Source organism: Variovorax paradoxus, from assembly GCF_902712855.1.
Classification (GTDB): Bacteria; Pseudomonadota; Gammaproteobacteria; order Burkholderiales; family Burkholderiaceae_C; genus Variovorax; species Variovorax paradoxus_Q.
In genome coordinates this window covers 730,001-845,343 of the sequence record NZ_LR743507.1, presented here as the reverse complement: position 1 = coordinate 845,343, position 115,343 = coordinate 730,001, and the positions used below count along the sequence as shown (strand labels likewise).

At 68.1% G+C, this 115,343-nt stretch carries 93 protein-coding genes, 2 rRNA genes, 1 pseudogene and 1 riboswitch (1 of these 97 cut by a window edge); of the genes and pseudogenes, 23 read left to right on the top strand and 73 right to left on the bottom strand.

Annotation, left to right across the window (positions count from 1 at the left end):
* Positions 1-19 precede the first annotated feature (19 nt).
* From hpaI to AACL56_RS03940, 6 genes are all read left to right on the top strand, one after another.
* A complete protein-coding gene (hpaI, locus tag AACL56_RS03965; protein ID WP_339088533.1) occupies positions 20-841 on the top strand; it encodes a 4-hydroxy-2-oxoheptanedioate aldolase in 822 nt (273 codons plus the stop codon).
* 27 nt (positions 842-868) lie between these two features.
* Complete coding sequence (locus tag AACL56_RS03960; protein WP_339088532.1) at positions 869-1,339, top strand: nuclear transport factor 2 family protein; 471 nt, start codon at positions 869-871, stop codon at positions 1,337-1,339.
* Positions 1,340-1,380: 41 nt separating this feature from the next.
* Positions 1,381-3,117, top strand: a complete 1,737-nt coding sequence (gene ilvD, locus AACL56_RS03955) for a dihydroxy-acid dehydratase (protein ID WP_339088531.1) — start codon at positions 1,381-1,383, stop codon at positions 3,115-3,117.
* Between the two features lie 31 nt (positions 3,118-3,148).
* Positions 3,149-4,141 carry a Bug family tripartite tricarboxylate transporter substrate binding protein gene (locus AACL56_RS03950; RefSeq protein WP_339088530.1) on the top strand — a complete coding sequence of 331 codons (993 nt, stop codon included), beginning with the start codon at positions 3,149-3,151 and terminating at the stop codon, positions 4,139-4,141.
* 148 nt (positions 4,142-4,289) lie between these two features.
* A complete protein-coding gene (locus AACL56_RS03945; protein WP_339088529.1) occupies positions 4,290-5,090 on the top strand; it encodes a class II aldolase/adducin family protein in 801 nt (266 codons plus the stop codon).
* A gap of 18 nt (positions 5,091-5,108) precedes the next feature.
* Positions 5,109-6,086, top strand: a complete 978-nt coding sequence (locus tag AACL56_RS03940; RefSeq protein WP_339088528.1) for a 2-dehydropantoate 2-reductase — start codon at positions 5,109-5,111, stop codon at positions 6,084-6,086.
* A gap of 30 nt (positions 6,087-6,116) precedes the next feature.
* On the opposite strand, the gene AACL56_RS03935 is transcribed toward AACL56_RS03940, so the two are convergent.
* Both AACL56_RS03935 and AACL56_RS03930 read right to left on the bottom strand, forming a co-directional pair.
* Positions 6,117-7,244 carry a serine hydrolase domain-containing protein gene (locus tag AACL56_RS03935; RefSeq protein ID WP_339088527.1) on the bottom strand — a complete coding sequence of 376 codons (1,128 nt, stop codon included), beginning with the start codon at positions 7,242-7,244 and terminating at the stop codon, positions 6,117-6,119.
* Positions 7,245-7,253: 9 nt separating this feature from the next.
* Positions 7,254-8,207, bottom strand: coding sequence for a DMT family transporter (locus AACL56_RS03930; RefSeq protein WP_339088526.1), 954 nt, complete (start codon positions 8,205-8,207; stop codon positions 7,254-7,256).
* A gap of 96 nt (positions 8,208-8,303) precedes the next feature.
* Between AACL56_RS03930 and AACL56_RS03925 the strand changes: the two genes are divergently transcribed.
* Positions 8,304-9,221 carry a LysR family transcriptional regulator gene (locus AACL56_RS03925; protein WP_339088525.1) on the top strand — a complete coding sequence of 306 codons (918 nt, stop codon included), beginning with the start codon at positions 8,304-8,306 and terminating at the stop codon, positions 9,219-9,221.
* Between the two features lie 7 nt (positions 9,222-9,228).
* Here AACL56_RS03925 and AACL56_RS03920 read toward each other — a convergent pair whose 3' ends face one another.
* From AACL56_RS03920 to alr, 3 genes are read right to left on the bottom strand one after another with little or no spacing between them, the layout of a single operon-like run.
* The gene (locus AACL56_RS03920) at positions 9,229-9,846 is read right to left on the bottom strand and encodes a hypothetical protein (protein WP_339088524.1); all 618 of its coding nucleotides are present in this window, start codon (positions 9,844-9,846) and stop codon (positions 9,229-9,231) included.
* An 11-nt stretch (positions 9,847-9,857) separates the two neighbouring features.
* Positions 9,858-10,631 carry a hypothetical protein gene (locus tag AACL56_RS03915; RefSeq protein ID WP_339088523.1) on the bottom strand — a complete coding sequence of 258 codons (774 nt, stop codon included), beginning with the start codon at positions 10,629-10,631 and terminating at the stop codon, positions 9,858-9,860.
* Entirely contained in the window at positions 10,628-11,728 is a 1,101-nt protein-coding gene (alr, locus tag AACL56_RS03910) for an alanine racemase (RefSeq protein WP_339088522.1), read from the bottom strand. The genes AACL56_RS03915 and alr overlap by 4 nt, the downstream gene beginning before the upstream one ends.
* A 180-nt stretch (positions 11,729-11,908) precedes the next feature.
* On the opposite strand from alr, the gene lplT reads away from it, so the two are divergent.
* The 3 genes from lplT (at position 11,909) to AACL56_RS03895 (ending at position 14,725) form a co-directional block, all read left to right on the top strand.
* Positions 11,909-13,213, top strand: coding sequence for a lysophospholipid transporter LplT (gene lplT / locus AACL56_RS03905; protein ID WP_339088521.1), 1,305 nt, complete (start codon positions 11,909-11,911; stop codon positions 13,211-13,213).
* A 111-nt stretch (positions 13,214-13,324) separates the two neighbouring features.
* Complete coding sequence (locus tag AACL56_RS03900; protein WP_339088520.1) at positions 13,325-14,224, top strand: DMT family transporter; 900 nt, start codon at positions 13,325-13,327, stop codon at positions 14,222-14,224.
* Positions 14,225-14,233: 9 nt separating this feature from the next.
* Positions 14,234-14,725: a glutathione peroxidase gene (locus tag AACL56_RS03895; protein ID WP_339088519.1), complete on the top strand. Its 492-nt coding sequence runs from the start codon at positions 14,234-14,236 to the stop codon at positions 14,723-14,725.
* A 19-nt stretch (positions 14,726-14,744) separates the two neighbouring features.
* Here AACL56_RS03895 and AACL56_RS03890 read toward each other — a convergent pair whose 3' ends face one another.
* The 9 genes from AACL56_RS03890 to AACL56_RS03850 all read right to left on the bottom strand — a co-directional run bounded on the left by AACL56_RS03890 (position 14,745) and on the right by AACL56_RS03850 (position 24,070).
* A complete protein-coding gene (locus tag AACL56_RS03890) occupies positions 14,745-15,200 on the bottom strand; it encodes a carboxypeptidase regulatory-like domain-containing protein (RefSeq protein ID WP_339088518.1) in 456 nt (151 codons plus the stop codon).
* 112 nt (positions 15,201-15,312) lie between these two features.
* The gene (gene glcF / locus AACL56_RS03885; protein WP_339088517.1) at positions 15,313-16,545 is read right to left on the bottom strand and encodes a glycolate oxidase subunit GlcF; all 1,233 of its coding nucleotides are present in this window, start codon (positions 16,543-16,545) and stop codon (positions 15,313-15,315) included.
* Positions 16,546-16,564: 19 nt separating this feature from the next.
* Positions 16,565-17,671 carry a glycolate oxidase subunit GlcE gene (gene glcE, locus AACL56_RS03880; RefSeq protein WP_339088516.1) on the bottom strand — a complete coding sequence of 369 codons (1,107 nt, stop codon included), beginning with the start codon at positions 17,669-17,671 and terminating at the stop codon, positions 16,565-16,567.
* Positions 17,671-19,173: an FAD-linked oxidase C-terminal domain-containing protein gene (locus AACL56_RS03875; protein ID WP_339088515.1), complete on the bottom strand. Its 1,503-nt coding sequence runs from the start codon at positions 19,171-19,173 to the stop codon at positions 17,671-17,673. The genes glcE and AACL56_RS03875 overlap by 1 nt, the downstream gene beginning before the upstream one ends.
* 142 nt (positions 19,174-19,315) lie before the next feature.
* Positions 19,316-20,200 (bottom strand): LysR substrate-binding domain-containing protein, encoded by an 885-nt coding sequence (locus AACL56_RS03870; protein WP_339088514.1) that lies wholly within the window; start codon positions 20,198-20,200, stop codon positions 19,316-19,318.
* Positions 20,201-20,216: 16 nt separating this feature from the next.
* A complete protein-coding gene (locus AACL56_RS03865) occupies positions 20,217-21,149 on the bottom strand; it encodes an SMP-30/gluconolactonase/LRE family protein (protein WP_339088513.1) in 933 nt (310 codons plus the stop codon).
* 188 nt (positions 21,150-21,337) lie between these two features.
* Positions 21,338-22,762, bottom strand: a complete 1,425-nt coding sequence (locus tag AACL56_RS03860; protein WP_339088512.1) for an ammonium transporter — start codon at positions 22,760-22,762, stop codon at positions 21,338-21,340.
* 29 nt (positions 22,763-22,791) lie between these two features.
* Positions 22,792-23,130: a P-II family nitrogen regulator gene (gene glnK, locus AACL56_RS03855; RefSeq protein WP_007833403.1), complete on the bottom strand. Its 339-nt coding sequence runs from the start codon at positions 23,128-23,130 to the stop codon at positions 22,792-22,794.
* A gap of 67 nt (positions 23,131-23,197) precedes the next feature.
* Positions 23,198-24,070 (bottom strand): TorF family putative porin, encoded by an 873-nt coding sequence (locus tag AACL56_RS03850; RefSeq protein ID WP_339088511.1) that lies wholly within the window; start codon positions 24,068-24,070, stop codon positions 23,198-23,200.
* A gap of 219 nt (positions 24,071-24,289) precedes the next feature.
* On the opposite strand from AACL56_RS03850, the gene AACL56_RS03845 reads away from it, so the two are divergent.
* Positions 24,290-25,843 (top strand): YifB family Mg chelatase-like AAA ATPase, encoded by a 1,554-nt coding sequence (locus tag AACL56_RS03845; RefSeq protein ID WP_339088510.1) that lies wholly within the window; start codon positions 24,290-24,292, stop codon positions 25,841-25,843.
* 72 nt (positions 25,844-25,915) lie between these two features.
* Here AACL56_RS03845 and AACL56_RS03840 read toward each other — a convergent pair whose 3' ends face one another.
* The 6 genes from AACL56_RS03840 to tssJ all read right to left on the bottom strand — a co-directional run bounded on the left by AACL56_RS03840 (position 25,916) and on the right by tssJ (position 35,955).
* Positions 25,916-27,919 (bottom strand): serine/threonine protein kinase, encoded by a 2,004-nt coding sequence (locus AACL56_RS03840; protein ID WP_339088509.1) that lies wholly within the window; start codon positions 27,917-27,919, stop codon positions 25,916-25,918.
* Positions 27,920-27,959: 40 nt separating this feature from the next.
* Positions 27,960-28,673: a type VI secretion system-associated protein TagF gene (gene tagF, locus AACL56_RS03835; RefSeq protein ID WP_339088508.1), complete on the bottom strand. Its 714-nt coding sequence runs from the start codon at positions 28,671-28,673 to the stop codon at positions 27,960-27,962.
* 157 nt (positions 28,674-28,830) lie between these two features.
* A complete protein-coding gene (tssM, locus tag AACL56_RS03830; protein ID WP_339088507.1) occupies positions 28,831-32,499 on the bottom strand; it encodes a type VI secretion system membrane subunit TssM in 3,669 nt (1,222 codons plus the stop codon).
* Positions 32,499-33,866: a DotU family type VI secretion system protein gene (locus AACL56_RS03825; protein WP_339088506.1), complete on the bottom strand. Its 1,368-nt coding sequence runs from the start codon at positions 33,864-33,866 to the stop codon at positions 32,499-32,501. The genes tssM and AACL56_RS03825 overlap by 1 nt, the downstream gene beginning before the upstream one ends.
* An 8-nt stretch (positions 33,867-33,874) precedes the next feature.
* Positions 33,875-35,170, bottom strand: coding sequence for a type VI secretion system baseplate subunit TssK (tssK, locus tag AACL56_RS03820; RefSeq protein ID WP_425336980.1), 1,296 nt, complete (start codon positions 35,168-35,170; stop codon positions 33,875-33,877).
* Between the two features lie 266 nt (positions 35,171-35,436).
* Entirely contained in the window at positions 35,437-35,955 is a 519-nt protein-coding gene (gene tssJ / locus AACL56_RS03815) for a type VI secretion system lipoprotein TssJ (RefSeq protein WP_339088504.1), read from the bottom strand.
* Positions 35,956-36,085: 130 nt separating this feature from the next.
* Between tssJ and AACL56_RS03810 the strand changes: the two genes are divergently transcribed.
* From AACL56_RS03810 to AACL56_RS03795, 4 genes and pseudogenes are all read left to right on the top strand, one after another.
* Positions 36,086-36,493, top strand: coding sequence for a TssQ family T6SS-associated lipoprotein (locus tag AACL56_RS03810; RefSeq protein ID WP_425336979.1), 408 nt, complete (start codon positions 36,086-36,088; stop codon positions 36,491-36,493).
* 79 nt (positions 36,494-36,572) lie between these two features.
* Positions 36,573-36,797 (top strand): annotated as a pseudogene (locus tag AACL56_RS03805) (FHA domain-containing protein); the annotation flags it as partial.
* A gap of 629 nt (positions 36,798-37,426) precedes the next feature.
* Positions 37,427-38,800: a type VI secretion system-associated FHA domain protein TagH gene (gene tagH, locus AACL56_RS03800; RefSeq protein ID WP_339092793.1), complete on the top strand. Its 1,374-nt coding sequence runs from the start codon at positions 37,427-37,429 to the stop codon at positions 38,798-38,800.
* A complete protein-coding gene (locus AACL56_RS03795; protein WP_339088502.1) occupies positions 38,793-39,593 on the top strand; it encodes a PP2C family protein-serine/threonine phosphatase in 801 nt (266 codons plus the stop codon). The genes tagH and AACL56_RS03795 overlap by 8 nt, the downstream gene beginning before the upstream one ends.
* A 15-nt stretch (positions 39,594-39,608) precedes the next feature.
* Here the strand turns inward: AACL56_RS03795 and AACL56_RS03790 are convergent, their stop codons facing one another.
* From AACL56_RS03790 to AACL56_RS03655, 28 genes are all read right to left on the bottom strand, one after another.
* Positions 39,609-39,989, bottom strand: a complete 381-nt coding sequence (locus AACL56_RS03790) for a DUF4150 domain-containing protein (protein WP_339088501.1) — start codon at positions 39,987-39,989, stop codon at positions 39,609-39,611.
* Between the two features lie 15 nt (positions 39,990-40,004).
* Entirely contained in the window at positions 40,005-40,649 is a 645-nt protein-coding gene (locus AACL56_RS03785; protein WP_339088500.1) for a DUF3540 domain-containing protein, read from the bottom strand.
* A gap of 54 nt (positions 40,650-40,703) precedes the next feature.
* Positions 40,704-41,753, bottom strand: coding sequence for a pentapeptide repeat-containing protein (locus tag AACL56_RS03780; protein WP_339088499.1), 1,050 nt, complete (start codon positions 41,751-41,753; stop codon positions 40,704-40,706).
* Complete coding sequence (locus AACL56_RS03775; protein WP_339088498.1) at positions 41,750-44,461, bottom strand: DUF2169 family type VI secretion system accessory protein; 2,712 nt, start codon at positions 44,459-44,461, stop codon at positions 41,750-41,752. Before AACL56_RS03775 ends, AACL56_RS03780 begins: the two co-directional genes overlap by 4 nt.
* A gap of 16 nt (positions 44,462-44,477) precedes the next feature.
* Entirely contained in the window at positions 44,478-44,891 is a 414-nt protein-coding gene (locus AACL56_RS03770) for a hypothetical protein (protein WP_339088497.1), read from the bottom strand.
* A 29-nt stretch (positions 44,892-44,920) separates the two neighbouring features.
* Positions 44,921-47,290: a type VI secretion system Vgr family protein gene (locus tag AACL56_RS03765; RefSeq protein ID WP_339088496.1), complete on the bottom strand. Its 2,370-nt coding sequence runs from the start codon at positions 47,288-47,290 to the stop codon at positions 44,921-44,923.
* 20 nt (positions 47,291-47,310) lie between these two features.
* Positions 47,311-50,058, bottom strand: a complete 2,748-nt coding sequence (gene tssH, locus AACL56_RS03760; protein ID WP_339088495.1) for a type VI secretion system ATPase TssH — start codon at positions 50,056-50,058, stop codon at positions 47,311-47,313.
* A 124-nt stretch (positions 50,059-50,182) separates the two neighbouring features.
* Entirely contained in the window at positions 50,183-51,406 is a 1,224-nt protein-coding gene (tssG, locus tag AACL56_RS03755; protein WP_339088494.1) for a type VI secretion system baseplate subunit TssG, read from the bottom strand.
* Positions 51,403-53,283, bottom strand: coding sequence for a type VI secretion system baseplate subunit TssF (gene tssF, locus AACL56_RS03750; RefSeq protein ID WP_339088493.1), 1,881 nt, complete (start codon positions 53,281-53,283; stop codon positions 51,403-51,405). The genes tssG and tssF overlap by 4 nt, the downstream gene beginning before the upstream one ends.
* Positions 53,284-53,404: 121 nt before the next feature.
* Positions 53,405-53,932, bottom strand: coding sequence for a type VI secretion system baseplate subunit TssE (gene tssE, locus AACL56_RS03745; RefSeq protein WP_339092792.1), 528 nt, complete (start codon positions 53,930-53,932; stop codon positions 53,405-53,407).
* 8 nt (positions 53,933-53,940) lie between these two features.
* Positions 53,941-54,804: a type VI secretion system accessory protein TagJ gene (locus tag AACL56_RS03740; protein WP_339088492.1), complete on the bottom strand. Its 864-nt coding sequence runs from the start codon at positions 54,802-54,804 to the stop codon at positions 53,941-53,943.
* A gap of 127 nt (positions 54,805-54,931) precedes the next feature.
* Positions 54,932-55,414: an Hcp family type VI secretion system effector gene (locus AACL56_RS03735; protein ID WP_339088491.1), complete on the bottom strand. Its 483-nt coding sequence runs from the start codon at positions 55,412-55,414 to the stop codon at positions 54,932-54,934.
* A gap of 51 nt (positions 55,415-55,465) precedes the next feature.
* Complete coding sequence (tssC, locus tag AACL56_RS03730) at positions 55,466-56,974, bottom strand: type VI secretion system contractile sheath large subunit (protein WP_339088490.1); 1,509 nt, start codon at positions 56,972-56,974, stop codon at positions 55,466-55,468.
* A 37-nt stretch (positions 56,975-57,011) separates the two neighbouring features.
* Complete coding sequence (tssB, locus tag AACL56_RS03725) at positions 57,012-57,581, bottom strand: type VI secretion system contractile sheath small subunit (RefSeq protein WP_339088489.1); 570 nt, start codon at positions 57,579-57,581, stop codon at positions 57,012-57,014.
* Between the two features lie 64 nt (positions 57,582-57,645).
* Entirely contained in the window at positions 57,646-58,731 is a 1,086-nt protein-coding gene (gene tssA, locus AACL56_RS03720) for a type VI secretion system protein TssA (protein ID WP_339088488.1), read from the bottom strand.
* Positions 58,732-58,881: 150 nt separating this feature from the next.
* Positions 58,882-60,072, bottom strand: a complete 1,191-nt coding sequence (locus AACL56_RS03715; protein WP_339088487.1) for a fumarylacetoacetate hydrolase family protein — start codon at positions 60,070-60,072, stop codon at positions 58,882-58,884.
* Positions 60,073-60,175: 103 nt separating this feature from the next.
* Entirely contained in the window at positions 60,176-63,931 is a 3,756-nt protein-coding gene (locus AACL56_RS03710; protein WP_339088486.1) for a molybdopterin cofactor-binding domain-containing protein, read from the bottom strand.
* 136 nt (positions 63,932-64,067) lie between these two features.
* On the bottom strand, positions 64,068-64,568 hold the full coding sequence (locus tag AACL56_RS03705) for a (2Fe-2S)-binding protein (protein ID WP_339088485.1): 501 nt from the start codon (positions 64,566-64,568) through the stop codon (positions 64,068-64,070).
* Positions 64,546-65,715, bottom strand: a complete 1,170-nt coding sequence (locus AACL56_RS03700) for an ABC transporter substrate-binding protein (protein WP_339088484.1) — start codon at positions 65,713-65,715, stop codon at positions 64,546-64,548. The genes AACL56_RS03705 and AACL56_RS03700 overlap by 23 nt, the downstream gene beginning before the upstream one ends.
* Before the next feature lie 55 nt (positions 65,716-65,770).
* Positions 65,771-66,496 (bottom strand): bifunctional nicotinamidase/pyrazinamidase, encoded by a 726-nt coding sequence (pncA, locus tag AACL56_RS03695; RefSeq protein ID WP_339088483.1) that lies wholly within the window; start codon positions 66,494-66,496, stop codon positions 65,771-65,773.
* A gap of 63 nt (positions 66,497-66,559) precedes the next feature.
* Positions 66,560-67,294, bottom strand: coding sequence for an ABC transporter ATP-binding protein (locus AACL56_RS03690; RefSeq protein ID WP_339088482.1), 735 nt, complete (start codon positions 67,292-67,294; stop codon positions 66,560-66,562).
* 58 nt (positions 67,295-67,352) lie between these two features.
* Entirely contained in the window at positions 67,353-68,144 is a 792-nt protein-coding gene (locus tag AACL56_RS03685) for an ABC transporter ATP-binding protein (RefSeq protein WP_339088481.1), read from the bottom strand.
* Entirely contained in the window at positions 68,141-70,072 is a 1,932-nt protein-coding gene (locus AACL56_RS03680; RefSeq protein ID WP_339088480.1) for an ABC transporter permease, read from the bottom strand. The genes AACL56_RS03685 and AACL56_RS03680 overlap by 4 nt, the downstream gene beginning before the upstream one ends.
* 148 nt (positions 70,073-70,220) lie before the next feature.
* Entirely contained in the window at positions 70,221-71,426 is a 1,206-nt protein-coding gene (locus tag AACL56_RS03675; protein WP_339088479.1) for an ABC transporter substrate-binding protein, read from the bottom strand.
* 81 nt (positions 71,427-71,507) lie between these two features.
* The gene (locus AACL56_RS03670) at positions 71,508-72,095 is read right to left on the bottom strand and encodes an amino acid synthesis family protein (RefSeq protein WP_339088478.1); all 588 of its coding nucleotides are present in this window, start codon (positions 72,093-72,095) and stop codon (positions 71,508-71,510) included.
* A 154-nt stretch (positions 72,096-72,249) separates the two neighbouring features.
* Positions 72,250-72,891, bottom strand: a complete 642-nt coding sequence (locus AACL56_RS03665; protein ID WP_339088477.1) for an amino acid synthesis family protein — start codon at positions 72,889-72,891, stop codon at positions 72,250-72,252.
* Between the two features lie 20 nt (positions 72,892-72,911).
* On the bottom strand, positions 72,912-73,817 hold the full coding sequence (locus AACL56_RS03660) for a UPF0280 family protein (RefSeq protein ID WP_339088476.1): 906 nt from the start codon (positions 73,815-73,817) through the stop codon (positions 72,912-72,914).
* A 2-nt stretch (positions 73,818-73,819) separates the two neighbouring features.
* A complete protein-coding gene (locus AACL56_RS03655) occupies positions 73,820-75,427 on the bottom strand; it encodes a 6-hydroxynicotinate reductase (RefSeq protein ID WP_339088475.1) in 1,608 nt (535 codons plus the stop codon).
* Between the two features lie 332 nt (positions 75,428-75,759).
* Here AACL56_RS03655 and AACL56_RS03650 point away from each other — a divergent pair, with 332 nt between their 5' ends.
* The 3 genes from AACL56_RS03650 to AACL56_RS03640 are packed head-to-tail and all read left to right on the top strand — an operon-like array spanning position 75,760 to position 78,462.
* Positions 75,760-76,533 carry a ferredoxin--NADP reductase gene (locus AACL56_RS03650; RefSeq protein WP_339088474.1) on the top strand — a complete coding sequence of 258 codons (774 nt, stop codon included), beginning with the start codon at positions 75,760-75,762 and terminating at the stop codon, positions 76,531-76,533.
* Between the two features lie 19 nt (positions 76,534-76,552).
* Positions 76,553-77,308 carry a TetR/AcrR family transcriptional regulator gene (locus tag AACL56_RS03645; protein WP_339088473.1) on the top strand — a complete coding sequence of 252 codons (756 nt, stop codon included), beginning with the start codon at positions 76,553-76,555 and terminating at the stop codon, positions 77,306-77,308.
* Entirely contained in the window at positions 77,263-78,462 is a 1,200-nt protein-coding gene (locus AACL56_RS03640; protein WP_339088472.1) for an amidohydrolase family protein, read from the top strand. The genes AACL56_RS03645 and AACL56_RS03640 overlap by 46 nt, the downstream gene beginning before the upstream one ends.
* Positions 78,463-78,513: 51 nt before the next feature.
* On the opposite strand, the gene AACL56_RS03635 is transcribed toward AACL56_RS03640, so the two are convergent.
* The 5 genes from AACL56_RS03635 to AACL56_RS03615 form a co-directional block, all read right to left on the bottom strand.
* Complete coding sequence (locus AACL56_RS03635; RefSeq protein ID WP_339088471.1) at positions 78,514-78,927, bottom strand: GtrA family protein; 414 nt, start codon at positions 78,925-78,927, stop codon at positions 78,514-78,516.
* Positions 78,924-79,937 carry a glycosyltransferase gene (locus tag AACL56_RS03630; protein ID WP_339088470.1) on the bottom strand — a complete coding sequence of 338 codons (1,014 nt, stop codon included), beginning with the start codon at positions 79,935-79,937 and terminating at the stop codon, positions 78,924-78,926. Before AACL56_RS03630 ends, AACL56_RS03635 begins: the two co-directional genes overlap by 4 nt.
* Positions 79,934-81,766 (bottom strand): ArnT family glycosyltransferase, encoded by a 1,833-nt coding sequence (locus AACL56_RS03625; RefSeq protein ID WP_339088469.1) that lies wholly within the window; start codon positions 81,764-81,766, stop codon positions 79,934-79,936. The genes AACL56_RS03630 and AACL56_RS03625 overlap by 4 nt, the downstream gene beginning before the upstream one ends.
* A gap of 52 nt (positions 81,767-81,818) precedes the next feature.
* Positions 81,819-84,533 (bottom strand): methionine synthase, encoded by a 2,715-nt coding sequence (gene metH, locus AACL56_RS03620; RefSeq protein WP_425336978.1) that lies wholly within the window; start codon positions 84,531-84,533, stop codon positions 81,819-81,821.
* Positions 84,534-84,612: 79 nt separating this feature from the next.
* A riboswitch (S-adenosyl-L-homocysteine riboswitch) is annotated at positions 84,613-84,688 on the bottom strand.
* A 291-nt stretch (positions 84,689-84,979) separates the two neighbouring features.
* Positions 84,980-85,417: a PACE efflux transporter gene (locus AACL56_RS03615; RefSeq protein WP_339088467.1), complete on the bottom strand. Its 438-nt coding sequence runs from the start codon at positions 85,415-85,417 to the stop codon at positions 84,980-84,982.
* A 101-nt stretch (positions 85,418-85,518) separates the two neighbouring features.
* Here AACL56_RS03615 and AACL56_RS03610 point away from each other — a divergent pair, with 101 nt between their 5' ends.
* Complete coding sequence (locus AACL56_RS03610; RefSeq protein WP_339088466.1) at positions 85,519-86,442, top strand: LysR family transcriptional regulator; 924 nt, start codon at positions 85,519-85,521, stop codon at positions 86,440-86,442.
* Here the strand turns inward: AACL56_RS03610 and AACL56_RS03605 are convergent.
* From AACL56_RS03605 to AACL56_RS03535, 15 genes are all read right to left on the bottom strand, one after another.
* The gene (locus AACL56_RS03605; RefSeq protein ID WP_339088465.1) at positions 86,439-87,176 is read right to left on the bottom strand and encodes an SH3 domain-containing protein; all 738 of its coding nucleotides are present in this window, start codon (positions 87,174-87,176) and stop codon (positions 86,439-86,441) included. The genes AACL56_RS03610 and AACL56_RS03605 overlap by 4 nt on opposite strands.
* Positions 87,177-87,826: 650 nt before the next feature.
* Entirely contained in the window at positions 87,827-88,879 is a 1,053-nt protein-coding gene (locus AACL56_RS03600; protein WP_339088464.1) for a homocysteine S-methyltransferase family protein, read from the bottom strand.
* Positions 88,880-88,997: 118 nt separating this feature from the next.
* Complete coding sequence (gene hutG / locus AACL56_RS03595) at positions 88,998-89,822, bottom strand: N-formylglutamate deformylase (protein WP_339088463.1); 825 nt, start codon at positions 89,820-89,822, stop codon at positions 88,998-89,000.
* A gap of 7 nt (positions 89,823-89,829) precedes the next feature.
* Positions 89,830-91,212 carry a formimidoylglutamate deiminase gene (locus AACL56_RS03590; protein WP_339088462.1) on the bottom strand — a complete coding sequence of 461 codons (1,383 nt, stop codon included), beginning with the start codon at positions 91,210-91,212 and terminating at the stop codon, positions 89,830-89,832.
* On the bottom strand, positions 91,209-92,435 hold the full coding sequence (gene hutI / locus AACL56_RS03585; protein ID WP_339088461.1) for an imidazolonepropionase: 1,227 nt from the start codon (positions 92,433-92,435) through the stop codon (positions 91,209-91,211). The genes AACL56_RS03590 and hutI overlap by 4 nt, the downstream gene beginning before the upstream one ends.
* A gap of 54 nt (positions 92,436-92,489) precedes the next feature.
* Positions 92,490-93,062: a HutD/Ves family protein gene (locus AACL56_RS03580; RefSeq protein WP_339088460.1), complete on the bottom strand. Its 573-nt coding sequence runs from the start codon at positions 93,060-93,062 to the stop codon at positions 92,490-92,492.
* A 148-nt stretch (positions 93,063-93,210) separates the two neighbouring features.
* A complete protein-coding gene (locus AACL56_RS03575; RefSeq protein ID WP_339088459.1) occupies positions 93,211-93,879 on the bottom strand; it encodes an amino acid ABC transporter permease in 669 nt (222 codons plus the stop codon).
* A gap of 7 nt (positions 93,880-93,886) precedes the next feature.
* On the bottom strand, positions 93,887-94,639 hold the full coding sequence (locus AACL56_RS03570) for a transporter substrate-binding domain-containing protein (protein ID WP_339088458.1): 753 nt from the start codon (positions 94,637-94,639) through the stop codon (positions 93,887-93,889).
* 47 nt (positions 94,640-94,686) lie between these two features.
* Positions 94,687-95,421, bottom strand: coding sequence for an IclR family transcriptional regulator (locus AACL56_RS03565; RefSeq protein ID WP_339088457.1), 735 nt, complete (start codon positions 95,419-95,421; stop codon positions 94,687-94,689).
* A gap of 162 nt (positions 95,422-95,583) precedes the next feature.
* Positions 95,584-97,305, bottom strand: coding sequence for a urocanate hydratase (gene hutU, locus AACL56_RS03560; protein WP_339088456.1), 1,722 nt, complete (start codon positions 97,303-97,305; stop codon positions 95,584-95,586).
* Between the two features lie 28 nt (positions 97,306-97,333).
* Positions 97,334-98,893 (bottom strand): histidine ammonia-lyase, encoded by a 1,560-nt coding sequence (gene hutH / locus AACL56_RS03555; RefSeq protein ID WP_339088455.1) that lies wholly within the window; start codon positions 98,891-98,893, stop codon positions 97,334-97,336.
* Positions 98,894-99,171: 278 nt separating this feature from the next.
* On the bottom strand, positions 99,172-99,909 hold the full coding sequence (gene hutC, locus AACL56_RS03550; protein ID WP_339088454.1) for a histidine utilization repressor: 738 nt from the start codon (positions 99,907-99,909) through the stop codon (positions 99,172-99,174).
* Positions 99,910-99,919: 10 nt separating this feature from the next.
* Complete coding sequence (locus AACL56_RS03545; RefSeq protein WP_339088453.1) at positions 99,920-100,717, bottom strand: ABC transporter ATP-binding protein; 798 nt, start codon at positions 100,715-100,717, stop codon at positions 99,920-99,922.
* Positions 100,702-101,574: an ABC transporter permease gene (locus AACL56_RS03540; protein ID WP_339088452.1), complete on the bottom strand. Its 873-nt coding sequence runs from the start codon at positions 101,572-101,574 to the stop codon at positions 100,702-100,704. The genes AACL56_RS03545 and AACL56_RS03540 overlap by 16 nt, the downstream gene beginning before the upstream one ends.
* A gap of 4 nt (positions 101,575-101,578) precedes the next feature.
* Positions 101,579-102,550, bottom strand: a complete 972-nt coding sequence (locus AACL56_RS03535; RefSeq protein ID WP_339088451.1) for an ABC transporter substrate-binding protein — start codon at positions 102,548-102,550, stop codon at positions 101,579-101,581.
* 316 nt (positions 102,551-102,866) lie between these two features.
* On the opposite strand from AACL56_RS03535, the gene recQ reads away from it, so the two are divergent.
* On the top strand, positions 102,867-104,729 hold the full coding sequence (recQ, locus tag AACL56_RS03530) for a DNA helicase RecQ (RefSeq protein WP_339088450.1): 1,863 nt from the start codon (positions 102,867-102,869) through the stop codon (positions 104,727-104,729).
* A 30-nt stretch (positions 104,730-104,759) separates the two neighbouring features.
* Here the strand turns inward: recQ and AACL56_RS03525 are convergent, their stop codons facing one another.
* The 3 genes from AACL56_RS03525 to AACL56_RS03515 form a co-directional block, all read right to left on the bottom strand.
* Complete coding sequence (locus tag AACL56_RS03525) at positions 104,760-105,950, bottom strand: nucleoside hydrolase (RefSeq protein WP_339088449.1); 1,191 nt, start codon at positions 105,948-105,950, stop codon at positions 104,760-104,762.
* Between the two features lie 167 nt (positions 105,951-106,117).
* Positions 106,118-107,515 (bottom strand): S41 family peptidase, encoded by a 1,398-nt coding sequence (locus AACL56_RS03520; protein WP_339088448.1) that lies wholly within the window; start codon positions 107,513-107,515, stop codon positions 106,118-106,120.
* Between the two features lie 363 nt (positions 107,516-107,878).
* Entirely contained in the window at positions 107,879-110,206 is a 2,328-nt protein-coding gene (locus tag AACL56_RS03515) for an ATP-binding protein (RefSeq protein WP_339088447.1), read from the bottom strand.
* Between the two features lie 115 nt (positions 110,207-110,321).
* On the opposite strand from AACL56_RS03515, the gene AACL56_RS03510 reads away from it, so the two are divergent.
* From AACL56_RS03510 to AACL56_RS03500, 3 genes are all read left to right on the top strand, one after another.
* Entirely contained in the window at positions 110,322-111,521 is a 1,200-nt protein-coding gene (locus AACL56_RS03510; protein WP_339088446.1) for a threonine ammonia-lyase, read from the top strand.
* 120 nt (positions 111,522-111,641) lie between these two features.
* The gene (locus tag AACL56_RS03505) at positions 111,642-111,794 is read left to right on the top strand and encodes a hypothetical protein (RefSeq protein ID WP_177206507.1); all 153 of its coding nucleotides are present in this window, start codon (positions 111,642-111,644) and stop codon (positions 111,792-111,794) included.
* Positions 111,795-111,951: 157 nt separating this feature from the next.
* Positions 111,952-113,823 carry a phosphoenolpyruvate carboxykinase (GTP) gene (locus AACL56_RS03500; RefSeq protein ID WP_339088445.1) on the top strand — a complete coding sequence of 624 codons (1,872 nt, stop codon included), beginning with the start codon at positions 111,952-111,954 and terminating at the stop codon, positions 113,821-113,823.
* A gap of 252 nt (positions 113,824-114,075) precedes the next feature.
* Here the strand turns inward: AACL56_RS03500 and rrf are convergent.
* A 5S ribosomal RNA gene (rrf, locus tag AACL56_RS03495) occupies positions 114,076-114,188 on the bottom strand.
* A 128-nt stretch (positions 114,189-114,316) separates the two neighbouring features.
* A 23S ribosomal RNA gene (locus tag AACL56_RS03490) occupies positions 114,317-115,343 on the bottom strand; it runs 1,844 nt beyond the window's last position.

Sequence of the window (115,343 nt, the reverse complement as noted above, 5' to 3'; positions counted from 1 at the left end):
CCATCTACCGGACTGAACCATGCACACCCCCATCAACACCTTCAAGCAGTCCCTCGCGGCCGGCAAGCCCCAGATCGGCCTGTGGGTCGGGCTGGCCGACGGCTATGCGGCCGAGATCCTGGCCGGCACCGGCTACGACTGGCTGCTGGTCGACGGCGAGCACGCGCCGAACGACGTGCGCTCGGTGCTCGCTCAGCTGCAGGGCATCTCGAGCACGTGGTCGGCCCAGCCCGACGCCGAGCGCTCGCACCCCATCGTGCGCATTCCCGTGGGCGACACCACGCTGATCAAGCAGTACCTAGACATCGGCGCGCAGACGCTGCTGGTGCCGATGGTCGACACCGCCGAGCAGGCCGCCCGCCTGGTGCAGGGCATGCGCTACCCGCCCGAGGGCATCCGCGGCATGGGCAGCGCGCTGGCACGCGCCTCGCGCTGGCAGGCCTACCCCAACTACCTGCACGAGGCCAACGCGCAGACCTGCCTGCTGGTGCAGGCCGAGACGGTGGAGGCCATGAAGAACATCGACGCCATCGCGGCCACGCCGGGCGTGGACGGCGTGTTCATCGGCCCGGCCGACCTGTCGGCGTCGATGGGCTTCGTGGGCCAGCCCAACCACCCCGAGGTGCAGGCCGTGATCGCCGACGCCGTGGCGCGCATCCTCAAGGCCGGCAAGGCGCCGGGCATCCTGTCGACCACGGAGGAGCAGGCGCGCAAGTGGCTGGCGGCCGGCGCGCTCTTCGTGGCGGTGGGCGTGGACACGATCGTGCTCGCGGCCGCGGCCAGGCAGCTGCTTGCGAAGTACAAGGCCGCGCCCGGCGCGGCTTCGCCCAACGGTTACTGAGTTCACACAATCACCGGAGCACCGCGCATGCAACGCACGACTCTCGCGGCCCTCGCGGCCGCAGCAACCCTTTTCCTCGGCGCCTGCGCGCCCATGGGCGGCGGCCAGCCGGGCGCCACGGCCCAGCAGGAAGCCAACCGCCGGGCCGTGCTCGCCTTCTACGAGAAGGGCCTGAACCAGAAGGACGCCGACGCGGCCCTGCAGTACGTGGGCAGCCGCTACGTGCAGCACAACCCCACCGCGGCCGACGGCCCCGAGGGGTTCCGCAAGTTCGTCGCCTTCCTGCGCGAGAAGTTTCCGAATTCGCGCAGCGTGATCAAGCGCAGCTTCGTCGACGGCGACTACGTGATCCTGCACGTGAACGCGATTCGCGAACCGGGCACGCGCGGCAGCGCGATCGTCGACATCTTCAAGCTGGAGAACGGCAAGATCGTCGAGCACTGGGACGTGGTGCAGCCCGTGCCGGAAACGGCCGCGAACGCCAACGGCATGTTCTGACCGCCCTTCCCCCTCCATTTCGCCAGCCTCACGCCAGCCCGATGACCACGCCCACCGACCCCACGCCCAAGCGCTTCCGCTCCGCCACCATCCGCGAAGGCACGATCCGCGCGACCACCCGCAGCTTCCTGCACGCGCTGGGCCAGGACGACGAGGACATCGCTCGCCCGCACATCGGCGTGTTCCACACCGGCGGCGAGATGAGCCCGTGCAATCTCAACCTGCGCGAGCAGGCGCAGCACGCCAAGACCGGCATCTACGCCGGCGGCGGCACGCCGCACGAATGCCCGGTGGTGTCGATCAGCGACGGCCTGACGATGGCGCATTCGGGCATGCGCTTCTCGCTGATCTCGCGCGAGCTGATCGCCGACAGCGTGGAAGCCTCCACGCGCGGCCACCAGTGGGACGGCATCTTCGCCATCGGCGCCTGCGACAAGAACCTGCCCGGGCTGATGATGGGCATGCTGCGCTGCAACGTGCCCAGCGTGTTCGTGCACGGCGGCTCGGCGCTGCCGGGGCAGATGCCCGGGCCCGACGGGCGCGACCTCAACGTGGTCGACACCTACGAGACCATCGGCAAGGTGCTGGCCGGCACCGCCACGCCGGACGAACTCGACGCCATGAGCCGCGCCTGCCTGCCCACCGCGGGCGCCTGCGCGGGCCAGTTCACCGCCAACACGATGGGCATGGTGTCGGAAGCGCTGGGCCTGGCGCCCATCGGCTCGAGCATGGTGCCCGCCGTGTTCAGCGAGCGCGCACCGCTGATGCGCCGCGCCGCGAAGAACCTCATGAAGGCGGTGATGGGCGACAGCCCCCTGCCGCGCGACATCGTCACGCGCAAGGCGCTCGAGAACGCCTGCGCCGTGGTGTCTGCCACCGGCGGCTCGACCAACGCCGCGCTGCACCTGCCGGCCATCGCGCACGAGGCAGGCATCAAATTCCACCTCGACGACGTGGCCGAGATCTTCGCGCGCACGCCGCTCATCGCCGACCTGCGCCCTGGCGGACAGTACCTGGCGCGCGACGTGTTCTACATCGGTGGCGCCGGCGTCATCCTGCGCACGCTGCTGGAGCAGGGCTTCCTGCACGGCGACGCGCTCACCTTCACCGGCCGCACCATGGCCGAGGAACTGGCCGCAGCGCCGGCGCCCGATGGCCGGGTGGTGCGCGAGGCCGGCAACCCGATCACGCGCGACGGCGGGCTGGCGGTGCTCAAGGGCAACCTGTGCCCCGACGGCGCGCTGCTGAAGACGGCGGGACTCAAGGGCCTGGTGTTCCGCGGCCCGGCGCGCGTCTTCGACTCCGAGGAACAGGCGCAGACCGCCGTGCAGAACCGGCGCTACGAGCCGGGCGACGTGATCGTGATCCGCAACGAAGGCCCCAAGGGCAGCCCCGGCATGCGCGAGATGCTCGGCATCACCGCCCTGCTCTACGGCCAGGGCATGGGCGACAAGGTGGCGCTGCTGACCGACGGGCGCTTCTCGGGCGCCACGCGCGGCCTGTGCATCGGCTATGCGGGCCCCGAGGCGGCCGACGGCGGCCCCATCGCGGCGCTGCGCGACGGCGACGTGATCGCGATCGATGCGCGGGCCGAGGCGCGCAGCATTTCGGTGGCGCTGACGGCGCAGGAGATCGCGTCGCGCCTGGCCGGACGTGAGGTAAACGCGGGGGCGCCCAAAGGGGGTTTGTTGGAAAAATACGCGCTCACCGTGCGCCCTGCCCACCAGGGCGCGGTGACCCACTCGGGCGCAGTCACCTGGCTGCGCGACGAGTCCTGATCCCCCATAACCAAGTCCGGAGAGAGACACCATGAGCATCACGCGCCGCCAGATCCTGCAGACCACCAGTGCCTCGGCCTTGATGGCCAGCCTGGGCCACAACGTCTTCGCGCAGGCGACGACCATCGAGACCGCGACCATCGTCACCGGCTTCGCGGCCGGCGGCACGTCGGACACCACCTGCCGGCGCCTGGCGCTGAAGCTCAGCCCCGAATATGCGAAGACGGCGGTGGTCGAGAACCGCACCGGCGCGGGCGGCCAGATCGCCGTGAGTTACGTGAAGGGCCGCCCGGCCGACGGCAGCACCATCCTGCAGACGCCGACCTCGATCCTCACGATCTACCCGCACATCTACAAGAAGCTGCCGTACGACCCGATGGCCGACATCACGCCGGTGAGCCTGGCCTGCATCTTCGACTTCGGCTTCGCCGTGGGCCCGGCCGTGCCGGCCAGCGTGAAGACGGTGCCCGAATTCCTGGCCTGGGCCAAGGCCAATCCGGCCGGCGCCAACTTCGGCTCCCCTGCCGCGGGCTCCACGCCGCACTTCATCGGCGCGCTGCTGGGCAAGAAGGGCGGCGTCGAGCTCAAGCACGCGGCCTACCGCGGCACGCAGCCTGCCATGCTCGACCTGCTGGGCAGCAACATCTCGGCGGTGTCGGGCCCGATCGGCGACATCACGCAGCACCTGCAGACCGGCAAGGTGCGCATCCTGGGCGTGTCGGGTGCCAAGCGCAGCCGCTTCGCGCCCGACGTGCCCACCTTCGGCGAACAGGGCCTGCAGAACATGGCGCACAGCGAATGGTTCGCCTTCTTCCTGCCGGCCAAGGCCTCGCCCGAACTGGTGGCGAAGCTGAACACCGCCATGAAGAACGCGCTCGCGCAGAAGGACGTGATCGACGGCCTCGGCACCTTCGGCCTGGAAGCGATGTCTTCCACGCCCGCCGAGCTGACCGATCTGCTGAAGAAGGACACTGCCAAGTGGGCGCCGATCGTCAAAGAGGTCGGCTTCACCGCGGAGGGCTAGGCCCACCCCGTTTCCTGCTCACTTCGTGCAGCCGAATCCCCCTCAAGCGGCAACACCAGCGGCCCGGCGAAGCTGGTTCCGCGGTGTTTCCCGCGAAGGGAAGGATGACAGCCAGGCGCGATGGGCAAGTTGTTTGAAAGGAACTGCAATGACCCCTCTCGCCACCACCACGCCGTCGTCCGCGTCGGCCCTGGTCCATCCCTCGATCCATCCCGACGAACGCGCCGCGCGCGAAGAGCTCGCAGCCTGCTACCGCGTGTTCGCGATGCTGGGCTGGGTCGAGATGATCTACAACCACATCACGGTGCGGTTGCCCGACAGCGTGACGGGCGGCGAGAAGCAGTTCCTCATCAACCCCTTCGGCCTGCACTACAGCGAGGTCACGGCCAGCAACCTGGTGAAGATCGACCTGCAGGGCAAGGTGCTCGACGGCTCGACCTACCCGGTGAACCCGGCCGGTTTCACGGTGCATGCGGCCATCCACGACGGACTGCCCGGCGCGCACTGCGTGATGCACACGCACACCACCGCCGGCGTGGCCGTGGCCTGCCTGCAGGGCGGCCTGCAGCAGACCAACTTCTACACCGCGCAACTGCACGGCATGGTGGCGTACCACGACTTCGAGGGCATCACCATCCACGCCGACGAAGGCCCGCGCCTGCTCAAGAGCATCGGCGACCGCAACGCGGTGATCCTGCGCAACCACGGCCTGTTGGCCTGGGGCCAGACGCTGCCGCAGACCTTCGCGATCCTGTGGACGCTGCAGCGCGCCTGCGAGATCCAGATGGCGACCTTCTCGATGGGCGCGGCCATTCCGGTGAGCGAGGAGATCGCGCAGCGCTGCACGCGCGACGCGCTGCAGTTCAGCCCCGAGCACGGCGCCGGGCAGGACGTGTTCAACGCGCTGGTGCGGCAGGTGGACCGCATCGACCCCTCGTACCGCAACTGAACCGAAGCGACTGAGCTCATGAAGATTTGTATTTACGGCGCCGGCGCGATTGGCGGATGGATCGGTGTCGGCCTCGCCCAGGCGGGCGAGCGGCTGAACGTGGTGGCGCGCGGCGCCACGCTCGAAGCATTGCAGCGCGACGGCCTGTCATTGATGCGGGGCGATGTGCGTACGCGCGTGCCCGTCAATGCGGTGGCCGACCCCGCCGAACTCGGCGTGCAGGATCTGGTGGTCATCGCCGTGAAGGCGCCCGCGCTCGCCGGCGTGGCCGAGCGCATCGGGCCGCTGATCGGCGCCGACACGCTCGTGCTGGTGGCCATGAACGGCGTGCCGTGGTGGTTCCTGGAAGGTGGCTTCGGCGGCGCCATCACCGGCCACCGCCTCGCGGCCGTCGACCCCGAGGGCGCCATCGCCCGCGCCATACCCTCGCGCAACGTGATCGGCTGCGTGGTGCATTGCAGCTGCTCGCTCGACGCGCCGGGCGTGGTGCGGCACCACTTCGGCAACGGGCTGATCGTGGGCGAGCCTTCGGGCGAGGCCACGCCGCGCGTGCAGAAGCTGGTCGAGCTGCTCAAGCGCACCGGCATCGACGCCACGCTGTCGCCGCAGATCCAGAAAGACGTGTGGTTCAAGCTGTGGGGCAACATGACGGTGAACCCGATCAGCGCGCTCACCGGCGCCACCACCGACCTGATCATGGGCGACGACTACGTGCGTGGCTTCATCTCGGCCGTCATGCTGGAGGCCAAGGAAATCGGCCGGCGCATCGGCATCGAGATCACGCAGAGCCCCGAAGACCGCCACGCGGTCACCATGAAGCTCGGCGCATTCAAGACCTCGATGCTGCAGGACGTCGAGGCCGGCCGCTCGGTCGAACTCGACGCGCTGGTGACCGTGGTGCGCGAGCTCGGCGAACTCACGGGCGTGGCGACGCCGTTCACCGATGCGCTGCTCGGGCTGGCGCGGCTGCGCACGCGGCAGCTCGGGCTGTACTGAGACCCGCGGCGCTGCGCCGGCGCGGCAGCGTCAGGCCAGCGCGCGCCGGATGGCGCCAACCGCACGCAGCGTGCGCGCCGTCGCAATGGCGTCGATCGGCTGGTTCTGCGACGACAGCTTGGCAATGACCAGCTCGCTGCGCGGATCGACGAACAGGTGCTGCCCGTGGATGCCCATGGCGAAGAGCATGCCGGGCGCGTCGTCGACCACGTACCAGCCGCTGCGGTAGCGCATCGCCATGCCGGCGAACCCGGCGGCGAACTCGCCCTGGCGCCAGGCCTCGGCGTCGCCGCCGTGCCAGGTGTCGTCGATCCAGCCGGCCGGCACCACGACACGGCCGTCGGCGGCATGGCCCTGCTGCAGCACCATCCAGCCCACGCGCGCCAGATCGCGCGCGGTGGCGCATAGGCCGCCGGTGCAGCGGGCCGCGCCCCTGGCGTCGACGGTGATGTACGCCGGGTCTTCGGCGCCCATCGGTGCCCACAGGCGCTCGCTGGCGATCGTGGCAAAGGGCTGGCCCGCCACGCGCTCCATGACGAGCCCCAGCAGGTCGGTGTTGGCCGAGGTGTACCTGAACGGCCCGCCGTGCGGCTCGTGCGTGGCGGTGGTGGTCTCGAAGAAGCGGCGCAGGTCCGGCGGCGGCGCGCCGGGCGGCAGCGGATCCCACCCGGTGGCGGCGCGGTAGGCCTCGAGCGCCTGCGGGTCCATGACGACGCCGGTGCGCATGTCGAGCAGGTGCCGCACGGTCGCGCCTTCGAAGGCGGTGCGGGCGAGTTCGGGCACGGTGTCGGACAGCGGAGAGTCGACGTCGAGCAGGCCCGCGCCATGCAGCGTGCCGGCCACGAGCCCCACGACGGACTTGGTCGCCGACATGAGGATGTGCGGCGTGTGCGCGGTCATGCCGCCGTCGTAGAACTCGTGCACCACGCGGCCCTTGTGCATCACGACGAGGGCGTCGGTGCGGGTGAGCTGCTGGAGTTCCGCGAGATCGAGCCCTGCGAGTCCGGTGGGAAAAGGCGCCGCGCGGGCGGCGTCGTTGGCGATGTCGGCCACGGGCACGATCTCGCGCACATGCTGGAAGGCCCAGGTGCTGTGGGGCCGGATGTGCCAGTTGCCGTGGTCGGCGGGGGGAAGTTCTGCTTCGGTCGGTTGGTCCATGGCCCTAGTCTAGGGAGAGCGGACCGGAACCTCCATGCGCGGGACGCCCGGATTCCTGCTCGATCGTTCGCGCGGCGGCAGCGTCACCCACCATGCGGCCGCCACGATCAGCAGGCCGCCGGCCCAGCCCCACGGCCCGATGCGCTCGCCGAAACCGTACACCGCGATCAGCGCGCCGAATACCGGCTCGCTGCCCATCAGCAGCGACACCCGGCTCGGGCTGGAGCGCGAGGCCGCATGGTTCTGCGCGAAGAAGGCGAACACGGTGCACAGCAGCACGAGGTAGGCCATGCCCCACCAGAACGATGCGGTGGCGGGCGGCAGGTGCCAGGCGCCACCCCAGGGCGAGGCCACCAGCGCGATCGCGGCCGCGCCGAGCGCCATCACGCCCGACTGCACGGCGGTCAGCGTCAGCGCCGGCAGCGTGTGCCGCCCCGCCAGCCGGCGCGTCATGCAGACCATCACCGCGCGCAGCACGGCCGCAACCACCATCAGCGCATCGCCCCAGCCCATCGACAGCGCCGCCGGTGAGGTGGCCGACAGCATCGCCGCGCCTGCCGCCGACAGGCCCGCGGCCCAGAACACGCGCCGCGCCGGCCGCTGTCCCAGCAGCCACCATTCGGCGAACGGCGTGATCGCGACGCACAGGCTGATGAGGAAGGCGGCATTGCTCGCGCTGGTGAGCGACACGCCGAAGGTCTCGCACACGAAGATGGCCAGCAGGTTGGCACCCAGCAGGCCGCCCGCGGCGAGCCCCTGGCGCCACCCCGCATCCCTGAACAGCGGCCCGAGCGCGGGCAGCAACACGACGAAGGTCAGCCCGAAGCGCAGCGCGATGAACTCCAGCACCGGCAGCTGCTGCGTCGCCTGCCGGGCCACGGCATAGCTGCCGCCCCACACCGCCGCCACCAGCAGCAGCATGAGTTCGGCCATGCCGATGCCGGCCCGCTTTCCTGACTTCATACTGTCGACCCGCTTCACGAACAAACAACAAGGCACGGATTGTTCGGGGCATCACCCGGGCCGCACAGCCATCGGCCGGAACAGGACTATTGCGTCGTGGGAACGAATTCATTTCTCAAAGTGCTGCCGGAGATGGTGACCTTCCTGCGGGTCGCCGAACTCGGCAGCTTCTCGGCCGCGGCCGACCTGCTGGGCATGACGCCGTCGGCCGCGAGCCGGCAGGTGAAACGGCTGGAGAAGGAAATCGGCGTGCAACTGCTGCAGCGCACCACGCGCCAGTTGCGCCTGACCGAGGCCGGCGCCGAGGCCTTCGCACGGTGCCGCGAGCTGGTGCTCGCGGCCCAGGGCGCGATGGAGGTCGGCGAGCAGTTCGCGAGCAAGCCCAGCGGGCTGGTGCGCATCAGCGCGCCGAAGGCCTTCGCGCGGCGCGTGCTGCATCCGCACATCCTGGAGTTCCTGCGGCGCTATCCCGACGTCGACGTGCAGCTGGTGGTGGCCGACCGCGACATCGACCCGATCCGCGAAGGCGTCGACCTGGTGGTGCGGCTGACCACCAAGCCGCCCGAGGGGCTGGTGGCCCGGCGGCTGATGGCGGTGGCGCACATCCTGTGCGCCACGCCGGCGTACCTGGCGCGGCACGCGGCCATCGCGCATCCGGACGACCTGCGCGGCCACAGCTGCCTGTCGCTGGGCGAGCACGAGCGCGACAACCACTGGCGGTTCAGGAAGGACGGCGCGGAACCGGCCGAGGTCGTGGTGCGCGGGCGCTACGTCTCCAACCACAGCGAGGTGCGGCTCGAGGCCGCGCTGGCCGGCCTGGGCGTGGCCTGCGTGCCGGCCTTCATCGCGCGCGAGGCACTCGAAGCGGGCCGCCTGGCGCGCGTGCTCGCAGACTGGGAGTTCCAGGGCAACTACCAGGGCCACGCGTACATCCTGTACCCGCCGAACCGATTCACCGCACCGAAGTGCCAGGTGCTGGTCGATCACCTGCGCGAGGCGCTGGCCGAAGGCTGAGCCGCGTTCAGCCGCGCAAGGCTTCGGCGCGCAGCAGCAGGCCGTGCGCTTCCTGCGCGTTGAGCGGGTCCAGCCGCGCAGCCCACGCCCTGAAGTGATCGAGCTCGCCCAGCGCGGCGTCGAGCGCCAGCACGCTGCGCCACTGCATCCTGCCGCCCAGGCACCAGCTGTCGTCCGCGGCCACCGCGTCCCTGGCGGCCGCCATGCCCGCGAAGCGCTCGAAGAAGGGCCCGGCCATGCCGCGGATCGCCGTGGCGATCTCGGTCAACAGGGTGGCGTCCGGCGGCGTGCCGATGTGCACGCTCCAGCTCCCGCGGCCCGGCCCGGACATCGGCAGGCCCTTCATGGACGCGCGGTTGAGCGAGTACTGCACGATGTGCGGGCCGGCCTGCAACCCGAGCTGCTTGGCCACGGCCTTCGCGGCGCCATAGCTGCAGCCGAAATGGAAGGCGACGTCGACCAGCGGCGAGTGGCGCATTGCGCCGCCCAGGGTGACGAGGTTCTCGCCCGCATCGGTGGCCGCGCGCAGCTCGAGCGCGGACTTGTGGAAGCGGTAGCCCGGCCCCAGGGCTTCGGCGAGCCCGGCGCCCAGCGCCTGCAGGTATTTCCTGGCGTCGCTCGACATGCGCAGCCCGCTCAGTGCGTCTTCATCAGCACCCGCACCGCCTCCGGCAGCGAGTTGACCTGCGGCATGAAGTGGTCGAGCAGCGCGCCCAGCGCCACCGCGCAGACCACGGCGCCCAGCAGCGGCTTCCAGGTGAGCCGCACCGCCGCCATGAGCCAGCCTTCGCGCGCCACGCGCACCGCCGCGCGGGCCGACACATAGGAGAAGGCCACCTCGATCGCCACGGCCAGCAGCGCGTCCCAGCTGAAATACAGCAGCACCAGGGAACCTGCGCCGAGCACCACCGCCGTGCAGATCAGGAAGATGGCGACCACCGGCACCACGATGACGGCGCCCTCGTCGGAGGAGCCCGCCACGTCCAGCGCGCCGCTGGCGACATCGGAAAGACCGCTGCCGCTGCGGCTGCCGCTGCTGCCGCCACCGCTACCGCCACCTCCGAGGTTCGCGTGGCCGTGCGAGCTGCCGCTGCCACGTCCCCCGCCGATATCGAGGTCGGGCGCGTCGATGTCGACGTTCAGCTCGCGCCCTTCCACCAGCCGCCGGGCCCACCAGCGCAGCACCAGCAGGTAGCCGACGTAGCCCACGCCCAGCGTGAGGAAGTAGCGCACCGCCAGCGAGTCGACGTGCAGCAGGTGCATCTGCAGCGCCGACACGCACCACATGAGCAGCAGCGTGAAGCTGCCGATCAGGATGCCGTGCGTGCGCAGGCTGTATTTGCGGTGCAGGTCGCGTTCGACCCGGGTTTCCCACAGGCGCACGGAGCGCCAGTTGGACAGGACCTTCATTGCCCGTCGGCGGGCGCGAAGTTCACGCGGGGCGCCACGGCGCACATGAGTTCGTAGCCGACGGTGCCCGCCGCGCGTGCGACGTCGTCGATGGGCAGCACCGCCCCGGTCTTCGCGGACCGGCCCCACAGCGTGACCTCGCTGCCGAACCCGGCGTCGGGCACGCCGGTGAGGTCGACGGTGATCATGTCCATGCTCACGCGCCCGACCATGCGGGTGCGCACGCCGTTCACCAGCACCGGCGTGCCGGTGTTGCAGTGGCGCGGGTAGCCGTCACCGTAGCCGACCGCCGCGACGCCGATGGTGAGCGGCCCCTCGGCCGTGAAGCTGGAGCCGTAGCCGATGGTGTCGCCGGCCTTCAGCGTCTGCACCGAAATGAGCTGGGTCGACAGCGTCATGGTCGGCTGCAGCTGCCAGTGCGCCGCGTCGTGCTCGGGGAAGTCGGGGGCGCTGCCGTACAGCACGATGCCGGGGCGCACCCAGTCGCCACGCGTGGTGTCGGCGTGGCGCAGGGTCGCGGCGCTGTTGGCAATGGACCGCTCGCCCGGCAGGTCGCGCGTGACGCGCTCGAAGACCTCGAGCTGGTGGGCGATGCCGCGCGTGCCGTCGGCGTCGCTGAAGTGGGTCATGAGCGAGATCTCGTCGACCTGGGGCAGCGCGTTGAGGCGGGTCCAGGCCGAGCCGAAGCGCTCGGGCGTGAAGCCCAGGCGGTTCATGCCCGAGTTCATCTTGAGGAACACGCGCTGCGGCTTCAGCGTCTTGTGGGCGGCGAGCATGTCGATCTGCTCGTCGCAGTGCACCGCGTGCCAGAGGTCGAGCCGCGAGCACAGTTCGAGATCGCGCGCGTCGAACACGCCTTCGAGCAGCAGCACCGGGCCGCGCCAGCCGAGCGCACGCACGCGCTCCGCCTCGGCCAGGTCGAGCAGCGCGAAGCCGTCGGCACCACGCAATCCCTCATAGACGCGCTCGATGCCGTGGCCGTAGGCATTGGCTTTCACGACCGCCCAGACGCGGGCTTCGAGGGCCGAGCGGCGCACCCGGTCGAGGTTGTGGCGCAGGGCATCGGTGTGAACGGTGGCGAGAATGGGGCGCGGCATGGGGACTCTGCGAAGGGTCGGGAAGAATGCAGACCACGTTTTAGCATCTTCGGGAATGGGGTCGAACACCGTGGGGCTGCCTATTTCGGCGTCGCACCCCCGTGCTATAACCGCCCATTCGCCCACCACGCGACACTTTTTCACTACCGCCAGCAGACCCTCTGGCCAGCCAGCCCATCGATGAAGCGCGGTTTCTACACGATCATGTCGGCCCAGTTCTTTTCGTCACTGGCCGACCAAGCGCTCTTCGTTGTTGCCGTCGATCTCATGCGAAGTTCGGGCGCGCCCGAATGGCAGCGCGCGGCGCTGGTGCCGATCTTCGCGGTGTTCTACGTGGTGCTGGCCCCGCTGGTCGGCGCCTTCGCCGACGCCCTGCCCAAGGGCAAGGTGATGTTCATCAGCAATGCCATCAAGGTGGTTGGCTGCCTGATGATGCTGTTCGGCTCGCACCCGCTGCTGTCGTACTCCATCGTGGGACTGGGCGCCGCGGCCTACTCGCCCGCCAAGTACGGCATCCTGACCGAGCTGCTGCCCGCCTCGCAGCTGGTGAAGGCCAACGGATGGATCGAGGGACTGACCATCGCGTCGATCCTGCTGGGCATCGTGCTCGGCGGCTCCCTGGTGGGGCATGCGGTGTCCAGCAAGCTGCTGTCCTTCGACTTCCCGCTGATCGATACCGGCATCGACTCGCCGGCCGAAGCCGCGATCTCGGTGCTGATCTTCGTCTACGCGCTGGCGGCCTGGTTCAACACCCGCATCCCGCACACCGGCGTCGAGATGCGTCCGCTGCGCGCCAACCCCGAGCATGGCCTGGTGCGCAACGTGGCGGCGCTGCTGCCCGACTTCTGGCACTGCAACGCCCGCCTGTGGCGCGACCGCCTCGGCCAGATCTCGCTGGCCACCACCACGCTGTTCTGGGGCGCCGGCGGCAACCTCAAGTACATCGTGCTGGCCTGGGCCTCGCTGGCGCTGGGCTACAACACGACCCAGGCCTCGGCACTGACCGGCGTCGTGACCATCGGCACGGCCGTGGGCGCGGTGGTCGCCTCGATGCGCATGCGCCTGGACATGGCCACGCGCGTGATCCCCATGGGCATCGCGATGGGGCTGATGGTGATCTGCATGAACTTCATCGGCAACGTGTGGCTGGCGGTGCCGTTCCTGATCCTGCTGGGCGGCCTCGGCGGCTTCCTGGTGGTGCCGATGAACGCGCTGCTGCAGCACCGCGGCCACAACCTGATGGGCGCCGGCCGCTCCATCGCCGTGCAGAACTTCAACGAGCAGGCCTGCATCCTGCTGCTGGGCGGCTTCTACAGCGTGTGCACCGGGCTGGGCCTGTCGGCCTACGGCGCCATCAGCGCCTTCGGCCTGGTGGTGGCGGGCTGCATGTGGCTCATCAAGCGCTGGCACGAGAACAACCTCAAGAAGTACCCCGAGGAAGTCGAACACCTCCTTGCGATCGCCCGAAGCGACAAACATCACTGATGCCCCCAGGCTTCGCGCACTTCGTGTCGCGACGCCATCCCCTCGCCGGGGGCGACACCGGAGGCCCGGCAAGGCCGGTTCCCCGGTGTCCCTTGAAGAACCCGTGTCCCCATGCCAGCACTCGCCCTGCTACTGAACGCCTTCGTCTGGGGCGTCTCCTGGTTTCCATTCCGCCAGATCGCCAGCCACGGGCTGCATCCGCTGTGGACCACCTGCCTGATCTACCTGGCCATCGCGGTGCTGATGGGACTGGTGCGCCGCCATGCATGGAAAGGCTTCGTGGCGAACCCGATGCTGGTGCTGCTGGGCCTGGCCGCCGGCTTCACCAACGTGGGCTTCAACTGGGCCGTGACCCAGGGCGACGTGGTGCGCGTGGTGCTGCTGTTCTACCTGATGCCGCTGTGGAGCGTGCTGCTGGGCTGGCTGCTGCTGGGCGAGCGTCCCACGGGCGGCGCCCTGGCGCGCGTGGCGCTTGCACTGACCGGCGTGGCGGTGGTGCTGAAGGCGCCGGGCACCGACTGGCCGGTGCCGTCGAGCCTGCCCGACTGGCTCGGCGTGGCGGCGGGCTTCGGTTTCGCGGTGACCAACATCGTGCTGCGCCGGCTGCGGCATGCGCCCGGCGAGTCGCGCGCACTGGCGATGTTCTGCGGCTGCACCTTCATGGCCGGCGTCGCGGCGCTGGGGGGCACGGCGCTCGGCGCCATCGACTCGCCCCTGCTCGCGTCGCCGGGCTGGCTCGGCTGGGCCGCACTGCTGGGCACGGGCTTCGTGATCGCCAACGTGTGCCTGCAGTACGGCGCAGCGCGACTTGCAGCCACCGCCACCTCGGTGATCATGCTGTCGGAGGTGATCTTTGCGAGCGTCTCCTCGGTGGCGCTGGGCGCGGCCGCGATGGAGCCGCGCATCCTGGCAGGCGCTGCGCTGATCGTGCTGGGCGCGGTATGGTCGGCGTTTGCGCGAACGACCGTGCGGGGCGATGATCGCTCCTCCAGCGCCACTTCCGCTCACTGAGGACACCCCATGACCACCGTCTACGACTTCGAGGCCAACCAGATCGACGGCAAGCCGGTGAAGCTCTCCGCCTTCAAGGGCAAGGTGCTGCTGATCGTGAACACCGCCAGCAAGTGCGGCTTCACGCCGCAGTTCGCGGGGCTGGAAGCGCTGCACGAGAAGTACGCCGGCCAGGGTCTCGCGGTGCTGGGCTTTCCGTCGAACCAGTTCGGCGCGCAGGACCCCGGCACCAACGAGGAGATCGGCGCCTTCTGCACGAAGAACTACGGCGTCAGCTTTCCGATGATGGAGAAGATCGACGTCAACGGCGCCAACGCCGCGCCGCTCTACCGGTGGCTCACGAAGGAAAAGCCGGGCCTGCTCGGCAGCACCGCCATCAAGTGGAACTTCACCAAGTTCCTGATCGGCCGCGACGGCACGGTGCTCAAGCGCTACGCGCCGCTGGACACGCCCGCTTCGCTCGCGCGCGACGTGGAAGCCGCGCTGGCTGCCGCCGGTTGAGCGACGGCGGCGCGCCCTTCTAGAACCTGAAGTCCGCCGTCTTCGAGCCGCCGCCCACCGTCACGGTCTGGCTCTTCACGGCGCCGCCCGGTGCCGAGGCATCGACCACGTAGCGCCCGGCGGGCACGTCGACCAGGCAGACCGGGCCGTTGGCGCGAAAGGCCAGCGCGGCGGCGTTGTTGGCATCGCCGCCCTTGATCGTCACGTCCACGTTGGCCATGTAGGCGCCGTCGGCGCGCGCGAACAGGAGGGCGAGCGGATGGTCCTTCATGGCGGACCGCATGGCCGTCGATTCGTCGGAGCCGATGCCGCCGCACACGTAGCGCGCCGAGCCGGCGCCCTGCCAGGGTGGCATGGCGCCTTGCGCCTGCGCAGGCAGTGCGGCCAATGCGCCGGCCACGCCGATCGCGCACGCGCAAGTCGACAGCACGCGCCGCAGCGCGGGGGAAACGGGGGGTGCGGAAACATCCAACATGGCACAGGCTCCTTGCAGATTCGGTGCGGCCATGATGCGCCGCCGGCCGCGTTTGCGCGAGTCGGACCAACCCCCTCCCCGCTGTGCGCCCAGGGCTCGTTCGCGGCTTCTCTCAGGCCGGGCCGAGCGCCGCGTCCAGCAGCTCCACCCAGTGCCGCACCGGCGTGTCGCCGCTGCCGCTCTGCAGGTGCGTGATGCAGCCGATGTTGGCCGACGCGATGGCCGCGGGCTGCAGCTGCTTCAGGTGGCCGAGCTTGCGATCGCGCAGCGGGTACGCCAGCTCGGGCTGCAGCACCGAGTAAGTGCCCGCCGACCCGCAGCACAGGTGCGATTCGTTCATGGCCACGCGCACGTCGAAGCCGAGCGCGCGCAGGTGCGTCTCGATGCCGCCGCGCAGCTTCTGCCCGTGCTGCAGCGTGCACGGCGGGTGGTAGGCCACCACGCCGGACGGCGCCTTCACGCGGGCCTTGAGCGCGGGCACGATGTCGGGCAGCAGTTCGCCCAGGTCGCGCGTGAGTTCGCTGATGCGCGCCGCCTTCAGCGCATAGGCCGCGTCGTTGCGCAGGACGTGGCCGTATTCGCGCACCGTCACGCCGCAGCCCGACGCGTTCATGACGATGGCCTCGACCTCGTTGCGCTCCACCAGCGGCCACCACGCGTCGATGTTGGCGCGCATCTGCGCCTTGCCGCCGTCCTGGTCGTTCAGGTGGAACTTCACCGCGCCGCAGCAGCCGGCCTGCGGCGCAATCACCGCCTGGATGCCGGCCGCGTCGAGCACGCGCGCGGTAGCGCTGTTGATGTTGGGCATCATTGACGGCTGCACGCAGCCCGCGAGCATCAGCACCTTGCGCGCGTGCGTCGCGGTGGGCCAGGCGCCGGCCTCCTGCCTGGCGGGCACCTTGGCCTTGAGCGCCTCGGGCAACAGCCCGCGCACAGCCTGGCCGGCCTTCATCGCCGGGCCGAAGAGCGACGACGGCAGGCCTTCCTTGAGCACCCAGCGCGTGGCCGACTCCATGGCGGGGCGCGGCACCTTCTCGTCGACGATCCTGCGGCCGATGTCGACCAGGTGGCCGTACTGCACGCCGCTCGGACAGGTGCTCTCGCAGTTGCGGCAGGTCAGGCAGCGGTCGAGGTGCTGCTGCGTGCTGCGCGTGGGCGTCTTGCCTTCGAGCACCTGCTTGATCAGGTAGATGCGTCCGCGCGGACCGTCGAGCTCGTCACCGAGCAGCTGGTAGGTGGGACAGGTGGCGGTGCAGAAGCCGCAGTGCACGCATTTGCGCAGGATGGCCTCGGCCTCGCGACCTTCGTCGGTGCCTTGGAATTCGGGGGCGAGCTCGGTTTGCATGGGGGTTCTTGTTCTTGTCTCAGGTCGGGGCGAGCAGGCGGCCGCGGTTGAAGAGGCCGTGCGGATCGAATTCGCGCATCAGCGCGCGCTGGATGCGCTCGACGGGTGCGCTCATGGCATCGAAACGCGGCACGCCGGTGGCGGCGCCATCCGGCGTGCGGAAGAGCGTGGCGTGGCCGCCCGCAGCGCGCGCGAGTTCGCGCACGCGCGCGGCCTGCCCGACCGGCGCCTTGTACCAGCGCTGGCCGCCGTGCCATTCGATCAGCGGGGCAGCGCCGTCGAGCGCGAGCACCGGTGCGGTCTGCGGCACCGAAAGACGCCACAGCGCATCGGCGCTGCCGGCGGTGGCGAACCACGGCAGCTGCTGGTCGCGCAGCGCCTGCCAGCCGGCCGCGGCACGCGCGCCGTCGATGCGCTCGCCGCCGAGGTGCGCGCAGGCGGCTTCCACGGCTGCGACCGCGCCGCGCAGGCGCAGCGACAGCACACCCGCGCCGGCATGCCCGGCCCAGCAGCTGGCGTTCAGCGGCAGCGGGCGGCCGCCCCATTCGTTGAGCAGGCGCAGCGCATCGGCCTGGCTGCAGGCGAATTCGAGCGTGGCTTCCGCGGGCGGCACCGGCAGCACCTTGAGGCTGACTTCGGCGATCACGCCCAGCGTGCCGAGCGAGCCGGCCAGCACGCGCGAGACGTCGTAGCCCGCGACGTTCTTCATCACCTGCCCGCCGAAGGTCAGCACCTCGCCGCGGCCGTTGACCAGCGTGGCGCCGAGCACGTAGTCGCGCACCGCGCCGACACTCGCACGCGCCGGACCGCTGAGGCCCGCGGCCACCATGCCGCCGACGCTGCCATGGGGCGCGAAGCGCGGCGGTTCGAAAGGCAGGCACTGGCCCTTCTCAGCCAGCGCGGCCTCGAGTTCGTCGAGCGGCGTGCCGGCGCGCACGGTGACGACCAGTTCGCTCGGCTCGTAGCTCGTGATGCCGGCGAGGGCGCGCGTGTCGAGCAGCTCGCCCTGGGGCGGTTCGCCGTAGAAATCCTTGGTGCCGCCGCCGCGGATGCACAGCGGCGCGGCATCGGAGGCTGCGGCGCGGATGCGCTCGGCGACTTCGTGGAGTGCGGTGTCGGTCGCCATCAGAACCTCGGCAGCTCGGGATGCTGCAGCTTGCCCCCGCGCACCACCTGCTTGCCGTATTCGGCGCAGCGCTGCAGCGTGGGAATCACCTTGCCCGGGTTCAGCATGCCTTCGGGGTCGAAGGCACGCTTCACGCCGAACATCTGCTCGTTCTCGCTTGCGGTGAACTGCACGCACATGCTGTTGAGCTTCTCCACGCCCACGCCGTGCTCGCCCGACACGGTGCCTCCCATGGCAACGCTGGTCTCCAGGATGTCGGCGCCGAAGAGCTCGCAGCGGTGCAGCTCGTCGGGGTCGTTGGCGTCGAACAGCACCAGCGGATGCAGGTTGCCGTCGCCCGCGTGGAACACGTTGCAGCAGCGCAGGTCGTACTTCTTCTCCATCTCCTGGATGGCCAGCAGGATGTCGGCCAGCCGCTTGCGCGGAATGGTGGAGTCGAGGCACATGTAGTCGGGGCTGATGCGGCCCGACGCGGGAAACGCGTTCTTGCGCCCGCTCCAGAACCGCATGCGCTCTTCCTCGCTGTTGCTGCAGGCGATGGCGGTGGCGCCGCAGCCGCGCAGCACGGCGGTCATGCGGCCGATTTCCTCTTCCACCTCCTCGGGCGTGCCGTCGGACTCGCACAGCAGGATGGCCGCGGCGTCGAGGTCGTAGCCCGCGCGCACGAAGTCTTCGACCGCCGCGGTCATGGGCTTGTCCATCATTTCCAGGCCCGCCGGGATGATGCCGGCCGCGATCACCGCCGCCACCGCATCGCCGGCCTTGCGCACGTCGTCGAAGCTGGCCATGATGCAGCGCGCCAGCTGCGGCTTGGGCACCAGCCTGACGGTGACCTCGGTGGTCACGGCGAGCATGCCCTCGCTGCCGATGACCAGCGCGAGCAGGTCGAGCCCCGGCGCGTCGAGCGCGTCGCCGCCGAACTCGACGGGCTCGCCCTCGGCGGTGAAGCCGCGCACGCGCAGCACGTTGTGCAGCGTGAGGCCGTACTTCAGGCAGTGCACGCCGCCCGAGTTCTCGGCCACGTTGCCGCCGATGGTGCAGGCGATCTGGCTCGACGGATCGGGCGCGTAGTAGAGGTTGAAGGGCGCGGCCGCCTCGCTGATGGCGAGGTTGCGCACGCCGCACTGCACCACCGCGGTACGGCTCACCGGGTCGATCTTCAGGATGCGGTTGAACTTGGCGAGCGACATCGTCACGCCCATGGTGTGCGGCATGGCGCCGCCCGACAGCCCGGTGCCCGCGCCGCGCGCCACCACGGGCACGCCGAGCCCGTGGCAGGTCCTGAGCACGGCGGCCACCTGCGCCTCGGTCTCGGGCAGCGCCACCACCAGCGGACGCGCGCGGTAGGCGGTGAGGCCGTCGCACTCGTAGGGGGTGGTGTCCTCGTCGTGCCAGATCAGCGCGTGGGCCGGCAGATGAGCCTGCAGCGCACGAACCACCTGGGACTGGCGCTCTGTTTTCTGTAGCGAATCGTGCTGCGTGGGGGTGAGCGGCGCGTTCATGCGGCGACCTCTTTTCTTCTGTTCGCGGGATGTCCCGGAATATCCCGGGAGCCGTGTGCACTCTACGAAAAATGCGGGCGCCTCGGGTTGAAGGATTTTTGCCGGGCGCTTGAGAGAACTTTGCGGACGCGCCGGCGCTGCGCTAACGCAGGCTCTGCTCGAGCCAGTCGGCAAAGGCTGCGCATTCCCAGCGCTCGAGCGTGCCCGGCTGCCAGCAGATGTAGTGCCGGTGCGGCGACGGCACGGCCCGCTCGGACAGCGCCACCAGCCGCCCCGATTCGAACCACGCCGCACCCATCTTCTGGCGCACCAGCGCCACCCCGAAGCCGCTGGCTGCGGCGTCGTACACCAGCCCCAGGTCGTTGAACTGCGAGCCGATGAGCGGTTCGGGCTGGTCGAGGCCGCAGTCCGCGAACCACGTCCCCCAGGGCTCGAGCGGGCTGCGGATGAGCCGTGCGCTGGCGATCTCCGCCGCGCTGCGGAAGCCTGTGAACGGGCCGAACTCGTTGAGGTAGCTCGGGCTGCAGGCGGGCACCACCTGCTCCTCGAGCACGAGGCGGTGCTCGCAGTCGGCGTAGCCGCCGGGGCCGTAGCGCACCTCCAGGTCGGCCTGCTCGGCGGTCACGTCGAGCAGCGGGATCGACACCTGCAGCACCAGCTCGATGTCGGGGTAGATGTTGCGGAACAGCTCGAGCCGCGGCATGAGGAACTGGCGGCTGAAGGTGGGCGTGACCGCGATGCGCAGCCGCGTGGCGCGCTGCGCCGCGCTGCCGCCGATCGGCGTGGCCTGCAGCGCCGCGAGCCCGGTACGCACGTTGGCGAGGTACGCGGCGCCGTCGGCGGTGAGGCTGAAGTCGCTGCGCCCGAACAGCTTGAAGCCCACGTGCGACTCGAGCTGCCGGATGCGGTGGCTCACCGCGCTGGGCGTCACGCAGAGCTCGTCGGCCGCGCGGCCCGCATGCCGCAGCCGCGCCACGGCCTCGAAGGTCAGCAGGCACTGGATCGGCGGGATGTGCTGCAAGGCCATGCGCGGCGGCGGGCGCTCAGTCCTCGAAGAAGCTGACCGGCAGGCCGGGCGTATCGACGCGCGTGGACACGACCATGCCCGACGCGGGCAGCCGCTCGACCTCCGCCACGGGCCGGCCCTTGCGCGCGCTGGTGACGAACAGCGTCCGCAGGTCGTCGCCGCCGAAGCACGGCATGGTCGGGCACTGCACGGGAACCGGCACCGATGCCACGATCTCGCCCGAAGGCGCGAAGCGCAGCAGCTGCGCGCCCTCGAACATCGCCACCCAGTAGTGGCCCTGCGCGTCGATGGTGGCGCCGTCGGGGCGGCCCTGGTAGCCCTGCGGCGCGTCGGTTGTCCAGCCCGCGGGCTTGGCGTCGAACTGGTGGAACACGCGGGCGCGAGAGAGCGAGTTGCCTTCGGCGTCCCAGTCCCAGGCGCACACCACGTGCGCGGCGGTGTCGGCCCAGTAGAGCGTGCGGGCGTCCGGCGAGAACGCCAGGCCGTTGGCGGTGGTCGATTCGTTGGCCATCTGCGTGATGGTGGGCGAGATGCCGGTGCCGGGGCGCGCGTCGAGGCAGTAGAGCGCGGCGTTGGCGCTGTCCTTCGCCTCGTTGAGCGAGCCGCCCCAGAAGCGGCCGAGCGCGTCGCACTTGCCGTCGTTGAAGCGCATGGTGCGCACGTCGTGCTCGACGCGCGCCATGGCCACCAGCTCGCCGCCCCATGCGCGGGCGCGGTAGATGCCGTCGCGCAGCGCGATCACGTAGCCGCCGCTGCGCGCGGGCGCCATGCAGCCGGGCTCGGTGGGCAGCGCCCAGCGCTCGACCTTCGCGTCGGCCGAGCCGATGTCGCCGCGCGTGCGCAGCACGGCGCGCCCGGGGATGTCGAGCCAGTACAGCGCGCGTTCTTCAGGGTGCCAGAACGGCGATTCGCCGAGCTCGCAGAGACTGTCTTCGAGGGTGGTCCACATGGTGTCGCGATTGTGCCCCCGGCCATGAAGGCGGCAGACAAAAAAAAGCCCGCTGGCGCCGGAGCGCTCGCGGGCTGAACATCCAAAGGAGACCTCGCTTGAAAAACTCGTTACGAAGAATTGTTCTTGTAGATGGTGGTGGTCGTTTCGGTGGCGGGGCTGCCCGAAGGCAACCCGGCCAAAGCAGATCAACGGTTGTACGCGGTCTCGCCGTGCGAGGAGATGTCGAGGCCTTCGCGCTCTTCTTCTTCCGACACGCGCAGGCCGATGGTCAGGTCGGCGATCTTGTAGGCGATGAAGGCCACGACGCCGGACCAGACGATGGTGAGCAGCACGCTCTTGATCTGGATCCAGACCTGTGCGCCCATGGCGAAGGTGTCGGGCGTCGCACCGCCGGTGCCGCCGAGGCCCTTGGCCGCGAACACGCCGGTCAGGATGGCACCCAGGATGCCGCCCACGCCGTGCACGCCGAACACGTCGAATGCATCGTCCGCACCGAGCATGCGCTTCAGGCCGCCCACGCCCCACAGGCAGACCAGGCCGGCCAGCAGGCCCAGCACGATCGAACCCATCGGGCCGACGAAACCGGCGGCGGGCGTGACGGCCACCAGGCCGGCAACCGCACCGGACGCGGCGCCCAGCATCGAGGCCTTGCCCTTGTGCAGGCTCTCGCCCAGGATCCACGACAGCGCCGCGGCAGCGGTGGCGAGCACGGTGTTGACGAAGGCCAGGCCAGCGACGGCGTTGGCAGCACCTGCCGAGCCGGCGTTGAAGCCGAACCAGCCGACCCACAGCAGCGAAGCGCCGACCATGGTGAGCGTGAGCGAGTGAGGCGTGAAGGCTTCCTTGCCGTAGCCCACGCGCTTGCCGACCATGTAGGCACCGACCAGGCCGGCCACACCGGCGTTGATGTGCACCACAGTGCCGCCGGCGAAATCGAGCGCGCCGTCCTTGCCCAGCAGGCCGCCGCCCCACACGATGTGGGCGATCGGCACGTAGCTGAAGGTGAACCACAGCACCGAGAACAGCAGCACGGCCGAGAACTTGGCGCGTTCCGCGAAGGCGCCGACGATCAGCGCCACGGTGATGGCCGCGAAGGTGCCCTGGAAGGCGACGAACACGTATTCGGGAATCGTGGTCAGCGCGCCGAAGGTTTCCTGCGTGATGCCCTTCATGAAGATCTTGTCGAATCCCCCGAAGAAGTTGCCCTCGCCCGAGAAGGCCAGGCTGTAGCCGTAGACGGCCCACAGGATGCTGATCAGCGAGAAGATCACGAAGACCTGCATCAGCACCGACAGCATGTTCTTCGCGCGGCCCAGGCCACCGTAGAACAGCGCAAGGCCGGGGATGGTCATCAGGATCACGAGCAGCGTCGAGGTCAGCATCCAGGCGGTGTCGCCGGAATCGATCTTCGGTGCCGGTGCGGCGGCCGGCGCTGCGGGAGCGGCGTCGGCGGCCGCCGGTGCCGGAGCTGCCGCAGGGGCAGCGGCGGCGGGCGCGGATGCCGACGCAGCCGGGGCCTCGGCCGTGGCCGCGGGCGTTTGTGCAAGGGCGGTGGTGCCGGCAGCCAGCACGCTCAAACCGAACGCAAGAGAGACGAGCAGTTTTTTCATAGTCGTTGTTCTTTCGGGCCTGGAAACGGTCAGAGGGCTTCGCGGCCTGTTTCGCCGGTGCGGATGCGCACCACCTGTTCGAGGTTGTAGACAAAGATCTTGCCGTCGCCGATCTTGCCGGTGCGAGCGGCACCCTCGACGGCCTCGATCACGCGGTCGACGAGGTCGTCGGAGACGGCCGCTTCGATCTTGACCTTGGGCAGGAAGTCGACCACGTACTCGGCGCCGCGGTAGAGCTCGGTGTGCCCCTTCTGGCGGCCGAAACCCTTGACCTCGGTGACGGTGATCCCCTGCACGCCGATGGCCGACAGTGCTTCGCGCACCTCGTCGAGCTTGAACGGTTTGATGATGGCTGTGACCAGCTTCATGAGTTTTCTCCTTCGGATGGAAATGAATCGGTGCGGCAACGTAGGCCGCACCTCGTTGTTCTGTGCCTTACAGCGTCTTCGTCAGCGTCAGGATGAAGCGTGCCTTGTTCGGCGAGTAGTAGGTGGTGCCGAACGTGCCGAAGCCGTAGTCCACGCCCGGGTTGCTCACGGCGAGGTACGAGCTCTTCTTGTTCGCGCCCTGCACCGAGCCGGTCAGCGACAGGCCGTTGCCGAAGTCGTAGGAGGCGCCCACGTTGTAGTCGACATAGCTCTTGTAGCCCAGGCCGCGGATGTCGCTGGCCATGTGCGTGTAGCCCACGGCGGCCTTCAGCGTGACCTTGGGCACGATTTCCTTGGAGTACGACAGGTTCAGGTAGCCGGTGTTGCGGCCCTTCAGGCCCGATCCGGCCTTGTTGCCGGCGTAGCCGAAGTAGTCCTTGGACACTGTGTGCGAGTACTTGGCGGTGAACGAGCCGAAAGTCTCGTTGGCGTAGGTGGCGCCCAGGTACAGCTCGGTGGTGTTGCCGGCCGAGTTGCCCGGGTAGATGTAGGTGAGCGCACCGACGTCCATGTCGAGAGGGCCGGCCTTGAACTTGTAGCCGCCGTACAGGTCGCTCTCGATGCTGTTGCCCGGGAGCCAGTTGACGCTGGAGTTCCAGTTGCCCACGTAGAAGCCGCTGTCGCCGAAGGCGTAGTCGAAGCCGCCCTGGATGGCCGGCTTGAAGGCCTTGGTCTTCGCGTAGTCGTTGCGGCCCAGCATGTCCTGGTCCTGGCCGCGGAACTTGTAGTTCGTGGTCAGCGACACGTTGGCCGTCAGGTTGGAGGCAGGGGCGGGAGCGGCCGCTGCAGCATCGGTCGTGGCCTGGGCCAGGGCGGCGCCCGAAGCGGAGAGGGCCGTGGCCAGAACGATCAGCGCCTGGGCTGCGGTACGGTGCGTCATCGGGAAACTCCTCGCAAGGTGGTGTGTTGTTGGACCTGGGAGGCTCAAAGCAGGGAGCGTGCCAAAGTGCACGGATACGGCTGCGCAAGACGGCGGGCCGCGTCGCAGCAGAGAGCGAAATCGTTACAACCCTCGTTGCGAGTGGTTGCAGTTGCGCAGGGCGCTGCACCACGGCGGCGCGCCCCACGCAGGCGCACCATCTTGGGGAGAGGGAAAACAATGAGTCTGTCTTTGGTGCAAAGCCGTGCCTTGCTGGGGCTGGAAGCTGCCAGCGTCACGGTCGAGGTGCATCTGGCGAACGGCTTGCCCAGCTTCACGCTGGTCGGGCTGGCGGAAACCGAGGTCAAGGAAGCGCGCGAGCGGGTGCGCTCGGCCATCCAGAACGCGGGGCTGGAGTTTCCGAACAACAAACGGATCACCGTGAATCTGGCGCCTGCAGACCTTCCGAAGGACTCGGGCCGATTCGACCTGCCGATCGCGCTGGGCATCCTCGCTGCCAGCGGGCAGATCGACAACGCCCGGCTGGCCGGCCACGAATTCGCTGGTGAACTCTCGCTGTCGGGCGAGCTGCGTCCCGTCCGCGGTGCGCTGGCGATGGCGCTGGCGTTGCACACGCGCGGCGTGGCCACAAGGCTGGTGCTGCCCATGGACAGCGCACACGAAGCGGCGCTGGTGCCAGGCGGCGAGGTGTACGGCGCCACGCACCTGCTGGACGTGGTGCGGCAGTTCCTGGCCGGCAACGGCGCACAGGCGCCATCGAGCGAACCCGAAGCGAACGACGGCTGGTCGCGCATCGAGGCCGCGCCCGGTGCACCCGCGCCGCGCTACGCCGACCTGTGCGACGTGAAGGGCCACGCGGGCGTCAAGCGCGCACTCGAGATCGCCGCGGCCGGCGGCCACAGCCTGCTGATGGTCGGCGAGCCGGGTTCGGGCAAATCGATGCTCGCGCAGCGCTTCGCGGGGCTGCTGCCGGCCATGAGCATCGACGAGGCGCTGGAGAGCGCGGCCATCGCGAGCCTTGGCGGGCGCTTCGCGGCCGAGCGATGGATGTGCCGGCCCACATCGGCGCCTCATCACACCTCGAGCGCGGTGGCGCTGGTGGGCGGCGGCTCGCCGCCGCGGCCGGGCGAGATTTCGCGCGCGCATCGCGGCGTGCTCTTTCTCGACGAATTTCCGGAGTTCGCGAGGTCGGCCCTCGAGGCGCTGCGCGAGCCCCTGGAAACCGGCACCATCACGATCTCCCGTGCGGCGCTCAGCGCCGAGTTTCCCGCGCGCTTCCAGCTGATCGCGGCGATGAATCCCTGCCCCTGCGGCTACCTCGGCTCCTCGCTGAGGCCCTGCCGCTGCACGCCGACCCAGGTGCTGCGCTACCAGGCCAAGCTCAGCGGCCCGCTGCTGGATCGCATCGACCTGCACATCGAGGTGCCCGCGGTGTCGGCACAGCTGCTGCTCGATGCACCGCCCGGCGAATCGACCGACAGCATCCGCACGCGCGTGGTCGCCGCCCGCGAACGCGCGATGCGCCGCCAGGGCCATGCCAACCAGGCGCTGCAGGGCGGCGCGATCGACCGGCATGCCGCGCTCGATCCCGCGGCGCGGCAGTTCATGTTCAACGCGGCGAACAAGCTTGGCTGGTCGGCGCGCAGCACGCACCGCGCGCTGAAGGTGGCACGCACGATCGCAGACCTGGTCGGCGCCGACGCGGTGGAGGTGCCGCACGTGGCCGAGGCGGTGCAGTACCGCCGGGTGCTGGCCGGCGCGCAGCACAAGTGAGCTCGCGAGGCCCTTCGCCGATGAGCCGGTCGACGCGAAAGTGGCACGCGGACCACGCCGTGCCGGCGGGGCTTACTTGAACTCGTGGCTCACCACCGGCGCCGACTTGCTGTCCTGCACCGTCACGCGCTGGCGGAACACCTCGAGATCGCCATTGCGCACCTCGATGTTGTAGATGCCGGGGCGCAGCGGCAGCGACTTGAGCGGCGGGCTCACGCCGCGGTCGGCGCCGTCGACAAACACCTGGCCCCAGGGCCGGATGTTGAAGTTCACCCGGCCCATGCCCGGCGGGGCCGCGGGCGCGGCGCCGGCCACCGGGGCGCCCGGCGCTCCTGGCGGCAGCGCCGACGGATCGACGGCCACGGGCGGCGGCGAGAGCCGGTTGATCTCGGCGATCGCGTTGCGCGCCTCGCGCGCATGCAGGCCGCGGCGGTAGCGGCGCAGGTAGGCCTCGTAGCCCTCGCGCGTGTTCTCGGTCTGCGCGAGGTTCCAGTCCTCGGCCTCGGCGGTGGCCAGCGCGGTCTCGGGCGGCGGCGCCGGCGGATTGACCTGCACGTTGTCCAGCGGCGTCAGCACACCGGTGCCCGGGGCGGCAGCACCAGCCGCAGGGGCTGCTGCGGCGCTGGCGGTTGCCGCAGGCGGTGTCGCGGCTGCGCCGGCCGCCGGTGCCGGCGTCGCGTCGGCCGGTGCCGGCGTGCCCGCGGGCGACACTGCCACGGCCGGCGGCGCGCTGGTGCTCGACATCGGCGAGGCCGGCGGCGGCACGGGCACCATGGCCGTCGTGGTCTCCTGCTTGGCCGAGGTCAGGCGCAGGCCGATCCAGCTGCCCACCGCCACCAGCGCAACGACGAGTCCGCCGACCAGCAGCCAGGACAGCCCGGACGACTTCTTCTTCGTCGACGAACGCGCCGACGCGGCACCGGAGGACGCCTTCACCTTGACCTTCGCCGGCTCCGCCGCCGCAACGGGCGGCGCCGCGAAGCCGGCCGTGCCGGCCGGCTCCAGCGGTACCGGCGCCGAAGCAGGCGGATAGGACTGCGGCACGACCTGCTGCTGCGGCACCAGCGGCGGCGGCGGCGGCGCAGCCGGCACGGGCGCGGTGGGAATGATCACCGTCGGCACGGCCATGCCGTTCACGTAGAGATCGCCGAGCCGGGTCAGGCCGAGCTCGGCTGCGAAGGCCGCCACGGTCTGCGTGCGGTCCTTGCTGTGCACCGCTAGCGTGTGGTCGACCGCGGCGCAGAAGGCGGGGCTCAGGTCGGGCCGGCCCATCGACGACAGCGGCACGTAGGCGTCCTGCACGCTGCGCACCACGGCCGAGGGCGGCGGATGGCCGGTGACCGCGCGGTACAGCACCGCGCCCAGTGCGTAGAGGTCGGTCCACGCTCCCTGCAGCAGCGTGTTGTCGTCGGCGTACTGCTCGATCGGCGAGTAGCCCGACTTCACCATCACCGCCACCTCGTCGACCAGGTCGGCGATCGACTTGCGCGCCGCGCCGAAGTCCAGCAGCACCGGCGAGTCGTCGAGCTGCACGAAGATGTTGTCGGGCGCGATGTCGCGGTGGAAGCACTGGCTGCGGTGCAGCGTCTCGAGGGCGCCCAGCAGCGGCCCGAGCATGCCGAGCAGCCAGGTCTCGGTGACGCGGCCGGGCTCGTCCTCGGCGAGGCGGCGCAGCGTGCGGCCCTTGTAGAGCTGGATCGCCATGTAGGCGGTGGAATTGGACTCCCAGAAGCGGTGCACCCGCACCAGCGCCGGATGGCTGAACTGCGCGAGGGTGCGCGCCTCGTTGATGAAGCTGCGCAGGCCCGCCTCGAAGGTGGCCGTGAGCCGCTCGGAGCGCACGTGCACGCTGTTGTCGCCGACGCGGCGCGCGAGCATCGAGGGCATGTATTCCTTGATGGCCACCTCGCGCTGCAGCGAGTGGTCGTAGGCGCGGTAGACGATGCCGAAGCCGCCCTCGCCGATCACCTCCAGCAGTTCGAACTCGTCGAGCCGGTGGCCCACGCCCAGCGGGTGCGGCCGCTCCTGCGGGTCGGCCGGCAGCGTGCCCAGGCCGGTATCGTGCGTCGTCGTCATGCGCTTCCTCCTCCTGCGGGACCGTGGCTCTTGTGGCTCTTCACGCCCATGGCACATGCCCCTGCGAAAACAACTTTGAAAACAGCGGTGTGTTGAGGCCCCCGCCATGGGCGGCGGTGCGCAACGGCGACCCGTCGGCCTGGTTGGTCCACCAGTAGCTCGTGCTGCCGAGCGGGTCGAAGCACAGTGGAAGCTCCGGCCAGCCCAGGCGCTGCTGGGCGCTCTCGCCACCGGCCGTAGGCCCGAGGATCGAGAGGATGTCGTCCGAACCGCCGCTGGCCGTGTGGAAGCCTGCGCGCCCGGCGGCCAGCACCTGGCCGTCGAACTGGTCGGGCGCCACGCCGTGGCGGATCGCCTGCAGCAGCGCGTTGCCGCATTGCCAGTACCAGCCCGCCGAGCCCTCCAGCACCGACGGACGGTAGTTGCGCGCAGCCACCTGCAGCGTGACGCACACCGGGTAATAGCGGCCCACGCGGTCACAGCTCGGCGCGATGCAGCCGAACTGCACCGCGTCCACGCCATGCGTGGCGGGAATCGCGAAGTTCCACACCGGCGCCACCGCGTAGTGCCGCGTCATCGCATCGGGCCAGCGCTTGAAGCTGCCCAGCCCGTTCTGCATCCAGCGGTCCCACCAGGCCTGCAGCTCGCGCGACATGCGGCGGTAGAGAAAGTCGCCGGCGGCGGGCAGCTTGCCGTACCAGCCGATCTGTTCGTCGACAGGCACCCAGGCCTGCGGGGGAAGACCGCTGTTCATGCGCGCTCCCCGTTTCGATCCTTCGCCCTCAGGGGAACGGTCGCGATGGGAGCAGGCAGGGCGCGCGATGGAGACACCGCGCGCCGCCACCCCTGCCCTCCTCCGGCCGGGGTGCGAGAAACACGATTCACCGCACTGGAGATTCCGCCCATGCCCATCATGACTTTCCGGGGCACGAGAAGCTCGTCATCTGCGGCAGGCGCAGCGGGTTGTAGACGCTGTTCGCCGTCACGGCCAGCACCACCTTCTTGCCCTGCAGGTCGAAGGTCGCGTTGAACGACTCGGGCGATTTTCCCGAGGAGATCGAGGCCTTGTCGAACAACCGGTGCAACGCCCACGGCCCTTCGGTCACGATGCCGCCGGCCGGCGTGCCGTTCGCGGTGGTGACCTGCAGGCGCACCTGGTTGCTGTTGCGCGGGCCCGGCCACTTGATGGTGCTGGGCGCCTGCGGGCCGTGCGCGTAGCGCACCGTCTGGCCGTCGACATCGAGCGTGAACTGCGTGAGCGCGGCGTCCATGTCCTCGGGCCGGATGTCCAGCGTGAACGACGGCGTGCGCCCGCCCGCCATGCCCGAGAAGAACACGTCGCGGATGGCCTGCGCCTTCTGGAACGAATCGAGGTACGCCGAACGCCCCGCCGCCGCGCCGTCCACGCCGCGCTTGAAGGCCCACGGGTTCACCGAGGTATCGACCTGCGTGACGAGGTTCTTCTGGAAGAAGTCGTCCATCATCCCGCCCGGCGCGAACAGCTGCGCGAAGTCGCCCGAGGCCACGTCACGACCCGAGCCGCGCGTGAACGGGTAGCGTCCCGCGATCGCCTGGTTGCAGAACGAGCCGATGCTCGCCGCGGCGCTCTGCCCGATGTTCTGCCGGGTCACCGCTGCCGCCTTCGACGACGCGGTGGCCGACAGGTCGTTCAGCATGCCCTGGAACGGCACCGGCAACCGCCCCGCCTCGGCCTGCACCTTGGTGACGGCGTCGCTCGACGGCGGGATGTTGCCGCTGCGCAGCGCGGTGTCCGTGGCGGTGAGGAAGTTGTAGAGCTCGTTGATCAGCGCGGCCGTGGCGTCGATGGGGGCCTGTCCGCCCTGCCTGGGCGCGGTGACCATGCGGCGCAGCGGCTCGAAGTGGTTGTCCACCAGCGACTCGGGCCGGTCGAGCTGCGTGTTGCGCCGCTGGCTGCCGTCGGGCTGGCCGATGAGCTGCTCGATGCGCTCGCGGGTGCTCTGCACGCGGTTCTGCGCCTGGTCGAGCAGGCTGCGCGCAGCCTCGTCGTGATTGCGCAGCAGGTCGGTCTCGCGCGCGGCGCCGCGGATGATGCGCGACATCGGCGACTCGGACGTCGAGAGCACGCGCGTCATCTGGATGCTCTGCAGCAGCGAACGGCTGTCGGCCAGACGGATGTCGACCAGGTAGTCGTCCCACACCTTGATGTAGTCGGTGAGGTAGAGCCGGCGCACCTCGCGCAGCAGCAGTTCGCGCGAGGTGATGTCGGCCATGCCGGGCGCGCGGATCTGCAGCACCCAGCGGTCCTCCTGCTCGAGAGACAGCGCCGTCTCGGCCATGCGCTTGTCGAAGATGTCCCAGTAGCCGCGGTAGGTGAACAGCGTGGGAATGCCGTCGGTCAGCGGCTTGCCGCTCGCACGGCGGATCACCAGCGCCGACTCGGCCCCGCCCGCCTCGGCGATCGTGAAGGCGTTGGGCTGGCTGGTCTGCAGCAGGATGCGGCGCAGCCGCGCATACGAGCGCTGCGCCAGCGGAACTCCTGCCAGGCGCTCGCGCGTCTGCGTGATCAGGCGCTCGTCCTTCGCGAACGGCGACGTCAGCACGCGTCCCACGAACAGCGCCTTCAGGTGCGACTCGAGGTTGGTGCGTTGCTCGCGCGTGAGCGACGCGCCGATCTTGCGGTCCACGTCGGTCAGCAGCCATGCCTGCAGGAAGTCGGCGTCGTAGCGCTCGGCGTCGAACAGCATGAGGTACGCCTTGAGGGCTTCGTAGCTGTACTCTGCATCGTTCTTCGAGGCCTCGCGCAGCGACTGCTCGATGCGCTGCGCGGCCTGCGGCAGCAGCACGGTCTCGAGCGCGCGCTGGTACACGCCGTCGGTGGCGGCCTGCAGCTTCTCGCCCTGGTAGAGGCCGAAGCGGTACGACATGGGCGGGTCGCCGACATCGAAGCGTGCCGACTTCGGCAGGTCGCGCAGCCTGTCGAGGATGAGCAGCGAACTGGCGATGTCGCCGCTGGAATCGACCACCGTCGGCAGCTCCCCGCGCGCGGCCGCCTTGTTGAAGGCCTTGGCGCTCGTGTCGACCTCGGCCACGTAATCCTTGTTGTTGCGCCAGCTGTTCACGCACGCGCCCAGCAGGAGCACCATCAGCACGCCGATGGCGCTGTAGCCCGCGATGTCGATGGCGCGCTTGCGCCGGTACCAGCGCAGGTTGGTGCCGGCCACGCCCGCGTCGCGGAAGATCACCTGCTGCAGCAGTTCCTTGAGGAAGTAGCTCTTGCCCGGGCCCGGCGGCGGCGCCGGCGGCGCGTTGACCTGCAGGTAGCGCTTGATGGCGCCCATCACGCGGTCGAAGGCCGTGCCTTCCTGCGTGCCGCTGGTGAAGTAGACGCCGCGCAGCATCGAGGCTGCCTCGAATTTCGAGGGGTTGAACACATCGGCCAGGAAGGTGCCGAGGATGTCCTCGAAGCTCGCGAACTGCTGCGGCAGCAGGTACGCCTGCGCGCGGCGCATCGGGTCGGACTCGGCCGCCAGCAGCTCGGGCAGGCGCTCGTCGAGGCGCTGGTGCAGCAGCTTGTATTCCTGGTGGAAGCGCTCGCGCAGGTCGCCGTTGACGGCGGCGGCGCTCTTGCCGTCCTTGCCCGCCTTCCTGCTCGCCGGGTTGCCCTGGATCGGGAAGGTGAAGCCCCACACCTGCTGTCGCTCGGCGCGGCCCAGCGAGCCGAAGTACTCGTTGAAGCCCGCCAGCAGGTCGGTCTTGGTGACCAGCACGTACACCGGGAAGTCGATGCCCAGGTCGTTGCGCAGCTCCAGCAGCCGCTTGCGCAGCGCCATGGCGTGGCGCGCGCGCTGGGCATCGTCAGCCAGCGGCAGGTCGGCAATGCTGATCGTGAGGATGGCGCCGTTGATCGGTTGGCGCGGTCGGAACTTCTTCAGCAGCTCGATGAAGCCCTTCCACTCGCCTTCGTCGGTCTCGCGGTTGCTCTCGTGCGTGGTGTAGCGGCCCGCGGTGTCGATCAGCACCGCTTCGTTGGTGAACCACCAGTCGCAGTTGCGCGTGCCGCCGATGCCGCGCACCGCGGCCTTGCCGAGCTGGTCGGCGAGCGGAAAGTCGAGGTCGGAGTTGACCAGCGCCGTGGTCTTGCCCGAGCCCGGCGCACCGATGAAGATGTACCAGGGCAGCTGGTACAGGTACTGCCGGTCGAACAGCGAGAAGCGGCCCGCGGGCTTGCCGTCGGCGTCCTCGCCGAAGCGCATGTTCTTCAGGATGGCGGTGGCGTCGTCGAAGCCGGTCTGCAGCTCCTTGATCTCGGGGGCGTCCTCGGGCTTGGCCTCCTTCTCCTTCTTGGAGGGCGTGCGCAGCTGGTTGAGCAACTGCGCATTGAGCCGGCGCTCGCGCCACTTGCGGTAGATGACGCGCACGAGCCAGATCGCGAACATCAGCACGATGACGGCGATGCGCACGATCTCGTCCTCGAGCGGACGGTAGCGGCCCACGGCGATGGCGGGGCCGATGATCCAGATCAGGAAGGCGAGGGCGACAAGGCCCAGGAAGACCCAGAGATCGCGGCTGATGACGAAGCGGAAGATGGCGCGCAGCATCAGCGGGCACCTCCGGCTTGCGGCGCGGGCGCGGCCTGCGCGGGCACGCCCGAACCACCGGCGACAGGCGCCACCAGCAGCGTCACCTCCACCCGGCGGTTGCGCGCGCGGTTGGCTGCGGAGTCGTTGGGCGCGATCGGGTCGGCATCGCCGCGCCCTTCGGCGCGCAGGCGTTCGGGCCGTGCGATGCGCTGCGAGATCATCTTCTTCACCGCGTCGGCGCGGGCCTGCGAGAGTTGCCAGTTGGACGGAAAGCGCACGCTGCGGATCGGCTGGTCGTCGCTGAAGCCGCTGACCAGCACGTTGCCTTCGACCGAGTTGAGCGCATCGGCCACGCGCGCGAGCACCGGCGCGTAGCGGTCGAGCACGCGGTCGGAGCCCGAGGCGAACAGGCCGTCGCCGCGCAGCACCACCACGCTGCGGTCGGCCTCGTCGCGCACGGTCAGGAGGCCCTCGCGGATCTCCGCTTCGAGGAAGCGCTGCAGGCGCGGCTGCGGCGCGGGCATGACGACGGCGCGCGCGGTCTGCGGCAGCCGCACCGCATTCACCGCCGCGAAGGCGCCGTCGGAAGTGCCGGCGAGGTTGAAGCTGAGCAGCGCGAAGGCCAGCACCAGCAGCACCGCGGCCACGGCACCCACCGCCCACACCGGCAGCCAGTTGCGTGTGCGGCGCACCGGCGCGCTGGCGTCCTGCCAGTGCGGCGACAGCGGCACCGGGATCTCGCCGCGCGTCTGCCGGATGATCTGCAGCAGCCGCTGCTTGAGGGTCTCGAGCTGCGTGCGGCCGTTGTCGATGACGCGGAAGCGCCCCTCGAAGCCCATGGCCAGGCAGAAGTAGATGAGCTCGATCAGGTGGAGGTGCTGCTGCGGGTTCTGCACCAGCCGCGACAGCAGCTGGAAGAACTTCTCTCCGCCCCAGGTCTCGTTGTGGAACATCACCAGCAGGCTCTGCGACGACCAGATGCTGCCGCCCCATGGCGTGAGCGCGGCGGCCTCGTCGACCGCGGTGCACAGGCAGTAGCGCGCACCGATGATCACCTCGGGCGCGATGCCCGCCTGCTGCGCGCGTGTCTCGAAGCGGCGCACCTCGTCGACCAGGTGCTCGCGCAGCTGCGCGGGCGACGGATGGTGGCCGGTGGCGCGGATCTGCGGGATCAGGTCGAGCAGCGGATTGGCCGCGGCCACCAGCGGGTTGTTGCCCGCGATGGCGGTGTCGCCCGCATGCGGGCGGCGCGTGTCGTGCCAGGCGGTGAAGGATTCGGGCTGCGCGCCGATGCCGCGTGGCGCGGTGGAAGCGTCGCCCATCGCACCGCCGCCCGGATTCGGCGGCACGAAGCCACCCGGGCCGACGGCCATGTCGTTGTTCATAGGGTCCCTCACGGACGAATGGCCCAGAACTCCATCGCCAGCCCCGGGAAGTCACCGGCCAGGTGCATCGCGACGCCGCCCGACTTCTCGAGTTGGCGCCACATGTCGCCGCTCTTGTCGAGTTCGAAGTAGTGGTAGCCCGCGTTGTACGGAATCTGGCGCGGCGCCACCGGTAGCGGCCGCACCACCACGCCGGGCAGCTGCAGCTGCACGAGGTCGCGGATGCGCTCGACCGAACCGATCTTCACCTGCGTGGGGAAGCGCTGCTGGATGGCGTCGGCCGGCAGGTCGGCATGCACCGCGAGCACGAAACCCGCATTGCGCACCAGCACCGGATCGGGCATGCGGCCCACGCGCACGCCGTGGCTGCGCTCTTCGAGCTCGATGGCGATGGCGCTCTGCTCGAGCACCGCCGACAGCGAACGCCGCAGCTCCTCGATCAGCGGACGGATGCTTTCGTTCAGGTTGTCGTGGTCGTACACCGGCCACACCACCGGACGCCGCGTGGGCGAGGTGTGCGTGGCGAGGTGGCAGGCCAGCTTGAGCCAGTCGACGAACAGCTCCTCGGGATGCACCTGCACCGCCTGCTGCGCATGCCATGTGAGCGCGAGATAGCGATTCACCAGCTCCAGCAGCAGGAAATCGGACACCTCGCTCACGCCGCCGCGGCCCGGTTGCGACAGCCGCGAGGCCAGCGCCTCGGAGCGCTGCGTGAGCAGGCCGTGCAGCTCTGCGATCATGCTGCGCAGCATGGCGTGCGCCGATGCATCGAGCACCGGCGGAATGTAGTTGGCGTCGACCACCAGCTTGTGGTCGGTGCGGCGTTCGATCACGCGCACCGCGCCGATGGCCTGCCATTCGGCGGTGAGCGACGATGCGCGCGCGAGCTTCAGTCGCGGCGACGCGAGCTGCAGCGTGGCCGGGCCGAGGGCCACGGCATTGCCGTCGTTCACCTCGCGCTCGATCACGCCGAAGCGCGCGGCCGAGCCTTCGTCTTCCGCGAAGATGACTTCCTCGCTGCCGGGCCTGCGCAGCGGCAACGCGAGCACGATGAGTTCGTCGGTGAGGTCGGTGGGCACTTCGTAGGGCAGCGGCGCGTCTTCCGCACCGAAGGAGAACGGCGTGCCGTCGGGCAGCACGCCGGCGCCGCCGAGCAGCGACACGCGGCCGAGCGCATACGCGTCGCGATCGATTTCCAGATGGAGCCATCCCCAGTAGGCGCCTTGCAGGCCGGCCGTGCGGCGCGTGACGTACTGTTCGACGTAGCGCTCCAGTTGCTGGAAGTGCTGGGGCCGCAGGTACATGCCCTCGGACCACACCACCCTGTTCGCCAACGCCTGCGGATGAGCGCCATTTCTACCAGCGCCCGTATTGCGGACTGTCACCAAGGAACCTCCTGAGATTGCTCACTGGGAGCGCGGAGGTGCGTTGATGAACGACCTCCCGATCGACCGGTTTTTTTGTGTACTGATGCTACACGGCGAGTCTTAGGTTTTGCACTGCCTTTTCACGCGCGATGGGCCTGTACGTGGGGCGTTTTGGCCACTTTGGTATTAGGCAGCGCAGAAAACTAACGACTTGGTAGCAACTCGATGCCGGTCTTCCGCACGGCGACCTGCACCGCCTGTTCGCTCGGCGAGAACTGCCAGACCTTGTAGAGGTTCGTCTGCTTGGGTTCCTTCAGCGGAAGCACGATGCGCCACCGCGCAGCTTCCAGCTTGCGATAGCCCGCGATGATGCCGATGGCACGCGAGTCGAGGCCGGCCTCGCGCTTGAACACGCGTTCCTCGCCGCTGCGCATGATGGCCTGGTCCGCGTTGACGAGTTCGGTCATGAGCGTCTCGCGATCGCGGTCCTGCAGTGCAAAGTAGTCTGCCGTCTCGAAGTTACCGGAAGATTTCAGTTCGAAGACCTTGACGAGGATCGGTGCCGCCTGGCCGCGCCCGTCGGGGTTGACGCCGTCGTCGATCCTGATGGTGACTGCGTAGGGCGTGGGCATCGACTTGGCCGTCGATGCGCATCCGCTGACAAGGCCCGCAAACAAAGGTGTCGTTGCAAGTGCGCCTTGTAGCAAGCTTCTTCTATGCATTGAGATCTCCCCGTGATGATCGCGACCTATATTATCGAAAGCATGCGCATTTACGATGGCGCATCGCGTGGTTGTCGCAACTCAGCGGCACACTATCCCGAACATTGCATTCAGCAGGTAGGAGAAAAGATTGAAGTCATGTCTGCCAGCTCTGGCGTTCACTCTTTTGGTGGTATCGGGTTGCACGACAACGCCGCCGCCCGAACCCACACCGCAACCCGAACGCCTGAGCCAGCAGGTCGCACGCACCACGCTGGAGCGTGCACAGCAGGCCTATGACGAAGGCGACTACGCGAAGGCCATCAGCACGCTGAAGAGCGGTGGCGTTTCCGTGTTCGATGCCGCGGAGCCTTCCACGCGGCTCGACGCCATGAAGCTCGAGGCGTTCAGCTATTGCGTGGGCAACCAGATTCCCGAGTGCCGCACGCAGTTCCGCAAGATCCTCGACGCATTCCCGACCTTCGACCTCAGCGTGGCGGAACGCAAGCATCCGGTGTGGGGCCCTGCCTTCGAGGCCGCCAAGCGAATGAAGCGCTGATGGTGCGCATCGCGCCCGCGCAGCACGGGCGCCGACAGGCAACGACAAAGAAAACGAAGAAGACGAACACGGAGGTGTCATGCGTTGGACAGTGATCGAACATGCCGGCAACACGGTGACGGCAGGCCCGTCGGCCCTGCTCGCGGCACCGGGCGGAACGATCGGACGCAGTCCCGACAACCACCTCGTGCTGCCCGACGAGCAGCGCCAGATCTCGCGCCTGCAGGCCACGGTGCGGTTCGACGAGGACGGCGCCGCCGTGTTGCGCAACATGAGCGCGGTGCTGCCCATCAGCGTGAACGGACGCACGCTGGCGCACGAACAGGAATCGCGCATCGCGGACGGCGACCGCGTGACGATCGGCAGCTACGTGCTGGAAGCGGCCAGCCCGCTGCGTGCGGCAGCAGTGGCGCCCGCGCAGCCGTCGACACCACAGCCGCCGGCACCGCTGCAGCCTGTCGCGCCGCCGCCTGCATCGCTGCATCCACCGCCGCCCGAACAGCCCGCCGCATGGCAGGCGCCGCCCTCGATGCCGCTCGCTGCGGCGCCGGTGCAGGCCAGCCCCATCGGCGACCTGCTGCCCTCGTCGGGCGACTCCGACGTGTTCTCCGACCTCTTCGGCGAAGGCGCGCTGCCCATCGGCGATGCCCAGGCCGCGCAGCCCACGGTGGCCATGCAGCCGCCGGCGCGGCAGGCAACGCCGCCGGTCCATGTGCCTTCGACCTCGCCTGCGTTCGCACCCGCACCCGCATCTGCGCACGTCGCGGCGCCGATGGCGCCTGCGTTCCCACCGGCGGCCGCACCGGCCGATGACTTCGCCGCGCTGCTGGCCGCGCCACCACCGCCGCCGAGGCACGCACCGGTCGCATCACCGCAGGCGAGCCAGCCCGCACATGGCCACGGCAACGCATCGCAGATGCCTTCTGCCGCCGATTGGGACGCCATCCTCGCCAACGCGCCGCGCCGCGTCGACACCACGCCTGCGCCCATGCCCGACCCGATGGCGCACGAGCCTTTCGAGCTGCCTTCGCAGGCGCGCCGCAATCCGGTCGATCCACTCGCCGAACTGAATCCGCAGGCGGCCGACGACATGTCGAACATCGCGCTGAAGCGCGGCGTCGACCCGCTGTCGTTCTTCGCGGCCGACGACAGCGCGCATTCGCCGCTGGCCGATCCGCGCCCCACTGCGCTCGCACACCACGATCCGATGCTGCCGGGCGATGCGCACCCCGCGCTCGACCTGCTGCAGAACAACAAGCCGGCCGCGCAGGGCTACAGCCATTCGAACCATGCACGCGAAGTGGCAGCACAGTTCCGCCCGCCGAACCCGGTGGCGGCACCGGTGCATGCACCGACGCCCGCGCCTGTCGTGGAACCGGTGAAGGCGGAAGCACCACCGCCACCACCACCGCCACCACCACCACCGCCACCACCACCGCCACCACCACCACCGCCACCTCCTCCCCGCCACCGCCTCCACCTCCACCACCCGCAGCGCCTGTCGTCGCCGCGCCAGTGGTTGCTGCGCCTGTGGTCGCGCAGCCTGTCGCGGTCGTCGACGAGCCTGTTGCCGCACCGGTGGCCGAGCCCATTGCGCCCCCGATTGCGCCACCCATTGAGCCTTCTGTCGCATCGCCTCTCGCACCGGCCGTCGCGGCGCCGGCACCGACGCCTGCAGCAGCCGCATCGCCAGCCTCGTCTTCGTCGGAAGCCCTGTTCAAGGCCTTCCTCGAAGGTGCGGGCGTGCCCGAGCTGGCCGGCCAGCAGCCGATGGACATCGAGGCCATGCAGCGCCTGGGCCGGATCATGCGGGCCTTCACCGACGGCACCATCGAGCTGCTGTCCTCGCGCGCCATGCTCAAGCGCGAAGTGCGCGCCGAGATCACCATGATCGTGGACGAGGAGAACAACCCGTTCAAGATCCTGCCCAATGGCCGCGCCGTGCTGATGCAGATGTTCGGCGCGCGCATGCCCGGCTTCCTGCCGCCCGAGGCGGCGGTGCACGACGCGCTGGGCGACCTGCAGTCGCACCAGCTCGGCATGGTGGCCGGCATGCGCGCCGCGCTGCTCACGCTGCTGAAGAGCTTCGACCCCGCCACGCTGAGCCGCGAGACGCCGCACGACGGCGGCCTCGGCGAGAAGCTGCTGCCGGGCGGGCGCGAGGCGCGCCTCTGGCGCCGCCTGCAGGCGCTGCACACCGAGACCACCGCGGCGGTGGAAGACGACTTCCAGGCCGTCTTCGGCCGGGCCTTCCAGCAGGCCTACGACAAGGAGATGGAACGCCTGAAGGAGGCCCGCCGTGCGTGACACCGTGCACGACGCCACGCGCTCCTTCGCGGTGCCCATCTCGACCTCGCAGTTCTCCTGCGTGGGCGAACGCAGCGGCAACCAGGACGCCATCGGCTACCACCTCGAGGAGCGCAACGCCTGCTTCGTGGTGAGCGACGGCGTGGGCGGCAACGCCGGTGGCGAACTCGCCTCGCGCATCGCCGTGGACACCGCGCTCAACACCTTCGTGGACGACCCCTCGCTCGGCGCCGACAGCATCCAGCGCTGCGTGAAGTCTGCGAACGACGCCATCCTGGCCAAGCAGCGCGAGCTCACCGAGCAGAGCCGCATGAGCGCGACCTTCGTGTCGCTGTTCGTCGATCGCGGCTCCAACCAGGCCTGCTGGGCGCACGTGGGCGACAGCCGCCTCTACTGGTTCCGACGCGGCGTGCTGATGCAGCGCACCGAGGACCACAGCCTGTCGGAGCGCTCGGGCGACGCCGCCGCGAGCCAGCAGGGCGGCGAGCGCCTGGTGAAGACCAACCTGCTGTACCGCGCGCTCGGCGCGCGCGCCACGGCTGAAGCCACCATCACCTCGCCGCAGCGGCTGGCCGACGGCGATGCCTTCCTGCTGTGCACCGACGGGCTCTGGCAGCTGATCTCGCAGCAGGTGATGGAACGCTCGCTGCAGCTCGCCGACAGCGCGGAGGAGTGGCTTGCACTCATTCGCCGCGCGGCCGAGGCCAAGGCCGACGAGTCGCGCGACAACTACTCGGCGCTGGCCGTGTGGGTGGGGTTTCCGCAGCAGGTGACGCTGGCGGGGGCGGCCTGAATCGACGCGCCGCCCTCAGGGCGCCAGCATCAGCACCTTGAACTGGCTCGGTACGACGCGCATGCCGACGATGTTGCAGCGGTTCTGCACCGTGATGCTGGTGACCCGTGTGGCCGGCGTCCCCTTGAGAAGCACGGTGAACGCGCCTGTCACATGGCGCGATTGCTGCATGAACGTCTGCGACACGACACCGCCCAGTACCCCGGGCTGATCCCCCAGGGTGATCGGCGTGGTCGTCGCCATGTTGTGTGCCGGCATCGCCATGAAGAGGATGTTCCAGGCATTCGGAACGGCCATCGGGCCCAAGGCCATGTTCGGGTACGGAATGGGCACCGGCGTCTTGCAGACGTCGGGAAACGCCATGTCCATCCCCATGAGCTGACAATTGGCAAACATCTGGTACCTCCTCGCCTAGCCCATGTGGATCTGGGCTGCGTCCACCTTCACCAGCTCCTGGCCGGTGACCATCGTGTGGTGGCCATGGATGCGCACCGTCTCGCTGGCCTTGTAGTCCATGTGGCCTGCGCGCACCTGGTCCACTTCGTCCGTCAGGCGCAGCGCTTGGCGTGCCATCTGCACGATGCGGTCGGCCACGGTCTCGAACACCTTGCCGACCAGCCGCACCCTTCCGGCCGTGGCCTGCACGGAGCGCGTCACCAGCCGCAGCTCACCGATCTCGCACTCGCCCTCTTCTGTCTTGAGTTCGAAACGCTTGTCCGCGCGAAGCCTGAGTTCCGAGGCGCTCTCGATGGTCACCCGGCCGTTGCCCGTGGACGCAAAGGTGACGTCGCCAGCCGCCTCGACACAGCTTGACGACGCATCGGCCTGCTCGATCACGGCGATCAGGTAGGCACGCGCGCTATCGGGACCGGACACCAGCACCGTATCGCCGGTGGCTGGCTTGAGCAGGCAGCTCGCCGCGCGCCGGCAAACCCATGCAGCACCCTGCTCGTCGTCGACGGTGACACGTCCGTCCGGCAATAGTGCGGCGACCACCCCCTGGAAGTGAACCGGAACCGCCAGCTTCGAGGCTTTGCGCAATGAAACGACTGACATTGGAGGTCTCCTTGTTTCGATGGGTAGACAGTGGAACGGGAAGGCTTGGGGGCATCAGCGCGGCGGAAGGCTCTCCTGAGCCTTGAACAGCTCCGGATCGTTCTCGATGACGCCACCGCTGCCCGAGAAACGCGCACCTTCGCGCAATGTCCGATGAAAGCGGGTGCGCAGGAAACGCGCATTGCGCAGATCCGCGTCATGAAGTCCAGCGTAGGAAAAGTCGGCATCTTGCAGATCCGCGTCGCGAAAGCTGGCGCCCCTGGCCTGCACACGATGGAACACGCTCAGCGGCAGGCGCGAGCGGCTGAAATCGGCACCTTCGAGTTTGGCGTCGGCCCAGATCGACTGGTCGAAGATGGCATCGCTGCAATTCGCTTCACGCAGATCGGCTTCCGGGAACATCGTCTGAGCTGCATCCACTGCGCTGAAATTCGCCCTGCTCAGGGTGGCGCCCTTGAAGTTGCTCTGGGTCAGCACGGCGCCGCTGAAATCGACGCCAGCCATCGCGCTGTCGGTGAACTGGCAGCGCACAAAGGCGGTGTGCGGCAAGCGCTGGCCTTCGAGATTGCACTCCATCAGGATCGAACCATCGCACTGGGCCTGGGCGAACTGCACCGTGCGCAGATCCATGCGGAAGAACATCAGGTGCAGCAGCCGTGCCCCACGGCAATCGAGCTGGTCGACCCGTGATTCGGTGACGACGATCTGGTCGCAGATGCCGGGCTTCAGCACAGCATGTCCGAGCTCGCATCTGACAAAGGACACGCGCTCCATCTGCGCGTTCCCGAAATCCGCGTGAGCCAGCGAGGATTCGAAGAAGTTGGCGTCCTGCATGAACGCGCGGCCGAGTTGCGCGCCCTCCAACCGACAACGGAATACGCGCGCGCCTCTCAAGCTGGCCGCCGACAGATCGGCCTGTTCGAAGCTGCATTGCGCCAGCGAACTGTCGTCGAGGCTGGCGCCACGCAGATTCGTCCGGCTCAAGTCGACGTGCTCCATCTGTGCCCCCGACAAGTCGACGCCGCTAAGGTCCTGACCTGCGAGACTCGCTCTGACCACCGGTTCGCCATGTCGAATCTTGTCCAGGAGTTCTTCGACTGTCATCGAGCCGGCTCGGTCGTTCTTGCGGGCAAGGTCTTGGCTCCGTGGGTGTAGGCGCCGATGAAGTTGGTCGAGCCGTCGATCGCGGCCTGCGACACGTCGGCGCGAAACAGATTGGCATCCTGCAGGCTCGCAAAGCGCAGATCGGCCTTGGAGAGATTGGCGTCGATGAGGTTGGCACCGCGCAACGAGGCTTCGCGCAGGTCCGCGCGAATGAACAGGCTCTCGCCGGCATTCAACCCCTCCAGCCGCGCGCGCCGCAGGTCGCACTCGGAGAGGTCGCAGCCCTCCAGGTGTGCCTTCGCGAGGTCGGCACCGACCAGGATGGCGCCGCGCAGGCCGCACTGCCTGAGCGAAGCGGCGCAGAACACTGCCTGCACCAGGCTGCAGCCGTGGACGAAGGAGCAGGTCACCAGGCTGGCCTCGGTGAAGTCGACCCCCTCCTGCGCATGGACGGTGATGAAAGCACAGGCGTTCAGCGCGGCACGCACGAAGGATGTGCCCTTGAGGCTGCACTCGATCCAGCTCACCTGCTTGAACGCGGCGTCGTCGAAGGCCATGTCTTCGAGCGCGAGCTTGACCATCGTCATCTGCTCCCAGTGCGATCCGCGCGCATCGCAACGCACCCATTCGCTTTCGAGCAGATCGGACTGGTTGAACGTGGCCTTCGCCAGCACGCAGGAACGAAAGATGGTCTTGCTGCAACGCGTCTGCATGAAGCTCACGCCCGTGAAGTTCGCACCTTCGCAATGCGCGCCACCCAGGTTGGCCTCGTCCAGCCGCGCATCGGCGAGCGAAGCCCGGACCAGGCGCGCCCGCGCAAGCACCGCGCGCGTGAAGTTGCAGCCATCGAGCCGCGCATCGCTGAAGTCGACGTCTTCGAGATTGGCACCCGTGAAGTCGGCGCCGCGCAGGTCCAGACCCGAGAGATTGGCGCCGGCGAAGTTCATGCCTGCGAAGCGACGCTCGCCGCTGGCCGCGGCCTCGAGACGCCGGCGCAGCCGCCTGGAACGCAGGCTGCTGGCCGCCGGCGCCGGCTCGAGCAGGTGTGCGCCGTAGAGGTGCCCCATGCGCGCGACGTGCCCGGCCTGCTCGCGCAACCGCGCACTGTCGGCGGCCTCGTCGGGTGTGGGCTGTGTCCTGCGCTCGCGCGCCGCGTCTTCCTCGAGGCGCGCGAGGTCACGCAGCAGGCGGTCGGGGTCGAATCGGCGTTGTACAGGCTTGCCAGTCTGCGACGCCACCTCGGTCATGGCCTTGTCGATGCCTGCCTGGATCTCGCCGGACAGCGTGCGCGGATCCATCTGCGACAGCGGCGGGATATCGATATCGGGTTGGATGGCCGCGGGCATTCCGCGTGCGACGGCCTGCGCCTGGTCTTCGGTGCTGCGCGCAACCGCCGCCGCGCGCATTTGCTCGAGGGCTCGATCGGCCTTCTCGGCGAAGTCGGGCAGATCGTCCATGGATGCCGGCGGACGCAAATCCGGCTCGGACAGGGGTGGCAGATACTGCTCGGGATCCAGGCCCTGCGCCAGCAGGCGGGCGCGCATGCGTTCATGCTCGCGCTGCCGGCCTGCTCGCAGGTTGCGCACCAGCGGAAGCGAGGCGAGGTCGGGCATCTGTTCGCCTGCCCATGGCCCCATGACCGCCTTGGGTACGAGGTCGCTGTCGCGCAGGACCAGCACTGCCTTGGCAGGGTCGATGCGCTGCTGCAGCACCTGTTGGTAGTGGTCGAGCGGCCGCGGCTGCCCGCGCAACTCGAGCGCGGGCATGATGTGCTTGACGTCGGCCGCGTCATCTTCCGCGATGGGCGATGCACCGTGCCAGACCAGGATGACGCGCTCGGCGTGCGGGAAGAACCAGGCCGTGCTCAGCCGCAGCGAAATTTCCGACAGCGCGCCACCGTCTTTCTGAAAGCTGGCGAAGCAGCGCGCATGCCAATCAGGCAGTTGGCCGCGCATCACCGGCTGCCGGGGATGCATGTTCCACAGCTCGTAGGCAGCGCCAGGTGGCAATTCGCGCTGGCCAGGCAGGCGCTGGTCGGCGGGTGCGGCATTGAAGTAGCGCCAGTCCATGTCCTCGGCGAAGCCGGGGTACTCGTGCTGCAGCCATTGCTGGTCGTAGGCGCGCCCCATCAGCGCGAGCCGCTGCGGCCGATCGGGTGGCACGGCGCCGAAACCAGCGGGCGCGATGTGCCGCCCGGGCACGTCCTGGCGCGCGCCGGGCAGCTCGACATTGGGAAGCCGGCGCGTATGCACGCCGTTGATCACTTCGTCGAAGCTGCCGATGCCTTCGGGGTTTTCGGGCTCGCTCGGACCGCCGTAGGCATGCGCCCAATCCAGCCTCAAGCGCTCGAAGGGCTGCGCGGGCGTCGCACGGCCATCGAGCCAATAGCGATCGCCGCTCACCAGCAACGACTTGGCATGGCCATGGAAGACGGCCTGCGCCGCACACAGTGTCTTGTCCTCCTGGTGCGCCGTGTACGCATACCCGCTGACCAGCCACTCCGGCTCGATCTTGGGCACGCCCAGGTCCAGCACATTGCCGGGGCCGATCTCGTCGGCCGCCAGCTTCCATAGATCCTGGTCTGGCATCAGCAAGGGCTCGGGCGCCAGGCTGGCCATCGCGAAGACCGAGACACCCAGGATGTCTCGCTGCTGCCGCCTGAACGGCCGCGTGAGGATGCTCAGGCGAAAGGGCTTGATGGTCTTCATCGGGGCAGCACCTGCTTCAGCGCATCGGCTGGTCGATGGCGATCTCGCGCGAGACCGGGTCGAAGCGCAGCTTCACGGAGCGCCCCGGTGCGAAATCGGCGAGCTTCACCGGGCTGATCGGGGCGACCAGTTCGGTCTCGTAGGCGGGCAATCCCCCCTCGGGCTGCACCCGGAACTTGAGCCGCACGAGGACGAAGATGCGCTCGACGCGCATGCCCGTGTCATGGCTATCGAGCACCGTCGCTGCGGCCGGCTGGCCGGTACGAAGCACGCGCTCGGCACGATCGGCCCCCATCACTTGGCGGTTGACCAAATGCTGCGCTTGCATCACGCGGGAGACATGGCGCTTGGCCAGCGTGATCAGCACGAACGCCAGCAGCGCGATGACCGCGATGGGGATGATGAGATGCCAGTACTTGGTGAACCACACGGCGAAAAGATCCAGCACGCGTCCCGGGCTCAGAGATAGACGGTGATGCCTCTGGGGTTCACCTTGATCTGGGACAAGTCGATCTTCGTCGCCTTGTTGTCCGCCGTGAAAACCGTCTGGGTGGTGGTGAAGAGGCCGATCGCACCGCTGGAGGAATACATGTCGAACTTGTTGATGGCGCCCGTGAGCGAGTAGGCGTTGAACCCCAGGTTCAGGCCGGCAAGGCTGGTCACCGCGCCATTCACGAACAGGGAAGTGGCGTTGAGGCTCACGTTGATCCCGTTGATCCCCATGTTGAAGCCCTTGAAGGCGATGCCCCAGTCCGTGAAGGTCACCTTCTTGGCCGACTTGTCCTCCACATGAGGTGCGTCCAGGATGATCTTGGTAGGAGACTTGACCGTGATGTCTGCCGCGGTGCTCTCCAGGTTCATGGGGCCATCGGTTTTCGCTTCCAGCGAGGTGGTCGTATGCACCTTCTGCGCCCCGTCGACGAAATAGTCCTCGTCGCCGTTGACCTTCACCTTCTTCCCGTCGGTTTCTTCGGTGTACAGGCCGACCACCCGGGTGGTCTGCGGGCCCGCAATGTGTTCCTTGAGCGACTTGCCGATGGTCCGCTCTTCACCGGTGTCCACCGTGTCCGTGCGTTTGCCGGTGACATGGATGGTCTGGTTCCCTATGACATCGACCTGCTGGTTGCCACCATCCACCTTGATGAACTGGTCGCCGCCGTTGACAGTGATCTTCTGCGGTCCGCCCTTGTTGACCGTCAGCGTGTGCGGCCCGTTGACCGTCTCATCGAGCGAGGTGTTGGTCGTGTAGGTGTCCGCGCCTTCGATCACCGTGTCGCGCGTGCCATCCACGGTGTGTGTTTCGTTGTTCTCGACGCTCTGGCTGAAATCCTTCTGTGCATGGATCTTGATCGACTCGCTGCCGGGGTCGTCGTCGATCACGAAGTGGTTGGCCAGTTCACCATCGCCCTTGATGGTTCGGCTGATGAAGCCGCTGACCGTTGCCTTGGCCGGCAACTCGAGCGGCGGCATCTGGTCGCCGTTGTAGACGCGGCCGATGATGATCGGCCGGTCGGGGCAACCGGCGATGAAATCGACGATGACCTCCTGCCCCACACGCGGGTGATTCACCGCTCCGAAATTCGAGCCGGCCCATGCACTGGACACGCGCACCCAGCATGAGCTGTCCTCATTGCGCTGGCCGTAGCGGTCCCAGCGAAACTGCACCTTCACGCGGCCGTACTTGTCGATCCAGATGTCTTCCCCCGAGGGGCCGACGACCGTGGCGGTCTGCGGGCCGTGCGTGCTCGGCACCCTCGTGACGCGCGGCGCGCGGAACGGAAACGATGTGGGCTGCACGCCGAAATCGAAGCTGTAGAGGCCGTCGGGGCTGCCCGTCGCATAGCCACCCTCGCGCAGGTTGTATGCCACCGAGACGATCAGGTATTCCTTGTTGTCCTCGTCGCGCGGCGCGTTCTGCATGTTGAAGCGGTAGCCGGTCGCCATGCCGCGCACGTTGGAGTGACCGGTGTCGATCTCGGCCTTCGCCTGCGCCTCCTCGAGCCGAATGCGCGCGTAGTGTTCGCCCTCCGCCGCGTCGCTGTAGCCGCCGAGCCACTCGTACATCTCGTAGCGGCCGTGATCGTTGTCACGCGGCTGGCTGCGCGTGTTGAGCAGGTCGGCCTTGGGATTCTTGAAGTTGAAGTCGTCGACCACGAAGGTGCCGGGGCGAATCTCCTCGGTCACCTCCCATTGGTCGATTACTTCGCGGCCCGTCTCGTCCGCGCGATCGGTGGCGAGGTAGCCGATGCGCGGATAACCCGGCAGCGTGTCGTGCGCCCCCATGTCGTCAGCCAGCACCAGTATGTGCTGGTTCTTCTCGTGCCTGAAGTAGTAGTAGATGCCTTCGTGTTCCATCATGCGGCTCACGAATGCGAAATCGGTCTCCTGATACTGCACGGAGCATTCGCGCTGGCGGTAGGTGGCACTGAGCTTCTTCTCGAAGGCGAACCCGTACTCGCCGAGCACTTCGTCCAGGATGTCGACCACCGACTTGTTCTGGAAGATCTTGTAATCGCTGGTGCGCGTGAGATACCAGAGCCAGGGGCGCACGACGGCCCGGTACACCACATAGCGCGACGAGCTCTCTTCGCGGCCGATCATCGTGAAGCGCGTGATCTGCCCGTTGAGGTAGCGCGGCGTTCCGTCGATGGTCACGATCTCGAGGGTGAGCGGCTTGCCGAGCACCGCCTTCATGTCGACGGAGGTGTTGGGACTCAGCAGGTCCACCTCGAACTCGAAGAGCTCCGACAGCGCTTCCTCGCCGTGCATCGAACGGAACAGCAACTGGTCCGGAGCAAGCGGCGTATGTGCAGTGACGACTCTGGCCATGTGGTACTCCCTTTCTGTGCTCAATCCTCGGAGAATTCGTAGCGGAAGTCGTCATCCGCCGCACTCAGTTGCACGCCTGCGAGCTTGCGCGCACTCACCGTGGCACCGATGACTTCCTCGCTCAATCGCGGAAGGATGGTGTGCGTGAGGATCGCATCGATCATCCGTCCACCCGACTCGATGGCCGTGCAGCGCCGGGCGACCAGTTCGACGGCGCTGTCGTCGTAGGTCAATGCGATGCCGTGGTTCGCCTGCAGGCGCGCGGCGATGCGATCGAGCTGCAGCCTGATGATGCGATGCAATGCCTCTGCGTGCAACGGGTAATAAGGCACTACAACCAGGCGCCCTAGCAGCGCCGGAGCGAATACTTTCAGCAGCGGTTCGCGCAATGCGGTGGCCAGCGGTTCGGGGTCGGGCCGCAGGGTCGGGTCTTCGCACAGCTGCATGACCAGGTCGGTGCCGACGTTGGAGGTCATGATGATCACGGTGTTGCGGAAGTCGATGTGCCGGCCCTCGCCGTCCTCCATCCACCCCTTGTCGAACACCTGGAAGAAGATTTCGTGCACATCGGTGTGCGCCTTCTCGATCTCGTCGAGCAGCACCACGCTGTAGGGACGGCGGCGCACGGCCTCGGTGAGCACGCCGCCTTCGCCGTAGCCCACGTAGCCCGGAGGCGCGCCCTTGAGCGTGGAGACGGTGTGCGACTCCTGGAACTCGCTCATGTTGATGGTGACGAGGTTCTGCTCGCCGCCGTACAGGGCCTCCGACAGCGCCAGCGCGGTCTCGGTCTTGCCCACGCCCGAGGGACCGCACAGCAGGAACACCCCGACGGGCTTGTTGGGGTTGTCCAGCCGCGCGCGCGCCGTGCGGATGCGCCGCGAAATGGTCTCCAGCGCGTCGGGTTGCGCGACCACACGCGCCGACAGGATCTCGCCGAGCCTGAGCACCGACTGCGCGTCGTCGCGCACCATGCGGCCGATGGGAATGCCGGTCCAGTCGGCCACCACGGTGGCAACGGCCTGCGCATCGACGGCGGCGAGGATGAGCGGCGATTCGCCCTGCAGCTGCGAGAGCTTGTCCTGTGCCTCGTTGAGCTCCGCACGGATTTCCTCGGGCGTGCGCGGGGGTTCGGCAGGAGGCGCATCGGCGTCGACGTCGACGTTCGCCGCTTCGGCATCCCCGGCGTCTTCCGCATCCGATGTCTCTGCCTGCTGCGCCTGCGGCACGGCCGCCGGCGAGAGCAGCTTGCGCAGCGCGACGATGCGCTCGACCAGCGCGCTTTCTTCCACGCGCTGCTTCTCCAGCACCTCGAGTTCGGCCTTCGCCTGCGCGACCTGCGCCGCGATGTCGTCCACGCGCTTCTGCTCGCCGACGCCGATCTTGGCCTCGCGCTCCGCGATGCCCGACTCGATGCCTAGCACCTCGATGCGCCGCTGCAGGTCTTCCAGCGCGGCCGGCAGCGCATGCTGGCTCAATGCCACGCGCGCGCATGCCGTGTCGAGCAGGCTCACCGCCTTGTCGGGCAGCTGCCGTGCGGGAATGTAGCGGTGCGACAGGCTCACGGCGGCCTCGAGCGCGGCGTCGAGGATGAGCACGCCATGGTGCTTCTCGAGCTCGGCCGAGATGCCGCGCAGCATCACCACGGCCTTGGGCTCGGTGGGCTCGTGCACCTGGATGGTCTGGAAGCGCCGCGTGAGCGCCGGGTCCTTCTCGATGTACTTCTTGTACTCGGACCAGGTGGTCGCGCCGATGGTGCGAAGCCGCCCGCGCGCGAGCGCCGGCTTGAGCAGGTTGGCCGCGTCGCCGGTGCCGGCGGTGCCGCCCGCGCCCACCAGCGTGTGCACCTCGTCGACGAACAGCACGATGGGCTTGGGACTCTTCTCGACCTCGTCGATGACCTGCCGCAGGCGCTGCTCGAACTCGCCCTTCACGCCGGCGCCGGCCTGCAGCAGCGTGGGGTCGAGCACCCACAGCGACACGTCCTTCAGCGAAGGCGGCACATCGCCGGCTGCAAGGCGCGAGGCCAGGCCTTCGACCACGGCCGTCTTGCCGACGCCGGCCTCGCCGGTGAGCAGCGGGTTGTTCTGCCGGCGGCGCATGAGGATGTCGATGATCTGGCGGATCTCGTCGTCGCGGCCATACACCGGATCGAGTTCGCCGGCGCGCGCCTTGGCGGTGAGGTCGCTCGCGTACTTGGCCAGCGCCGAGCCGCCGGCCGCAGGGCCGTCGCCCTGGTGGTGCGCTGCCGCGGGCGCGGCGGTGCCGGCCGGCGGCGCCGCATCGAAGTCGTCCTCGGGCGAGCCTTCGGTCCAGGCCGCGAGCTGCGCCACCAGCACGTCGGGCACGATCTTGTCGAACTCGCGCGAGATGCCCGAGAGCACCTGCCGCAGCCCCGGCGTCTTGATGATGCCGGCCAGCAGGTAGGCGCCGCGGATCGAGGTGGCCTCGAAGCGCAGGCTGGCGTAGACCCACGCGCGCTCCACCGCGTTGTCGACGTGCTCGGAGATGTCGCTGATCGATGTAGCGCCGTGCGGCAGCCGGTCGAGCGCGCGCACGAGGTCCTGTTCGATCGCGTCGAGGTTCAGGCCGGCGCGCTTGACGATGCGCAGCATGTCGCTGTCCTGCAGCTGCAGGATCTGGTGCAGCCAGTGCACGAGTTCGACGTACGCGTTGCCGCGCAGCTTGGCGAAGGCGGTGGCGGTTTCCAATGCCTTGTAGAGCATCGGGTTGAGCTTGGAGAACAGGGAGACGCGGCGGATGTCGGTCATGGATTAAAGCTAACCCCCAGTCTTCGCGCACTTCGTGTCGCTACGCCAACCCCCTTGCAGGGGGCAACACCTGTGGCCCGGCAGAGCCGGTTCCACGGTGTTTCCCGAAAAGACCGTGATGTAGTCATGTCGTCGGCGTCTCGCGCGAAGTTGCGGAAGAGCGGGTAAGGGATGCATCGGTAGGAGCCGCCGATGCGGAACGGGAAAACAATGCTTCGGGCTGGAACACCATGTCGCCGGCATCGGTGTCCGCGAGGCGGGTGCCGAGCCAACTGCCCCAGCCCAGGCGCTGATTGCCGCCGAGCTGGGTGGCGCGCGCGTCCTGCTTCTTGAGCACGAGGCGCAGCTCCCACGCGAACTCGATGCCCACGTACTGGCGCACCCAGTCGACCACCTGCTGCAGCCGCTTGCTGCCGGGCAGCAGCTCGCGGAACTGCTCCTGCGTGAGCGGCCCGAGCTCGAGGCGGAACTTGCTCTGCGCATCACGCACCGCCAGGCCGATGGTGGCGCCGCCGCCGAGCCGGTGGTTGCGCCCGAACAGGCCGAGGCAGCTGACTTCGCGCTCGTCGATCATCACCCAGTCGCTCACGAACTCCTCGATGCGCACCGGCACGTCGAAGTAGAGCCTGAGGATCTGGATCAGCCCTTCGGGGTTGCGCGTCTGGCGCACGAGGTGGCCCGCCATGAAGGTGCGGGCATGGTCCGCGATGCGGTCGCGCTCCTTCAGCCCGGGCTGCCCCATGTTCATGAGGCTGGCGACGTAGTCGACGAAGCGGTGGCCGTCGGGACGGTCGAGGCTGTTGACCGACTGGGCATCGGCCCAGGCCCGGTAGAACAGCAGTATCAGCCGGTGATGGAACAGGTCGGCGAACGCGCTGATGGTGTTGTCGGCATGGTGGCGCTTGCGTTCGCGCGCGTACTCGGTCAGGTGCAGCGGCAGCGGGCCGTTGGGGCCGAACAGGCCGAAGCCGTAGATCGAAATGCGCGGCGGGCCGTCGCTGTCGACATCCACGCCCGACACGTTCGACGGCGCGAACGCCATCGAGGGCTCCTGCCCGACCCGCAGCGGCTCGTCCACGGGGCGCGGTGCGCGGCCCAGCAGCGGGTGGCCGCCCTGCGCGTCGAGACGGCGCAGCAGCATGAACAGGTCGTGCTCGAACGGCTGCTCGACCAACCGGGCCCACAGCACGGGGTCGGCTTGCGGCACGCCCCGTGCCGGCCGGCCGGGCTGCGGGTGCGGCACGACGTCATGCTGCACGCCGGCCGTATCGGTCGCCATGCCGGCAGCCATGCCCTCGTCCTCGGGCGTGGCGTGCTGCGTGCCGTCGGTGACGCCCGCTTCGCTCATACGGCGGGGCGGCGTCCCACGCGCGGCGTCCAGCGCGCGATCTCGCCGCGCTGCAGGCTCGACAGCGCGAACTCGGTGAATGCGTTGAGCGACACGTGGCGGCTGAAGAACTGCTCCAGCACGGCGCCGAAAAGGTACGGGCTCGCACCCGAGAAGGCGACCTCGTCGATCTTCAGCGCGATCTCCACGCCGCGGCCGAACACGATCGGCCCGGGTTCCGGCAGCCGTCGGAACACCGGTGCCAGCGCCATCGTGCGCACGCCCTGGATCTGGCGGCGCACCGACGGGTCGGCGAGGTTGCCGTACAGGTCGAGCATCTCGCGCAGCGCGGCGGCGCCCTGCACGGCATCGACGTCGGTGAGGCTCAGGTAATTCAGCCCCAGGTGGCTGATGAGGCGCCAGGTGATCGCCCCTTCGGCGAGCGCCGGGTATGGCCGCGAGGGCCCGCGCAGGATGCGGATCGATCGCACCGGCGCCGAAACGCGCAGCGTGAAGTCCGACTCGAGGCCGGTCGGCAGCAGCAGCGGCAGGTCGCGGTTGGTGCACAGCGCGTCGAGCGTGATGTGGCGCAGCGTGTGCGGAAACGGCGCGTCATGCTGGTCGACCAGCGACACGTAGACCTCGCTGCCGGTGTAGCTGGTGCGTGTGCCCTGCGCCCGCGCGCGGTCGGACACGAGGCGCGGCTCGCGGCGCAGCGAGAAGTAGGCACCGAAGTCGCCGTCGTCAGCCGCGAAGGAGCCGAGGAAGGGCCGGAACTCGCGCTCTTCGGAGCCGTTGGCCATGTGGCCGGTGACGCGCTCGACGGTGAAGATTTCGAAGTCGCGCGGCCGCGTGCGGTCGATCACCGCGTGGTGCTCGTGCTGGCCCGGCCCCACCGGGATGCGGTCGCTGCGGCGCGGAACGAGGTTGATGATCGGCGTGCAGAACAGCGAGAAGTGCTTGGCGTCGACCAGCCGCTCGAGGTCGGCGTCGGCGCGGTCGAGCAGGATCACGATCTCCATCGTGGTGCCGCCCATGGCCGAAACCGCCGCGCGCAGCTTGTTCACGCTGAAGAACAGGTAGCGGTCGGGGAACGCGAAGTACTCGTGCAGCAGGCGGTAGCCCTGGAACGAGCGCGCGTCGTACGGCAGCAGCGCCTGGTCGGGCTCGAAGCCCTCGTGCCTGATGGCGTCGTCGCCCAGCGGCACGATGCGCGGCCCGCCGCCCGCGGCGCCCGGGCCGCTGCGGCACACCACGCCGATGCTGTGGTGGGCCACGAGCTCGAGCACGCGCAGCGCATGCAGTTCGGCGCCCGACAGAAAGAACTCGAGCCGGTCGAGCGGCATGTCGGCGAAGCGTGCACCGCCCACGGCCTCGAGCTTGATGGTGATGGCGCTCCGGGCCTGGCGCGCGACCACCGGCATCGCGTGGGCGATCTCGGCGGGCACCGGGCCGATGCCGGCCTCGGCGATGCGGATGGGCCACAGCGTGACGGCATGGCCGGTGCAGAACTCGCAGGCCGTCTGCTCGCCCTTGATCATGCGGCCGCGCAGGATGGTGTGGCGCGGCAGCTCGTAGCCCGCCTTCAGCGAGCCTTCGTTGAGGTTGCCGTCGATCTGCACCACGGCCATGGCCGGCAGCGGCGCGAGGAAGTTGGGATACACCACCTCGAGCAGCCGCTGCGAGAAGCGCGGGAACTCCGCGTCCATCTTGAGCTGGATGCGCGCGGTGAGGAAGCTGAAGCCTTCGAGCAGGCGCTCCACGTACGGGTCGCTGACCTCGATGCCGCGCATGCCGAGCCGGCCCGCGATCTTCGGATAGCGCTGCGCGAACTCGGCGCCGAGCTCGTGCATGTAGGTGAGCTCGCGGTTGTAGTAGTCGAGGAGCCTGGCGTCCATCAGTCGCTCGCCCCCAGGCTGCGCGCACTTCGTGTCGCTTCGCCAACCCCCTTGCAGGGGGCAAGACCGGTGGCCAGGCAAGGCCGGTTCCACGGTGTTCCACGAAAAGAGAACGCCAGCATCAAAGTCCCCCCGTCGGCCGCAGCACCATGTGCCCGCTCTCCAGGTCCAGCTCCGAACGCAGGATGAACTCGATCGGGTACGGCACCGACCACAGCGTGCCGCGGATCTCCAGCGCGAGCAGGTTGTGATGCTCGAGGTCGGTTGCGTCGGTCACGCAGCGCACGTCGATGCTGTCCTTCATGATGCGCGGCTCGAAGTCGATGATGGCCGCGCGGATGGCGGCCTCGACGTCGGCGAAGTCGACCTCCGACATGCGTCCGCCGGCCCAGCCGCGAACGCCGTAGTTCACCACCGAGCGGCGCGCGCGCGGCATGGCATTGATGTCGTGGTCGGCGCCGAAGTTGGTGGTGTTGAGCAGCCACTGAAGGTCGCGCAGCACCGAGTCGCGCAGCAGCTTGCCGCTCATGAGGAAAGCGCCCGCGCGTTCCTGACCCGTCTGCGGCGTCTTGTCGGTGAGGCGATCGAGCAGCACCGGCTGCAGGCGGTCGCGCGCGACGCTTTCCTGCTGGTCGCCGTCCATGTCCATCATGGCGCTCATGCGTTCGCGGCCTCCCGCGTGAATTCCACCAGCCGCAGGTCGAGCAGCGAATGGTCGCCGGTCTCGCTGATCAGCGTGCGCTGGCCCTGGCCGGCGTACTGCTCCTCGCCGGGCAGCGGCAGCCAGTCGGTGCGGCGGCCGAGCGTGGTCTCGTCGTCGAGGCCCTCGAGGCTGCCCGGGTAGCGCACGGGCACCAGCCCGTTGAGCGCGCGGCCGTCGTGCAGCTCGATCTCGGCGGGCGCCCACAGCAGGTCGACGAGGTGCTGCGGACGCGAGAACTTGATGCGGCGCACTTCCGTCAGCGGCAGCCATGCATAGCCCGAGGGCGTGAGCAGTTCCAGCACGGGGCCGATGCGCACGTCGCCGTCGCACAGCCAGCCGAAAGCGCTGCGCGCGACGGGCTCGCCGTCCAGCGCCTGCGCGGCGCGAGAGTCGGAACGGTCGACGCTGGTGAGCGTGCCTGCCAGCGCGGGTGCCGCTTGGCGCGCGGCCTCGCGCAGCCCCGCGGCTTCGTCGGCGCGCCCGGCAGGCAATGCCGCGGCGGCGATGAGCTGTTCGACCCAGTCGGCATTGCCGCCCAGGACGGCCGGCGCGCGTCCGCCGGACCAGAAATCGGTGCGATGGCGTTCGCCCGCGAGCGCCATCGAACAGGTCACGCTCGCAGGCGTGAAGGTGGGATCGAGCTTGGTGGCGAGCTTGAGCTGGTCTTCGGCCCGTTGCCACTCGCCGCGCAGCGCAAGGAAGTGGCAAAGGGCGAGCCTCAGGCTGGCGTTCTGGGGACTGGCACGGATCTGCCGCTGCACCCATTCGGTGTGCTCGGCCACGGAGCGCTCTCCCAGCACTGCAAACCCATCTCCCATGAAGCTTCCTCGCTGACTGACTGACTGGCACGCGGCACTGAGGGCCGCTGTGCGAATGACGGCCGCTGGCCGTCGGGAAAACATCGCGGCCGGCCCGTGGGCCGGCCGCGCATCGGAAAAAGGAAGATCAGGCTTCCTTGTTTTCCTTGATGTTCCAGCCCAGGACCGTCTCGGCGCCCTTGCCGCCCTTGTCGGTCTGTTCCCAGTACTGCTGCTTCACCTTCGCGGCCTGGAAGGCGTACTGCACGAACACGGCGTCGGAGCCCTGCTCGGCCGTGTATTGCACCGAGGTGACCAGCACTTCCTCGAGCGTGACGCGCGTGTATTCGATCTGCGAGCCCCCCGCCTTGCAGACCGACACCTCGACCTTGGCAAGGTGCTTGCCGCTGGCGCAGTTCTTCATGACGGACGGAGCCGCCTTGTCGATGCGCGCGAGCACCTGCAGGTCATTGAAGCTCGCCTTGCCCACGCCACCGCCACCGCCGCTGACCATGTTTCCAGGCTGCGTCGCTCCCCAGGCAAACGACTTGATATCCGTCCAGTCCTTGTGGTTCGAGTCCTTGGATTCGCCGTTTGCGCCCTCGACGCGCATGAACATGTCTACTGCCATGATGATTAACCCCCAAAGTTATTTGCGCCCGTATTGCGGGACACCGTTGAATTAGCTGCTGTCCTTCTTGTTGGATGGCAGCTTCGAAACCAGCCGCAACGACACCGTCAGCCCTTCGAGCTGATAGTGCGGCCGGAGAAAAAACTTGGCGGCGTAGTAGCCCGGGTTGTCCTCGATGGCTTCCACCTGGACCTCGGCCGCCGCCAGCGGCTTCATTGCCTTCGTGTCCTGCGACGACGTGCCTGGGCTGCCGTCGACGTAGTTCATGATCCAGTCGTTGAGCCAGCGCTCCATGTCCTCGCGCTCGCGGAACGAACCGATCTTGTCGCGCACGATGCACTTGAGGTAGTGCGCGAAACGGCAGCAGGCGAACAGGTACGGCAGCCGTGCCGCGAGGTTCGCGTTGGCGGTGGCATCGGCGTCGTAGTACTCGGCCGGCAGTTGCAGCGACTGCGCACCGATGAAGGCCGCGAAGTCGGAGTTCTTGCGGTGCACCAGCGGCATGAAGCCGTTCTTGGCGAGCTCGGCCTCGCGACGGTCGCTGATGGCGATCTCGGTCGGGCACTTCATGTCCACGCCGCCGTCGTCGGTGGGGAAGGTGTGGGTGGGCAGGTTCTCCACCGCGCCGCCCGACTCCACGCCGCGGATCGACGTGCACCAGCCGTACTGCTTGAACGAGCGGTTGATGTTCACGCCCATGGCGTAGGCCGAGTTGGCCCAGGTGTAGCGGTTGTGCGCGGCCGAGTCGGTCTCTTCCTCGAACTCGAATTCGTCGACCGGGTTGGTGCGCGCGCCGTAGGGCAGGCGCGCCAGGAAGCGCGGCATGGCCAGGCCGATGTAGCGCGCGTCTTCCGAGTCGCGCAACGATCGCCATGCGGTGTGCTCGGTGTTCTGGAAGATCTTGGTGAGGTCGCGCGGGTTCGACAGTTCCTGCCACGAATCCATCTGCATCACCGTGGGCGATGCGCCGGCGATGAACGGGCAGTGCGCGGCGGCGGCGATCTTGGCCATCTCGGCGAGCATCTCGACGTCGGGCGGGCTGTGGTCGAAGTGGAAGTCGCCGATCAGCGCGCCGAAGGGCTCGCCGCCGAACTGGCCGTACTCGGCCTCGTAGATCTTCTTGAACAGCGGGCTCTGGTCCCAGCCGATGCCCTTGTGGCGCTTGAGCGAGCGCGCCACTTCGCGCTTCGAGGCGCACATCACGCGGATCTTGAGCTGCTCGTCGGTCTCCGTGTTGTTCACGAGGTAGTGCAGCCCGCGCCATGCGCCTTCGAGCTGCTGGAAGTCCTCGTGGTGCAGGATCTGGTTGATCTGCTCGGAGAGCTTGCGGTCGATCTCGGTGATGATGGCCTGCACCGTGCGGTAGGCATCGTTGGAGATGGTGACGGTGCTCTCCAGCGCCTGCACGGCCAGCGTCTTGACGGCGTTCTCCACCGCCTCGCGGGCCTGGTCGGTCTTGGGCTTGAACTCGCGCTGCAGCAGGTCGGAGAACTCGTTCGGCGCGAGCGCCTCGACGGTGGCTTGCGCCTGCGCGGCGGTCTTCTGGGATGCGGTGCTCATGATGGCGTTCCTTGGGCTCTGCGGGTGCTTCTCGCGCTTACTCGGAAGCGGTGCCGGGCGCGCCCGACTTCTCGTTCGCGGCTTCCACCGCCTTGGCCACCGCCGGGTTCGGCGCCGACGCCAGCGACTTCAGCAGTGCCGGGTTCTGCAGCGCCTGCGCGATGAGCTGCTCGGCGCCGTTCTTGCCATCCATGTACGAGAGCAGGTTCGACAGTTCGGTGCGCGCTTCGAGCAGTTGCTGCAGCGCGCCGACCTGGCGTGCGATGCGCGCGGGCGAGAAGTCGTCCATGCTGTCGAAGGTGATGTCGACGTTCATCTGGCCGTCGCCGGTGAGCGTGTTGGGCACCTGGAAGGCCACGCGCGGCTTGATGGACTTCATGCGGTCGTCGAAGTTGTCGATGTCCACCGCCATGAATTCGCGCTCCGCGAGATCGGGCATCGGGTCCATCTGCTTGCCCGCGAGGTCGGCGATGACGCCCATCACGAAGGGCAGCTGGATCTTGCGTTCGCTGCCGTAGATCTCGACGTCGTACTCGATCTGCACGCGCGGCGCGCGGTTGCGCGCGATGAATTTCTGACCACTGTTCCTGACGCGGTTGTCTGCCATAAAGCTTCCTCTTGAATCTGAAATTCTTGGGGGTCGTGCCCCCTCCCTGTGGCCTTGGAAACGGCTATTCGCTGCTGTTCGCGCCGCTCAGCGGCCGCCCCGCGAGGCTCTCGATCTTCTGCAACCCCTCCGGCACGAGCTCTTCGATGATCTGGAAGAAGTTGAGCTCCAGAAGACGCTGTGCCCTTCGTATCAACATCGGCGCCGGATGACTGGGCTCCGAGCGCTCCAGGTACTGGCAAGCTTTTTCCAACAGAACTTGCACATCATCACGATTCGATATTTCAATATCTTTAATAAGTACCGTGCGTAGGCCGATACCGCCACTTGCAGCGCCCTGCTGCTGCGGCACAGCGGCACCCGCAGCCTGCGGATCGGCTCCAGAGTGGGCTTTCTCGGGTGCGGGAATTTCGGCCTGCGCCTGCTCGGGCAGCAGCTGCACCACGCTGCGCATCGACTTCTCGAGGCGCGAGAAGTCGGGCGCCCAGCTCTGGCCCAGCGCGCGTTCGCAGGTCTCGCGGATGCGCTGCAGGCATTCGAGCGCCGCGCGCAGTGCCAGCACCGGTGCGGCCGACTTCTCGTTGGCGCGGCGCGCCGCATCCTTCAGGCGGCCGATGCCTCCGGGGTAGTCGATCTGGTGGTCGGTCCTGCTCGAATCGAGCAGGGCCTCGACTTGGCGCAGGCTCATCAGCGTGCCGGCATCGTCCAGCAGGCGGGCATCGCGCACGCTGCGTCCGAGCCCCTCGGGCTCGGCCAGCGCGGCCAATGCGTTCATGCGGGGCAGCGGATCTTCGAAGTCGCCGTCGACGACCCGCGGATGCACGTCGTCCCAGAATTTCTGCAGCACCGCGTCGACGAGCCGCAGGCCGTCGACATAGCCGGGCAGGCCGCGGTTCTCGGTCCACGCGAGCGTGAGCGGCACCAGCACGCGGATGTCCCGCGTGCGCGTGCACAGCTGCTTCGCCAGGCGCTCCACGCGCGCCCAGTCGGGCGGCTCTGCGGGAATGATGGTGGAGCCGAACTGCTGCTCGCGCTTGCCTGTCGTCGCTTGCTGCAACGCCAGGAAATCGGGGTCGTATTCGAGGTCTTCACCGCACGGAAGCGGGCCGTCCACAGGCGACTGCAATAGATCGTTCTCGGTCGGCGACAACCTCTTCTCCCTTGTTTAACCGTTCTTCACAATGGTTATCTTGAGGGGAACGCGATGTGCGGTCAACAGCAACAGAGTGCAACGCGCAGGCTATGAATCACAAAGGAGTACAACTCCTTTCATTCAGCCAACAGAACGTCTACGGAACGCTTACAGCAGCCCACGTCCGCCCAAGTTGCGCATCAATGCACCAACACCGAAGGTCCATCTGGGCGCCTGGTCCGCATGCACCACGCGGTTGACCAGTGCGCCGAGTTCGGGTGCGGCGATGCGCACGCGGTCTCCCACGACATGGGTGAATCCTTGGCCAGGACCGTGACGGTCTTGTGTCGGTGCGAACATCGTTCCAAGAAACAACATGAAGCCGTCCGGATAGGCGTGGTGCTTGCCGATGGTCTGCGCGACGAGGTCGAGCGGATCGCGGCTGATCTTCGACAGCGAGCTCGAGCCTTCGAGCATGAAGCCCTCGGGGCCCGTCACCTCCAGCGCCACGGTGATGCGTCGCACGTCGTCGATGCCGAAGTGGTCGTCGAACAGCCGGATGAAGGGGCCGATGGCGCATGAGGCGTTGTTGTCCTTCGCCTTGCCGAGCAGCAGCGCGCTGCGGCCTTCGAAGTCGCGCAGGTTGACGTCGTTGCCCAGGGCTGCGCCGAGCGTCTCGCCGCGGCTGTTCACCGCGAGCACGACCTCGGGCTCGGGGTTGTTCCACACCGAGCCCGCATGGATGCCCACATCGGCGCCCGTGCCCACGGCCGCAAGCACCGGGGCCTTGGTGAAGATCTCGGCGTCGGGGCCGATGCCGACCTCGAGGTACTGCGACCATGCGCCCTGCGCGATGAGCACATCCTTCACCTTCATGGCCTGGGGGGAGCCGGGCACGATGTCGGCAAGGTTGTCGCCGAGCACTCCGCCGATGGCCGCGCGCGTGGCCTCGGCCCTGGACGCATCGCCGCGCGCCTGCTCCTCGATGACGCGCTCCAGCAGGCTCGCAACGAAGGTCACGCCACTGGCCTTGATGGCCTGCAGGTCGCAGGGGGCGAGCAGCCATGGCTTTCCGGTGTCGTGCGAACCGCCGTCGCCCTGGTCGCTGTTGGCGATGGCTTCGTCGAGCGAGGCGATGCGCGGCGCATCCTTCAATGCGCGCCGAACGGCCTGTGCAGGGGCTTCGTCGCGCTCGAGCAAATCGCTCATGGTGGGCGCGAGCTTCGACAGGTCGTGCAGGCCGCCTTCGTGCACGGCCACCAGCACCGGCCCCACGCCGGGCTGCCAGAGCCGCCCGACGAGGGTCGCGCGTCCGGCGTCGCGCGGCAGGCTGGAAGAAGTCGAAAGATTCAATGGCATGGCGGGATGTCTCCGTGGATGTGTACTTCGCTACGGCGCATCGTAGCGGCGCATCCGCGCGCGTGCCCGGCCAGGCCCCTTCTTTCGGGGTCCGGGCTTCCCGTCAGTGCCCCGGTGCGGCCCGCACGCGCGCCACTTCGGCGGGCAGGTCGTTCCACGCCGGTTCCTGCGGCGCGAATCGCGCGCGCATGTAGCCTGCGAGCTCGGCGATCTGCCGGTCGTCGAGCACGTCGCGGAACGCCGGCATGAAGCCGATGTCGCGCGTGGCGGGCTCGCGCACGCCGTCGAGGATGGTGCGCAGCAGGTTGTCGGGCTTCGCGCTCGTGAGGTTGCTGTTGAGCGCGAGCGGCGTGTTCACGCCCAGCAGCGTGGGGCCGTTGCCGTCGTGATGGCAGGCGGCGCACGCGCTGTCGAACATGCGCTGCGCGGGGCCGAGCAACCGGCCCTGTGTGCGCGCGGCGTTGTCGACCGCCTCCTGCGCGACGGCCTTCGGTTCGGCAACCGGCGCGGGGTTGAACGAGCCGAGGTAGGTGGCGATGGCGCGCACGTCGTCGTCGGACACCTGCTGCATCTCGCGCACGACCTCGGCCATCGGCCCGCCGGCGATGCCATGGCGCTGCGTGTGGCCGTGCCGCAGGTAACGATAGAGCTCGTCGGCATCCCACGGCGCCGCCGACTTCGACAGCTGCGTGAGCGCGGGCGCTTCCCAGCCGTCGACCATCGCGCCCGAAAGGAAGGCCTCGCCGCCCTGCTCCGCGCCGAGCGCGTTGCGCGGCGTGTGGCATGCGCCGCAATGGCCCAGGCCGTTGACGAGGTACGCGCCGCGGTTCCATTCGGCACTCTGCGTGGCCACGGGTTGCAGCGGCGCGGGGTCGTGGAAGAGCGCGTTCCATCCGGCCATCAGCGGGCGGATGCTGAACGGAAACTTCAGCTGCGACTTCGGCGTTTCCGCGCGCACGGCGGGCATCGACATGAAGTACGCGTAGAGCGCCTGCAGGTCGTCGTCGCTGGTCTTCGCGAATGCGGTGTACGGGAAGGCGGGGTACAGGTAGTGGCCGTCGCGCGAGACGCCTTCCCGCATCGCGCGCTGGAACGCGCTGAACGACCAGCGGCCCAGGCCCGTCTCGGCATCGGGCGTGAGATTGGTCGTGTAGAGCGTGCCGAAGGGCGTGTCCATCGCGCGGCCACCCGCGTTGGGTGCGCCGCCGGGTGCGGTGTGGCACACCGCGCAGTCGCCGACCGCGGCGAGCACGCGGCCGCGTTCGATGGTGGCCTGGCTGTAGACCGGCGCGGTGAGCGACACCGGCGCGATGGCCGATCGCCAGCCGAGCAGGCCTGCGATGACGCCGATGCCGCCGATGACAAGGGCTGCGCCCGTGGCCCACAGACCCTTGCGCGTCGGCCAGGGCGCATCGATATTGCTCCTTCCCCCTCTGGGGGAAGGTTGGGATGGGGGCACGGCAGCGTCACCATTCAAACGCCGCTCGCCCCCACCCCCGCCCTCTCCCGGCGGCGGTGGAAGAAACGCCCGGTTCATCTCCGCCAGCACCGTCTCCGGCGTGAACGGCGGCGACCTGAAGCGCACACCCGTCGCATCGAAGATCGCGTTCGCGATGGCCGCGGTGCCCGGCACCGACGAGGACTCGCCCGCGCCCAGCGACGGCTCGCCGGGCCGCGGCATGTGCATCACCTCGATCACCGGCACTTCGCGGAAATTGATGATCGGGTAGCTGCCCCACTCGCGGCTCGCGACCACGCCCGAAGGCAGCACGCCCGGCAACTGCGCGCCGCCGGACGCTTCGCCCTGCCGCTGCTGCGGCGCGAACTGCACGCGCTCCTTCAGCGCGCGGCTGGTGGTCTGGATCACGTTGCCGTGCACCTGGTGCTCGACACCCGCCGGATTGACCAGCAGGCCCGCGTCGTGCCCGACCACCACGCGGCGCACATGCACCTCGCCGGTCTTGCGGTTGACCTCGACGTCGGCCACCCACGCGGCCCATGCAGCGCCGAAGCCCGGCCACTTGCTGTGGATGTAGCGCGCATAGGCGAAGCCCTGGCCGAAGAGGATGTCGCCGCCTTTGCCGAGACCGCCGTTGGCGTTCTCCTGCGGCCCGGTGCGCATGCGCCAGCCGGCCTTCTGCGCGGTGGCCTGCACCAGCTCGATGGCGCGCGGGTCTTCCAGGTGCTGCAGGCGGAACTGGACCGGGTCGACGCCCGCGGCCGTGGCCAGCTCGTCGATGTACGACTCGTGCGCGAACGAACTCGGCAGCGCCGACACGCCGCGCAGCCACGAGGCGCGCACGATCGGTGCCATGTCGTTCACCTTCACGCGCAGGTTGTCGTAGCTGTAGGGCGGACGCGCGGTGCGGTCGCCCATCTCGTAGGCCTGCGCCACCGGCTCGATGGTGCGCGTGAGCAGCAGCGCCAGCGTGGGCGCGCCGTTCGACGGATAGGAAGTCTCGAAGTCGTAGGCCGCGACGCGGCCGTCGGCCATCAGGCCGCCGTCGATCTCCATGAGCTGCGCGGTGCCCTTGGGCTCCCACGCGTGTTCCTGTTCGCGCGTGAGCTGCACGCGCACCGGCGCGCCGACGGCACGCGCGAGCAGCGCCGCGTCGGCCGCCACGTCGTCGGCGCAGTTGCGGCCATAGCAGCCGGCGGCTTCCATGCGGACCACGTCGACCTGCACGTCTTCCACGCCCATGAGCTTTGCGAGATCGGCGCGCAGCACGTGCGGGTTCTGCGAGCCGGCCCAGCAGCGCAGCTGCATGCCGCTGCCGTCGTCGGGCTGCCATTCGGCCAGGGCGCACGACGGGCCGATGGACGCATGCATCTGGTACGGCCACACGTAGGTGCGCTGCATCGGCTGCGCGGCCGCGGCGATGGCGCCGTCCACGTCGCCTTCGTCGACCAGCAGGCGCTGCGTCGAGGGGTTGTCGCGCAGGGCCTGTGCGACGTCGCCCAGGTCGGGCATGCCGGGCCACGCTTTCCAGGTGACGCGCAACTCGCGCAGCGCCTGCTCGGCGTGTTCCTCGCGCTCCGCGACGATGCCGACGAAGTCGCGGATGACAACCACGGCACGGATGCCGGGAATGTGCGCAATCGACGACTCGTCGACCGCCTCGAGCGTGTTGCCGATGAACTCGCCATGGTCCGCGCCTGCGTAGGGCGGGCGCACCACGCGGCCGTGCAGCATGCCGGGCACGCGCATGTCGTGCACGAAGACGAGCTCGCCCGCGAGCTTGGCCGGGATGTCCACGCGCGCCTGCCGCGTGCCGACCACGCGATAGTCGGCGGGGTCCTTCGGCTGCGTCTTCGGATCGAGCCGCAGCACGGTGCGCTGGCCGGCGACGAGTTCGCCGTAGCCGACGTGGCGGTCCGGCGCCTCGGCCACGCGCACCACGCCGTTGCGCACCTGCAGCGCATCGGCCGCCACGCCGAGCCGCCCGGCGGCGCGCGCGAGCAGCCATGCGCGCGCCTGCGCCGCGGCCAGGCGCAACGGCTGCGAATGGATCTGGATCGATGCGCTCGCGATGGTCGCGCCCTGGTTGGGGGCGCGCGCGGTATCGCCGAGCATCATGCGCACGCAGGGCATGCCGAGGTCGAGCTCCTCGGCCACGATCTGGCCCAGCGCGGTCTGGATGCCGGTGCCCAGGTCGACATGGCCGTTGAGCGCGGAGGCGCTGCCGTCGTCCCACACGGCCAGCAGGATCTCGTCGCCCTCGATCGGATTGCCCGCGACCAGCGCAGGCTGGCCCTTGGCGGGCGGCGGCGCGGGCGGCGCCTCGCGCACGACGAGCAGCACGCCGTCGGCCGAGAGGAACTCGGCGCGGGTCTGCGGAAGGTCGGCGCGGCGGGTCATGGCTTTGCGCCCTCGCCCCTGGGGAAGAGGGCGGGGGTGAGGACACGCGGCACTTGCGAAGGCTGTGCTTGCGCGAAGGCCCCTGCCCTCACCCCAACCCTCCCCCGCGAGCGGGAGAGGGTGCAGGTCCGGCCACTCACTGTTTCACCTCTGCGCGCATGCGCACCGCCGCGCGCTGCACGGCGTCGAGGATCTCGATGTGCGTGCCGCAACGGCACAGGTTGGCCGACAGTTCCGCGCGGATGCGCGCTTCGGTCGCGCCCGGATCGCGCGCGAGCAGTGCCGCTGCCTGCATCACCATGCCGTTGAGGCAGTAGCCGCACTGCGCGGCCTGCGCGTCCTCGAATGCGGCCTGCACGGGGTGCCAGCCGCCGCGCGCACCGAGCCCTTCGAGCGTGGTGATGGCGCGGCCCGCCACGCCGTGCGCAGGGATCACGCACGCGCGCGCCGCCACGCCGTCGACATGCACGGTGCAGGCGCCGCACTGCCCGAGCCCGCAGCCGTACTTGGGGCCGTTCAGCCCCAGGTCGTTGCGCAGCAGATGCAGCAGCGTCGCCTCGCGCGGCACGCCCTCGAACGATTGCGCCTGGCCGTTGACTTGCAGGTGCAGCGGCTCAGCGCCGCAACTGGCCGTCACGGGTGTACATCTCCAGGTCGACGAAGGTCGATCCGTTGTGGTTCTTCGCGCTGTACTCGATGGGGAAGTCGCCCATGCGCGTGCTTCCGATGCTTTCGAGCCCCGCGATGAAGCTGTCGCGCGTGAGCGCCTTGCCGCCGCGCCGCAGGCCTTCGACCATGACGCGCGCGACGATGTAGCCCTCGAGTGCGGTGTAGCTGTCGATCTTCTCGCCGAACTCGGCACGGTCGCGCTGGTAGTCGGCCACGATGGGCACGCGCTGGGCCTGCGGCGGCGGCACGATGCTGGCCGTGACCAGTCCCGCGAGCTTGCCGTCGAGCCGCTTGGCGGAACCTGCCGCGTCGGTGATGCCCACCGACAGCGTGTACAGCGGCGCGCCCACTGCATTGGCGCGGTAGTCGCGCATGAACACCTCGACCATGCGCCCGGCCATGATCATCACGACCGCCCCGGGCTTGGCTTCGGCGAGGCCGGTGACGACCTGCTTCGCGTCTTCCGCGGCGATGGCGAGCGGAAAGGTCTTGAGCACCTTCACCTTGTAGTCGGCCGCGAGCTCCTCGCAGGTGGCGAGGTTCGACTTGCCGAAGGCGCTGTCCTGGTAGACCACCGCGATCGACTGGATGCCGATGGTCGACAGGTGGCTGATGATCTTGCGCAGTTCCAGGTCGTAGCCCGCGCGCACGTGGAACAGGTAGCGGTTGGTCTTGGTGCGGAACGAGCTGGTGCCCACCAGCGGCGCGAACATCGGCACGCCCGCCTTCTCGGCCAGCGGCATGGCAGCCGCGAGGTTGCCCGTGGCCACGTAGCCGGTGAGCGCGAAGACCTTGTCCTCGTCGATCAGCTTCGCGGTGTTGACCGCGGTCTTCGCGGGGTCGTAGGCGTCGTCGTAGGTGACGAGTTCGATCTTGCGGCCGTAGATGCCGCCCGCCTTGTTGACGCGGTCGAGGTAGAGCTTGATTCCCGCGCGGTAGTCGACGCCGAAGTCCTTGGCCGGACCGCTGAACACGGCCGACTGCCCGATGCGGATCGCGGTGTCGCTCACCCCGTTCGTGCCGTTGTCCGCGCGGGCCTGCCTCAGCAGGCCGGGCCCGAAGGCCAGGGCCGCGCCGCCTGCCACCATGGCACGCCTGGAAATCGAAAGCTTCATGCGTCGTGTATCTCGTGGTTGTTGACGATGTTCGTCGCGCGGTGCCGGGCGCCGTTCAGGCGGCCTGGATGTCGGCGGACTGGATGCGCTTGACGCCCTTGGCCTGCATCTGCTTCCATGCGGCGGCGAGCGAGCCGTTGAGGTCGATGCCGCGCGTGGCGTCCTCGATCACGTAGGCCTCGAAGCCCGCCTTGCGCGCGTCCATGGCGGTCCAGGCCACGCAGAAGTCGGTGGCCAGGCCGGTGACGAACACCGTCTTGATGCCGCGCGCTTTCAGGTAGCCGGCCAGCCCGGTGGCCGTCTTGTGGTCGGCTTCCTCGAAGGCCGAGTAGCTGTCCATGTCCTTGTGGAAGCCCTTGCGGATGACGAGCTGCGCGGTCGGCACCTTCAGGTCCTTGCCGAGCGCGGCGTCGTCGGTGCCCTGCACGCAGTGGTCGGGCCACAGCACCTGCGTGCCGTAGCTGAGCTTGGTGGTCTCGAAGGGCTTCTTGCCGCTGTAGGTGCTCGCGAACGACGCGTGGCCGGCCGTGTGCCAGTCCTGCGTGACCACGATGTTCTCGAACGCGGGCGCCAGCGCGTTGATGACCGCGATGACTTCGTTGCCGCCCTTCACCGCGAGCGTGCCGCCGTCGAGAAAGCAGTTCTGCACATCGACCACGATCAGCGCGGCCTTGGCGCCGGGCTTGATCCTGCCTGCCGCGAAGGCGTTGAAGCCGAGGCTGCCGAGGCCGCCGGCCAGCCCGAGGGCAGCGGCGGATTTCACGAGGGTTCTGCGATGCATGACTTGGACTCCAGGTTGATGAAGAACAGGAACGTAAGCAAAAACTCGGCCGCCCCGGGGGACTCACACACTGAGGTAGGCGCGGCGCACTTCGTCGTTGGCCGCGAGCTCGGCCATGGTGGCGTGATAACGGATCTGCCCCTTCTCCAGCACATAGGCGCGGTCGGAGACCAGTTCGGCGAAATGCATGTTCTGCTCCGACAGCAGGATGCTCACGCCCTGCGCCTTGAGCTCCAGGATCATGTTGGCCATCTGCTCGACGATCACCGGCGCCACGCCTTCGGAAGGCTCGTCGAGCAGCACCAGGTACGGGTTGCCCATGAGCGTGCGTGCCACGGTGAGCATCTGCTGCTCGCCGCCGCTCATGCGACCGCCCGGACGGTGGGGCATCTCGCCGAGGTTGGGGAACAGCTTGAACAGGCGCTCGGGCGTCCACAGCGGCGCGTCGCTTCCGTCGGCCCATTGGCGCGCGGGCTGCTTGCCGACCTCGAGGTTCTCCATCACCGTGAGGTCGGTGAACACGCGGCGGTCCTCGGGCACGAAGCCAAGGCCCAGGCGCGCCGCATGGTGCGGCTCGCTCTTCGAGATGTCGTGGCCCAGGAAACGCACGGCACCGCGGCGCTTGGCAAGCATGCCGATCAGCGCCTTCAGCGTGGTCGACTTGCCCGCGCCGTTGCGGCCCATGAGCGCGACGACTTCGCCGCGGCGCACGTCGAGGTCGACGTCGTACAGGATCTGCGCGGCGCCGTACCAGGCGCACAGCGCCTTGGCCTGCAACAGGGGTTCATGCGTGCTCATCGAATCGACTCCATGCTTTGCAACGCGGTGCGGGCTTGCCGGGGGCGGGGTGCCGCGCTCATGCGGCTTCTCCGATGGCCGCAGCCTTTTCGGCGATCTTCTCGAAGGTCTTGCCGCTGCCGAAGTACACCTCCTGCACCTTCGGGTGGTCGCGGATCTCCAGCGGCTTGCCCTGCGCGATGAGGCGTCCGCGCGCCAGCACGATCATGCGGTCGGCATAGGCGAACACCACGTCCATGCTGTGCTCGGTGAAGAGCACGGCCATGCCGCGCTGGATGACGAGGTCCTTGGTCAGCGCCATGAGCGAATTGCGCTCCTTGGGCGCCATGCCGGCGGTGGGCTCGTCCATCAAGAGCAGCTTGGGCGAGTTGGCCATCGCGATGGCGAGCTCCACGCGCTTCACGTCGCCGTACGCCAGCACGCTGCAGGGCCGGTCGGCCTGCGATTTCATGCCGACCTGGTCGAGCAGCGCCAGCGCCTCGTCGCGCTCGTGGTCGGCCGCACGGCGCCACATCGAGAACAGCTTGCGGTCGTGCGACAGCAGTGCCATCTGCACGTTCTCCACCACGGTGAGCGAGGCGAAGGTCTCGGCGATCTGGAAGGTGCGGCCCACGCCCATGCGCCAGATCTCGCGCGGCCTGCGGCCCACGAGCTCCTGGCCGTCGAGCGTGATGGAGCCCTGGTCGGCCTTCAGCTGGCCGTTGACCATGTTGAAGGTGGTGGACTTGCCGGCGCCGTTCGGCCCGATGAGCGCGAGCAGTTCGCCGGGCGGCAGCTCGAAGCTGATGCCGTCCACCGCCTTCACGCCGCCGAAGGATTTGCCGAGGTTGTCGACCTTGAGAAGCGTCATGCCTTCACCTCCTCGAGCTTGGCCTTGGCTTCACCGGCTTCGCCCCTGGGTGTGCGCCAGCGCTCGGCCAGCTGCTTGATCGAACCTGCGATGCCCTGCGGGAACAGCAGCACCAGGATCAGGATGATGGCGCCGAGCATCGCGCGCCAGTAGTCGGTGTTGCGTGCCACGGTGTCGTGCAGCCACGTGAACGTGACGGCGCCGACCACCGGGCCCGCGAGCGTCTGGATGCCGCCGAGCAGCACCATCACGAGGCCGTCGACCGACTTGCCCACCGACAGCGTCTCCGGCGAGATACTGCCCTTAGAGAAGGCGAACAGCGCGCCCGCCAAACCCGCGATGGTGCCCGCGATGACGAAGGCGGCCCACTGCATGCGCTTGACGTCGATGCCGATGGCGTCGGCGCGCAGCACCGAGTCGCGGCCGGCGCGCATCGCATAGCCGAAGGGCGAGAACAGCACGCGGCGCAGCCACCACACGCCCGCGCCCACCAGCACCAGCGTGAGCCAGTAGTAGGCGCGCTTGTCGGACAGCCATTCGGAAGGCCACACGCCGGTCAGCCCGTTGCTGCCGCCGGTGAAGCTGTCCCACTGGTAGGTGATGGCCCAGGTGATCTGCGCGAAGGCCAGCGTGAGCATGGCCAGGTACACGCCCGACAGCCGCACCGCGAACCAGCCGTAGACGAAGGCGCCGAGCGCCGCGACCAGTGGCGCCACCACCAGCGCGAGCTCCATCGGCAGGTGCAGAGCGCGCACCAGCAGCGCCGCGCCGTAGGCGCCGAGGCCGAAGTAAGCGGCATGGCCGAAGGAATGCATGCCGGCCGGCCCCATGATGAAGTGCAGGCTGGTGGCGAACAGCGCGGCGATCATCAGGTCGATCATCAGCACCATGGTGTAGGGCGAGTCGACCGTGAGCACCGGCAGCACGGCGAGCATCAGGCCGAGCGCCGCGGCAGCCACGAGGTAGGCGTTGCCCGGACGGCGCAGAGGCTCCTCCTGCATGCCCACATAGCGGCTCGGCGCCTGCGGCCGGCCGAACAGGCCCCAGGGACGCCACACGAGCACGATGGCCATCACCAGGAAGTCGACCATCAGCGTGAGCTTGGAAAAGGACACGTCGATGCCGAAGATCTGGACCACGCCGAGCCAGATGCACACGGCCTTGATCTCGGCGATGAGCAGCGCGGCCACATAGGCGCCCGGCAGCGAGCCCATGCCGCCCACCACCACCACCACGAAGGCGGCGCCGATGGTGTTCAGGTCCATCTCGAGCGTGGCGGGTTCGCGCGGCAGCTGCAGCGCGCCGCCGAGACCCGCGAGCAGCGCGCCGAGTGCGAACACGGCCGTGAAGAGCCAGGCCTGGTTGACGCCCAGCGCGCTGACCATTTCGCGGTCCTGCGTGGCGGCGCGCACCAGCGTGCCGAAGCGCGTGCGCGTGAGCAGCAGCCACACGAGGCCGAGCACCAGCGGGCCGACGACGATCAGGAACAGGTCATAGGAAGGAAACTGCCGCCCGAGGATCTCGACCGAGCCCTTCAGGCCGGGCGCGCGAGGGCCGAGCAGTTCGTCGGGCCCCCAGAGCCACAGCACCGCGTCCTTGATGACGAGCACCAGCGCGAAGGTGGCCAGCAGCTGGAACAGTTCGGGCGCCTTGTAGATGCGGCGCAGCAGCAGCACTTCGATGAGCGCGCCGAGCACGCCGACCGCCACCGCAGCGATCAGCAGCGCCGGCCAGAAGCCCAGGCTCGGGCCCAGCTTCTCGACGAGCGTGTACGCGAGGTAGATGCCCACCATGAAGAACGATCCGTGGGCGAAATTGACGATGCGCGTCACGCCGAAGATCAACGAAAGACCGGCCGCCACGAAGAAGAGCGAGGACGCGCCGGCCAATCCGTTGAGCAACTGAACAACGAAGCCTGAGAAACTCATAAATATCCTTTGCTCGCCCCCAGGCTTGCCCACTTCGTGTGGCCGCCAACCCCCTGCCGGGGGCACTACCGGCGGCCCGGCAAAGCCGGTTCCGCGGTATTCCTGGAATGGTCCGCTAGCTCTTTGAAAGTAAGGGTCTGTGGCGCGATCAGTCCGCGGGACGCATCTTCTTGACTTCGTCGTCCGACGGCTGGAACTTCGCGCCGTCGAGGTAGACGTAGTCGACCATCACGCCCTTGCCGCCATCGTTCTTGGTCTTGCCTACGTAGGCGCCCATGGTGGACTGGTTGTCCTGCGTGCGGTAGCTGATCTTGCCGAAGGGCGTGTCGACCTGCAGGCCCTTGAAGGCCGCGACGAGCTTCTCGGTGTCGGTGCCGCCGGCCTTCTTGATGCCCGCCGCGATGGAGTGGATGGCGCTGTAGCCGACCACCGAGCCGAGGCGCGGATAGTCCTTGAACTTGGCCTGGTAGGCATCGAGGAACGCCTTGTGCTCTGCGGTCTTCACGCCGTTCCAGGGATAGCCGGTGACGATCCAGCCGTTGGGCGCTTCGTCCTTCAGCGGGTCGAGGTACTCGGGCTCGCCGGTCAGCACGCTCACCACCTCGCGGTCCTTGAAGAGGCCGCGCGTGTTGCCCTCGCGCACGAACTTGGAGAGGTCGGCGCCGAACAGCACGTTGAAAATCGCGTCGGGCTTGGCATCGGCCAGGGCCTGCACCACGCTGCCCGAATCGACCTTGCCCAGCGGCGGGGCCTGTTCGGTGACGAACTCGACGTCGGGCTGCGCGGCCTTCAGGAGGGTCTTGAAGGTGGCGGCCGACGACTGGCCGTATTCGTAGTTGGGGTACACGATCGCCCAGCGCTTCTTCTTGAGCTTGGCGGCCTCGGGCACCAGCATCGCGACCTGCATGTAGGTCGAGGGGCGCAGGCGGTAGGTGTATTTGTTGCCGTTGCTCCAGACGATCTTGTCGGTGAGCGGCTCGGCGGCGAGGTAGAAGAATTTCTTTTGCTTGGCGAAGTCGGTCAGCGCCAGGCCGGTGTTCGACAGGAAGGCGCCGGCCAGCACGTCGATCTTCTCGCGCGAGATGAGCTCTTCGGCCACGCGCACCGCGTCGCCGGGGTTCGCGTTGTCGTCGCGGCTGATGAGCTCGATCTTCTTGCCGTTGATGCCGCCCTTGGCGTTGATCTCGTCGACCGCGAGCTCCATGCCCTTCTTGTAGGGCTCGAGGAAGGCGGGCTGCGCCTTGTAGCTGTTGATTTCACCGATCTTGATCACGCCCTGCGCGTGCGCGGGGACGAGGGCCGTGGCCAGCGTGACGACGGAGGCGGCGCAGAAAACATGGCGCAATGGGTTCATCGAGAAGCTCCTAGGGTTAAGACGGAAAGAATTCGAGTTATGGGTGCGAGGGTTCGCGAAACGCGGCACGGATGCGGAGGGTCAACGCAGTCCGTCTTCGCCCTTGATTTCGCTGGCCTGCAGGCCGCCGATGCGCGGCAGCGGACGGCCGCTGTCGGTGACTGCGACCGCCACCACGATCTCGTTGGCGCGAGGCGCGTCGCTCACGCGGGCTTCGACCGCATCGAAGTGGCTGCGCACGAAGGCGGCGTCCTTGTGGCCGAGCGGCACGTCGATGGCGGTACCGAGCGTGCCCTGCTTCTTGGCCGATGGCACGAGCGCCGCGCCCTTCTCGACCGCCACGCGCAGCGGCGCGCCCAGCTTGGGATGCAGGATGGCGGCGGCGTGCTCGAGCTCGCCGCGCTCGCCGACGATGGCGGCCTTGCCGTAGCTCTGCGCCTGGCCGGGCTCGATGCCCAGCGCCTTCACGGCCTTCTGGCCCAGCAGCGCGCCGAGTTCCTCGCCGATGGCGATGAGCTCGTCGAGGTTCTCGCTGTAGCGGCCGGCGTAGGGGTTCTCGATCACGGCGATGGCGACGGCGCGGCGCGTGGGCGGCGTGATGTCCTGGCCCATTTCCTTGCGGGTTTCATCGATCTGGACGACGAGCTTGCGGATGTTGGCGGTAGTCATTGGCACACCCCCAGGCTGCGCGCACTGCGTGTCGCTTCGCCTCCCCCCTTGCAGGGGGCAACACCTGCGGCCCGGCAAAGCCGGTTCCGCGGCGTTCCCGAATGAGTGGCGATCGAGTTTGATAGCGATGTCTTGGTCATGGTCATAGTCCTTGTCAGCGCAAGCCGTCCCACTTGCTGATGTCTTTTGCGAGCAGGCCGCCGACGCGGGCATGCACGCGGTAGCCGGTGCTCATCGCCAGGATGAAGACGATCTCGTCGGCCGCGGGCGCGCCGGGCACGCGCACCTCGAGGGCATCGAACTGGCCGCGCACGTAGCTGGCGTTGATGTTGGTGAGCGGCACGTCGAGTGCGGCGCCGGGCGGCCCGACCTTCTTGGTCGAGGGCACGATGGAGAGCGCATTGCCGGGCTGGCCCGTTTTCTCTTCGGCGATGCCCGCGGTGTAGGCGACGCGGCTGCCTTTCCAGCCGAGCAGTTCGCGCATCGCGTAGCCGCCGGGCACATGCCACAGCGCACCGTGTTCGAGCTCGCCGTCGGCACCGACGATGGCCCCCTTGCCGTAGGTGGCGATCTGCTCGACGGGTACGTCCATGGCGGCGTGCAGCCGGTGCGCCATGTCGACGCCCACGGGGTCGAGCAGCGCCATCATCGGCAGGATGTCTGCCTCGTAGCGGCCCGCGAACGGATTGGTCAGCACCGCGCCGATGGCACCGCGCACCAGCGGCGTTTCGGCACGCGGGCCGAACTCGTGGTGGATGTGCTCGACCTGGGTGAAGACGCGTCGGATTTCGATCATGGAGAAGAACCTTGCTTTCGTTAAGCAAATACTGAACCAACCGGATTCGGCAGCTCCGTCTTGAGCGCCTTCGAGCATAAGGGCTCGACGAGTCGCCACTGCCCCTGACAAACGAGTAGAGCAGCCCACACGAGCCCGCCTTTCTGCAGCACCCTGGCGCACACCGCGCCCGTATCGAGTGCGTTGCGCACCTGCGCGGGCGCGAGTGCCGGCACATCGACGGTGACGAGCATGTCGCCGAGGTCGCTGTCGTCCTTGCATTCGCTCGCAGGGCGCCGCGCGATGGCGGCGTCGTCGACGTCGACGGCATTGGCGATCACTGTTGCAGCGGCATCGGCCTGCGCGGCCGTCGGAGCCAGCACGGTCACGCTGTCGGCGATGCCGAGCGAGAAGCTGCGGCCGCGCCATCCGCTGGTGGCGACACCGCGCACGGGCTGGTCGGCACGAAGCTCGAACTGGCCGTCGGTGGTGAGCACGCCGCCGTGCGTGCGCCAGTCGAAACGCGCGAGGTCGGAGAACACGCCCACGCGTGCCGACTGGCCGGGCGCGAGATGCAGCGCGATGTCGCCGCCGTTGTTGATCCACGCGCGCTCGACGCCGGGACGGTCGTAGAAAGCGACGAGTTCCTGCGCCACCGAACCGGCCACTGCGGCCATCGGCGTGATGAAGGTCGGAGAGAACGCGGCACAGGCGTCCCACATGCGGCGCGCGATCACGTGGCGAGGACGCATCCTGTCGGTGACGGGCAGGCGCAGCAGCGGCAACTCGCGCACGAGTTCGTCGAGCACATGGACGAAGCGCGCCCACGCCGCGTCATGCGCCGCCGCGACGGCATACGGATCGCCATGCGCTTCGGCCACGATGTCGATCGGGCCGTGGTTGAAATGCCAGCGGCCGTTGTCGAGCGCGCTGCGTTGGGCGGCCATGGTCAGCCCAGCATGGGGGTGTGGCCGAGCGGCCACGGGTTGGCGTCGTCCATTGCAAGCCACTGGCGCGCGAGCGGTGCGCCGTCTTCCTGCCAGGCACCGCGCGCGAGCGCCTGCTCGAGCGGGAAGATGTGCTCCATGTGGCCGCCGAGCGCCTCGTAGTCGTCGCGCCGCATGCTGAACTCGATGGGCGCCACGATCGCCGGCGTGGGCACGGTGCCGAAGCTGTTGTCGGGCATGCGCATGACGTCGGCCATCACGGTGATGCCGCCGCCGGGCCACACGTAGGCCGGCGCGCCGCCGCAGGTGACGTTGACCAGCGCGCGCTTGATGGCGCGCGTGAGCAGCACGGGGTTCTCGGTGACGCCAGCGCGCAGGCTGCCGCCCGCACCACCGAGGAACAGCACCGTGCACAGCGATGGTTCGCAGTTCTCGCCGATGCGGTCGACGATGCGCTTCACCTCGGCCGGCATGGGTTGCTCGACGGGCTTGAGCGCGTCGTCGAGCACGTACCACTGCGCGTGCTCGCCGGTGGTCGACGTCATGAGCAGGCGCAGTCCGGGACGGGCCACGCCCTCTTCCCAGCCTTCGATGATGGCGAGCGGATCGGCGATGTCGGTGCCACCCCAGCCGTTGCCCGGATTGGCCACCTGGAAGTAGCGCCCCGGTGTGGACTTGCGCCCCAGCATCTGGATGCCGGAAGGCGCCATGTCGAGGCAGCGGCCGGCCTGGTGCTCGGTGAGCACGCCAGTGATGTGGTCGTCGACAACCACCACCTCGTCGGCCACGCCGGCGAACTGGCGCGCGAAGATGCCGACCGCCGCGGAGCCGCAGCCCACGCGCATGCGCTGCTCTTCCACGCCGTTGACGATGGGCGCCTTGCCGGCCTGGATGATGAGCGTGGAGCCGCCGTCGATGGTGCACTCCACCGCCTTCTTGTTGCCCAGCAGCTGCATCAGCTCGGCGGTCATGCGGCCTTCCTTCTTGCTGCCGCCTGTGAGGTGGTGCACGCCGCCCAGCGAGAGCATCTGCGAGCCGTATTCGGCCGTGGTGACGTGGCCCACCACCTCGCCGCGGTAGCGCACGTTGGCCTGCTCGGAGCCGAGGAAGCGGTCGGTGTCGATCTTCACCTTGAAGCTGCAATAGCTGAAGATGCCTTCGGTGACCACCGTGACCATGTCGACGCCCCGGGCCTTGGAGGCCACGATGAAGGGTGCGGGCTTGTAGTCGGGATAGGTGGTGGAGGAACCCACGCCGGTGACGAAGACTTCGTCGGCGTGCAGCAAGTCGCCGTTCCAGTCGGGAGCCTCGCCTGCGGCGGGCTCCGCGCCCGGCCGGTCGAAGGCCACCAGTGCAGGCGCCTCGCCCTCGATCGTCCGGCGCAGCAACACCACCGGATCGACGCGCACCAGCACGCCTTCACGGTTGGCGTAGCGGTCGCATGCGCCGGTGCGCCCGTCGGAGATCTGGCACAGCACCGGGCAGGCATTGCACTCGACCTTGGCCGTGCTCATGCGCTCGTTGCGCGGGGGCGCCTTGCCGAATGCGGCGTCGGCCAGCACGGGCATGTCGATGCCGGGGAGGCCATCTGTTTTCGTATGTTCTGTCATCGGGCGATCTCGTGGGGCGTGTGTGCGTGCAAGGCGTACATGGGTAACGAATCCGGTGCGTCGGTCTTTGCAACAAACGTGCCGCATTCCTGCTTGTGCGCCGACTTCCGTTTGTGTAGCATTCCCTACACTTTCATGTTGCGTTCACTACATTCGAGATCAATGTAGCAAACGGGCCCGATGCTTGCAATGGTGTTTTCTCGCGATGTTCATCGGGGTTTTTCCGACCAACGACAATGGAGGGTTCGGAGCCGGCCGGCAATCCACGCCCCAATCGCGTGCATGCAGGCTCAGCCAACCCTCCTAGTCTCCAACCTACTCTTGAGTTCCGTATGAGTGCATTCAGCGAAGAACGCGTCCTGAGCGTCCACCACTGGACCGACCGCCTGTTCACCTTCACCACCACGCGCGACCCCGCGCTGCGCTTCTCGAACGGTCATTTCACGATGATCGGCCTGAAGGTCAACAACAAGCCCCTGCTGCGCGCGTACAGCATCGTGAGCGCGAACTACGAGGAACACCTCGAGTTCCTGAGCATCAAGGTGGAAGACGGCCCGCTCACCTCGAAGCTGCAGCACATCCAGGTCGGCGACACCATCATCGTGGGCCGCAAGCCCACCGGCACGCTGCTGATCGACTACACGCTGCCCGCCAAGCGCCTGTACCTGTTCGGCACCGGCACCGGCCTTGCACCGTTCATGAGCATCATCCGCGACCCCGAGACCTACGAGAAGTTCGAGCAGGTCATCCTGGTGCACGGCGTGCGCCAGGTCGACGAACTGGCCTACCACGACCTCGTGACCGACCACCTGCCCAAGCACGAGATCCTGGGCGAGATGATCGAGAAGCAACTGCTGTACTACCCCACGGTCACGCGCGAGGAATTCCGCAACCAGGGCCGCATCACCGACCTGATCGAGAGCAACAAGCTCACAGACGACCTCGGCCTGCCGCCGCTGAACGTCGAGGAAGACCGCGTCATGCTGTGCGGCAGCCCCGGCCTGCTGGTCGACCTGAAGCACATCCTGGAGAAGCGCGGCTTCAAGGAAGGCAACACGTCGACGCCCGGCGATTTCGTCGTCGAGCGCGCCTTCGCGGAAAAGTAAGCAGGACGTCGCGCGCACGATGGCCGACAGCCGCACCGCAGCCAAGCCCAAGCCCCAGCGCCGCATCGGCGTGCGCGAGGCGGCCGCGCAGGCCACGCGCGACAGCATCCTGAAATCGGCGACCAAGGTGTTCGCCAAGTACGGCTACGACGGCGGCAGCGTGGAGAAGATCTCCAAGGCCGCGAAGTCGTACGACCGCATGATCTATTACTACTTCGGCAGCAAGGAAGGCCTCTTCATTGCGGTGCTCGAAGGCATCTACCAGCGCATGGACGACGCCGAGGCGGCCATCGCGCTCGACGCCTCGCGGCCGGTGGAGGCGCTCACCGAAGTCATCCGCTTCGTGCTGGGCTACTACCGCAGGAACCCCGAGTTCGTCACCCTGCTCAACACCGAGAACCTGCACAAGGGCCGGCACATTTCGAAGTCGCTGCGCGCACGCGAATACTCGTCGCGCGCAGTGGCGATCATTGCGGAGATCCTGGCGAGCGGTGCCGTGCAGGGTCTGTTCCGCAAGGATCTGGTGGCACGCGACATCTACCTGCTGATCGCGTCCACGGGTTACTTCTACACCTCCAACCGTCACACGCTCACCGCCTTCCTCGGCGAGCCGATGGAGTCGCCCGACGCGGTCACGCACTGGGAAGACTTCGTGATCGAGACGCTCCTGCGCACGGTGCGCGCGGACGAGGCACAAGACAACACACCACCCCACGAGGACACATCGAAATGGCAGAAATCGCAGCCGGCGGCAAGTCGGGCAAGGTCGTCATAAGGAACATCGGCCTTCTTCTCTCGGGCGACATCGACAAGCCCATCCTCGACGCCGACACCATCGTGGTGAACGACGGCCTGATCGTCGCGGTCGGCAAGGAAAAGGACTGCGACCTCGAAGGCGCGCAGACCGTGATCGACGCGCGCAAGACCTGCGTGGCGCCCGGGCTGATCGACAGCCACGTGCACCCGGTGTTCGGCGACTGGACGCCGCGCCAGGGCCAGCTCGGCTGGATCGACTCGACCATGCACGGCGGCGTGACCACCATGATCTCCGCCGGCGAGGTGCACCTGCCCGGCCGCCCGAAGGACATCGTGGGCCTGAAGGCCCTGGCCATCACCGCGCAGCGCGCCTTCGACAACTTCCGCCCCGGCGGCGTGAAGGTGCTGGCGGGGGCGCCCGTCATCGAGAAGGGCATGGTCGAGAGCGACTTCAAGGAACTCGCCGAGGCCGGCGTGGGCCTGCTCGGCGAGGTGGGCCTGGGTTCGGTGAAGGCCGGCTACGAGGCCAAGGAAATGGTGGCCTGGGCGCGCAAGTACGGCATCCAGAGCACCATCCACACGGGCGGCCCGTCGATCCCGGGTTCGGGCCTGATCGACAAGGACGTGGTGCTGGAGGCCGACGCCGACATCATCGGCCACATCAACGGCGGCCACACCTCGCTGCCCGAGGCGCACGTGTGCGAACTGTGCGAGAAGAGCTCGCGCGCCATCGAGATCGTGCACAACGGCAACGAGAAGGTGGCCATCGCCGCAGCCAAGGCCGCGCTCGAGCTCAAGTGCCCGCACCGCGTGATCCTCGGCACCGACGGACCCGCGGGCTCCGGGGTTCAGCCGCTGGGCATCCTGCGCATGGTGGCAATGCTGTCGTCGATCGCGAACATCCCGGCCGAGCTGGTGTTCTGCTTCGCGACCGGCAACACCGCGAGGATCCGCAAGCTGAACTGCGGCCTGGTCGAAGTGGGCCGCGACGCCGACTTCGTCTTCATGGACCGCGCCCAGCACTCGCCCGCGCCGGGCCTGCTCGAAAGCGTTCAGCTCGGTGACATTCCGGGCGTGGGCATGGTGATGATCGACGGCATCGTGCGCTCGGGCCGCAGCCGCAACACGCCGCCGGCCACGGAGATTCCTGTGGTCGTGTCCGGCGCCCACTGAGCGAAGCGAAACTCACGCGCAGCGCGAGCCGGCCCTGGCGCGCTGCGGCGTTCAGCCGCCGCGGTGCGAACGAAACACCAGGTAGCGCGCCGAAAGAAAGTTGACGCTCATGCCCGCCACGCTGCCCACGGCCACGCCCAGCGCGGCGGCCCAGCGGCCCTCGACCCAGTGCAGCGTGAGCACGTAGGCGCCGTAGTTCAGCACCGCGCCGGCAGCCATGGTGGCCAGGTAACCCATGTACTCGCGCCAGATCGACGCGCCGGCGGACGCATTGGCCGACGCGCTCGCCGCGAAGGTATAGCGGCGGTTGAAGGCCCAGGTGGTGGTTGCCGCGGCCAGGAACGACACGACGCGCGCCACGTACCAGCCCAGCAGCGGCGCCAGCAGGTAAAGCAGCACCACGTCGACCACGAACCCGATCGCGCCGACGACGGCGAACGACAGGAACTCGCGGCCGATCCTCATCCCGGGTTGTGCATGCGTGCCGCGGCGGCCCGCGCGCGCTCACGCACGCTCGGGATGGCCAGGTAGCGCAGCCGCTTGCCTTCCTGCCGCCCCAGGGTCACGGTGTGCATCACGATGCCGCACACGAACGACAGCATCGCCGCCAGCATCGCGCCGGTGACGAGCACTGCCGTGGGCAGCCGCGGCACCAGGCCGGTGTGCATGTAGGTCATGAACAGCGGAACGGCCAGCGCGATCGACAGAAGCACCAGCAGCCCGCCGATGATCGAGAAGAACTGCAGCGGCCGCTCGCTCACGAAGAGCTTGCAGATGGTCTTCAGGATGCGCCAGCCGTCGCGGTAGGTCGACAGCTTGCTGACCGAGCCCTCGGGCCGCGTGCTGTAGGCCGTGCTTTCCTCGGCGTAGGGCATGCGCAGCTCGAGCGCATGCACGGTGAGTTCGGTCTCGGTCTCGAAGCCCTGCGACAGCGCCGGGAACGACTTGGCGTAGCGGCGCGAGAACACGCGGTAGCCCGAGAGCATGTCGGTCAGGCCGCCGCCGAAGAGCTGCGCCACGGCGCCCGTGAGCATCCGGTTGCCAAGGCGGTGGCCGGCGCGGTAAGTGAGCGCGTTCTGGCCGTCGTCGACGCGGTTGCCGACCACCATGTCGAGATTGTCGTTCACGAGGCGATCAATGAGGCGCGGCGCGGCGCTCGCGTCGTAGGTGGCGTCGCCGTCGACCATCACGTAGACGTCGGCCTCGACGTCGGCGAACATGCGCCGCACCACATTGCCCTTGCCGCGCAGGGCCACGTGCGTGACGATCGCGCCGGCCGCGCACGCAACCGCCGCGGTGTCGTCGCTGGAGTTGTTGTCGAAGACGTGGATTTCCGCCTCGGGCAGCGCGGCGCGAAAGCCCGCCACCACCTGCGCGATGGCGAGCGCCTCGTTGTAGCAGGGGATCACCACGGCGATGCGCAGCGGCGCCGCGCCGGTGCCGGCAGGGGATGCGGGGAAATCGGTGTCGGTCATGGTGCGGCGGGAAGGATACGGTAGACCCGGCTGCCGTCCTTTTCGTATTGCACCGCGAAGTACTTGTCGAAGTCCACGCGCGCGCTGAACACCGGCACCACCGAGTTCGGCAGCACGATGGCAGTGAAGCCCAGGCCGCCGAGCTTCCGGGCCAGGTCGCCGCCGGAGAGCGCGCCGAAATCGGTGTAGCGCCAGGGGCCGAGCGTGTCGCCCCAGATCGGGTTGGGACCATAGTAGATCGCCTCGTTCAGCGCGATCTGGTAGACGCGGCCGGTGGCGTTGCGGCGCAAGTAGTCCATGACGGCATAGCCCGGCACATGCTGGCGCAGCACGGCGTCGCGGGCCTCGGGCGTGGTCGAGATCAACGCTACCTTCACCGCGGTCTGGCGCACCGACACGGCAGCCATCACGGCCAGCAGCAGCACGAGCACCCAGTCGGCTGCGCGGGCGCCGGAGCGCGCGCTGCCATGGCTCATCGCGCCGCCGGCCAGCGGCGCTGCGGCGCCGTCCGGTGCCGGCCTGCGCCCGAGCATGCGGCGCACGCCCGCGGCGGCCCAGCCGAACAGCACCTGCCAGCCGATCGCCGCTATGGCGGCCAGCAGCGGGAACGAGGCCGTCAGGTAACGCGGGTAACGCGAGGTCACGACCCACACCACCACCGAATACAGGCAGAACCAGCCGGCCGCGCGCACCGCGGCCGAGCGCTTCCACAGCACGCTGAACGGCGCGAAGAACACCGACCAGATCAGCGCATTGGGCAGCTCGGCGTGCACGCGCACGTCGGCCACCTGCTGCACGTAGTCGGCCGGCGTCCACTCGGTGAAACCGAACACGCGCGCGCCGATCGGGTTGAACGGGTCGCCGGTCATGATGGCGTTGCGCGCATACCAGTAGATGCACGGAACGAGAAAACACACGAACACCAGCGCCCAGGCCTTGAGCCCACGCTCGTGGCGCACGACGAACAGCGTCACCAGCGGCAGGAAGATCAGCGCCTGGTACTTGGAGCCGCCGGCCAGCCCGAGACAGAACGCGGCCACGCCGAGCCAGCGCAGCCCCCCGTGGACCGGCTTGCCCGGCTCCGATTCGCGCCACCACCACAGCGCCACGCAGGCCGAGAGCACGAACAGCGCCACGCCCATGTCGATCAACGCATTGGAGTAGTCACCGAGTCCCAGCCAGATCGCCGCGCCGATGCAACCCGTGAGCCGACTGGCATGCAGCACGCCCAGGCGGTAGATCATCACCACCGACAGCGCGCCCGCCAGCGCATTGAGGAAATGCGGCAGCACGTCGTCGCCCAGCTGCAGCGCCGCGGCGTAGAGCAGGTTGTAGTTGTACGGAAACCAGGGGTAGCGCAGCCAGTCGTGGATGCCCAGCGAGCCCTGCTGTGCCACCTGGCGCGCGTACGGCAGGTGGTACATGAGCTCGTCGAAGGCGATGGGCGGCGCCAGCGGCGCGACCAGCGCAGGCAACGCGACCAGGGCCAGCGCGATCATCGCGACGCGCTCGACATAGCTCCACGGGGCGCGGGCTGTGTTCGCGCGAAGGGCCCGGCGCTCCCGCAGCCACTGCGGCAGTTGCATCGCTGCGGCCACGAAGCCCGCTGCGACCAGCGCGGCCGTGGCGCCAGTCTTGAAGGCGCCGAAGATGGCGAGCGCCTGGAAGGCGCAGATGAAGAAGCCGACACCCAGCGACACCGCCATGGCGGCTTCGAGCGCGGCATCACGGCGCGGGGGTGGCGCCAGGCGACCCAGCAGGGCACGGCCGTAGCCCCAGCAGCCGAAGGCAAAGACCGCCAGTGCCGCGTAGTGCGCGGCCGCAAACATCAGCTTCTGAATAAAAACTCCCAGTGCCGGACAGCCACGCCGGCCGGCAGGTTCAAAGGTTCGGCGCCAGCAGGCGTTCGAGATCGGCTTCGCTTTCCTTGCGCCGTGCAGCCTGGTCCTGCAGCTGATCGTGCCCGATCTTGCCGACGTTGAAATATGTCGAATCGGGATGACTCAGGTAAAAACCACTCACGCTGGCGGCCGGCATCATAGCGAGGCTTTCCGTCAGGGTCATGCCAATGTCCGCGCAGGCGAGAAGGTCGAACATCGGACCCTTCACGCTGTGGTCGGGGCAGGCCGGGTAGCCCGGCGCGGGCCGGATGCCGCGGTATTTCTCCGCGATCATGTCCTCGTTGCTCAGGCCTTCCTCGGGCGCATAGCCCCACAGGTCGGTACGCACGCGGTGGTGCATCGCCTCGGCGAAGGCCTCGGCCAGCCGGTCGGCCAGCGCCTTGAGCATGATGGCCGAGTAGTCGTCGAGGTCGTCGACGAAGTACTTCTCCTTCTTCTCGACGCCCAGGCCCGCGGTCACGGCGAACATGCCCACGTAGTCCTTCAGGCCGCTGTCCCTGGGCGCTACGAAGTCCGCGAGGCAGCGGCTCGGGCGCATCACGCCTTCGATTTCCTGCTTCTCGGTCTGCTGGCGCATGCCGTACCAGGTGAGCGCCACCTCGCTGCGGCTTTCATCGGTGTACAGCTCGATGTCGTCGTCGTTCACCGTGTTGGCAGGCCAGAAGCCGATCACGCCGCTGGCACTGAGCCAGCGGCCTTCGATCAGGCGCTTGAGCATGCGCTGGCCGTCGGCGTACACGCGCACCGCCTCGGTGCCGACGACCTCGTCCTTCAGGATGGCCGGGAACGGGCCGGCGAGGTCCCAGGTCTGGAAGAACGGACCCCAGTCGATGTACCTGGCCAGCTCGGTCAGGTCGAAGTTCTTGAACACGCGCCGGCCGATGAACTTGGGCACGGGCGGCAGGTAGTTCGCGAAGTCGACGGGCGTCTTGTTGGCGCGCGCCTTGGCCAGCGGCCACAGCGGCACCTGCTTCTTGTTGGCGTGCTGCTGGCGCACCTTGTCGTAGTCGGCGTTGATCTCGTCGATGTATGCCGAGGCCTGGTCGGACAACAGGCTTTGCGCCACGCTCACGCTGCGCGAGGCGTCGGGCACGTAGACCACGGGGCCTTCGTAGTGCGGCGCGATCTTCACGGCCGTGTGCACGCGGCTGGTGGTGGCGCCGCCGATGAGCAGCGGAATCTTCTTGATGCGGAAGTGATCGTCCTTCTGCATCTCGCCAGCCACGTACTGCATCTCTTCCAGGCTCGGCGTGATCAGGCCCGACAGGCCCACGATGTCCGCGCCCTCGACCTTGGCCTTGGCCAGGATCTCGTGGCACGGGACCATCACGCCCATGTTCACCACCTCGAAGTTGTTGCACTGGAGCACGACGGTGACGATGTTCTTGCCGATGTCGTGCACATCGCCCTTCACGGTGGCGATGATGATCTTGCCCTTGGTGCGCACGTCGCGGCCCGCCGCCTCGTCCTGGCGCTTCTCTTCCTCGATGTAGGGAATGAGGTGGGCCACGGCCGACTTCATCACGCGCGCCGACTTCACCACCTGCGGCAGGAACATCTTGCCCTGGCCGAACAGGTCGCCCACGATGTTCATGCCGTCCATGAGCGGCCCTTCGATCACGTGCAGCGGGCGGCCGCCCTTCGCGAGGATGGCCTGGTAGGCCTCTTCCGTGTCTTCCACGATGAAGTCGGTGATGCCGTGCACCATGGCGTGCGACAGGCGCTGGTTGACCGGCACCGGGTTCTCCGGCGTACCGCGCCACTCGAGCTTCTTGCTGTCGTCCTTGGCGCCGCTCTTGGCGGTCTCGGCCACTTCGACGAGACGTTCGCCGGCGTCGGGGCGGCGGTTGAGCACCACGTCCTCGACGCGCTCGCGCAGCTCGGGCTCGAGGTCGTCGTACACGCCGACCATGCCGGCGTTGACGATGCCCATGTCCATGCCTGCCTTGATGGCGTGGTACAGGAACACGGTGTGGATGGCTTCGCGCACCGGGTCGTTGCCGCGGAAGCTGAAGCTCACGTTGCTCACGCCGCCCGACACCTTGGCGCCCGGCAGGTTCTCCTTGATCCAGCGCACCGCGTTGATGAAGTCGACCGCGTAGTTGTCGTGCTCTTCGATGCCGGTGGCAATAGCGAAGATGTTGGGGTCGAAGATGATGTCTTCCGGCGGGAAGCCCACCTCGTCGACCAGGATGCGGTAGGCACGCTCGCAGATCTCGATCTTGCGCGCGTAGGTGTCGGCCTGGCCCTTCTCGTCGAAGGCCATGACCACCGCGGCGGCACCGTAGCGCTTCACCAGCTTGGCTTCGTGCTTGAACTTGTCGACGCCCTCCTTCATGGAGATCGAGTTGACGATGCCCTTGCCCTGGATGCAGCGCAGGCCAGCCTCGATGACCTCCCACTTCGAGCTGTCGACCATCACCGGCACGCGCGCGATGTCGGGCTCGCTGGCAATGAGGTTCAGAAAGCGGACCATGGCGGCCTTGCTGTCCAGCATGGCCTCGTCCATGTTGATGTCGATGACCTGCGCGCCGTTCTCGACCTGCTGGCGCGCGACGGCCAGCGCCTCTTCGAACTGGCCGTTCAGGATCATCCGCGCGAAGGCCTTGGAGCCCGTGACGTTGGTGCGTTCGCCGATGTTGACGAACAGCGTGCCCGCGCCGATGGCGACCGGCTCGAGGCCGGAGAGCTTCATGGGCGGCGGAGCCGGGGGGGCGGAATCGGGGGTAGCTGGAGCGGAAATCTGGGACATGGCCTCACCTGCGGAAAAGTCGGACAGGCGAGCGTCGTTGTCGCCCCAAGCCTGACGGCGGGCCTGGAAGGCCCACCGCTGCAACGCTCCTTGGGAAGGCCGGTATTTTAGGGCGATTCGAGGTCAGGGCGTGTTCACACTATTTCTGGCGTCGCGAAGGGCTGTCACGGCGGGCCGATCAAGGCGCGCGACGCCGCATGGGCGTATGCCCATGCAAGGAGCGCAACGCCGAGTGGCCCGCCGTGACAGGCCTTCCCTTCGGGTTGGCCGGCAAAGGGGCCGTCTGCGGCGTTGCCCGCGCTTGCAAGGCATCAGCCTTGCTGCGCACGGGCGCCTTGCAGCCAGCCCCTGTGCCGGCCAACGCGACGCCAGAATAGTGTGAACACGCCCTAGGCGGGTTGCGCCTCGCCCGCGGCCGAAGCCGGCAACCCGAACACGCGGTCGAACACCCAGTTGAAGACGAAGGTGTAGACCAGGAAGAACACCACCAGGCCCAGGTCCATCACCAGCGCCTGCCATAGCGACACGCCCAGGCCCCAGGCGAACATCGGCACCAGGAAGGCGATCAGCCCGCCCTCGAAGCCGATGGCGTGGGCGATGCGGCGGCGCACGCTGCGTCCGCGCACGGTCTGGCGCGATTCCCAGCGCTCGAACAGCCAGTTGAACACCAGGTTCCAGATCACCGCGATGACCGATGCGGCCACCGCCAGCACGCCCGAATGGCCCAGCCCGGCATCCGTCATCAGCGCCAGGCCGGCGCTCGCGGCAACGATGGCGATGCCTTCGTAAAGGCTGATGTAGACGATCCGACGCTGAATGCCCTGCATGACGCTTCTCTTGGGTTGTTGACTTCGATGGCTGGACTTTATGTGTCCGTTGCTGATATAAAAAGTTAACTTGTTTCAGTTTTACTGATAGATCGGGTGCCATGGCCTTTTCCAGCGACAACGTCGAAGTCTTCCTCTCCGTGATCGACCATGGGTCCTTCTCGGCCGCCGCCAGGGCGCTGCGCAAGGTGCCGTCGGCCGTGAGCATGGCCATCGCCAACCTCGAGGCCGAACTCGACCTGCCGTTGTTCGACCGCAGCGGCCGCGAGCCCCAGCCCACGCCCGCCGCGCGCTCGCTCGAGCCGCAGGCCCGGCTGCTGGCCGCACAGCTGCGGCAGTTGCAGGTGCAGGCGCTGGCGCTGACCCAGGGGCTGGAAGACCGGCTCACGATCGCCATCGCACCCGAACTGCTGGCCGCACCCTGGAGCGGCCCGCTGGCCGAACTGGCGCGCGAGCATCCGCTGCTGCAGGTCGAGGTGCTGGCGGCGCCGCAGGCCGATGCGCTCGATCTGCTGCACAGCGGCCGCGCCCAGTTGGCGCTGGTGTTCGAACGCCCCAGCCTCGACGGCCGCGAAGGCTTCCAGGAGGTGGGCAGCGACCTGATGGTGGCCGTCATCGCGCCCGGCCACCCGGTGCTGGCCGCCAACGGCGGCCGGCTGCGCGAGGACCACCTGACCAACACCCGCCAGATCGTCGTGGCCGGGCGCGACCTGGCCACCAGCGATCCGCGCTTCGTCTTCGCGCGCCACGTCTGGCGCACCGACAACGCGCTGGCCGCGCTGAGCCTGATCACCGCGGGGCTGGGCTGGGGCTGGCTGCAGCGCAACTTCGCGAAGCCGCATGTGGCGGCGGGCGCGCTGATCGAGATCCCGTTCGAGAACCTCAGCAACGGACTGGACCTGTGGGTCGACGTGGTGTGGTCGCGCGAGCGCCCGCTGGGACTCGGTGCGCAGCGCTTCGTGTCGCTGATCGCACGCGACCGCCAGGCTGCGGGAAGCAGTGGCGTGAAGACCGGCGGGCTCTAGCCTGCCTGCGGCTCAGCGGCCGTGGCCACCGCCATGGCCGCCACCGCCATGCCCCCGCCTCCGTGAGGACGACCACCCCCGCCGCCTGGATGCGGATGAGGCATTCCCGGCCCCGGGCCGGGACGGAATCCGGGCTGCGGCCGCGGCGGCCTGATGCCGGGATCGTGCGGTGGACGCACGCCGGGTCCGTGGGGCGGACGAACGCCCGGCCCCGGTGGAGGCCGGAACCCTGGCCCCGGCGGCCGGAACCCGGGCCCGGGCTGCCACGGGTGCGACTGCCATCCCGGCCGCACCGGCGGCGGCGGACGCCAGCCGGCCACGGGCGGTGGTGGCCGGTTGCCCCACCACCGGCGGTCCCCATACCAGGACCGGTCGCGGTAGTGGTCGGCCCAGTAACTGCCGATCGCGAACCCGACGATCGGCACACCGATCAACGCCCCGTAGGTGGCCAGCGGCACGCGCTGCGTTTGGTAGGCGTAGTCGAGGTTGCGCGCCCAGACCCAGCCGCGGCCGCCGTCGGGCAGCACCACGTCGCACCAGCCGTAGCCGCTGGTGCAGCCGACCACGTCCAGCGACTGGCCCGGCCCGAGCCGTGCCACCAGCGGGTAGTCGCCCGACGGGCCGGCGCGCAGGTTGACGGCGCCGCGCGTGAAGGCCTGCTGCGCGTGTGCGGCAAGAGGCAGCACCAGGGCCAGCGCGCCGATGGCGGCCCAGTGTCGTGCGAGTGCATTCATGGCGAGGCTCCTTGCGCACCAGCCTAGGCCGGCGGTCCCGGCTCGTCAATCAGCGCAGGTGCGATTTCGGAACACCGCGGAACCGGCTTTGCCGGGCCGCAGGTGTTGCCCCCGGTAGAGGGGAAGAGAAGCGACACGAAGTGCGCGAAGGCTGGGGGCGAGCCAAGAACACCGAGGAACCGGCTTTGCCGGGCCGCAGGTGTTGCCCCCGGTAGGGGGGAGGAGAAGCGACACGAAGTGCGCGAAGCCTGGGGGCGAGCCAGGAACACCGAGGAACCGGCTTTGCCGGGCCGCAGGTGTTGCCCCCGGTAGGGGGGAGGAGAAGCGACACGAAGTGCGCGAAGCCTGGGGGCGAACCAGGAACACCGAGGAACCGGCTCTGCCGGGCCGCAGGTGTTGCCCCCGGTAGGGGGGAGGAGAAGCGACACGAAGTGCACGAAGCCTGGGGGCGAACCAGGAACACCGCGGAACCGGCTCTGCCGGGCCGCAGGTGTTGCCCCCGGTAGGGGGGAGGAGAAGCGACACGAAGTGCGCGAAGCCTGGGGGCGAACCAGGAACACCGCGGAACCGGCTCTGCCGGGCCGCAGGTGTTGCCCCCGGTAGGGGGAGGAGAAGCGACACGAAGTGCGCGAAGCCTGGGGGCGAACCAACTACGCGGCTTCCTTGTAGAAGCCCGCGGCGTTGCCGCCCAGCGCGCGGCCTTGCATCGGCGCCACGGCCTTGCCGATCGCGGCGATGTGGTCCGGCGTGGTGCCGCAGCAGCCGCCCACGATGTTCACCAAACCTTCGGACGCGAACTCGTGCAGCAGGCGCGAGGTGACCTCGGGCGTCTCGTCGAAGCCGGTGTCGCTCATCGGGTTAGGCAGGCCGGCGTTCGGGTAGCAGCTGATGAAGGTGTCGCCGGCGACGCGCGCCAGCTCCTGGATGTACGGGCGCATCAGCGCCGCGCCCAGCGCGCAGTTCAGGCCGATGGCCAGCGGCTGCGCATGGCGCACGCTGTGCCAGAAGGCGGTGACGGTCTGCCCGCTCAGGATGCGGCCCGAGGCGTCGGTCACGGTGCCGCTGATGATGAGCGGCAGGCGATTGCCGCTGTTGTCGAAATACTCGTCCACCGCGAACAGTGCGGCCTTGGCGTTGAGCGTGTCGAAGATGGTCTCGACCAGGATCACGTCGGCGCCGCCCTGGACCAGCGCCTCGGTCTGCTCGTAGTAGGCCGCGCGCAGCTCCTCGAAATTGACGTTGCGCGCGCCAGGGTCGTTCACATCAGGGCTGATGCTCGCCGTCTTGGGCGTCGGGCCGAGGGCGCCGGCCACGAAGCGCGGCTTGTCGGGCGTGCTGAACTTGTCGCAGGCCGCGCGCGCCAGCTTCGCCGACTCGAGGTTCATCTCGCGCGCGAGATGCGCCATCTTGTAGTCCTCCTGCGCGATGGTGGTCGCGCCGAAGGTGTTGGTCTCGATCAGGTCGGCGCCGGCCGCGAGGTAGCCCTCGTGGATGTCGGAGATGACATCGGGGCGCGTGAGCGAGAGCAGCTCGTTGTTGCCCTTCACGTCGCGCTCGAAATCCTTGAAGCGCTCGCCTCGGTACTGTTCCTCGGTGAGCTTGAAGCGCTGGATCATCGTGCCCATGGCGCCGTCGAGGATGGCGATGCGCTTTGCGAGGATGCCAGGCAGGGCCTGACCGTGGGTATAGACAAGAGGCTTCATAGCCTCCGATTGTCGCTCGCCCCCAAGCTGCGCGCACTTCGCGCCGCTTCTCCTTCCCCCTGCCGGGGGCAACGCCGGTCGCCCGGCGAAGCCGGATCGACGGCGTTCCTGGAAGAGGTCAGCGACGCTCGACGAAGTTCAGCACGGCCTCGAGCATGTCGCGCACGTACGGCTTCACGCCCGCGGCCACGTCGGGCAGATAGTCGAACGGCAGCTTCTCCTGCATGTAGCTCGACTGCGTCATCTCCAGCTGGACCGCGTGCACGTTCTGCGCGGGGTTGCCGTAGTTCCGCGTGATGTAGCCGCCGGTGAAGCGGCCGTTGAGCACGCCGGTGTAGCCGGTGGCGCTTTCGGCAATGCCGAGCAGCGTCTGCGCCAGTGCCGGGTCGCAGCTGGTGCCCTTGCCGGTGCCCAGGTTCAGGTCGGGCAGCTTGCCTTCGAAGAAGCGCGGCAGCACCGAGCGGATGGAGTGCGCGTCCCACAGCGCGGCCACGCCATGCTGCGCGCGAATGCGCGCGAGCTCTTCGGCCAGCTTCGCGTGGTACGGCTGCCAGACGGCGTCGCGGCGCCGGCCGATCTCCTCGTCGTCCGGCACGTCGGCGGCATCGGCATACACAGGCGTGTCGTCGAAGGTGTCGACCGGGCACAGGCCGGTGACGCTCTGCCCGGGGTACAGGCTGGCGCCGTCCGGCGGCCGGTTCAGGTCGACCACGTACCGCGAGTGCGTGGCCACCAGCACCGAGGCGCCCATCGCATCGGCGAAGTCGTAGAGCTGCTCGAGATGCCAGTCGGTGTCGGGCACGTGGCGCGCTTCCTCGGTGAAGCGGGCGGCGAGCGCGGGCGGCACGAAAGTGCCGGCGTGCGGCATCGAGATGAGCAGCGGCCGCGTGCCCTGTCGGAAGCGGAACGCCGGCTCGGTGGTGGTGAAAGGCGTGGTGGCCATGGTGGGGTCAGTCCTTGAGTAGTTGGGTGCGCGCCGCCACGAAGGCGGCGGCGGCTTCGCCGTGCAGCGCATGGCGGCCGGCCGCGACGCGCGGGCGGCCTGCCACCCATACGCCGTCGATGGCGGAGGTGCGGTGGCTCGCGAAGACGTGGGCCGAGAGCATATCGGGCGCCGGCAGCCCCTGCAGCGCGAGGTGCGATGCGTCGAGCACGACGAAGTCGGCCTGCTGGCCTGCGGCCAGCCCGGCCACGGCGCGGCCCGAGGCCTGCGCGCCGCCGCGCACCGCCTCGAGCGTGAACGCGGTGGCCACGTGCGGCTGCGCGGCCGTCGCGCCCACGTTGCGCTGTCGCTTGCCCAGCCGCTGGCTGTATTCGAGCATCAGCAGTTCTTCGGCCGCGTTGACGCAGGCATGGCTGTCCGAGCCCACGCCCCAGGCGCCGCCGTGGCCGCGCCACCTCGCGAAGTCGAAGATGCCGTCGCCCAGGTTGGCTTCGGTCGTCGGGCACAGGCCGGCCACGGCGCCGCTCCGGGCCGCGTACTCGTACTCGGCGTCATTCATGTGCGTGGCGTGCACGAGGCACCAGCGCGCATCCACCGGCGCGTGGTCGAGCAGCCACTCGACCGGCCGCAGGCCGCTCCAGGCCACGCAGTCGTCCACTTCCCTGGTCTGCTCGGCGATGTGGATGTGAATGGGCGCGGTGCGGTCGATGGCGTCGAGCCCCGCCAGGGCATCGCGCAGTCCCTCGGGCGGCACGGCGCGCAGCGAGTGCGGCGCAAGGCCCAGGCGTGCACCCTGCGCATCGCATGCCGGCTTGAGCACCTCCAGCAGGCGCAGCATCGACCCGGTCGAGCGGATGAAGCGGCGCTGCCCCTCGCTCGGCGGCTGGTCGCCGAAGCCGCCGGTCTGGTAGAGCACGGGCAGCAGCGTGAAGCCGATGCCGGTCTTCTGCGCGGCGCGCAGCAATGCCAGGCTCAGCGTGGCGTCGTCGGCATAGGGGCGGCCATCCACGTCATGGTGCACGTACTGGAACTCGCACACGCTGGTGTAGCCCGCCTCGAGCATCTCGGCGTAGAGCCAGGTGGCGATGGCCTCCATGTGCTGCGGCCCGAGGCGCGCGGCGAAGCGGTACATGAGCGTGCGCCAGCTCCAGAAGCTGTCGTGCTGCTCGGCGCGGTGCTCGGTGAGACCGGCAAAGGCGCGCTGGAAAGCGTGCGAATGCAGGTTGGGCATGCCGGGGATCACGGGGCCGCTCGCGACCGCCGCATCGACGGGCCGCTGCACGCCGGCCTGAACCTGCGTGAACCGGCCGGCGTCGTTCCATGCCAGCAGCACGTTGCGGGCCCAACCTTCGGGCAGCAGCGCGTCGGCGGCGAAAAGCGTGTTCGTCATTGAGAGGCTCCGATGGCGATGCGGCCCTGGCGCACCACGGTGCGCAAGGGTTGCTGGCCGAACCAATAGGCGAACTCGGCCGGCTCGCGCAGGTTCCACAGCACGAAGTTGGCGGGCATGCCGGGCGCGATGGCGCCGTGCGTGTCCTGAAGGCCCAGTGCGCGCGCCGCATGAACGGTGACGCCGTCGAGCGCCTCCGGCACGGTAAGGCGAAACAGGGTGCAGGCCATGTTGATCATCAGCAGGAGACTCAGCGCCGGCGAGGTGCCGGGGTTGTGGTCGGTGGACACCGCCATCGGCACGCCCGCGGCGCGCAGCGCATCGATGGGCGGCAGGTGCGTGTCGCGCAGCGTGTAGTACGCGCCGGGCAGCAGCACGGCCACGGTGCCCGCGCGGCGCATCGCCTCGATGCCCTCGGCCGACAGGTGCTCGATGTGGTCGCACGACAGCGCGCCATGGCGCGCGGCCAGCGCCGCGCCGCCCATGTCCGAGAGCTGCTCGGCATGCAGCTTCACCGGCAGGCCCAGCGCCTTCGCGGCCTTGAAGACCTGCTCGGTCTCGGCGAGCGAGAAGGCGATGCGTTCGCAGAACACGTCGACCGCGTCGACCAGCCCTTCGGCCGCCAGCGCAGGCAGCATTTCGTTGCAGACCCGATCGATGTACTCGGCACTACGGCCGGCGTATTCGGGGGGCAGCGCATGCGCGCCGAGAAACGTGGTGCGCACCGTGACGCCGTAGGCTTCGCCGAGGCGGCGCGCCACGCGAAGCTGCTTGCGCTCGTGCGCCAGCGACAGGCCGTAGCCCGACTTGATCTCGATGGCGCACACGCCGTCGGCCAGCAGTTGTTCGAGCCGGGCCGACGCCTGCGCAAACAGCGTGTCTTCATCGGCCTCGCGCGTGGCACGCACCGAAGACACGATGCCGCCGCCGGCCTTCGCCACCTCTTCGTACGTGGCGCCGGCGAGCCGCATCGCGAACTCGTTCGCACGCTGGCCGCCATAGACGAGGTGGGTGTGGCAGTCGACCAGGCCCGGCGTGACCAGCGCGCCGCCGCCAGCGTGCGGCGCAAGGCCCGCGAATTCGGCAGGCAGTGCGCTGCGCGCGCCGACCCAGCGGATCGTGCCCTGGGTCACGGCAATGGCGGCGTCCTCTTCCGGCGCCGACGCACGGCGCAGGCCGGTCCAGAGGCCGTCGGCCGACGGATGGGTGGATACGGGTTTCATCGTCTCTCTTTGTCGTTGTCGTTGTCGTTCTCGCGGTTGCGGCCGTTGCGAGCGTCAGGCCGGCAGGATGCGCACGGCCATCAATCGCGCGTCCGGGCCTTCGGGCAGTGCCTGCCAGGCATGCGATGCGTCGGCCCAGTGCAGGCCTTCGCCGGCCAGCAGCTGCTGGCCGTTCACCTGCCAGGCGCCGCGCAGCGCCAGCAGCACGCCGTGCGGCGCGGCTTCGATGGCGGTTGCACTGCCGAGCACGCGCACATCCGCACGCCACTGGCCGCGTCGCGTCATCACATTGAAGTCGGTCGACGTGCCGCCGGCCAGCGTGCAGTCGATGGCCTCGTCACCGCTGAAGGCGAAGGGCTGCAGCGGCACATCGAGCGGATGGTCGATGCGCGCGTCGTGCGTGAAGAGGCGCACGCCGTCGCCTTCGAGGAGCGTGATGACGCGGTCGATGCCCGCGAACACCGAGAACGGACCGGATGCCGCGATGGTCGCGATGCTCACGCGCCAACCGAAGCTGTCGAGCCCCACGTCCCGCGGCCAGCTGACGATTTCCTGCGTGGTGCCGCCGCCGTTCTTCCAGGGCGTGACCGGGAGCGTGGCGCGGGAGAAGCGTTGCACGCCGCTCATGTGCGCTCCTCTCGCTCCTTCCCACTTTGGGGGAAGGTTGGGATGGGGGCAGCGCCCAACGAGCGCCGCGCCGGGGTCGAGGCCATCGGGCCGCCACCCCTGCCCTCCCCCGGCGGGGGAAGGAGAAATGCAAACGCCGAAAGCGCACTCATCGCATCAACCCGCCTTGCCGCAGCTTCTGCTCGAAGTGCCGCAGGATCAGCGTCATGGTGCCGGTCAGCACGAAGTAGACCACCGCGATCGCCAGGTAGACCTCCAGCGACCGGTACGACACGCTGATGATCTTCTGCCCCTCGTGCATCACGTCGTGAATCGTCAGCAGCGACACCAGCGCCGAGTTCTTGATGAGCGCGATGAACTCGTTGCCCAGCGGCGGGATCATGCGCACCACCGCCTGCGGCAGCACGATCTGGCGCATCGCGACGCCGGGCGTCATGCCCAGCGACTGCGCAGCCATCGTCTGGCCCTTGTCGATCGACTGGATCGCACCGCGCACGATCTCCGACACGTAGGCGCCCGAGTACACGCCGAGCCCCAGCACGCCGCACAGGAATGCAGGCAGCAGGATGCCGAAGTGCGGCAACCCGAAGAACAGGATGAACAGCTGCACCAGCAGCGGCGTGCCGCGAATGGCCGCCACATACGCTGTGCACACACCGTAGAGCCAGCGCCGCTTCGGGTTCAGCCGGCCGATGCCGATGAGCAGTCCCAGCACGCAGCCCAGCGCAAGCGCGCACGCGGTGATCTCCACCGTGACGAGCGCACCGCGCAGCAGGTCTGGCCAGCCTTGCCAGACCGGCGAGAAATCGAAGTCCATCGCGCGCTTACTTGGCGGTGCTGCTGAACCACTTCTTCTCGATCTGGGCGTAGGTGCCGTCGGCCTTGAGCTTCTCGATCGCGCCGTTCACCGCCTTGGTCAGCTCGGGCGTGTCCTTGCGAATCGCCATGCCGTATTCCTCGGTGGTGATCTGCTCGGGCAGCACCTTCAGGCCGCCGCGCGTACGCACGTACTGGTAAGCGGCGGGCTTGCCGGTCACGGCGGCATCGGCGCGGCCGATGTCGACGAGGTTGAACATCTCCTGGTTCTTCTCGACTTCCATCAGTTGCACCTGCGGGAATTTCTCCTTGGTGTAGCTCACCGACTTGGTGCCCACCTGCACGCTGACCTTCTTGCCGTTGATGTCGGCCGGCGTCTTGATCGCCGTGTTGCCGTCCTTCACCATCACCACGAGGCCGCCCGCGTAGTAGGGCACGGTGAAGTCGACGACCTTCTTGCGCTCGTCGGTGATGTAGATGCCCGAGACGGCCATGTCGAAGCGCTTCGACACCAGGCCCGGCACGAGGCCCTTGAAGTCGATGTCGATCCACTCGATCTTGCGGCCCAGCGTCTTGCCGATGGCCTCGACCAGTTCCACGTCGAAGCCGGTGCGCTTGCCGTTCTCGACGAATTCCATCGGCGGGAAGGTGGCGTCGGTGGCGACGCGCAGCGGTTCGCCCTGTGCCATGGCGGAGCCGGCAAGGCCGAGGAATGCCACGCTGGAAAGAGCGGCGGCGACGAGGGTGCGGCGGGTGTTCATGGTGAAGCTTTCGTGGGAATGAATGAAAGGAAAAAGCGGCGCCGCGGCTACTGCAGGGCGCGGGAGATGCGGGCCGCCGTGACGACGGTCATGTGGAGCAATGCAGCTTCCATGCCTTCGACGCGCGTGAGCGGCGCCATGAGCGTGATCGCGCCGCGCAGTCGGCGCCCCGTGGCGAGCACCGGCGCGCTCGCGCCCCACACGCCGGCATCGACCTCGCCGTGGGTCACGGCATGGCCGGCTTCGCGGATGGCGTCGAGCTCGGCGATGCGCGCCGCGCGGCGCTCGGGGCTTTCGCCCAGGCCCTCGAGCAGGGCATCGCGCTGGTCGGGCGGCAGATGGGCCAGGAGGCACTTGGCGCTGGCGCCGTCGCGCGCAGGCACGCTGCGGCCGCGGTCGAACGAGCAGCGCAGCGACTGCTCGCTGTCGATCATTTCCAGGCACACGACGCGGTCGTTGACCACCGTGACCAGCGCCACGCTTTCATGGCTCTGCTGGGCCAGCGCGCGCATGTCGGCGCGCGCGGCCATCACGAGGTCGGAGTTGCCGTCGAAGCCGCTGGCGAGCTGCACGCTCACCGGGCCGGGCGAATAGCGCCCGTCCGTCTCCATCACGAAGCCCCAGCGCCTCAGGGTGGCGACCTGCCGGTACAGCGTGCTCTGCGACAGGCCGGTGGCGTGCACCAGTTCGGCCGCCGTCATGGCCGCCTTGCTCTGGGCCAGCACCGACAGCACGAAGAGCGCGCGGTCGTTGTGGGCGGGAGCGTCGGTCGGCAGCGTCATCGGGGCAATCTCGGGGCAGTCGAAAGTGGAACCGGCGTGCAGTATCTTGCTCGCCGTTCCCACTTCCAAGCCTTTATTCCCAGCGAGTGGGAATGGCCGCGCTTTTTCTTTTTCGCCTTCGCTTCTGCGTTCGTCTTCAGCGGACCGCAGGCCGCGCGGCGATCACGACACCATCGGCAGCTTCAGCCCCTTCGCCTTGGCCGTGGCCACCGCGATGTCGTAGCCCGCGTCGGCATGACGCATGACGCCGGTAGCGGGGTCGTTCCAGAGCACGCGCTCGATGCGCTTGGCCGCGGCGTCGGTGCCGTCGCAGACGATCACCACGCCCGAGTGCTGCGAGTAGCCCATGCCCACGCCGCCGCCGTGGTGCAGGCTGACCCAGGTGGCGCCGCCCGCGGTGTTGAGCAGCGCGTTGAGCAGCGGCCAGTCGCTCACCGCATCGGTGCCGTCCTTCATCGCCTCGGTCTCGCGGTTGGGGCTGGCCACCGAGCCGGTGTCCAGGTGGTCGCGGCCGATGACGATGGGCGCCTTCAGCTCGCCGTTCTTCACCATCTCGTTGAAGGCCAGGCCCGCGATGTGGCGCTCGCCCAGGCCCAGCCAGCAGATGCGCGCGGGCAGGCCCTGGAAGGCGATGCGCTCGCGTGCCATGTCGAGCCAGCGATGGGTGTGCTTGTTCTCGGGGAACAGCTCCTTGATCTTGGCGTCGGTCTTGTAGATGTCTTCCGGGTCGCCCGACAGCGCCACCCAGCGGAACGGGCCCTTGCCCTCGCAGAACAGCGGGCGGATGTAGGCGGGCACGAAACCGGGGAAGTCGAAGGCGTTCTTCACGCCCTCGTCGAACGCGACCTGGCGGATGTTGTTGCCGTAGTCGACCGTGGGGATGCCCATGGCCTGGAAGTCGAGCATGGCCTGCACGTGCACGGCGCACGACTTCGAGGCCGCGGCCTTCAGCGCGGCGTGCTGCGTCTCGTCCTTCATCGCGGCTTGCCATTGCGCCACGCTCCAGCCCGAAGGCAGGTAGCCGTTGATGAGGTCGTGCGCGGAGGTCTGGTCGGTCACGAGGTCGGGCCTGAGCCCGCCGGCCTTCGCGCGCTTGACCAGTTCCGGAAGGATGTCGGCCGCGTTGCCGAGCAGCGCGATCGACACGGCTTCCTTCGCATCGCAGTGCTGCTTGATGAGCTCGAGCGCATGGTCGATGTCGCGCGCCTGCTTGTCGACGTAGCGCGTGCGCAGGCGGAAGTCGATGCTCGACTGCTGGCACTCGATGTTGAGCGACACCGCGCCCGCGAGCGTGGCGGCCAGCGGCTGCGCGCCGCCCATGCCGCCCAGGCCGGCCGTGAGGATCCACTTGCCCGCGAGGCTGTTGCCGTAATGCTGGCGGCCGGCTTCGACGAAGGTCTCGAAGGTGCCCTGCACGATGCCCTGGCTGCCGATGTAGATCCAGCTGCCGGCCGTCATCTGGCCGTACATGAAGAGGCCCTGGCGATCGAGCTCGTTGAAGTGCTCCCAGTTGGCCCACCTGGGCACCAGGTTGGAGTTGGCCAGCAGCACGCGCGGCGCGTTCTCGTGGGTCTTGAACACGCCCACGGGCTTGCCCGATTGAATGAGCAGGGTCTCGTCGTCGTTCAGTTCCTTCAGCGAGGCCAGGATCTGGTCGTAGCAGGCCCAGTTGCGCGCGGCGCGGCCGATGCCGCCGTACACCACGAGGTCCTGCGGGCGCTCGGCCACCTCGGCGTCGAGGTTGTTCTGCAGCATGCGGAAAGGCGCCTCGGTGAGCCAGCTCTTGCAGTGGAGCTCGCTGCCGCGCGGGGCGCGGATCACGCGCGTGGGGTCGTGGCGCGGGTCGGTGGCGGTGTTCAGGGCGAACTTGTCGGGAGCGTTCATGGCGTGGTTCTCCTAATCGGGGTGTGTTTTACGAGTGACTGGGCAGGATGTCGAGCAGCGCGGCCGGCAGTTCGGCCTTCAGCGCCCACAGGCGCATGGCTTCGATGTCGGGGGCGAGGTAACGGTCGGTCTCGAGGAAGGCGACCTTCTGGCGGATGCTGGCGAATTCGGCTTCGACCAGCGGCGAGCTCTTGAGCTTGCGCTTGAGTTCGATGCCTTGCGCGGCGGCCATGGCCTCGATGCCGACGACGACTGCCGTGTTGTTGACCATGTCGGCCAGGCGGCGGCCCGCGAAGGTGGCCATCGACACGTGGTCTTCCTGGTTGGCCGAGGTCGGCAGGCTGTCGACGCTGGCGGGGTGCGCGAGCGACTTGTTCTCCGAGGCGAGCGCGGCGGCCGTGACCTGCGCGATCATGAAGCCGGAGTTGAGGCCGCCGTCGCGCACGAGGAAGGGCGGCAGGCCCGACAGGCCGGTGTCGAGCAGCAGTGCGATGCGGCGCTCGGCAATGGCGCCGATCTCGCTGATGGCCAGCGCGACGATGTCGGCCGCGAACGCCACGGGCTCGGCGTGGAAGTTGCCGCCCGAGATCACCTCGCCCGTGTCGACGAACACCAGCGGGTTGTCCGATGCGGCGTTGGCTTCGATGACCAGCACCCGCGCGGCATGCGCGAGGTTGTCGAGGCACGCGCCCATCACCTGCGGGATGCAGCGCACCGAGTACGGGTCCTGCACGCGGCCGCAGTCGGCGTGCGACGGCACGATCTCGCTGCCTTCGAGCAGCGTGCGCACCGCGCCAGCCACAGCGATCTGGCCTGCCTGGCCGCGCGCCGCGTGGATGCGGGCGTCGAAGGGCTTGATCGACCCCTGGATGGCCTCGAGCGACAGCGCGCCCGACATCAGCGACGAAGCGAACACGTCTTCCGCGCCGAACAGGCCCACGAGCGCGAGCGCGGTCGACACCTGCGTGCCGTTGAGCAGCGCCAGGCCTTCCTTGGGGCCCAGCACGAAAGGTTCGAGGCCGATGCTGCGCATGGCCTCGGCGCCGCTCACCACGCGGCCGTCCGCCAGCGTCGCCTGGCCTTCGCCGATCAGCACGCAAGCCATGTGCGCGAGCGGCGCGAGGTCGCCCGATGCGCCCACCGAGCCCTTGCACGGGATGCTCGGCACCACGCCCGCGTTGAAGAGCGCCAGCAGCGCGTCGACCAGTGCAGGCCGCACGCCCGAATGGCCGCGCGCCAGGCTCACGGCCTTGGTCGCCAGCACGAGCCGCACGACCGGCGCGGCCAGCGGCTCGCCCGTGCCCACGCTGTGCGACAGCACCAGGTTGCGCTGCAGCTCGGCCAGGTGGTCGTTGCCGATGCGCGTGCTCGCGAGCTTGCCGAAACCGGTGTTGATGCCGTAGACGACCTGGTCGTTCTCGACGATGCGGCGCACCGCGGCCTCGGCTTGCTGCATGCCGTCGCGCACCGACGCATCGAGCGACAGGCGCACACCGCCGGCCTGGATGCGACGCAGCGCCGCGAGGTCGACCTGGCCGGGCACGAGGGTCAAGGTGGCATCGGGGTGGGCAGTGTGTTTGCTTGTCATGTGAACCTGTCTATACAAGTAGTTGCAAGTGAAGTCTGCGTCGACATCGACGACAAAAAAGACCTATGTCCCTTCGCGAAACACCGCGGAACCGGCTTTGCCGGGCCGCAGGTGCTGCCCCCTGCAAGGGGGAAGGAGAAGCGACACGAAGTGCGCGAAGCCTGGGGGTGTGCCAAGGACCACCGCGGAACCGGCTTCGCCGGGCCGCAGGTGTTGCCCCCGGCGAGGGGGTTGGCGAAGCGACACGAAGTGCGCGAAGACTGGGGGCGTGCTCATTGCTATCCGAAGCTGGGGTTGCCGTCGGCCTTGAAGCGGCTTCCCAGGCTGTATCGCGAAGCGGGATGCAGGCAGCGCACCCACGTCACGGGGATGTTGCGAGTCCAGGTGCGGCGCGTGAGCAGGAGGCAGGGGTCCGTGGGCGCCATGGCGAGGCGCTCGGCCTGCTCCTGGTTGGGCAGCACCGCGTCGACCACGTGCTCGATCTGGTCGAAGGGCACGTTGCGCACCAGGTACTCGCTGGGCGGCACGGCGGCGAAGTCCTGCTCGAGGTAGTCGGGCACCACCTGCGGATTGACGTAGCGCTCCTCGAGCTGCACCGGCGTGCCGTTCTCCAGGTGCAGGCACACGCTGTGGAACACCGAGGCGCCGGCGCGCAGGTCGAGCCATGCGGCCACGTCGGGCGACGCGGCGATGCGCTCGACCTCGATCATGTCGCAGCGATAGTCGTGGCCGCGCTGGCGGATTTCACTGGCGATGTTGGCGATCTGCAGCAGCGTGGACTGCGGCTTGTTCTCGGCCACGAAGCTGCCGACGCCGGCCACGCGCACGATGCGGCCCTGCTCCACCAGTTCGCGCAGCGCGCGGTTCACCGTCATGCGCGCCATGCCGAACTGCGCCACCAGCTCGTGCTCCGAAGGCAGGCGATGGCCGGGCGGCCACGTGCCGTCCTGGATCTTGCGGGAGATGTGGTCCTTGACTTGCGCGTAGAGCGCGAGGGTCGGCAGGTCGCGTTTCATCGTGCTTTCTTCAATGCTCCGCCGCGGCCATCGACTCGGCGCGGATCTCTTCGGTGAGGCGCGCCTTGATGTCCATGAACTCCGGCGAGGTCTTGATGGTGTAGCTGCGCGGATGCGGAAAGTCGACCGCGATCTCGGTCTTGATGCGCCCCGGCCGCGCGCTGAACACCGCCACGCGGTTGGCCATGAAGATCGCCTCGTCGATGTCGTGCGTGACGAACAGCACCGTCTTGCGCGCCGACTCCCAGATGCCGAGCAGCAGCTCCTGCATGAGCACGCGGGTCTGGTTGTCGAGCGCGCCGAAGGGCTCGTCGAGCAGCAGCATCTTGGGGTCGTTGGCGAGCGCGCGCGCAATGGCCGTGCGCTGCTGCATGCCGCCCGAAAGCTGCTTCGGGAAGTGGTTCTCGAAGCCGCGCAGGCCCACCTTGGCGATGAAGAACTCGCTGCGCGCCTTCTGGTCGGCTTCGCTCATGCCGCGCTCGCGCAGGCCGAAGCGAATGTTCTGCGCCACCGTGAGCCACGGGAACAGCGTGTAGCTCTGGAACACCACGCCGCGGTCGGCGCCCGGGCCCTCGATGCGTTCGCCGTCGAGCAGCACCTGGCCGGTGGTCGGGAAGTCGAGCCCCGCCACGATGCGCAGCAGCGTCGACTTGCCGCAGCCCGAGGGACCGAGGATGGTGACGAAGTCGTTCTCCTTCACCTCGAAGTCGATCGGCTGCAGGGCCTGCGTGCGCTGGCCTTTGGTGCCGGTGAAGACGCGAGAGACGCCCTGGATGGAAAGCTGGTTCTGGCTCACAGGGCGCTCCATGCGAAGAGGCGGCGGTTCAGGGCCTTGAAGGCGAAGTCGGACAGCAGGCCGATGATGCCGATCACGATGATGCCGAAGATGATCTGCCCGGTGTTCAGGAGCGCCTGACTGTCGGTGATCATGTGGCCGATGCCCGAGGACGAGCCGATGAGCTCCGCCACGATCACGTAGGTCCAAGCCCAGCCGAGCACGAGGCGCAGTGTTTCGGCGATGCCGGGCGCCGCGCCCGGAATGAGCACGCGCGCCACGATGCCGCGGCTGTTGGCGCCCAGCGTGTAGGCGGCCTCCACGAGGTCGCGCCGCGCGCCGCCCACGGTGACGGCCACCATCAGCACGATCTGGAAGAACGAGCCGATGAAGATCACCAGCAGCTTCTGCATCTCGCCCAGGCCCGCCCACAGGATGAGCAGCGGAATGAAGGCCGAGGCCGGCAGGTAGCGGCAGAACGAGACGAAGGGCTCGAAGAAGGCCTCCACCGCTTTCCACGTGCCCATGGCGATGCCCAGCGGCACCGCGAACACGGCCGCCAGCAGGAAGCCGCCGAACACGCGCCACACGGTCATGCCGATGTCGCCGATGAAGCCGTACTCGGTGAAGAGCAGCCAGCCTTCCCTGACCATGGTCGGCGGACTCGCCAGGAAGGTCGGCGGGACGAAGCCGCCGAGCGTGGCGATGGCCCACACGAGCACGAAGACGACGAAGAAGGCGAGCCCCAGCAGCACGCGCGCACGCGTGCCGATGGGCTCCAGCGGCGCCAGCGAGCGGGGCCGCGCGGGCCTGGCGGGCGCCGCGGCATGCGCGGGCGCAACCGCCTTGGCCGCGGCCGCCACGCCGGTTGTCTGCGTCATCTGGCTCATGGCGTCACTTGACGAAGCTGGCATCGAAGGTGGCCGCGAGATCGTCCGGCGCCTTGCGGATCACGCCGGCTTCCAGAAGGATGGGCGTGGCCTCCTTCATGAAGCTGGTGAGCTCGCCGGCGAAGAACTTCTGGTTGGCCGCCTTGTCCTGCCAGCGCAGGAAGGCCGACGACTTGGCGAACTGCTCGCCGCTCTGCTTCACGGCGGAGCCCATGAGTTCGTTCGACTTCTCGGGCTCGGCCTTGATCATCTCGAGCGCATCGAAGTACGACTTGGTGAGCGCCGCGGCGGCCTTGGCGTTGGCCTTGAGCCAGGTGGGCGCGCAGCCGACGGTGTCCATCACCATCGGGTAGTCGAGCGTGGTGGCCAGGATCTTGCCGGCGGAGGGGTTGGCGCGCACGGTCGACAGATACGGCTCGTAGGTCATGGCGGCGTCGTTCTGCCCGGCCACGAAGGCCTGGGCCGAGGCCTGCGGCGACAGCGTGGTGGTCTTCACGTCTTTCAGCGTCATGCCGTTCTTGCTGAGCATCCAGGCCAGGCCGAAGTAGGGCGCGGTGCCGGGCGCGTCGACGCCGATGGTCTTGCCCTTGAGGTCGGAGAACTTGCTCACGTCGCCGCGCACCGCGAGGCCGTCGGCGCCATAGGACTTGTCCATCTGGAAGATCTGCACGATGGGCACGCCATTGGCGTTCCAGGCCACGTGGGTTTCGACGGTGGTGGCCGCGCATTGAATGGCGCCGGAGGCCAGCGCGAGGTGGCGGTCCTTCTGCGGAATCATCTTGAGTTCGACGTCGAGCCCGTTCTTCTTGAAGATGCCGGCCTTGTCGGCCAACGAGAGCGGCGCGAAGCCGGTCCAGCCGGACATGCCGAGCGCGATCTTCGTCTCCTGGGCGGCGGCCGTCTGGGCCATGCCCGCTGCACATGCACCCGCTGCCAGCAGCGAAGCGACTTTCACAACTACCGTCGTCTTGACCATGGGTACTCCTGGTTCCGTTTCTTGAGAGATGGCTCGGCGATGCCCCCGGGGCCGGGCTGCACGCGCCTCGCATTGTTGCCAAGCGCCCCGACTTGTATATACAGGATAACCCGAAAGGTTCTTTTTGGTGCACTTCCTATGGAAATGCACCGGTTTGCTGTCTAGACAAGAGAGGCCGCAGGACGGAGTTGACCATTGCAAACCTCATGCCACAGTGCGCTTCGCGCGGCTGGGGGACAATCGACGGCTCCCTTCTGCCTCCCGCCCGCATCCCCACCTGCTGCCTGTGTCCTCTCTCGCACCCCACCCCATCGACATGTCCGGCAGCAGCGTCCCCACGGACATCCTCCACGAGGTTTTCGGCTACGCGCAGTTCCGGGGGGCGCAGCAGGACATCGTCGATCACGTGGTGGGCGGCGGCGACGCGCTGGTGCTGATGCCCACGGGCGGCGGCAAGTCGTTGTGCTATCAGATCCCCGCCATCGCACGCCAGCGCTCGGGGCATGGCGTGGCGATCGTGGTGTCGCCGCTGATCGCGCTGATGCACGACCAGGTGGGCGCGCTGCACGAAGCCGGCGTGAGCGCGGCCTTTCTCAACTCGACGCTCGACTGGGAGCAGACGCAGGACGTCGAGCGCCGCATGCTGCGCGGCGAGATCACGCTGCTGTACGCGGCGCCCGAGCGGGTGAACACGCCGCGCTTCCTGTCGCAGCTCGATTCGCTGAACGAGCGCGGCAAGCTCTCGCTGTTCGCCATCGACGAGGCGCATTGCGTGAGCCAGTGGGGCCACGACTTCCGTCCCGAATACCGGGCGCTCACCGTGCTGCACGAGCGCTATGCCGGCGTGCCGCGCATCGCGCTCACGGCCACGGCCGACGCGCTCACGCGCGCGGACATCGTCGAGCGGCTCCAGCTCGAGGAGGCACGCCAGTTCGTCTCGAGCTTCGACCGGCCCAACATCCGCTACACCATCGTCGAGAAGAAGGACGCCACCACTCAGCTGCTGCGCTTCATCGAGCGCGAGCACGAGGGCGATGCGGGCGTGGTCTATTGCCAGTCGCGAAAGCGCGTGGAAGACGTTGCGGTGGCACTGCGCGACGCGGGCATCAACGCGCTGCCCTATCACGCGGGCCTGGACGCCGCGGTGCGGCAGAAGCACCAGGATCGCTTCCTGCGCGAGGAAGGCATCGTGATGGTCGCGACCATCGCGTTCGGCATGGGCATCGACAAGCCCGACGTCCGTTTCGTCGGCCATCTCGACATGCCCAAGAACATCGAGGGCTACTACCAGGAGACCGGCCGAGCGGGCCGCGACGGCGGCCCCGCCGACGCCTGGATGGCCTACGGCCTGCAGGACGTGGTCAACCAGCGCCGCATGATCGACGAGAGTCCTGCCGGCGAGGAGTTCAAGCAGGTCATGCGCGGCAAGCTCGACGCCCTGCTCTCGCTGGCCGAGGCCAGCGACTGCCGCCGCGTGCGCCTGCTGGGCTACTTCGGCGAGCGCAGCACGCCCTGCGGCAACTGCGACAACTGCCTGAACCCGCCTCAGGTGTGGGACGGCACCGATGCCGCACGCAAGCTGCTGAGCACCATCTACCGCGTGCAGCAGCTGAGCGGCATCAGCTTCGGCGCGGGGCACATCATGGACATCCTGCGCGGCAAACCGACCGAGAAGGTCAAGCAGTTCGGCCACGAGCGAGTGAGCACCTTCGGCATCGGCGCGGAGTTCAGCGAGGTGGCGCTGCGCGGCGTGCTGCGCCAGCTGATCGCGACCGGCGCGCTGGCCGTCGATGCGGAGGCGTTCAACACGCTGAAGCTCACCGAGGGCTCGCGCGCGGTGCTCAAGGGCGAGACCACGGTGACGCTGCGCGAGTCGGTGTCGTCGCCCGCGGAGCGCAAGACGCGCCGCGAGAAGACCGTCAAGGGCGCTCCGTCGCCGGCTGCAGCCAAGCTCGACGACACCGGCAAGAAACGCTTCGAGGCGCTCAAGGCCTGGCGCGCCGAGGTTGCGAAGGAGCACAACCTGCCGGCCTATGTGATCTTCCACGACGCCACGCTGGCGGCCATCGCCGAGCGCGCGCCGGCCACGCTCGAAGACCTGCAGGGCATCAGCGGCATCGGAACCAAGAAGCTCGAAGCCTACGGTGCCGAGGTGCTGCGCGTCTGCGAGGCTTTTTAACGCCCCGCCCGCCTGCCGCGCCCGGCGCGCTCAGTTCGCCAGGGGCAGCACGACGGGCACGGGCCGTGTGAGCAGGTCGACGTACAGCTCGAAGAAGCGCGCGTTGTCGAACTTCTTCACCACCGTCATCTTCTGCAGCGTCGGCCCCTCCGGCTGCAGCGCGTAGCCGATGGAACGGCCATTGTCGGCGGCACCTGGCCTGGCGACCACGTCGACGTAGCGGTCCACCGTCTGCGTGGCGTAGCTGGGGTCGATCAGGTAGGCCAGGGTCAGCGTGTCCCAGATGTTCTGCGTGTAGCCGGGGTTGGTCTCGAAGCCGTTCTTGCCGTCGAAGCCGTAGCCGTTGAGCTTCTGGAACACGTCGGTCACGGCCGTCGGCCTGGCGGGGTGCGCGATGCGGTCGTAGATGGGCTTGGTGAGGAAGACGGTGTCGGTCACGTCGAGCGGCACCACCACCTGGGGGATGGGCAGGCGCACCACGAACTGTGCGGCGTCGGGGTCGAACCACCAGTTGAACTCGGCCGCCTTGGTGGTGTTGCCCGGCACGTCGATGGCGCCGCCCATGTAGATGATCTTCTTGATGAGCGGGACGATCTCGGGGTTCTGCTTCACCGCGAGCGCGATGTTGGTGAGCGGCCCGATCGCAAGGATGGTGATCTCGCCCGGATTGGCCTTCACGGTATCGACGATGAAGTCGACCGCGCCTTTGCGCTGCACCGCGGTGTGCTGGGCGAACCCGTCGGGCGAGGGCTTGAGGTCGGCGTCGGTCATGGGCTCGGGGCCGCCCCAGGCGCCGAGGTACCCGTCGCCGCCTGCGCCGGCGGCCATCTCTGCCTCGACATCGGCGAAGGTGTGGTTCAGCGCGTAATTTGCTCCCACGTACACGCCGATGCGGTTGCCCACGCCGAGCCGCTCTACCGACATGAGCGCGTCGGCCACGCCCTGCCTGAGCCACTGGTTGCCCGAGACCACGCTGATGCCCATGACCTGGACCTTGCCCTGCGCCTGCAGCTGCGCCGCCATGACACCGAGCTGGCCGTCGTCGCTCATGGTGTTGTAGTCGCTGTCGATGATGATCTTCTGCGCCGTGGCGCCGGTGCCGGGCGATGCGCCGAAGCCCGCGCCGAAGCCGACACCGCTGCCGCCACCTCCTCCGCCGCCGCCACAGCCCGTCAACACCGTGGCGACGACGATGAACACCGCTCCGAGCCATTTGCGCATCTGCTTCTCCTGAAGATAGAGGTGGGTTCTCACCGGCCTTCAATCAGGGTCGGTGTGGATCTAAACATTGCGCAAAGGTTTGCGCAAACGTTTAACCCACTCTACGGCGCGATCGGCAACGGCTGCAAGCGCTGCAGCCTAGGGGTTTTCGCGTCGGGAAAAAGGACTCAGCCGGGGTCCGACACAGGCTCGAGCAGCCGGTTCTCGCGCAGCGGCGAGCGGTTGGTGAGGTAGGGCGATTCGGTCTCGGGGGTGCTGTCCTGCAGCTTGTCCAGGCCCAGGCGGGCGGCCGTGGCCTTGGTCGATCCGGCCGGACAGGCGCCCGTGCTGCGCAGCGTGAGTGCCGCCGCCAGACGGGCCTCCCCGGCGTCGCCGAGCGGGTGGCCGAAGTCGTCGGCCACGGTGCAGGTCGGCGCAAAGCCGTCGCTGTAGTCGCCGTAGCCCTGCTGGTTCGCGCCCTTGAACTGGATCGCGAAGTAAGTGGTGCCGCAGTTGTCCTGCGGAATGAAGCCGTAGGGCTTGCCGCAGGTGGTGCCGCCGACCAGGTTGACCGTGACGCCCACGCCGCGCAGGCTGTTGATGACCGATTCGCTTGCAGAGCAGGTGTCGGGGCCGGTGAGCACGGTGACGCGCGAGAGCCCCAGGGTAGGCAGCGGCTGGCCCGAACGGCTGGTCGCGGTGAACGGCGTGAGGGTCTGCGCCACCGTCTGTCGGAACGGGTTCTTGTCGTTGAAGACAAGCTGCTCGAACACCTTGCCGCCCGTCACCGCCGGCGAGGAGATCATGTAGGCCAGCCGGCTCGCGATGAGCAGCTGGCCCCCACCGTTGTAGCGCATGTCGAGCACGAGGTCGTCGATGCCGGCGCCCTGCTTGAAGGTGTTCACGGCATTGACCAGCAGCGCCTCGGAGGTGGTGATGTGCTCGTTGAACAGCAGGTAGCCCACACGCGCACTGCCGGCGGTGAGGATCCGCACGTTCTGCACCGGCGTACTCGTGACGTTCGCCGCCTCAAGCTGCACGGTGCCGCCGACGTCGAAGGTGAAGCTGTGCGACTCGCCGACGGCCTTGGGCGACAGCGCGTTGTTGATCGCGTTGACGTTGGCGCTGCCGGCGGCGCTCACGACATCGACGCCGTCGATCGTGAGGATCTTCGCGCCGCGCGCCAGGCCTGCGCTGGCTGCGGGCGAGTTCGGCTCGACGTAGGCGATGCGAATGTCGCGCGGAGGCGAGCTGCGTATGGACGCGGTCTCCATGCCGTAGCCGGCCGACACGCCGCCTTGCGACAGCTGGCGGTACACCTCGGTGTCGTAGGTGAAGTGGAATCGGTCCTTGGCGCGACCCGAGGGCGTGGTGACCGGCGTCTTGAGCACGTTGAACCAGGCGATTGGCGTTGCGTAGTCGCTGGCCTTGAGCGTGGTGGGCACCTCGCCGTACCAGAGATAGGTTTCGTCGATCCAACTGCGAACCCAGCTCTTCTCGTTGTCGAGCGAGCCGGCGCGATCCGGGTAGGCCGTGTTGGTCGCGGGGTTGACGCCCCCGCGCGGGGCGGCGCAAAGAGACGCCACCGTCGACGAGGCGACGATGCCGTTGCCGGCCGGGACGTCGGTGCCGTTGCCGGCGGCAGGAGGTGGCGTGGTGACCGGAGGAGTCCGACCGGCAGGCCGCCACCGCCGCCTCCGCCCCCACCACCGCCGCACCCTGACAGCAGCAACGTCAGCGCGAGCGCCGCGCCGGCAACCTTGGCACACGAACGCGGCAACCGCCGCACGTCGACCCTGCGAAAGTCCATTTGCTCCTCCTCGTGCCCGCAGTGGCGGACGGTGTTCCGCTTCGCGGAGCCGGCTGACAGGCGGTTCGCGATGCGCTCCCGGGAATCACACCCGCTGTCTGTTCGTGCGCTCTGCGCGCTGTCTTCTTGTTTGTGTGCTCTACGACGGCAGGAAGCCCATGCCGCGCGATTCGCGTACCTCGGGCTTGATGCGGTGCTCGGCCTCGAGCTGGTCCAGAAACTCGGCCGCCGTGAATTCGGTCGCCAGGATATCGGTCTGCCGTTTCACGGCAGCGAAATCTCCCGGGCACAGCTGCGTCAGCTGCGCGAGCCGCGTGCGCAGGGCGACGGTCATGAGCGCAACGTCGCCCGAAAGCGCCTCGGTGACGAACATGCGCTCGCGCTGCGCCGGCGTGAGCGGCATGAACTTGATCTTGAAGGTGAAGCGTCTCAGCGCCGCCTGGTCGAGCCGGTCGAGCAGGTTGGTGGTGCAGACGAACACGCCGTTGAAGCGCTCCATGCCTTGCAGCATCTCATTGACCTCGGTGACTTCGTAGGTGCGTTGCGCGCCGCGGCGGTCCTGCAGGAAGCTGTCGGCCTCGTCGAGCAGCAGCACGGCCTTCTCGCCCTCGGCCTCGCGGAACATGCCGGCCATGTTCTGCTCGGTCTCGCCGACGTACTTGCTCATGAGATCGCTGGCCTGCTTGATGATGAGCGGCCGGCCGATGGCCTTGGCGATGTGCTCGGCCAGCGCGGTCTTGCCGGTGCCCGGCGCGCCGTAGAAGCACAGGGTGCCGTGGCCGCGAGCCTTCAGCGCCTCGACGACGCGCGGAATCTCGAAGCGGGTCTCGACGTTGAGCATGTCGAGGTCGTAGGTGGTGACGCTGCGCCGCTCGCCGCGGCCGCGGTCGAGCGTGCCGAGCGCCATGTCGGCATTGCGCAGCTGGCGCTCGATGAGCGCTTCGACCGAGGCGTCGTCGGTTCTGGCCAGGCCCGCGAAGCGCACCGCCGTGCGGATCTGCGCAGGCGTGAGGCCCTTGCGCTCGGCCAGCTTGGCGGTGAAGGCCTCGGAAACGACGACACCTTCAAGCGTCTTCTTCACCAGCTGCTCGCGCGCGCCGGGCGGCGGCGACTTGAGCTCGAGGTGGTAGGCGAAGCGGCGGCGGAAGGCCGGGTCGATCTGTTCGATGCGGTTGGTGACCCACAGCGTGGGCACGGGGTTGGCCTCGAGGATCTGGTTGACCCAGGCCTTGCCGCTCACGCTGCCGCTGGTGGGCGCGGGGATCTGCTCGGCGCGCGCCATGAACTGCGCGGCCTCGGTGCTGATGGGCGGGAACACGTCCTCGACCTCGTCGAACAGCAGCGCGGCCTGGGCGCTGCCCTTGAGGAACACCTGCGCGATCTGCAGCGAGCGGTAGCGGTCGCGACCGCTCAGCGAATTGCCATCGCGGTCGGCGTATTCGACTTCGAAGAGCTCGAGCCCTGCGGCCTGCGCGACCACCTTCGCAAGTTCGGTCTTGCCCGTGCCGGGCGGCCCGTAGAGCAGCACGTTGACGCCGGGCTCCTTGCGCGCCACCGCGGCGCGCAGCAGCGTGACGAGCATCTGCGCGTCTTCCTGCACGAAGGAGAAGTCGTGCGGCGTGAGCGAACTCTTGGCGGAGGGCCGCGTGAACACGGCCATCAGTTCGTTGTGGTCGCGGTACTCGCGCATGAGCACCGGCGGCAGCTTTTCGCTGACCTTCATGAGGTCGGCAAGGTCGGTGATGTTGTGCTCGGAGATGAGGTTCTCGACGAGGCCGATGCGCTCGAGCCGCGAACCGGCGCGCAGGGCTTCGCCCACTTCGCTCGCATTCACGCCCGCGATGTCGGCGATGGCCGCATAGGCCTCGGGCGCGTTGTTGACCTTGAACTCGACGAGCAGCGAACGCAGGTCGCGCTGGTAACGAGCGAGCGTGCCGTACAGCAGCAGCGCACGCTCGGCCTTGTTGAGCTGCAGCAGGCCCGCGAGCGCATCGATGTTCTTCTCGACCAACGTCGACTGCTTGCGCAGCGCATGCGTGAGCCAGTCGCGCGTGACGGCCAGCACAGAGAGCAGGTCCTTCGGCTGGTCCTTCGCGTATTCGTCGAGATAGAAGAAGAGCGTGCCTTCCTCGTACGGGCCGCGCCACACGCCGTGGCGCTCCAGCAGCGTGCGACCGTCGAAGTTCTCGACGCCCTTCCACGCTTCGTTGCCGGCGCAGCGACGTCCGAGGAACTCGCGCAGCCGATGCAGCACTGCCGCAGGCCACACCAGGTGACGGCCAGTGAGCGACAGCAGTCCGTTGATGTCGCGCCGCACGTTGAAGCGTGGCCCCTGCTTGGCGGCAAGCGTCAGCACGAAGTGGGAGCACATCAGCTCCAGCACCGGTGCCTCCTTGAGTCCAGGCGACGTCAATGCCTGCCCGCGTACCGCAGCAGCCACGACATCGACACCCGCACGCTTGACCATCAGCCAACCTCCAACGAGGAAAATATCTGAGAGACCATAACGCAGACTTTTGGGTTCGGGAAGACTCGCAAACGGTAAAAACCCTGATGGTGCGATTCCAGCCACAATGCGCGCCATGGTCGGAATCCAAGAAATCGAGCGCGCCGCGGCGCGCCTGCAAGGCCAGGTGCTCAATACGCCCTGCGTGGAGTCGCGCACTCTGTCGGAGATCGTCGGCGCACAGGTTTTCCTGAAATTCGAGAACCTGCAGTTCACATCCTCCTTCAAGGAACGAGGGGCGTGCAACAAGCTGGTCGACCTGTCGGAGAACGGTACACGCGGAGTGATCGCCATGTCTGCCGGCAACCATGCGCAGGGTGTGGCCTATCACGCCCAGCGGCTGGGCTTGCGCGCATTGATCGTGATGCCGCGCTTCACGCCCGGCGTGAAGATCGAACGCACGCGCGGCTTCGGCGCCGAAGTCGTGCTGCACGGCGACACCCTCGACGCGGCCCGCGCGCACGCGCTGGAACTGGCCGAACGTGAGGGACTGACCTTCGTGCATCCCTACGACGACGAGGCCATCATCGCGGGCCAGGGCACGGTGGCGCTCGAGATGCTCGACGCGGTCCCCGACCTCGACACCCTGGTCGTGGCAGTTGGCGGCGGCGGGCTGATCGCCGGCATGGCAGTGGCCGCGCGAGAGCGCAGACCCGGCCTGGAGATCGTCGGGGTGCAGACCACGCGCTTTCCGGCGATGGTGAATGCCGTGAAGGGTACGCAACATGCGCAGGGCAAGAGCACGATCGCCGAAGGGATCGCCGTGGGCACGCCTGGCGTGCTCACCCAGGAGATCATCGCGAGCAAGGTCGACGACCTTTTGCTCGTGGACGAGGGCGACATCGAGCAAGGCGTGCTGATGCTGCTGGAAATCGAGAAGACGCTGGTGGAAGGTGCGGGCGCTGCGGGGCTGGCGGCGCTGATCCGGCATCCGGAGCGGTTCAAGGGCAAGCGCGTGGGCCTGGTGCTGTCGGGCGGCAACATCGATCCGCTGCTGCTCGCGGCCATCATCGAACGCGGCATGGTGCGAGCCGGCCGCCTGGCTCGCGTGCGGGTGAGCGCGCGCGATGTGCCGGGCTCGTTGGCCCACATCACGGCAACTGTGGCGGAAGCGGGCGCTAACGTCGACGAAGTCCACCACCAGCGAGCCTTCACCATGCTCGCCGCGCAGAACGTCGACATCGAGCTCGTGCTGCAGACCCGGGGCCGGGCGCATCTGGCCAGCGTGCTGGTTGCATTGCGCGACGCCGGCTTCGAAGCCGAGGAGCAGCATTGAGCGGCGAATCCAATCCCGGGTAGCCTGCCTGAGGGGCTCGCAACCCCCTAGACCGGCCGAAGGCTACCCGCCGGTAAAATGGCCGCAATCCGTCAATTTGTGTGATCGAGGTACAACCCGATGTCCAACCCTACTCCCGTCGAGCCGAGCCACGGCGCTGCTGTCGAAAAAGACGCCGTCGAGTCGGTCGTGCACCTGATGCCACTGGTGCTTCCGCTGGCCGGTGGCGTGCTGATGCTGCTGCTGGCATCGATCGCGGTCTATATGGCCTGACGCTCGCTGACAGTCGTTGGCGGCTTTGTCCGCGGGCAGTGCGGCCCGCGTTGACTCAATCTCCCGAAGCGAAACGTTTTCTCAAACGGACCTCCGTGCCTGAGTTGGCATGGCGTCCCGTTCGGAAAGACGATTTTTCAACTTAGGAGATTTCTCGATGAACGCACCCACGATGAAGGGCCTCAATATCCAGGCGCCCTCATACGTCAAGAACGCGAAACTGATCGCCTGGGTGGCCGACATGGCCGCCCTGTGCAAGCCGGAGGCCATTCACTGGTGCGACGGAAGCAAGGAAGAGTACGACCGTCTCTGCCAGCAACTGGTGGACGCGGGCACCTTCAGGAAGCTCAACCAGGCCAAGCGGCCCAACTCGTTCCTCGCGGTGTCGGATCCGAGTGACGTCGCGCGTGTCGAAGACCGCACCTACATCTGCTCCGAGAAGAAGGAAAACGCAGGCCCGACCAACAACTGGATGGCGCCAGCCGAAATGCGCGCAACCCTGCAGCCGCTGTTCGATGGCTGCATGAAGGGCCGCACGATGTACGTCGTCCCCTTCAGCATGGGGCCATTGGGCTCGCCCATTGCGCACATCGGCATCGAGCTGTCGGATTCGCCCTATGTGGCCGTCAACATGCGCATCATGACCCGCATGGGCAAGGCCGTATACGACGTGCTGGGAACCGACGGCGAATTCGTGCCGTGCGTTCACACCGTGGGCGCGCCGCTCGAAGCGGGACAGAAGGATGTGTCCTGGCCCTGCAACAAGACCAAGTACATCGTTCACTACCCCGAGACGCGCGAGATCTGGAGCTACGGCTCGGGCTATGGCGGCAATGCGCTGCTTGGCAAGAAGTGCTTTGCGCTGCGTATCGCCTCGAACATGGGCCGCGACGAAGGATGGCTGGCCGAGCACATGCTCATTCTTGGCGTGACCAATCCCGAAGGCAAAAAGTACCACGTGGCCGCAGCCTTCCCCAGCGCTTGCGGCAAGACCAACTTCTCGATGCTCGTGCCGCCGGCAGGCTTCGAGGGTTGGAAGGTCACGACCATCGGTGACGACATTGCCTGGATCAAGCCGCAGGCCGATGGCTCGCTGCGCGCAATCAATCCCGAGGCAGGTTATTTTGGCGTCGCTCCCGGCACCAATATGCTCACCAATCCGAACTGCATGCGCAGCCTTGACGACGGCGTGATCTTCACCAACGTCGCGCTGACGGACGACGGCGATGTGTGGTGGGAAGGCATAGAACAGGACGCACCCGGCAAGGCGCTGCCGGCGCACCTGATTGACTGGCAGGGCAAGGACTGGACGCCGCAGATCGCGAAGGAGACGGGTGCCAAGGCCGCACATCCGAACGCTCGCTTCACCGTGGCTGCCACCAACAACCCGGCACTCGATGAAGCATGGGACGACCCGAAGGGCGTGACCATCGACGCGTTCATTTTCGGCGGCCGCCGTTCGACGACCGTGCCCCTCGTGACCGAGGCCCGCAACTGGATCGAAGGCGTCTACATGGCGGCGACCATGGGTTCCGAGACCACCGCTGCCGCAGCGGGCCAACAAGGCATCGTTCGCCGCGATCCGTTCGCAATGCTGCCGTTCATGGGCTACAACATGAGCGATTACTTCCAGCATTGGCTCGATCTGGGCAAGAAGCTCGAGGCCTCGGGCGCCAAGTTGCCGAAGATTTACACGACGAACTGGTTCCGCAAGGGCGCGGACGGCAAGTTCGTTTGGCCAGGTTACGGCGAGAACATGCGCGTCCTGAAGTGGATGATCGATCGCGTCGAAGGCAACAAGACCGAAGGTGTGGAGCACATCACTGGTGTAAGCCCGCGCTACGAAGACCTGAATTGGACTGGCCTGAATTTCAGCGCGGAGCAGTTCGCCACCGTGACCAGCATCGACAAAGCTGCATGGGAAGCTGAGTTGAAGCTGCATTCCGAACTGTTCAAGCAGCTGGAGCACCATCTGCCGAAAGAGTTGCCGGAAACAAAGGCTGCAATCGAGCAGCGGTTGGCAGCCTGATTAATCAGCGCTGTCGCGCTGAACGAAAGAGCCCGATGGATGTCCATCGGGCTTTTTTGTTGGCTTTTTAAATCTGTGCTTTTGCACTCCCCGGTTTCATGATCGAGCTCATTTCTATTTTGAGCGCGAGCTGAAGCGCTACGCGCTCCCAATCTCTGGTTGATTTCGGGCCGGGCTGCTTGGCTGTGCGATTTCTGACGCAAAAGCAAAAAACCCCAGTCATTGCTGACTGGGGTTTTTTGGGCTGTAAGAGCCTGACGATGACCTACTTTCACACGGGAACCCGCACTATCATCGGCGCTGAGTCGTTTCACTGTCCTGTTCGGGATGGGAAGGAGTGGTACCAACTCGCTATGGTCATCAGGCATAAAGGGTTGTCTGGCTGATCACGTGATCAGTCAAACGAATTCATAGAGTTTGGAATCAGCTTTTGGCGAATTATTTTGAATGCGTCAACTTGGCATAACACCTTGATCAGACTGATCAAAGTTATAGGGTCAAGCCGCACGAGCAATTAGTATCAGTTAGCTTAACGCATTACTGCGCTTCCACACCTGACCTATCAACGTCCTGGTCTTGAACGACTCTTCAGGGGGCTCAAGGCCCCGGCAGATCTCATCTTGAAACGAGTTTCCCGCTTAGATGCTTTCAGCGGTTATCTCTTCCACACTTAGCTACTCGGCAATGCCACTGGCGTGACAACCGATACACCAGAGGTGTGTCCACTCCGGTCCTCTCGTACTAGGAGCAGGCTTCCTCAAATCTGCAGCGCCCACGGAAGATAGGGACCAAACTGTCTCACGACGTTTTAAACCCAGCTCACGTACCTCTTTAAATGGCGAACAGCCATACCCTTGGGACCGGCTACAGCCCCAGGATGAGATGAGCCGACATCGAGGTGCCAAACACCGCCGTCGATATGAACTCTTGGGCGGTATCAGCCTGTTATCCCCAGAGTACCTTTTATCCGTTGAGCGATGGCCCTTCCATACAGAACCACCGGATCACTATGTCCTGCTTTCGCATCTGCTCGACTTGTCAGTCTCGCAGTTAAGCACGCTTATGCCATTGCACTATCGTCACGATGTCCGACCGTAACTAGCGTACCTTCGAACTCCTCCGTTACGCTTTGGGAGGAGACCGCCCCAGTCAAACTGCCTACCATGCACTGTCCCCGATCCAGATAATGGACCTAGGTTAGAACCTCAAACACACCAGGGTGGTATTTCAACGTTGGCTCCACAAGATCTAGCGACCCTGCTTCAAAGCCTCCCACCTATCCTACACAGATCTGTTCAAAGTCCAATACAAAGCTACAGTAAAGGTTCATGGGGTCTTTCCGTCTTTCCGCGGGGAGATTGCATCATCACAAACATTTCAACTTCGCTGAGTCTCAGGAGGAGACAGTGTGGCCATCGTTACGCCATTCGTGCAGGTCGGAACTTACCCGACAAGGAATTTCGCTACCTTAGGACCGTTATAGTTACGGCCGCCGTTTACTGGGACTTCAATCAAGAGCT

What these genes read in the sequence shown, in the direction of transcription:
- hpaI (WP_339088533.1), top strand. Translation starts at nt 20, where the DNA reads ATGCACACCCCCATCAACACCTTCAAGCAGTCCCTCGCGGCCGGCAAG.
- AACL56_RS03960 (WP_339088532.1), top strand. Translation starts at nt 869, where the DNA reads ATGCAACGCACGACTCTCGCGGCCCTCGCGGCCGCAGCAACCCTTTTC.
- ilvD (WP_339088531.1), top strand. Translation starts at nt 1,381, where the DNA reads ATGACCACGCCCACCGACCCCACGCCCAAGCGCTTCCGCTCCGCCACC.
- AACL56_RS03950 (WP_339088530.1), top strand. Translation starts at nt 3,149, where the DNA reads ATGAGCATCACGCGCCGCCAGATCCTGCAGACCACCAGTGCCTCGGCC.
- AACL56_RS03945 (WP_339088529.1), top strand. Translation starts at nt 4,290, where the DNA reads ATGACCCCTCTCGCCACCACCACGCCGTCGTCCGCGTCGGCCCTGGTC.
- AACL56_RS03940 (WP_339088528.1), top strand. Translation starts at nt 5,109, where the DNA reads ATGAAGATTTGTATTTACGGCGCCGGCGCGATTGGCGGATGGATCGGT.
- AACL56_RS03935 (WP_339088527.1), bottom strand. Translation starts at nt 7,244, where the DNA reads ATGGACCAACCGACCGAAGCAGAACTTCCCCCCGCCGACCACGGCAAC.
- AACL56_RS03930 (WP_339088526.1), bottom strand. Translation starts at nt 8,207, where the DNA reads ATGAAGTCAGGAAAGCGGGCCGGCATCGGCATGGCCGAACTCATGCTG.
- AACL56_RS03920 (WP_339088524.1), bottom strand. Translation starts at nt 9,846, where the DNA reads ATGTCGAGCGACGCCAGGAAATACCTGCAGGCGCTGGGCGCCGGGCTC.
- AACL56_RS03915 (WP_339088523.1), bottom strand. Translation starts at nt 10,631, where the DNA reads ATGAAGGTCCTGTCCAACTGGCGCTCCGTGCGCCTGTGGGAAACCCGG.
- alr (WP_339088522.1), bottom strand. Translation starts at nt 11,728, where the DNA reads ATGCCGCGCCCCATTCTCGCCACCGTTCACACCGATGCCCTGCGCCAC.
- lplT (WP_339088521.1), top strand. Translation starts at nt 11,909, where the DNA reads ATGAAGCGCGGTTTCTACACGATCATGTCGGCCCAGTTCTTTTCGTCA.
- AACL56_RS03900 (WP_339088520.1), top strand. Translation starts at nt 13,325, where the DNA reads ATGCCAGCACTCGCCCTGCTACTGAACGCCTTCGTCTGGGGCGTCTCC.
- AACL56_RS03895 (WP_339088519.1), top strand. Translation starts at nt 14,234, where the DNA reads ATGACCACCGTCTACGACTTCGAGGCCAACCAGATCGACGGCAAGCCG.
- AACL56_RS03890 (WP_339088518.1), bottom strand. Translation starts at nt 15,200, where the DNA reads ATGTTGGATGTTTCCGCACCCCCCGTTTCCCCCGCGCTGCGGCGCGTG.
- glcF (WP_339088517.1), bottom strand. Translation starts at nt 16,545, where the DNA reads ATGCAAACCGAGCTCGCCCCCGAATTCCAAGGCACCGACGAAGGTCGC.
- glcE (WP_339088516.1), bottom strand. Translation starts at nt 17,671, where the DNA reads ATGGCGACCGACACCGCACTCCACGAAGTCGCCGAGCGCATCCGCGCC.
- AACL56_RS03875 (WP_339088515.1), bottom strand. Translation starts at nt 19,173, where the DNA reads ATGAACGCGCCGCTCACCCCCACGCAGCACGATTCGCTACAGAAAACA.
- AACL56_RS03870 (WP_339088514.1), bottom strand. Translation starts at nt 20,200, where the DNA reads ATGGCCTTGCAGCACATCCCGCCGATCCAGTGCCTGCTGACCTTCGAG.
- AACL56_RS03865 (WP_339088513.1), bottom strand. Translation starts at nt 21,149, where the DNA reads ATGTGGACCACCCTCGAAGACAGTCTCTGCGAGCTCGGCGAATCGCCG.
- AACL56_RS03860 (WP_339088512.1), bottom strand. Translation starts at nt 22,762, where the DNA reads ATGAAAAAACTGCTCGTCTCTCTTGCGTTCGGTTTGAGCGTGCTGGCT.
- glnK (WP_007833403.1), bottom strand. Translation starts at nt 23,130, where the DNA reads ATGAAGCTGGTCACAGCCATCATCAAACCGTTCAAGCTCGACGAGGTG.
- AACL56_RS03850 (WP_339088511.1), bottom strand. Translation starts at nt 24,070, where the DNA reads ATGACGCACCGTACCGCAGCCCAGGCGCTGATCGTTCTGGCCACGGCC.
- AACL56_RS03845 (WP_339088510.1), top strand. Translation starts at nt 24,290, where the DNA reads ATGAGTCTGTCTTTGGTGCAAAGCCGTGCCTTGCTGGGGCTGGAAGCT.
- AACL56_RS03840 (WP_339088509.1), bottom strand. Translation starts at nt 27,919, where the DNA reads ATGACGACGACGCACGATACCGGCCTGGGCACGCTGCCGGCCGACCCG.
- tagF (WP_339088508.1), bottom strand. Translation starts at nt 28,673, where the DNA reads ATGAACAGCGGTCTTCCCCCGCAGGCCTGGGTGCCTGTCGACGAACAG.
- tssM (WP_339088507.1), bottom strand. Translation starts at nt 32,499, where the DNA reads ATGCTGCGCGCCATCTTCCGCTTCGTCATCAGCCGCGATCTCTGGGTC.
- AACL56_RS03825 (WP_339088506.1), bottom strand. Translation starts at nt 33,866, where the DNA reads ATGAACAACGACATGGCCGTCGGCCCGGGTGGCTTCGTGCCGCCGAAT.
- tssK (WP_425336980.1), bottom strand. Translation starts at nt 35,170, where the DNA reads ATGTACCTGCGGCCCCAGCACTTCCAGCAACTGGAGCGCTACGTCGAA.
- tssJ (WP_339088504.1), bottom strand. Translation starts at nt 35,955, where the DNA reads ATGCATAGAAGAAGCTTGCTACAAGGCGCACTTGCAACGACACCTTTG.
- AACL56_RS03790 (WP_339088501.1), bottom strand. Translation starts at nt 39,989, where the DNA reads ATGTTTGCCAATTGTCAGCTCATGGGGATGGACATGGCGTTTCCCGAC.
- AACL56_RS03785 (WP_339088500.1), bottom strand. Translation starts at nt 40,649, where the DNA reads ATGTCAGTCGTTTCATTGCGCAAAGCCTCGAAGCTGGCGGTTCCGGTT.
- AACL56_RS03780 (WP_339088499.1), bottom strand. Translation starts at nt 41,753, where the DNA reads ATGACAGTCGAAGAACTCCTGGACAAGATTCGACATGGCGAACCGGTG.
- AACL56_RS03775 (WP_339088498.1), bottom strand. Translation starts at nt 44,461, where the DNA reads ATGAAGACCATCAAGCCCTTTCGCCTGAGCATCCTCACGCGGCCGTTC.
- AACL56_RS03765 (WP_339088496.1), bottom strand. Translation starts at nt 47,290, where the DNA reads ATGGCCAGAGTCGTCACTGCACATACGCCGCTTGCTCCGGACCAGTTG.
- tssH (WP_339088495.1), bottom strand. Translation starts at nt 50,058, where the DNA reads ATGACCGACATCCGCCGCGTCTCCCTGTTCTCCAAGCTCAACCCGATG.
- tssG (WP_339088494.1), bottom strand. Translation starts at nt 51,406, where the DNA reads ATGAGCGAAGCGGGCGTCACCGACGGCACGCAGCACGCCACGCCCGAG.
- tssF (WP_339088493.1), bottom strand. Translation starts at nt 53,283, where the DNA reads ATGGACGCCAGGCTCCTCGACTACTACAACCGCGAGCTCACCTACATG.
- tssE (WP_339092792.1), bottom strand. Translation starts at nt 53,932, where the DNA reads ATGGACATGGACGGCGACCAGCAGGAAAGCGTCGCGCGCGACCGCCTG.
- AACL56_RS03740 (WP_339088492.1), bottom strand. Translation starts at nt 54,804, where the DNA reads ATGGGAGATGGGTTTGCAGTGCTGGGAGAGCGCTCCGTGGCCGAGCAC.
- AACL56_RS03735 (WP_339088491.1), bottom strand. Translation starts at nt 55,414, where the DNA reads ATGGCAGTAGACATGTTCATGCGCGTCGAGGGCGCAAACGGCGAATCC.
- tssC (WP_339088490.1), bottom strand. Translation starts at nt 56,974, where the DNA reads ATGAGCACCGCATCCCAGAAGACCGCCGCGCAGGCGCAAGCCACCGTC.
- tssB (WP_339088489.1), bottom strand. Translation starts at nt 57,581, where the DNA reads ATGGCAGACAACCGCGTCAGGAACAGTGGTCAGAAATTCATCGCGCGC.
- AACL56_RS03715 (WP_339088487.1), bottom strand. Translation starts at nt 60,072, where the DNA reads ATGCCATTGAATCTTTCGACTTCTTCCAGCCTGCCGCGCGACGCCGGA.
- AACL56_RS03710 (WP_339088486.1), bottom strand. Translation starts at nt 63,931, where the DNA reads ATGACCCGCCGCGCCGACCTTCCGCAGACCCGCGCCGAGTTCCTCTCG.
- AACL56_RS03700 (WP_339088484.1), bottom strand. Translation starts at nt 65,715, where the DNA reads ATGAAGCTTTCGATTTCCAGGCGTGCCATGGTGGCAGGCGGCGCGGCC.
- pncA (WP_339088483.1), bottom strand. Translation starts at nt 66,496, where the DNA reads ATGCATCGCAGAACCCTCGTGAAATCCGCCGCTGCCCTCGGGCTGGCC.
- AACL56_RS03690 (WP_339088482.1), bottom strand. Translation starts at nt 67,294, where the DNA reads ATGAGCACGCATGAACCCCTGTTGCAGGCCAAGGCGCTGTGCGCCTGG.
- AACL56_RS03685 (WP_339088481.1), bottom strand. Translation starts at nt 68,144, where the DNA reads ATGACGCTTCTCAAGGTCGACAACCTCGGCAAATCCTTCGGCGGCGTG.
- AACL56_RS03680 (WP_339088480.1), bottom strand. Translation starts at nt 70,072, where the DNA reads ATGAGTTTCTCAGGCTTCGTTGTTCAGTTGCTCAACGGATTGGCCGGC.
- AACL56_RS03675 (WP_339088479.1), bottom strand. Translation starts at nt 71,426, where the DNA reads ATGAACCCATTGCGCCATGTTTTCTGCGCCGCCTCCGTCGTCACGCTG.
- AACL56_RS03670 (WP_339088478.1), bottom strand. Translation starts at nt 72,095, where the DNA reads ATGACTACCGCCAACATCCGCAAGCTCGTCGTCCAGATCGATGAAACC.
- AACL56_RS03665 (WP_339088477.1), bottom strand. Translation starts at nt 72,891, where the DNA reads ATGATCGAAATCCGACGCGTCTTCACCCAGGTCGAGCACATCCACCAC.
- AACL56_RS03660 (WP_339088476.1), bottom strand. Translation starts at nt 73,817, where the DNA reads ATGGCCGCCCAACGCAGCGCGCTCGACAACGGCCGCTGGCATTTCAAC.
- AACL56_RS03655 (WP_339088475.1), bottom strand. Translation starts at nt 75,427, where the DNA reads ATGACAGAACATACGAAAACAGATGGCCTCCCCGGCATCGACATGCCC.
- AACL56_RS03650 (WP_339088474.1), top strand. Translation starts at nt 75,760, where the DNA reads ATGAGTGCATTCAGCGAAGAACGCGTCCTGAGCGTCCACCACTGGACC.
- AACL56_RS03645 (WP_339088473.1), top strand. Translation starts at nt 76,553, where the DNA reads ATGGCCGACAGCCGCACCGCAGCCAAGCCCAAGCCCCAGCGCCGCATC.
- AACL56_RS03640 (WP_339088472.1), top strand. Translation starts at nt 77,263, where the DNA reads ATGGCAGAAATCGCAGCCGGCGGCAAGTCGGGCAAGGTCGTCATAAGG.
- AACL56_RS03635 (WP_339088471.1), bottom strand. Translation starts at nt 78,927, where the DNA reads ATGAGGATCGGCCGCGAGTTCCTGTCGTTCGCCGTCGTCGGCGCGATC.
- AACL56_RS03630 (WP_339088470.1), bottom strand. Translation starts at nt 79,937, where the DNA reads ATGACCGACACCGATTTCCCCGCATCCCCTGCCGGCACCGGCGCGGCG.
- AACL56_RS03625 (WP_339088469.1), bottom strand. Translation starts at nt 81,766, where the DNA reads ATGTTTGCGGCCGCGCACTACGCGGCACTGGCGGTCTTTGCCTTCGGC.
- metH (WP_425336978.1), bottom strand. Translation starts at nt 84,533, where the DNA reads ATGAAGCTCTCCGGCCTCGAGCCGGTCGCCATCGGCGCGGGCACGCTG.
- AACL56_RS03615 (WP_339088467.1), bottom strand. Translation starts at nt 85,417, where the DNA reads ATGCAGGGCATTCAGCGTCGGATCGTCTACATCAGCCTTTACGAAGGC.
- AACL56_RS03610 (WP_339088466.1), top strand. Translation starts at nt 85,519, where the DNA reads ATGGCCTTTTCCAGCGACAACGTCGAAGTCTTCCTCTCCGTGATCGAC.
- AACL56_RS03605 (WP_339088465.1), bottom strand. Translation starts at nt 87,176, where the DNA reads ATGAATGCACTCGCACGACACTGGGCCGCCATCGGCGCGCTGGCCCTG.
- AACL56_RS03600 (WP_339088464.1), bottom strand. Translation starts at nt 88,879, where the DNA reads ATGAAGCCTCTTGTCTATACCCACGGTCAGGCCCTGCCTGGCATCCTC.
- hutG (WP_339088463.1), bottom strand. Translation starts at nt 89,822, where the DNA reads ATGGCCACCACGCCTTTCACCACCACCGAGCCGGCGTTCCGCTTCCGA.
- AACL56_RS03590 (WP_339088462.1), bottom strand. Translation starts at nt 91,212, where the DNA reads ATGACGAACACGCTTTTCGCCGCCGACGCGCTGCTGCCCGAAGGTTGG.
- hutI (WP_339088461.1), bottom strand. Translation starts at nt 92,435, where the DNA reads ATGAAACCCGTATCCACCCATCCGTCGGCCGACGGCCTCTGGACCGGC.
- AACL56_RS03580 (WP_339088460.1), bottom strand. Translation starts at nt 93,062, where the DNA reads ATGAGCGGCGTGCAACGCTTCTCCCGCGCCACGCTCCCGGTCACGCCC.
- AACL56_RS03575 (WP_339088459.1), bottom strand. Translation starts at nt 93,879, where the DNA reads ATGGACTTCGATTTCTCGCCGGTCTGGCAAGGCTGGCCAGACCTGCTG.
- AACL56_RS03570 (WP_339088458.1), bottom strand. Translation starts at nt 94,639, where the DNA reads ATGAACACCCGCCGCACCCTCGTCGCCGCCGCTCTTTCCAGCGTGGCA.
- AACL56_RS03565 (WP_339088457.1), bottom strand. Translation starts at nt 95,421, where the DNA reads ATGACGCTGCCGACCGACGCTCCCGCCCACAACGACCGCGCGCTCTTC.
- hutU (WP_339088456.1), bottom strand. Translation starts at nt 97,305, where the DNA reads ATGAACGCTCCCGACAAGTTCGCCCTGAACACCGCCACCGACCCGCGC.
- hutH (WP_339088455.1), bottom strand. Translation starts at nt 98,893, where the DNA reads ATGACAAGCAAACACACTGCCCACCCCGATGCCACCTTGACCCTCGTG.
- hutC (WP_339088454.1), bottom strand. Translation starts at nt 99,909, where the DNA reads ATGAAACGCGACCTGCCGACCCTCGCGCTCTACGCGCAAGTCAAGGAC.
- AACL56_RS03545 (WP_339088453.1), bottom strand. Translation starts at nt 100,717, where the DNA reads ATGGAGCGCCCTGTGAGCCAGAACCAGCTTTCCATCCAGGGCGTCTCT.
- AACL56_RS03540 (WP_339088452.1), bottom strand. Translation starts at nt 101,574, where the DNA reads ATGAGCCAGATGACGCAGACAACCGGCGTGGCGGCCGCGGCCAAGGCG.
- AACL56_RS03535 (WP_339088451.1), bottom strand. Translation starts at nt 102,550, where the DNA reads ATGGTCAAGACGACGGTAGTTGTGAAAGTCGCTTCGCTGCTGGCAGCG.
- recQ (WP_339088450.1), top strand. Translation starts at nt 102,867, where the DNA reads ATGTCCGGCAGCAGCGTCCCCACGGACATCCTCCACGAGGTTTTCGGC.
- AACL56_RS03525 (WP_339088449.1), bottom strand. Translation starts at nt 105,950, where the DNA reads ATGCGCAAATGGCTCGGAGCGGTGTTCATCGTCGTCGCCACGGTGTTG.
- AACL56_RS03515 (WP_339088447.1), bottom strand. Translation starts at nt 110,206, where the DNA reads ATGGTCAAGCGTGCGGGTGTCGATGTCGTGGCTGCTGCGGTACGCGGG.
- AACL56_RS03510 (WP_339088446.1), top strand. Translation starts at nt 110,322, where the DNA reads ATGGTCGGAATCCAAGAAATCGAGCGCGCCGCGGCGCGCCTGCAAGGC.
- AACL56_RS03505 (WP_177206507.1), top strand. Translation starts at nt 111,642, where the DNA reads ATGTCCAACCCTACTCCCGTCGAGCCGAGCCACGGCGCTGCTGTCGAA.
- AACL56_RS03500 (WP_339088445.1), top strand. Translation starts at nt 111,952, where the DNA reads ATGAACGCACCCACGATGAAGGGCCTCAATATCCAGGCGCCCTCATAC.